Source organism: Paenibacillus sp. FSL K6-2441, assembly GCF_037964765.1.
Lineage (GTDB): Bacteria > Bacillota > Bacilli > Paenibacillales > Paenibacillaceae > Fontibacillus > Fontibacillus phoenicis.
In genome coordinates this window covers 2,003,476-2,118,818 of the sequence record NZ_CP150174.1, presented here as the reverse complement: position 1 = coordinate 2,118,818, position 115,343 = coordinate 2,003,476, and the positions used below count along the sequence as shown (strand labels likewise).

Annotated in this window: 108 protein-coding genes (2 of these 108 only partly in view); 16 read left to right on the top strand and 92 right to left on the bottom strand. The window is 52.4% G+C overall.

The window, feature by feature from the left end; genetic code table 11:
• Positions 1–661: the 5' portion of a hypothetical protein gene (locus NSQ80_RS09560; RefSeq protein WP_339302100.1), read on the bottom strand. 158 nt of this gene lie to the left of the window's left edge; the window shows 661 of its 819 coding nt (coding positions 1–661); its start codon is at positions 659–661; its stop codon lies off the left edge, out of view.
• A gap of 324 nt (positions 662–985) precedes the next feature.
• On the opposite strand from NSQ80_RS09560, the gene NSQ80_RS09555 reads away from it, so the two are divergent.
• The gene (locus NSQ80_RS09555; RefSeq protein WP_009223126.1) at positions 986–1,225 is read left to right on the top strand and encodes a hypothetical protein; all 240 of its coding nucleotides are present in this window, start codon (positions 986–988) and stop codon (positions 1,223–1,225) included.
• A 126-nt stretch (positions 1,226–1,351) separates the two neighbouring features.
• Here NSQ80_RS09555 and NSQ80_RS09550 read toward each other — a convergent pair whose 3' ends face one another.
• The gene (locus NSQ80_RS09550) at positions 1,352–2,563 is read right to left on the bottom strand and encodes an MFS transporter (RefSeq protein WP_036643950.1); all 1,212 of its coding nucleotides are present in this window, start codon (positions 2,561–2,563) and stop codon (positions 1,352–1,354) included.
• Positions 2,564–2,800: 237 nt separating this feature from the next.
• Here NSQ80_RS09550 and NSQ80_RS09545 point away from each other — a divergent pair, with 237 nt between their 5' ends.
• On the top strand, positions 2,801–3,586 hold the full coding sequence (locus NSQ80_RS09545) for an alpha/beta hydrolase family protein (RefSeq protein ID WP_009223124.1): 786 nt from the start codon (positions 2,801–2,803) through the stop codon (positions 3,584–3,586).
• A 357-nt stretch (positions 3,587–3,943) separates the two neighbouring features.
• On the opposite strand, the gene NSQ80_RS09540 is transcribed toward NSQ80_RS09545, so the two are convergent.
• Both NSQ80_RS09540 and NSQ80_RS09535 read right to left on the bottom strand, forming a co-directional pair.
• The gene (locus NSQ80_RS09540; protein ID WP_036643783.1) at positions 3,944–4,654 is read right to left on the bottom strand and encodes an HAD family hydrolase; all 711 of its coding nucleotides are present in this window, start codon (positions 4,652–4,654) and stop codon (positions 3,944–3,946) included.
• Between the two features lie 98 nt (positions 4,655–4,752).
• Positions 4,753–5,229 carry a DUF3939 domain-containing protein gene (locus NSQ80_RS09535; protein WP_339302099.1) on the bottom strand — a complete coding sequence of 159 codons (477 nt, stop codon included), beginning with the start codon at positions 5,227–5,229 and terminating at the stop codon, positions 4,753–4,755.
• A 221-nt stretch (positions 5,230–5,450) separates the two neighbouring features.
• On the opposite strand from NSQ80_RS09535, the gene NSQ80_RS09530 reads away from it, so the two are divergent.
• Together NSQ80_RS09530 and NSQ80_RS09525 are read left to right on the top strand one after the other, a co-directional pair.
• Positions 5,451–6,443 (top strand): YpdA family putative bacillithiol disulfide reductase, encoded by a 993-nt coding sequence (locus NSQ80_RS09530; RefSeq protein ID WP_339302098.1) that lies wholly within the window; start codon positions 5,451–5,453, stop codon positions 6,441–6,443.
• A 30-nt stretch (positions 6,444–6,473) separates the two neighbouring features.
• Complete coding sequence (locus tag NSQ80_RS09525) at positions 6,474–6,926, top strand: DUF441 domain-containing protein (RefSeq protein WP_009223120.1); 453 nt, start codon at positions 6,474–6,476, stop codon at positions 6,924–6,926.
• A gap of 580 nt (positions 6,927–7,506) precedes the next feature.
• On the opposite strand, the gene NSQ80_RS09520 is transcribed toward NSQ80_RS09525, so the two are convergent.
• The 4 genes from NSQ80_RS09520 to NSQ80_RS09505 all read right to left on the bottom strand — a co-directional run bounded on the left by NSQ80_RS09520 (position 7,507) and on the right by NSQ80_RS09505 (position 11,782).
• Positions 7,507–8,103 carry a type I restriction-modification enzyme R subunit C-terminal domain-containing protein gene (locus NSQ80_RS09520; protein ID WP_260070604.1) on the bottom strand — a complete coding sequence of 199 codons (597 nt, stop codon included), beginning with the start codon at positions 8,101–8,103 and terminating at the stop codon, positions 7,507–7,509.
• 186 nt (positions 8,104–8,289) lie between these two features.
• Positions 8,290–8,703 (bottom strand): EamA family transporter, encoded by a 414-nt coding sequence (locus NSQ80_RS09515; RefSeq protein ID WP_009223118.1) that lies wholly within the window; start codon positions 8,701–8,703, stop codon positions 8,290–8,292.
• Positions 8,704–9,019: 316 nt separating this feature from the next.
• Entirely contained in the window at positions 9,020–10,792 is a 1,773-nt protein-coding gene (locus NSQ80_RS09510) for an ABC transporter ATP-binding protein (protein WP_260070603.1), read from the bottom strand.
• 27 nt (positions 10,793–10,819) lie between these two features.
• Entirely contained in the window at positions 10,820–11,782 is a 963-nt protein-coding gene (locus NSQ80_RS09505) for an aminoglycoside phosphotransferase family protein (RefSeq protein ID WP_339302097.1), read from the bottom strand.
• 150 nt (positions 11,783–11,932) lie between these two features.
• Between NSQ80_RS09505 and NSQ80_RS09500 the strand changes: the two genes are divergently transcribed.
• Complete coding sequence (locus NSQ80_RS09500; RefSeq protein ID WP_036643774.1) at positions 11,933–12,436, top strand: hypothetical protein; 504 nt, start codon at positions 11,933–11,935, stop codon at positions 12,434–12,436.
• Positions 12,437–12,529: 93 nt separating this feature from the next.
• Here the strand turns inward: NSQ80_RS09500 and NSQ80_RS09495 are convergent, their stop codons facing one another.
• A complete protein-coding gene (locus tag NSQ80_RS09495) occupies positions 12,530–12,832 on the bottom strand; it encodes a HesB/YadR/YfhF family protein (protein WP_036643771.1) in 303 nt (100 codons plus the stop codon).
• Positions 12,833–13,404: 572 nt separating this feature from the next.
• Here NSQ80_RS09495 and NSQ80_RS09490 point away from each other — a divergent pair.
• The gene (locus NSQ80_RS09490; RefSeq protein ID WP_009223113.1) at positions 13,405–15,162 is read left to right on the top strand and encodes an ABC transporter transmembrane domain-containing protein; all 1,758 of its coding nucleotides are present in this window, start codon (positions 13,405–13,407) and stop codon (positions 15,160–15,162) included.
• Between the two features lie 3 nt (positions 15,163–15,165).
• A complete protein-coding gene (locus NSQ80_RS09485) occupies positions 15,166–17,238 on the top strand; it encodes an ABC transporter ATP-binding protein (RefSeq protein ID WP_339302096.1) in 2,073 nt (690 codons plus the stop codon).
• A 48-nt stretch (positions 17,239–17,286) separates the two neighbouring features.
• Here NSQ80_RS09485 and NSQ80_RS09480 read toward each other — a convergent pair whose 3' ends face one another.
• From NSQ80_RS09480 to NSQ80_RS09465, 4 genes are all read right to left on the bottom strand, one after another.
• Complete coding sequence (locus NSQ80_RS09480) at positions 17,287–18,198, bottom strand: S-layer homology domain-containing protein (RefSeq protein ID WP_323076478.1); 912 nt, start codon at positions 18,196–18,198, stop codon at positions 17,287–17,289.
• Positions 18,199–18,286: 88 nt separating this feature from the next.
• Positions 18,287–18,610 carry a PqqD family protein gene (locus tag NSQ80_RS09475; protein ID WP_232282198.1) on the bottom strand — a complete coding sequence of 108 codons (324 nt, stop codon included), beginning with the start codon at positions 18,608–18,610 and terminating at the stop codon, positions 18,287–18,289.
• A gap of 38 nt (positions 18,611–18,648) precedes the next feature.
• Positions 18,649–19,530, bottom strand: a complete 882-nt coding sequence (locus NSQ80_RS09470) for an oligopeptide transporter, OPT family (protein ID WP_339302167.1) — start codon at positions 19,528–19,530, stop codon at positions 18,649–18,651.
• A gap of 211 nt (positions 19,531–19,741) precedes the next feature.
• Positions 19,742–20,752: a GTP-binding protein gene (locus NSQ80_RS09465; RefSeq protein ID WP_339302095.1), complete on the bottom strand. Its 1,011-nt coding sequence runs from the start codon at positions 20,750–20,752 to the stop codon at positions 19,742–19,744.
• A 189-nt stretch (positions 20,753–20,941) separates the two neighbouring features.
• Between NSQ80_RS09465 and NSQ80_RS09460 the strand changes: the two genes are divergently transcribed.
• The gene (locus tag NSQ80_RS09460) at positions 20,942–21,454 is read left to right on the top strand and encodes a MogA/MoaB family molybdenum cofactor biosynthesis protein (RefSeq protein ID WP_009223107.1); all 513 of its coding nucleotides are present in this window, start codon (positions 20,942–20,944) and stop codon (positions 21,452–21,454) included.
• A gap of 155 nt (positions 21,455–21,609) precedes the next feature.
• On the opposite strand, the gene NSQ80_RS09455 is transcribed toward NSQ80_RS09460, so the two are convergent.
• From NSQ80_RS09455 to NSQ80_RS09440, 4 genes are all read right to left on the bottom strand, one after another.
• Entirely contained in the window at positions 21,610–22,149 is a 540-nt protein-coding gene (locus tag NSQ80_RS09455; RefSeq protein WP_339302094.1) for a hypothetical protein, read from the bottom strand.
• Between the two features lie 92 nt (positions 22,150–22,241).
• Entirely contained in the window at positions 22,242–23,240 is a 999-nt protein-coding gene (locus tag NSQ80_RS09450; protein ID WP_339302093.1) for an acryloyl-CoA reductase, read from the bottom strand.
• A 116-nt stretch (positions 23,241–23,356) separates the two neighbouring features.
• Positions 23,357–25,663, bottom strand: a complete 2,307-nt coding sequence (locus NSQ80_RS09445; RefSeq protein WP_339302092.1) for a thiamine pyrophosphate-dependent enzyme — start codon at positions 25,661–25,663, stop codon at positions 23,357–23,359.
• A 26-nt stretch (positions 25,664–25,689) separates the two neighbouring features.
• Positions 25,690–26,697, bottom strand: coding sequence for a 2-oxoacid:acceptor oxidoreductase family protein (locus NSQ80_RS09440; RefSeq protein WP_339302091.1), 1,008 nt, complete (start codon positions 26,695–26,697; stop codon positions 25,690–25,692).
• Positions 26,698–26,916: 219 nt separating this feature from the next.
• Between NSQ80_RS09440 and NSQ80_RS09435 the strand changes: the two genes are divergently transcribed.
• Positions 26,917–27,819: an SDR family oxidoreductase gene (locus NSQ80_RS09435; protein ID WP_339302090.1), complete on the top strand. Its 903-nt coding sequence runs from the start codon at positions 26,917–26,919 to the stop codon at positions 27,817–27,819.
• 72 nt (positions 27,820–27,891) lie between these two features.
• On the opposite strand, the gene NSQ80_RS09430 is transcribed toward NSQ80_RS09435, so the two are convergent.
• A complete protein-coding gene (locus tag NSQ80_RS09430) occupies positions 27,892–29,319 on the bottom strand; it encodes an MDR family MFS transporter (protein ID WP_260070605.1) in 1,428 nt (475 codons plus the stop codon).
• A 296-nt stretch (positions 29,320–29,615) separates the two neighbouring features.
• On the opposite strand from NSQ80_RS09430, the gene NSQ80_RS09425 reads away from it, so the two are divergent.
• Complete coding sequence (locus tag NSQ80_RS09425) at positions 29,616–30,221, top strand: TetR/AcrR family transcriptional regulator (protein ID WP_339302089.1); 606 nt, start codon at positions 29,616–29,618, stop codon at positions 30,219–30,221.
• 140 nt (positions 30,222–30,361) lie between these two features.
• On the opposite strand, the gene NSQ80_RS09420 is transcribed toward NSQ80_RS09425, so the two are convergent.
• The 7 genes from NSQ80_RS09420 to NSQ80_RS09390 form a co-directional block, all read right to left on the bottom strand.
• Positions 30,362–31,816: a nicotinate phosphoribosyltransferase gene (locus NSQ80_RS09420; RefSeq protein WP_009223099.1), complete on the bottom strand. Its 1,455-nt coding sequence runs from the start codon at positions 31,814–31,816 to the stop codon at positions 30,362–30,364.
• Positions 31,817–31,823: 7 nt separating this feature from the next.
• Positions 31,824–32,372: an isochorismatase family cysteine hydrolase gene (locus NSQ80_RS09415; RefSeq protein ID WP_009223098.1), complete on the bottom strand. Its 549-nt coding sequence runs from the start codon at positions 32,370–32,372 to the stop codon at positions 31,824–31,826.
• A gap of 62 nt (positions 32,373–32,434) precedes the next feature.
• The gene (locus tag NSQ80_RS09410; protein ID WP_028539115.1) at positions 32,435–33,208 is read right to left on the bottom strand and encodes an NUDIX domain-containing protein; all 774 of its coding nucleotides are present in this window, start codon (positions 33,206–33,208) and stop codon (positions 32,435–32,437) included.
• Positions 33,209–33,300: 92 nt separating this feature from the next.
• Positions 33,301–33,696, bottom strand: a complete 396-nt coding sequence (locus NSQ80_RS09405) for a PaaI family thioesterase (protein WP_028539116.1) — start codon at positions 33,694–33,696, stop codon at positions 33,301–33,303.
• 122 nt (positions 33,697–33,818) lie between these two features.
• The gene (locus tag NSQ80_RS09400; RefSeq protein WP_009223095.1) at positions 33,819–34,271 is read right to left on the bottom strand and encodes a YlbF family regulator; all 453 of its coding nucleotides are present in this window, start codon (positions 34,269–34,271) and stop codon (positions 33,819–33,821) included.
• Positions 34,272–34,291: 20 nt separating this feature from the next.
• Entirely contained in the window at positions 34,292–35,842 is a 1,551-nt protein-coding gene (miaB, locus tag NSQ80_RS09395; RefSeq protein WP_260070597.1) for a tRNA (N6-isopentenyl adenosine(37)-C2)-methylthiotransferase MiaB, read from the bottom strand.
• 174 nt (positions 35,843–36,016) lie between these two features.
• Entirely contained in the window at positions 36,017–36,223 is a 207-nt protein-coding gene (locus NSQ80_RS09390; protein WP_009223093.1) for a DUF1657 domain-containing protein, read from the bottom strand.
• Between the two features lie 173 nt (positions 36,224–36,396).
• Here NSQ80_RS09390 and NSQ80_RS09385 point away from each other — a divergent pair, with 173 nt between their 5' ends.
• From NSQ80_RS09385 to spoVAD, 3 genes are read left to right on the top strand one after another with little or no spacing between them, the layout of a single operon-like run.
• The gene (locus tag NSQ80_RS09385) at positions 36,397–37,257 is read left to right on the top strand and encodes a DUF421 domain-containing protein (protein ID WP_009223092.1); all 861 of its coding nucleotides are present in this window, start codon (positions 36,397–36,399) and stop codon (positions 37,255–37,257) included.
• A 12-nt stretch (positions 37,258–37,269) separates the two neighbouring features.
• Positions 37,270–37,758 (top strand): stage V sporulation protein AC, encoded by a 489-nt coding sequence (spoVAC, locus tag NSQ80_RS09380; RefSeq protein WP_260070596.1) that lies wholly within the window; start codon positions 37,270–37,272, stop codon positions 37,756–37,758.
• A gap of 1 nt (position 37,759) precedes the next feature.
• Positions 37,760–38,764 (top strand): stage V sporulation protein AD, encoded by a 1,005-nt coding sequence (gene spoVAD / locus NSQ80_RS09375; protein ID WP_260070595.1) that lies wholly within the window; start codon positions 37,760–37,762, stop codon positions 38,762–38,764.
• An 82-nt stretch (positions 38,765–38,846) separates the two neighbouring features.
• On the opposite strand, the gene NSQ80_RS09370 is transcribed toward spoVAD, so the two are convergent.
• The 28 genes from NSQ80_RS09370 to dpsA all read right to left on the bottom strand — a co-directional run bounded on the left by NSQ80_RS09370 (position 38,847) and on the right by dpsA (position 70,808).
• A complete protein-coding gene (locus NSQ80_RS09370; protein WP_009223089.1) occupies positions 38,847–39,419 on the bottom strand; it encodes a phosphate propanoyltransferase in 573 nt (190 codons plus the stop codon).
• Between the two features lie 120 nt (positions 39,420–39,539).
• Positions 39,540–40,406 (bottom strand): 2-oxoacid:ferredoxin oxidoreductase subunit beta, encoded by an 867-nt coding sequence (locus tag NSQ80_RS09365; RefSeq protein ID WP_009223088.1) that lies wholly within the window; start codon positions 40,404–40,406, stop codon positions 39,540–39,542.
• Positions 40,393–42,168, bottom strand: coding sequence for a 2-oxoacid:acceptor oxidoreductase subunit alpha (locus NSQ80_RS09360; protein WP_323076473.1), 1,776 nt, complete (start codon positions 42,166–42,168; stop codon positions 40,393–40,395). Before NSQ80_RS09360 ends, NSQ80_RS09365 begins: the two co-directional genes overlap by 14 nt.
• Before the next feature lie 229 nt (positions 42,169–42,397).
• Positions 42,398–43,351, bottom strand: coding sequence for a membrane dipeptidase (locus NSQ80_RS09355; protein ID WP_009223086.1), 954 nt, complete (start codon positions 43,349–43,351; stop codon positions 42,398–42,400).
• A gap of 91 nt (positions 43,352–43,442) precedes the next feature.
• On the bottom strand, positions 43,443–43,703 hold the full coding sequence (locus NSQ80_RS09350; protein WP_006286829.1) for a stage V sporulation protein S: 261 nt from the start codon (positions 43,701–43,703) through the stop codon (positions 43,443–43,445).
• A gap of 135 nt (positions 43,704–43,838) precedes the next feature.
• Positions 43,839–44,633: a TIGR00282 family metallophosphoesterase gene (locus tag NSQ80_RS09345; protein ID WP_036643757.1), complete on the bottom strand. Its 795-nt coding sequence runs from the start codon at positions 44,631–44,633 to the stop codon at positions 43,839–43,841.
• A gap of 103 nt (positions 44,634–44,736) precedes the next feature.
• Positions 44,737–46,278: a ribonuclease Y gene (gene rny, locus NSQ80_RS09340; RefSeq protein WP_260070592.1), complete on the bottom strand. Its 1,542-nt coding sequence runs from the start codon at positions 46,276–46,278 to the stop codon at positions 44,737–44,739.
• A 319-nt stretch (positions 46,279–46,597) separates the two neighbouring features.
• Complete coding sequence (locus tag NSQ80_RS09335; protein ID WP_260070591.1) at positions 46,598–47,458, bottom strand: RecX family transcriptional regulator; 861 nt, start codon at positions 47,456–47,458, stop codon at positions 46,598–46,600.
• Positions 47,459–47,576: 118 nt separating this feature from the next.
• Positions 47,577–48,638, bottom strand: a complete 1,062-nt coding sequence (recA, locus tag NSQ80_RS09330) for a recombinase RecA (RefSeq protein ID WP_009223082.1) — start codon at positions 48,636–48,638, stop codon at positions 47,577–47,579.
• Between the two features lie 1,257 nt (positions 48,639–49,895).
• On the bottom strand, positions 49,896–51,158 hold the full coding sequence (locus NSQ80_RS09325) for a competence/damage-inducible protein A (protein ID WP_339302088.1): 1,263 nt from the start codon (positions 51,156–51,158) through the stop codon (positions 49,896–49,898).
• 48 nt (positions 51,159–51,206) lie between these two features.
• Positions 51,207–51,794, bottom strand: coding sequence for a CDP-diacylglycerol--glycerol-3-phosphate 3-phosphatidyltransferase (gene pgsA, locus NSQ80_RS09320; protein WP_009223080.1), 588 nt, complete (start codon positions 51,792–51,794; stop codon positions 51,207–51,209).
• Complete coding sequence (gene rimO, locus NSQ80_RS09315; protein ID WP_009223079.1) at positions 51,791–53,119, bottom strand: 30S ribosomal protein S12 methylthiotransferase RimO; 1,329 nt, start codon at positions 53,117–53,119, stop codon at positions 51,791–51,793. Before rimO ends, pgsA begins: the two co-directional genes overlap by 4 nt.
• A gap of 151 nt (positions 53,120–53,270) precedes the next feature.
• On the bottom strand, positions 53,271–53,762 hold the full coding sequence (locus tag NSQ80_RS09310; protein ID WP_009223078.1) for a YajQ family cyclic di-GMP-binding protein: 492 nt from the start codon (positions 53,760–53,762) through the stop codon (positions 53,271–53,273).
• A 182-nt stretch (positions 53,763–53,944) separates the two neighbouring features.
• Complete coding sequence (locus NSQ80_RS09305) at positions 53,945–54,988, bottom strand: RodZ family helix-turn-helix domain-containing protein (protein ID WP_260070589.1); 1,044 nt, start codon at positions 54,986–54,988, stop codon at positions 53,945–53,947.
• Between the two features lie 43 nt (positions 54,989–55,031).
• The gene (locus NSQ80_RS09300) at positions 55,032–55,799 is read right to left on the bottom strand and encodes a DUF3388 domain-containing protein (RefSeq protein ID WP_036643941.1); all 768 of its coding nucleotides are present in this window, start codon (positions 55,797–55,799) and stop codon (positions 55,032–55,034) included.
• Positions 55,800–56,012: 213 nt separating this feature from the next.
• Positions 56,013–56,267 carry a DUF3243 domain-containing protein gene (locus NSQ80_RS09295; RefSeq protein WP_009223075.1) on the bottom strand — a complete coding sequence of 85 codons (255 nt, stop codon included), beginning with the start codon at positions 56,265–56,267 and terminating at the stop codon, positions 56,013–56,015.
• A gap of 119 nt (positions 56,268–56,386) precedes the next feature.
• Positions 56,387–57,154 carry a 3-oxoacyl-ACP reductase FabG gene (fabG, locus tag NSQ80_RS09290; RefSeq protein WP_009223074.1) on the bottom strand — a complete coding sequence of 256 codons (768 nt, stop codon included), beginning with the start codon at positions 57,152–57,154 and terminating at the stop codon, positions 56,387–56,389.
• On the bottom strand, positions 57,155–58,435 hold the full coding sequence (locus NSQ80_RS09285) for a pitrilysin family protein (protein WP_339302087.1): 1,281 nt from the start codon (positions 58,433–58,435) through the stop codon (positions 57,155–57,157).
• Between the two features lie 4 nt (positions 58,436–58,439).
• A complete protein-coding gene (locus NSQ80_RS09280) occupies positions 58,440–59,720 on the bottom strand; it encodes a pitrilysin family protein (protein WP_009223072.1) in 1,281 nt (426 codons plus the stop codon).
• A gap of 100 nt (positions 59,721–59,820) precedes the next feature.
• A complete protein-coding gene (gene sleB / locus NSQ80_RS09275) occupies positions 59,821–60,654 on the bottom strand; it encodes a spore cortex-lytic enzyme (RefSeq protein WP_009223071.1) in 834 nt (277 codons plus the stop codon).
• Positions 60,655–60,799: 145 nt separating this feature from the next.
• Positions 60,800–63,460, bottom strand: a complete 2,661-nt coding sequence (locus tag NSQ80_RS09270; RefSeq protein WP_339302086.1) for a DNA translocase FtsK 4TM domain-containing protein — start codon at positions 63,458–63,460, stop codon at positions 60,800–60,802.
• Positions 63,461–63,541: 81 nt separating this feature from the next.
• The gene (locus NSQ80_RS09265; RefSeq protein ID WP_009223069.1) at positions 63,542–63,766 is read right to left on the bottom strand and encodes a YlzJ-like family protein; all 225 of its coding nucleotides are present in this window, start codon (positions 63,764–63,766) and stop codon (positions 63,542–63,544) included.
• The gene (locus NSQ80_RS09260; protein WP_009223068.1) at positions 63,763–64,524 is read right to left on the bottom strand and encodes an ATP-dependent Clp protease proteolytic subunit; all 762 of its coding nucleotides are present in this window, start codon (positions 64,522–64,524) and stop codon (positions 63,763–63,765) included. Before NSQ80_RS09260 ends, NSQ80_RS09265 begins: the two co-directional genes overlap by 4 nt.
• A gap of 219 nt (positions 64,525–64,743) precedes the next feature.
• Positions 64,744–66,423, bottom strand: a complete 1,680-nt coding sequence (locus NSQ80_RS09255) for a ribonuclease J (RefSeq protein ID WP_009223067.1) — start codon at positions 66,421–66,423, stop codon at positions 64,744–64,746.
• A gap of 459 nt (positions 66,424–66,882) precedes the next feature.
• Complete coding sequence (dapA, locus tag NSQ80_RS09250) at positions 66,883–67,749, bottom strand: 4-hydroxy-tetrahydrodipicolinate synthase (RefSeq protein WP_009223066.1); 867 nt, start codon at positions 67,747–67,749, stop codon at positions 66,883–66,885.
• 92 nt (positions 67,750–67,841) lie between these two features.
• The gene (dapG, locus tag NSQ80_RS09245; protein ID WP_009223065.1) at positions 67,842–69,062 is read right to left on the bottom strand and encodes an aspartate kinase; all 1,221 of its coding nucleotides are present in this window, start codon (positions 69,060–69,062) and stop codon (positions 67,842–67,844) included.
• A gap of 256 nt (positions 69,063–69,318) precedes the next feature.
• On the bottom strand, positions 69,319–69,912 hold the full coding sequence (locus tag NSQ80_RS09240; RefSeq protein WP_009223064.1) for a dipicolinate synthase subunit B: 594 nt from the start codon (positions 69,910–69,912) through the stop codon (positions 69,319–69,321).
• Positions 69,909–70,808, bottom strand: coding sequence for a dipicolinate synthase subunit DpsA (gene dpsA, locus NSQ80_RS09235; protein ID WP_260070584.1), 900 nt, complete (start codon positions 70,806–70,808; stop codon positions 69,909–69,911). The genes NSQ80_RS09240 and dpsA overlap by 4 nt, the downstream gene beginning before the upstream one ends.
• A 173-nt stretch (positions 70,809–70,981) precedes the next feature.
• On the opposite strand from dpsA, the gene NSQ80_RS09230 reads away from it, so the two are divergent.
• Genes NSQ80_RS09230 through NSQ80_RS09220 form a run of 3 tightly spaced genes read left to right on the top strand, consistent with a single transcriptional unit; the run spans position 70,982 to position 71,938 of the window.
• On the top strand, positions 70,982–71,356 hold the full coding sequence (locus NSQ80_RS09230; protein ID WP_339302085.1) for a hypothetical protein: 375 nt from the start codon (positions 70,982–70,984) through the stop codon (positions 71,354–71,356).
• On the top strand, positions 71,283–71,627 hold the full coding sequence (locus tag NSQ80_RS09225) for a hypothetical protein (protein ID WP_009223062.1): 345 nt from the start codon (positions 71,283–71,285) through the stop codon (positions 71,625–71,627). Before NSQ80_RS09230 ends, NSQ80_RS09225 begins: the two co-directional genes overlap by 74 nt.
• Positions 71,555–71,938: a S41 family peptidase gene (locus NSQ80_RS09220; protein ID WP_009223061.1), complete on the top strand. Its 384-nt coding sequence runs from the start codon at positions 71,555–71,557 to the stop codon at positions 71,936–71,938. Before NSQ80_RS09225 ends, NSQ80_RS09220 begins: the two co-directional genes overlap by 73 nt.
• Positions 71,939–72,184: 246 nt before the next feature.
• Here NSQ80_RS09220 and dut read toward each other — a convergent pair whose 3' ends face one another.
• The 39 genes from dut to flhB form a co-directional block, all read right to left on the bottom strand.
• Positions 72,185–72,634 carry a dUTP diphosphatase gene (dut, locus tag NSQ80_RS09215; RefSeq protein ID WP_009223060.1) on the bottom strand — a complete coding sequence of 150 codons (450 nt, stop codon included), beginning with the start codon at positions 72,632–72,634 and terminating at the stop codon, positions 72,185–72,187.
• The gene (locus tag NSQ80_RS09210; RefSeq protein WP_323076461.1) at positions 72,624–73,877 is read right to left on the bottom strand and encodes a pitrilysin family protein; all 1,254 of its coding nucleotides are present in this window, start codon (positions 73,875–73,877) and stop codon (positions 72,624–72,626) included. Before NSQ80_RS09210 ends, dut begins: the two co-directional genes overlap by 11 nt.
• Before the next feature lie 85 nt (positions 73,878–73,962).
• Positions 73,963–75,009, bottom strand: a complete 1,047-nt coding sequence (locus NSQ80_RS09205; RefSeq protein WP_339302084.1) for a polysaccharide deacetylase family protein — start codon at positions 75,007–75,009, stop codon at positions 73,963–73,965.
• A 146-nt stretch (positions 75,010–75,155) separates the two neighbouring features.
• Entirely contained in the window at positions 75,156–77,264 is a 2,109-nt protein-coding gene (pnp, locus tag NSQ80_RS09200) for a polyribonucleotide nucleotidyltransferase (protein WP_260070580.1), read from the bottom strand.
• A gap of 244 nt (positions 77,265–77,508) precedes the next feature.
• Positions 77,509–77,778, bottom strand: a complete 270-nt coding sequence (rpsO, locus tag NSQ80_RS09195; RefSeq protein WP_009223056.1) for a 30S ribosomal protein S15 — start codon at positions 77,776–77,778, stop codon at positions 77,509–77,511.
• 173 nt (positions 77,779–77,951) lie between these two features.
• Entirely contained in the window at positions 77,952–78,896 is a 945-nt protein-coding gene (locus tag NSQ80_RS09190) for a bifunctional riboflavin kinase/FAD synthetase (RefSeq protein WP_009223055.1), read from the bottom strand.
• Between the two features lie 45 nt (positions 78,897–78,941).
• A complete protein-coding gene (truB, locus tag NSQ80_RS09185) occupies positions 78,942–79,859 on the bottom strand; it encodes a tRNA pseudouridine(55) synthase TruB (protein WP_260070578.1) in 918 nt (305 codons plus the stop codon).
• A complete protein-coding gene (locus NSQ80_RS09180) occupies positions 79,856–80,836 on the bottom strand; it encodes a bifunctional oligoribonuclease/PAP phosphatase NrnA (protein ID WP_260070577.1) in 981 nt (326 codons plus the stop codon). Before NSQ80_RS09180 ends, truB begins: the two co-directional genes overlap by 4 nt.
• An 85-nt stretch (positions 80,837–80,921) precedes the next feature.
• Positions 80,922–81,275 carry a 30S ribosome-binding factor RbfA gene (rbfA, locus tag NSQ80_RS09175; RefSeq protein ID WP_009223052.1) on the bottom strand — a complete coding sequence of 118 codons (354 nt, stop codon included), beginning with the start codon at positions 81,273–81,275 and terminating at the stop codon, positions 80,922–80,924.
• Between the two features lie 14 nt (positions 81,276–81,289).
• A complete protein-coding gene (gene infB, locus NSQ80_RS09170) occupies positions 81,290–83,857 on the bottom strand; it encodes a translation initiation factor IF-2 (RefSeq protein WP_339302083.1) in 2,568 nt (855 codons plus the stop codon).
• Positions 83,850–84,179, bottom strand: a complete 330-nt coding sequence (locus NSQ80_RS09165; protein WP_009223050.1) for a ribosomal L7Ae/L30e/S12e/Gadd45 family protein — start codon at positions 84,177–84,179, stop codon at positions 83,850–83,852. Before NSQ80_RS09165 ends, infB begins: the two co-directional genes overlap by 8 nt.
• Positions 84,172–84,486 (bottom strand): YlxR family protein, encoded by a 315-nt coding sequence (locus NSQ80_RS09160; RefSeq protein ID WP_009223049.1) that lies wholly within the window; start codon positions 84,484–84,486, stop codon positions 84,172–84,174. Before NSQ80_RS09160 ends, NSQ80_RS09165 begins: the two co-directional genes overlap by 8 nt.
• 15 nt (positions 84,487–84,501) lie before the next feature.
• Positions 84,502–85,599 carry a transcription termination factor NusA gene (gene nusA, locus NSQ80_RS09155; RefSeq protein WP_009223048.1) on the bottom strand — a complete coding sequence of 366 codons (1,098 nt, stop codon included), beginning with the start codon at positions 85,597–85,599 and terminating at the stop codon, positions 84,502–84,504.
• Positions 85,600–85,640: 41 nt separating this feature from the next.
• Positions 85,641–86,102: a ribosome maturation factor RimP gene (rimP, locus tag NSQ80_RS09150; protein WP_009223047.1), complete on the bottom strand. Its 462-nt coding sequence runs from the start codon at positions 86,100–86,102 to the stop codon at positions 85,641–85,643.
• 556 nt (positions 86,103–86,658) lie between these two features.
• Positions 86,659–90,975 (bottom strand): PolC-type DNA polymerase III, encoded by a 4,317-nt coding sequence (locus tag NSQ80_RS09145; protein ID WP_339302082.1) that lies wholly within the window; start codon positions 90,973–90,975, stop codon positions 86,659–86,661.
• 186 nt (positions 90,976–91,161) lie between these two features.
• The gene (proS, locus tag NSQ80_RS09140; protein WP_009223045.1) at positions 91,162–92,613 is read right to left on the bottom strand and encodes a proline--tRNA ligase; all 1,452 of its coding nucleotides are present in this window, start codon (positions 92,611–92,613) and stop codon (positions 91,162–91,164) included.
• 75 nt (positions 92,614–92,688) lie between these two features.
• Positions 92,689–93,963 (bottom strand): RIP metalloprotease RseP, encoded by a 1,275-nt coding sequence (gene rseP / locus NSQ80_RS09135; protein ID WP_127576470.1) that lies wholly within the window; start codon positions 93,961–93,963, stop codon positions 92,689–92,691.
• 140 nt (positions 93,964–94,103) lie between these two features.
• Positions 94,104–95,243, bottom strand: coding sequence for a 1-deoxy-D-xylulose-5-phosphate reductoisomerase (locus NSQ80_RS09130; protein WP_009223043.1), 1,140 nt, complete (start codon positions 95,241–95,243; stop codon positions 94,104–94,106).
• A 469-nt stretch (positions 95,244–95,712) separates the two neighbouring features.
• Positions 95,713–96,510 (bottom strand): phosphatidate cytidylyltransferase, encoded by a 798-nt coding sequence (locus tag NSQ80_RS09125; RefSeq protein WP_009223042.1) that lies wholly within the window; start codon positions 96,508–96,510, stop codon positions 95,713–95,715.
• 19 nt (positions 96,511–96,529) lie between these two features.
• On the bottom strand, positions 96,530–97,297 hold the full coding sequence (locus NSQ80_RS09120) for an isoprenyl transferase (RefSeq protein WP_009223041.1): 768 nt from the start codon (positions 97,295–97,297) through the stop codon (positions 96,530–96,532).
• Between the two features lie 71 nt (positions 97,298–97,368).
• Positions 97,369–97,923 (bottom strand): ribosome recycling factor, encoded by a 555-nt coding sequence (frr, locus tag NSQ80_RS09115; protein WP_009223040.1) that lies wholly within the window; start codon positions 97,921–97,923, stop codon positions 97,369–97,371.
• Complete coding sequence (gene pyrH, locus NSQ80_RS09110; RefSeq protein WP_009223039.1) at positions 97,923–98,651, bottom strand: UMP kinase; 729 nt, start codon at positions 98,649–98,651, stop codon at positions 97,923–97,925. Before pyrH ends, frr begins: the two co-directional genes overlap by 1 nt.
• Positions 98,652–98,744: 93 nt before the next feature.
• Complete coding sequence (tsf, locus tag NSQ80_RS09105; RefSeq protein ID WP_009223038.1) at positions 98,745–99,395, bottom strand: translation elongation factor Ts; 651 nt, start codon at positions 99,393–99,395, stop codon at positions 98,745–98,747.
• Between the two features lie 199 nt (positions 99,396–99,594).
• Entirely contained in the window at positions 99,595–100,293 is a 699-nt protein-coding gene (gene rpsB / locus NSQ80_RS09100; RefSeq protein WP_009223037.1) for a 30S ribosomal protein S2, read from the bottom strand.
• Positions 100,294–100,514: 221 nt separating this feature from the next.
• A complete protein-coding gene (locus tag NSQ80_RS09095) occupies positions 100,515–101,132 on the bottom strand; it encodes an endolytic transglycosylase MltG (protein ID WP_009223036.1) in 618 nt (205 codons plus the stop codon).
• The gene (locus tag NSQ80_RS09090) at positions 101,129–101,746 is read right to left on the bottom strand and encodes a hypothetical protein (protein ID WP_009223035.1); all 618 of its coding nucleotides are present in this window, start codon (positions 101,744–101,746) and stop codon (positions 101,129–101,131) included. The genes NSQ80_RS09095 and NSQ80_RS09090 overlap by 4 nt, the downstream gene beginning before the upstream one ends.
• A gap of 35 nt (positions 101,747–101,781) precedes the next feature.
• Positions 101,782–102,102 (bottom strand): hypothetical protein, encoded by a 321-nt coding sequence (locus NSQ80_RS09085; RefSeq protein WP_009223034.1) that lies wholly within the window; start codon positions 102,100–102,102, stop codon positions 101,782–101,784.
• 65 nt (positions 102,103–102,167) lie between these two features.
• Complete coding sequence (locus NSQ80_RS09080) at positions 102,168–103,577, bottom strand: FapA family protein (protein WP_339302081.1); 1,410 nt, start codon at positions 103,575–103,577, stop codon at positions 102,168–102,170.
• A gap of 41 nt (positions 103,578–103,618) precedes the next feature.
• Complete coding sequence (locus tag NSQ80_RS09075) at positions 103,619–104,407, bottom strand: FliA/WhiG family RNA polymerase sigma factor (protein WP_016312422.1); 789 nt, start codon at positions 104,405–104,407, stop codon at positions 103,619–103,621.
• A 15-nt stretch (positions 104,408–104,422) separates the two neighbouring features.
• Positions 104,423–104,845 (bottom strand): hypothetical protein, encoded by a 423-nt coding sequence (locus tag NSQ80_RS09070; protein ID WP_016312423.1) that lies wholly within the window; start codon positions 104,843–104,845, stop codon positions 104,423–104,425.
• Between the two features lie 2 nt (positions 104,846–104,847).
• The gene (locus tag NSQ80_RS09065) at positions 104,848–105,345 is read right to left on the bottom strand and encodes a chemotaxis protein CheD (protein ID WP_016312424.1); all 498 of its coding nucleotides are present in this window, start codon (positions 105,343–105,345) and stop codon (positions 104,848–104,850) included.
• Positions 105,335–105,964 carry a chemotaxis protein CheC gene (locus NSQ80_RS09060; RefSeq protein WP_009223029.1) on the bottom strand — a complete coding sequence of 210 codons (630 nt, stop codon included), beginning with the start codon at positions 105,962–105,964 and terminating at the stop codon, positions 105,335–105,337. The genes NSQ80_RS09065 and NSQ80_RS09060 overlap by 11 nt, the downstream gene beginning before the upstream one ends.
• A 4-nt stretch (positions 105,965–105,968) precedes the next feature.
• The gene (locus NSQ80_RS09055; protein WP_016312426.1) at positions 105,969–106,430 is read right to left on the bottom strand and encodes a chemotaxis protein CheW; all 462 of its coding nucleotides are present in this window, start codon (positions 106,428–106,430) and stop codon (positions 105,969–105,971) included.
• 33 nt (positions 106,431–106,463) lie between these two features.
• Positions 106,464–108,554 carry a chemotaxis protein CheA gene (locus NSQ80_RS09050; RefSeq protein WP_339302080.1) on the bottom strand — a complete coding sequence of 697 codons (2,091 nt, stop codon included), beginning with the start codon at positions 108,552–108,554 and terminating at the stop codon, positions 106,464–106,466.
• A 73-nt stretch (positions 108,555–108,627) separates the two neighbouring features.
• Complete coding sequence (locus tag NSQ80_RS09045; protein WP_339302079.1) at positions 108,628–110,070, bottom strand: chemotaxis response regulator protein-glutamate methylesterase; 1,443 nt, start codon at positions 110,068–110,070, stop codon at positions 108,628–108,630.
• Between the two features lie 27 nt (positions 110,071–110,097).
• Positions 110,098–110,985 carry a MinD/ParA family protein gene (locus NSQ80_RS09040; protein WP_085168977.1) on the bottom strand — a complete coding sequence of 296 codons (888 nt, stop codon included), beginning with the start codon at positions 110,983–110,985 and terminating at the stop codon, positions 110,098–110,100.
• Positions 110,982–112,409, bottom strand: coding sequence for a flagellar biosynthesis protein FlhF (gene flhF / locus NSQ80_RS09035; RefSeq protein ID WP_339302078.1), 1,428 nt, complete (start codon positions 112,407–112,409; stop codon positions 110,982–110,984). Before flhF ends, NSQ80_RS09040 begins: the two co-directional genes overlap by 4 nt.
• The gene (gene flhA, locus NSQ80_RS09030) at positions 112,406–114,442 is read right to left on the bottom strand and encodes a flagellar biosynthesis protein FlhA (protein WP_339302077.1); all 2,037 of its coding nucleotides are present in this window, start codon (positions 114,440–114,442) and stop codon (positions 112,406–112,408) included. The genes flhF and flhA overlap by 4 nt, the downstream gene beginning before the upstream one ends.
• A 21-nt stretch (positions 114,443–114,463) precedes the next feature.
• Positions 114,464–115,343 carry the 3' portion of a flagellar biosynthesis protein FlhB gene (flhB, locus tag NSQ80_RS09025; protein ID WP_127576368.1) on the bottom strand. 212 nt of this gene lie beyond the right edge of the window, so the window shows 880 of its 1,092 coding nt (coding positions 213–1,092); the start codon falls outside the window, past its right edge — the gene reads right to left on this strand; it ends in the stop codon at positions 114,464–114,466.

Sequence of the window (115,343 nt, the reverse complement as noted above, 5' to 3'; positions counted from 1 at the left end):
TCTCCCAGCGTCCGCCGCAGTTCGCATAGAACCGGATATCCCCATGCACGAGCGGAGATTTCATACATTTTGCTAAGGCGATACTGCCTTCTTCATCGTTCGTCATGTCAGCCAGGAGGGTGGCCAAGCGGTTAAGTTCCAGCTCCCGGGCCTGGCTCAGTGCTGCGTCAAATTGTTTTCTTGACATCATCAAGGCGGGAAGCTCCCCCGGCGTGCGCGAGTTCCACTTCATCCGACCGGCTAACAAAACGCTTAGTTGTTTCCCTTCGGTAATTCGTTCGACGAATAAGCGGTTGATTTTCCCGGGCAGCCGTCTGAATCGGATAATCTGATTGCCGGTGATATGCAGATATTCCTCAGAAGTTTGCTTTCCGCAAGTATAGGTTAGCCAGCAAGCCTTGACGGCCGCCGATGCGGCGGTCAGGTCGTCTAGGACGTGCTGCGGCAAGCTGATCCGAGCTCCTTGCACCGTCTCCGACACCTCTTCCTTGCTTTTCAACGTCTCACGCGTGTCTTCGGCATCCGAATCTAGCATCGCCTGCAAAAAAACGTGAAAGGGATGCTCTGGATCCTGCCACGTTTGAATTCCTAACCACTCTATCAAAGTTAGCCATTCTTTCGCTTGAAGCACCACATTTTCCTTGCGGGAGGAATCTATCATCAATTTCTTCCACCTCCTACAGATTGGGTCTCGCTTCCGATGCAGTAATCATACCACTATTCAATTTCCCTGTGCTCGGAATTTTTTACCAATCTATTACAATGTACCCATAAAAATAGGAGGTGAAGCACAATTTTTTAAAGATGCTGAAACTTTTTAATCCGCCTATCCGTAATATTGATGTAAGTGTGCAAAACCGAGACTTCCGTCCTGTTTCGTTCGCTGTCATTAAACATTTATCGAAATATCATGTTTTTTTAATCTTTTCTTAAGTTTTTCGATCTACAATGTTTAATATGAAACCACTGTATAGAGGTGATTCTAATGAAAATCCTGATCAACTTCCAAAATAATCTGGTTCCGGTTTATTTCAACGTCGATAGCAAGCAACCTGTGCAGCGTACATTGAAGCTGCTGACGAGCGCGCTCGAGTACAAATACTATAACGGCAAGCAAGCTTTGAAGAAGTGCTTGAACTCCTTAATCAGCATTGAAATCGAAGGTTCCGAAGCGATTCTCCACAGTAAGAGCGAATTTGATTCTCTTGCGCTTTCACTCTATTAATCTAGTATTAGTTGCGATGACCGTTTTGTAGAAAAAAGGCTCCGTACCTCAGCATCACGCTGATGGCACGGAGCTTTTTTTCAAATCGATATCCATCTTACGTTCCGTTTCGTTCCGGCTACCCTCTCAATTTCGAACTTCGCTTTCGTTCAAGCGGCGGTTTCCAAAGAGGGACTTGAACCGGAGTGTCATTGCCGTTACTGCTAGGATTGACCCGTTCAGGACAAACACCACCGGGATAGAGATCCATGACCCGAGCGCCCCGCCGGCAATCGGTCCGAACATATTGCCAAGCTGGCTGGCGGACTGGTTCAAGCTGAAGGCGCGGCCGCGGAATTCCGGTTTAGTCGACTGTACGATCAAAGCGTTTAACGCCGGGAACACGGCGGCGAAGAACAAGCCGTACACAAAGCGCAGAATTCCGAACCCAACCAACGAATGAAAGAAATGCTGCAAAATGTTGCCAACCCCGCCACCAATCAATCCGATCATCAACGTGTTGTGGTAGCCGATCCTCTCCCCAATTTTGCCCCAGAACGGTGCGGCGATGATCGTGGAGATACCTACCGCCGAGAAAATAATGCCCGAGCTAAGCGAAGCGTCGGAAGCCGAAGCGCCCAGATCCAGCACATACAGCGAAAGCAGCGGCTCAAGCACCATCACGGAAGAGGTGACGATCAGCACGACAAGCAGCTTGCCCATCAACGGTCGGTTAGCTGACGCCTCCTTGAGATCATCCAGCACATGCGAACGCTCCCGGTTACGATCGAAGTTCTGCTCCTTCACGAAGATCAAGGCTATCAGTGCTGAGATCAACACGACGGCACCCGACGCCAGAAACGCCTCCCGATAACCGATAAACTTGCTGAGGGAACCGCCCACCAAAGGTCCGATAATACCTCCGGCCGCTCCAGCTGTCGACATGACTCCCAGCGAATATCCGACATGCTTCTCTGGCGTATTGGTTGCAACCAACGCAATCGCGGAAGGCACATACCCGGCCAAGAGCCCGGACAAAATGCGGACGGCGATCAGCTGATAAGGATCCCGGACGAAGAAGTAAAGGATATACACCGCACTAAGCGCAAACCCGGATCGAAGCAGCATCGGCTTCCGGCCGTACTTATCCGACAGCGAACCCCAATACGGAGAGATCAACGCGCCGGCCAAAAACGTCACCCCAAACGCGATCCCCGACCAGAGGGTGAGATGCTTCGTTACTCCAAGATCATGAGCAATAAACAGAGACATGAATGGAATGACCATGGAATACGCGGTGCTGCAAAAAAAAACGCCAAGCCACAGCACGTACAGATTTCTTTTCCAGGGGAAATTCACTTCATCCACCCCCAGCATTGTTACTTGCCAACCCTGGAACTAACCCGTTTTTTTATTCTAGCACAATTCGTTGACAACTGTTCGAAAGATTTCGAATTTTAGATTTCGAGGTCAAGATGTTCGAGATATAATGGAAGTTGGATGATCTGTTTAGTAAAAATAATCCATGCCCGTTTCGGTAAGCGCTTACTTGCTGTTTGCACCGAGATGGCATGGAGCCAAAGGAGCTTGAGCATTATGGCACTATTTCAATGTCGTTTTTTCTCCGAAGTATTAGGGCTGAGCACCTCCATGACCGTCATCCTGCCGGAACCTGCGCAATCGCAAATCGGGATGTCCGCACCGGCGATCGCCGGACCTTATCCAACCCTCTATCTGCTGCACGGCATGTCCGACGACGACTCGATCTGGCTGCGCCGCACCTCGATTGAACGTTATGTTTCGGGTATGGGTCTGGCCGTAGTGATGCCTCAGGTTGATTTGAGCTTCTATGCGGATATGGCGTACGGCAACAACTATTGGACGTTCGTCAGCGAGGAGCTGCCTCGCCTTTGCCGGTCGTTCTTCCCATTGTCCGATCGACGCGAGGACACCTTCGTTGCCGGGTTGTCGATGGGCGGCTACGGCGCCTTCAAGCTGGCGTTGCGCAAGCCCGAGACGTTCGCTGCTGCTGCCAGCTTATCGGGGGCGCTTGATATCGCGAACAGCCGGCATGGGCTGTCGCCGCTGTTCCTGCGGATTTTCGGCGAATCCGGACCTAAGGGCACGGATAACGACCTGCTGACACTGCTGGACCCGCTCGCCAAGGCCATGCAGGAAGGGAAGCCGGTTCCGCAGCTGTACCAATGCTGCGGGACGGAAGATTTCCTGTACGAGGACAACCAAACGTTCCGCGAAGCATGCACCCGCGCCGGCCTGCCTCTCACCTATGAAGAAGGACCTGGCTCCCACGAATGGGGCTATTGGGATGCGAAGATTCAGGACGTGCTGAAATGGCTGCCGCTTCAACCGAAAGAAGCTTAATCTTACAAGTACACTTAGCCGGCTGGGAGCTTCCTCTCGGCCGGCTAGGTTTTTGTCCGCATTTATGAATTCAAACTGCAGGCAGCCGCTCATTTCAGCCCAGCCTTCTCCCCGCTCGGTTGCCACGCGATATTTGTGGCCATGATCCGCGATGATCCGCCCCGGTGAGACATGCTCTAAACCCATTTCGCGAAAAGCGTTCTCCCGCTCCGGGTTCCATCCGAGTTCATAATAAATTCAATCCCAATTCCTCCTATACGATCAAAATGGTTCAACCCTGTTCCAACTTCCCTTCCCGTCTCCTTAGCCGCAAAAAAAGACGCGGGATCCTCGCATCCCGCGTCTTGGCAAGCTTTGTCAATCCATTTTTGTCCCGCATAGCTTCTGGGTATATTGGTCCAACAGCGCCGGGACTTCCTTCAGCTCGTGAATCGTCCGCCACGGTGTGCCGCCTTCCAGCGTCTCGTCCCACTCATGCTTGCGCTTCAGCCAAATGCCGCGGATCCCCACCTGAGCGGCTCCCCAAATATCGTTGCGAGGATGATCGCCAACGATCACCGTCTCCTCCGCTTGAACACCAAGCCGATCCAATGCCAGTTGATAGATCCGAGGATCGGGCTTCTGGATGTCCACGTCCCCGGATACGATGATCGCATCGAAGAACGGGCGCAGGTGGATCAAATCGATTTTTTCATGCTGTCTGTGGCTGTGTCCGTTCGTGACGATCCCCAGCCGAAGCTGCTGATCACGGCAATACCGCAGGGTATCCTCCGCATAGTCCATCGCCTTCGCATAGGTCATATAATGTCGGTTGTAATAGGCTTTCACTTCCTCCAAGCTCGTCTCTTGACGCCAAGGCAACCAATCCAACAGCTCCTGAAAAAAGCCCTCCTTCGGCCGATATCCATCGTTATCCCGTTCAATCATCTCAGCGATCAACGCTCCCCGCTGCGTCTCGTCTATTGGCACCAGGCACTCCTGTACTAATTGAGAGGCGAAACTGCGGAACATGTGATCGCGATCCATTAACGTATTATCAAGGTCAAACAGTACGGCTTTTAGCTGCAAACTTTTTCCCCACTTTCCCCAGTTGTCTCTCTCTATTGTAAAACAGTCTGTCAAATCAAAAGCGCACCTCCGGCTCACCGGAAAATGCGCTTTCCGCGTTATATCACTTGTTTGGGGCGATGGGTCAACAACATCTCTTGATCTGTCACGTACAGCGGAAACGGCGGCATCTCCTTCAAATAATGCTCCCGCATCAGCAGACGATAATCGACCTCCAACTGGCGAGAGTCCTCCAGCACCGGCAGCTTGCCTTGGTCCTCCACGTAATGATCCACCGCAACCTGCACCATGTCTAGATAATAAGGGATGTCACGCTCTTCTTCCGGAAATATTTCATAGGTTTCCCTCGACAAGTAAAAACGTTGGTCCGTCATTCCGCCCAAATATCGCGACAGGCGTTTCATATCCAGACTTCCGTCCGGCAGCAGCAGCGACAACCGGTTGATCCCTTCCGGCATGTCGGCTTCATAACGCAGCACCGCGCGTCGAACCTCATCCAACGTAACCTTGATGGCTGTAGGAACCATTACCTGTTTTACCTGTTTGGGCTTGCGTTTTTTAAACCAGGACAGCATGTTCGGCACCTCCTTCACTTTCTAAACCAAGGTAACCGCTTACACTATTAGTGTACTCCAAATCTCCTGCTTTGAACCCCCGCAAGCCAAAGATTTCATAGGATTGCCACATCCTTCCCCTGGAAAATCCGCAGCGGATGGTTGGCAATTCTCCGTCATTTGCGGTAGGATGGAATTGTTTTGAAAATTCGTTTGAACTCAATGTCTATGAGGAGGTTCTCATGCTGGATGTGATCATCATCGGAGCAGGGCCTTGCGGTCTATCGGCAGCCATCGAATGCCAGCGTCGCGGACTGCAGGTGCTTGTTCTAGAGAAACATTGCCTTGTCCATTCCATCTATTCTTATCCTACGTATATGCAGTTTTTCAGTACCGCTGAGCTGCTAGAAATCGGAGATGTACCGTTTGCTTCGGCGAACGACAAACCTTACCGCCATGAAGCGCTAGCCTACTACCGCAAGGTCAGCGATCATTATAACGTCCCGGTATCGGCCTATGAAGAAGCCACCGAAGTGATGCGGCAGCCGGACGGCACGTTTGTGGTTCGTTCGGTGAAACGCGGCGGTGAGCAGGCGGAATACCAGGCCCGTTATGTCATCATCTCGACAGGTTATTTCGATCACCCCAATATTTTAGGAATTCCGGGAGAAAATACCGACAAGGTGACGCATTACTTCCAAGAGGCGCATCCGTACACCGGTACGAAAGTGACGATTATCGGCGGTAGCAACTCCGCAGTGGATGCCGCGCTGGAGCTGGTGCGTGTGAACGCCGAGGTTACTGTCGTGTATCGCGGAGAGGACTTGTCCGCGAACATCAAGCCTTGGGTACGGCCGCTGTTCGAAAGTGCGGTCAACAAAGGAAAGGTCGCTTTGCGCCTGAAATCCCGGGTCATCGAAATCCTGCCTGACCGCGTGATCATCGAAGGTGCTGACGGTAAAACGTCCGAACTGGCAAACGATTTTGTCTTGGCGTTAACCGGGTTCCGCCCTGATCGCAAGCTGTTGTTCTCCGCCGGAGTTGAAATGACCGGTGACATGGAGAAGCCGGTGTTTAATCCGGAGACGATGGAAACGAACGTGCCCGGTCTATACGTTGCCGGGGTTATCGCTTCCGGACGTAACGCCAACGAGGTGTTCATCGAAACCGGTCGCGGCCACGGGAAGCTGATCGCAGAGCATATCGTAGGGTCGAGAACTTCGAGCAACGTATAAATTATCGATATTCACCGCAGGAGGTGGATCATGCAACAAATTGACGTGACAGCCTTGCTGCTGTTGTTGTTAGCCGCGCTGGGCATTTTCAGCAGCAACATGCCCATTACCGTGGCGATGATTGTCTTGCTGCTGCTTCGCGTGCTGCATCTGCACTATACCTTCCCTTGGCTGGAGAAATACGGCTTGACGCTGGGCATCATCATCCTCACCATCGGCGTGATGACGCCGGTCGCCAGCGGCAAAATCTCCATCCAGACGCTATGGGCTTCCTTCTTCCATTGGAAGTCCCTGCTCGCCATCGGCGTCGGCATGCTTGTCGCCTGGCTCGGCGGTCGCGGCGCGACCTTGATGGGCAATCAGCCGACTGTCGTCGCCGGTCTATTGATAGGCACCGTGCTGGGCGTCGCCTTCTTCCGCGGCGTCCCTGTCGGCCCGCTGATCGCCGCCGGCATTTTGTCGCTGGTGATCGGGAAGCTGTGAGGCTCAGCATTAAGCTGCAGTAAGAAAAACGTCTATCGACGTACATTCAAAGTAGACAGACCGCGTTTAGCGGAAGTTTTTCTTGCGATATCAGGATGCCAATGCCCCGAAGTTTATACTTTCTGATATCTTAAAAAAGGCTGAATTCTAAACAATACGTTTAGAGTTCAGCCTTTTTGCATGCTCGTGGGCGCGGGCGGGCCCTGGGTCCTTGGGTTCGCGGGTCTGCGGGTCCGCCGGTACGTGGGTACACGGTTCCGCGAGTCCGTTGGTTCGTCGCTCCGTCGGTCCGCGGCGCTCTAACGGAACCAGATGACCTTATTCCGCCATTTCCCCGCGATTTCCCATCCTAACGGAACCAGAAGGCGTTATTAGCGCATGTTGGGTATCAATTGAGGCGCTTTGGTGCAAATAACGTCCGTACGTTCCGTTAGAACGGGAATAGACCTCTTGGGACTAAAATAAGGTCTTTCAGTTCCGTTACGTGCTCCGGCAGCGAGCGCGAAATCCTCCCTTAATCTCCCGAAACGATCTGCACCGCATTCTCCTTGATCTGATTCACTACATCCACAAGCTTCTTTTACTTACTTCCATCAAACAGCTTGATAAAGCTCTGCGGCTTATCAAACGGCGGTTTGGTCAGTTCGGCTACGTTATCGATATAACCGTTCTGCACGATATAATCGATCACCTTTTTCACGAACACGATTTGTGCTTGCGTCAAGGATTGGTCATTAATAAACTCGGAAAACGCCCGATTGGCTGCCTCTACTTCCAATTTGGCAACTTTTCGCACCAGCAACCCAAACGGTGTGTCCTTGAATTCCCGTTTATAATCGTCGACGGTCCCCAGCTCCCCGGTGAATACTTTCTCCAGGCTCTCGTAGTCCAGCGCAGTCAGCGGGATATTATTCCGTAACTTATAAATCGCTACATTATCGCGGTTCAGCTCGATATAACGGTTAACCTTGAGCTTGTAATCCTCAAAATCGTATGCCGCGTACATCGCCTTCCCTTCCTGGACCATCAATACCTCGTCCGCCAGATTCGTATCGATCGGGTTACGCTTTCCACCTTCATCAACGGTATACTTGATCAGATCCCGGAGCTCAACACGAACCTTTTCGAAGGTCAACAGATCGGCATCCTGCCAAAACTCCTCCGTTAGTTCTATCATAGCAGAAAAAAACATCCTAATTAGAGTGATTTGATCACTTTTTGACCGCGATTCCCCAAAATGTCCCCATATGTAAGTGAGTGAGTTAATTAATCTTCCATTGGTCCAATTTACATATATATCAGCAGTAATAAATGCCTTCGTAACATTATTGGCAAGTACATTACGGTACTGATGACTCCCCTCTTACAAAACCATAACCAGCGTACCAATCGTGATCAAAATGGAGCCAATCAGCGACTTGTATGTAAATTCCTCATGTAAAAAAATAAGTGCCAGAACCAGCGTGATCACGATGCTTAATTTATCGATTGCCACCACTTTGGAGGTATGTCCCAACTGAAGAGCTTTAAAATAGCAGAGCCAGGATGCACCGGTAGCCAAGCCGGACAGGATCAGGAAAATCCAGCTTTTTCGGCTGATCTCGAACAGTCCGCTCTGGGCGTGGGTGAGATACACCATCCCCCATGCCATAATGACCACCACAACCGTGCGAATCGCTGTCGCCAGATTGGAGTTAACCCCCTCAATACCAACCTTCGCCAAAATTGACGTAAGCGCCGCAAAAATAGCGGACAACAAAGCGAGTATAAACCACATTTACGAGAGACTTCCTTTCACTTTCATAGGGAGATTTAAAGTTACTTTACAACATGATCCGTCGACCTAGTGTCATAGGTACGCACTCCAAACAATAACGGAACTTTTTACCCTTATTTCGCCCAAATGAGCTAAATCCAAGAAAATAGCGGTAAAAAATGTCCTTATTCCGCTCAGAAACTTGCTGAAACCCGGCTCAAATGTGCCCACTCCCAGCAATAGCGGAACTTATTACCCTTATTTCGCCCGTTCAGCCACAAAAGGGCGAAATAACGCCCTTTTATGGCCTTATCTGTGGCGAGGAAGGGTAAACTTCTCACCCCAGCTCCACGCTCTCCGCCGGGCTGAGGTGCTGGATGTTGTACAGCTGCGCGTACACGCCGTCCGGGATCGCCATCAGCTCGTCGTGCGTGCCGCGCTCGACGATTTCGCCGTTCTTCAGCACGATGATCTGGTCGGCGTGGGTGATCGTCGACAGCCGGTGCGCCACGATCAGCGTCGTGCGGGCGCGCGAGAGCTGCTGCAGCGACTGCTGGATCAGGTGCTCCGACTCCAGGTCAAGCGCGGATGTCGCCTCATCGAGCACGAGGATCGGCGGGTCTTTCAAGAAGACGCGGGCGATGGCAATCCGCTGCTTCTGCCCGCCGGACAGCTTGACGCCGCGCTCCCCGACCTCGGTGTCGTAGCCCTGCGGCAGCTGCATGATGAAATCATGCGCGTTCGCCGCGCGGGCCGCCTCGATCACCTCCGCCTCGGTGGCGTCCGGCCGGCCGAACAAAATGTTGTCGCGCACGCTGCCGCTAAAAAGGAAATTGTCCTGCAGCACCATGCCGATCCGGCTGCGCAGGCTTTCCATCGTCCACTCGCGGACGTCACGGCCGCCCACCGTCAGCGCCCCCCGCTGCACGTCGTAGAACCGGGGAATCAACCCAACGAGCGACGATTTCCCGCCTCCGCTCATGCCAACGAAGGCAACGGTTTGGCCGGGATTGACTTCGAGTGAGATGTTTTTGAGCACCCAATCGCCATCTTCCCGATACTTGAACCACACATCCCGGAACATCACGCCGTGGCTGCCCTGCGGCAATACCTTTGCATCCGGCGCATCGATCATATCGTACGGCTCCTCCATCAGCTCGAGCACCCGCTCCCACGAAGCCGAAGCCTGCGTTAACGTGGTCGAGGAGTTAATTAATCTCCTTAACGGTGCGTAAAGCCGATCGAGATATCCAAAAAAGGCCACAAACGTCCCCAGCGTCAAATCGCCGTGAATCACCTGATACCCGCCGTACCCGATCACCAGCAGCGGCGCGATATCGGTCAGCGTGTTGATCACGGCAAACGTCCAAGCGTTCCAGCGGCTGTGAGCCAACGCTTTTTGCAGAAACCGGCCGTTGGTCCCTTCAAATCGTTTGCGGTCATAACGTTCCAACGCAAAGCTTCGGATAACGGAAATGCCCTGAATCCGCTCATGCAAATAAGCCTGGATCCCGGCGAGTGCCGCCGAACGGTCTTTGGTCAGCTTCTTCAAGCGCTTGTACAGCACTTTCACCGCGATCGCGTACAGCGGGAAGATCGCAATCGCTACCAGCGTCAGCCAGGGGTTCAGATAAAACATAAATCCCAGCACGAACACCAGCGTAAACATGTCCAGCCAAACGTTCATCATGCCGACCTCGACGATGTTCTTGGTCTGCTCGGCGTCGTTAATAAAGCGGGAGATGATCTCCCCCACCTTCGTGTTTTGGTAGTACCGCAGCGAGAGCCGCTGCAAGTGCGCGTACAGCTTGTTGCGCAGATCAAACAAAATCCGTGCCGTGATCAACTGGGCAAAATATTGCCGCGCATATTCCACCGGACCACGCACGATCACAAACAGGAACAGCGTGGCCCCCAGCACGATCATCAGCTGCGAAACCTTCTGCTCCAGCTCCATCGCACCGCCCAGCAAAATATCGTCCACTACATATTTCTGCACCAGCGGCAGCAAGGAGGGAATGCCAAATTTCAGCATCCCGATAAACAAGGTAAGTATGATCCATTTCGTATAAGGCCTAACAAACGTCAAATAGGCTTTCCAATGTTTCAATTTGTTAGCACATCCTCTATTTGTTTCTTACCGTTCGGTGGCGGAGGTATCCAGCTTCCGGATCAGTCGCTCCGCGTATTCGTCCAACCGGCGGGCGAGAAGCTCCGGCGTTAACCCGTTCAGTCCCAAATCCGGCCAACCCTGGTACACTTCGGGCGGACCTGGCAGCATTTCGATCAGGCATAGCATATCCCAATAGGGATCGTTTACGTCGCACCCCTCCCGCCGCGCTTGAGCAAGATAGTTGTCCAAAAAAGCATCCGCCGCCTCCACCCCATACATCTGCACGAGATTCAATCGGCAGTGGCCGGTATCGATCCCGGTCGGCCCCATGCAGGCATTGGCCCAATCCACGACCCCGCTGATCGCCCCCTCCTGCCACAACACGTTAGCCGGATGGTAGTCGCGATGAATGAATTGCGGCACGTATGATGGTACAGGTCCTTGCACGCGATCAATAATTCTCCGCCACGCCTCAGGAACACGGGACCACTGGGGCACAGACAATCGGGACACCTCGTTATAGGTAAAATAGTTCCATCTGATCGGCTGAGCTTCTGCCGCATGGATCTCCACCAGCATCCGGGCAAGCCCGTCCAGCCATTCCGGCAGATCCGAAGGGTTCAACACGACCCGGCCAGGCAGCCGGGTCATCAGCACGGACGGCACGCCGCAAGCGCTGCCGTACGAATCGCAGGCGAGCGCACGCGGCGACGGCAGTCCCGCCGCATGGGCCGCCTGCAGCGCCGCCGTCTCGTGCAACGCGAGCTCCGGCTCTTCCTGCAGCCACTCCCTGTTGGTAAATTGCCTTAGCACCGCTTCGTGGCAGGTGTCTCCTTGGGTTATTTTTACCCCGTAAACCGCCGATGAAGTGCCGCCTTTCAAGGACAACGCCGAGACCACTTTGGCGCCTTGCCCGAACTGTTCCTCTACCCAGCGCAGCGTTCGCTGAGAGCGCCCGAAAGTTTCTTTCTCCATGTTTGCTGTCATTCGCCACTTCCCCCTTCCCGTAGATGAAAGCCGATTTTCGTGCGGCAAAGCTGAATTTATTAACTGGTTATGGTATACTCCTTAATAAATTGAGTTGTCGTAAGATACTTAAGGCAGCAATGAGTTACAGGCCGTTTTAGGAGGATGACCATGTCACGCCGATTTGTGATCGAAGCCGTGATGGTGGCGATATATGGTGAATTGCTGGTGCCGGGTGCGCCTGTGGAATATATTGTACCTTACAACACCGTCATGGAGCTTTATGAATTTCAAAACAGTCCCGAGCCGCTGATGAACGACCCCGTCGACGATATGCACGTGAAGCAGAAAATCAGCGAATTGATCGCTTACCTCGAAGAACCGCTGAACCGCAAGAAGCTGGAGCGGGCACTCACCATTCCTTGGGCTAAGAGTCCTTCGATCTTATTCGGTGATCATGTCACCTGGACCGTGGTGAACGCGGTGGACAACGAGCAATACGGGGAGTTCCTCGATCCGATCGAAACGGAGATCGTACTGACGGCCCATCGGGAGAACGTGCCAATCCTGACCGATCAGCTGGAGCTGATCCGGCGGATCATCGAAGCCGAGGTGCCGGTGCAGGTATACGATATCGGCGATTTTGAATTTGCGATGGAAGACAGCATTATTTGACGATTGACGGGCCCGCGCCCGTCCGTCTGATCCTTCAAAGGAAAAGGCCCGTGAATGGACGGGCCTTTTTGTTCTTGCGTTTATTGCCTTGGCTTAATTAGGTGCCGCAACCTCGTACTCATATTCAATGTCACCCAACTGCGGATCATAGGTCACGTTGAGGTGATATCCATCCAGATACCACAAATCCTGGTCTTCCATGTAGAACGTAATGCCCTCGACTTCGGATTTGATCCCCGGGGATACGGGTTGATCAACGTCGATCCCCAGCGAGAAGCCCGGATGCAGCTTGCCTCCCGCGCTATAGCGCGCAAAGAAGCGTACTGCCTGACCTTCCTGAAGTCCCAGTTCCTTCTTAAACCACGCTGCGGCTTCGCTGCTCACATGAATCATGATCGTTTCTCCCTCCTCTTTCTATTCAACCTTCTTGGTGCTCCAAGTGAAACTGAACAACGTTCCGTACCACACCATCTTCCCTTTTATTGTAGTCGATACCGGGCCAAAAGCCAAACCTTTGTTCGAGCCGTTAGGAGGCATTGGATAGTTACTGAAAAAAATTAATGTTTGACATCTTCTTTGGCACGATGCTAAAATCGGGAACATACGAGATCGCATTTCAAATAATTACCATTCAAGAAAGGGTGAAGCACGGTGTTTAAAGTTAATCTTATGTCAGTGTATCTTCATGCGCATCCCAACACACAACTAAATACCGGAGCAACCCCTGCAGGATTGGTTCATCTCATGCGATAACCGCCCCTTTGGCTTATTTTCCAGTTATTGGGTAAACGTGATATCATACACGCGGAGGTTGCTTATCATAAGTAACGGACGCGACATATGTTATGGTTTTAAGGCATATCGTTTTCGGACGATATGCCTTTTTGCGGTTTTTGGCAGGTTTCGGACACTTGTAGAGGTTCTCCGGCAAGTTAGGCAATCGGGAATTCAAAGGAGGAAACCCCACTATGTTTTCGGTTTTAAAAAATTTAGGTTGGTTTTTCAAACGGGAAAAAAGGCGGTACATCATCGGCTTGTTCCTGCTCATCTTTGTGGGCATCGTAGAACTAGCACCGCCGCGGCTGCTCGGCAGCGCCATCGATGAAATCGTGGCCGGCACGGTCACTTGGGCATCGTTAACCCAATATATTTTGCTCATTATCGGCGTACTGATCTTCATCTATCTCATTACGTACATATGGATGCATTCCCTGTTCGGAGGCTCGAACCTCGTGGAGCGGCTGCTCCGCACCCGGTTCATGAGCCATCTGCTGCGGATGACGCCGCCGTTCTTCGAGCGGAGCCGCACCGGCGACCTGATGGCCCGGGCGACCAACGATTTGCGGTCGGTGGCGACAACCGCTGGTTTCGGGATGCTGACGCTGACCGACTCGACGGCGTACCTCACGGTCATTTTCCTGGCCATGAGCACGCTGATCAGCTGGAAGCTGACGTTGGCGGCGATCATCCCGCTCCCTTTTATCGCCTTGGCGATGAAGATTTATGGAAAAATCATCCATGAGCGCTACACCTTGGCCCAGGATGCCTTCGGGGACATGAACGACCAGGTGCTGGAGTCGGTCGCCGGGATCCGTGTCATTCGCGCCTATGTACAAGAGCGTAATGATGAGAAGCGTTTCGCGGAGATCACGGATGACGTTTACAAGAAAAATTTGGCGGTGGCCAAAGTTGACGCTTATTTTGAACCAACGATCCGCTTATGTGTTGGACTCAGCTATGCCATTGGACTCACGTACGGCATTTATCTCGTCTTTCAAAATGAACTGACGCTGGGCGATCTCGTAACCTTTAACATGTACCTGGGGATGATGATTTGGCCGATGTTTGCGATCGGCGAGCTGATTAACATCATGCAGCGCGGCGGCGCTTCGCTGGACCGCGTCAACGAAACGTTAAACGAAAAGCCGGACGTCGAGGACCTTCCGAACCCGATTTCGGTAGAAAAACCGGAAACAATCGAGTTCAAAGATGTGACCTTCCGTTATCCGACTTCAACGATCAATAATCTTGAGCATATTAACTTAACGATTAAACGCGGCGAGACGCTGGGCATCGTCGGCCGTACCGGCAGCGGGAAATCCACCCTGCTGAAGCAACTGCTGCATGAATATCCGGTGGGCAGCGGCGAGCTGACCATCTCCGGCGTGCCGATTCAGCAGATTGCCTTGAAACGGCTGCACAGCTGGATCGGCTATGTGCCGCAGGAGCAAATTCTGTTCTCCAAGACGGTACGTCAAAATATCCAATTCGGCTGCCCAGGCGCGTCCGACGAGAAAATTCTTGAGGCGATCCGCACCGCAGCCTTCGACCAGGATCTCGGCACCTTGTCCGACGGCTTGGATACACTGGTCGGCGAGAAAGGTGTCGCCCTTTCCGGCGGCCAGAAGCAGCGGGTCTCCCTGGCGCGGGCGTTTATCGCCGATCCGGAGCTGTTGATTCTCGACGACGCCCTGTCCGCCGTTGATGCCCGGACCGAAGCGCGGATCATCGAGAACATCCGCCGTAAGCGCGCCGGCAAAACGACGCTGATCTCCACGCACCGCCTGTCCGCCATCGAACACGCGGATTGGATCGTCGTGCTGGAGAAAGGCAAAATCATTGAAGAAGGTACCCATGACATGCTGCTGCAGTTAGGCGGCTGGTACCGCGAACAATACGAACGTCAACAGGTCGAATCGAACCTGACTGACGGGGAGGTGTCTTAAGCGATGCACACTCATACGGGAAAAGCACTTTTCAAATACGCCTTAACGGCGAAAAAGACGTTTATCCTCGCGCTCGTCATGCTGGCGATTGGGGTCGCGGCCGAACTGGCCGGCCCGTTTATCGCCCGCACGATGATCGACGATCATATGCTGGCGATCGAACAGCCGTTTTACGAAACCACGGTCAAAGACAAATATACCGCCACGTATGACGGCCGCAACTTCAAACGCGGCGACCGCTTTGCGGAAGGCGAAGCCAAAGGCGCCGAGGTCCGCGTGCTGCAGGTCGGCAAAAGCTTCATCTTCGTGGAAGCGGCCATCCCGGACGTCTCCGGCGACCGCAGTTTTAAAGACGGCATACTGACCCTTACCGGGAACGACGGCGCAATTAGCGAATATCCGGCGCAACAACTTAGCGCATCTGGCCTGTTTGCTTTTTACAAGCCGGAGGTTCCTGGCATTCTGTCGCTTATCGTCTGGTATTTCGTCTTCCTGGCCATTTCCATTGTGATGGAATTTGGCAAAACTTACTGGCTGCAATCCTCGGCCAACCAGGTTATCCGCAAGCTGCGCATGGACGTCTACGCCCATATTCAGCGGCTGCCGGTGCATTTTTTCGATAATCTGCCTGCCGGGAAAGTCGTCTCCCACGTCACCAACGACACGGAGGCGGTAAAGGAGTTGTTTATCGCTGTGTTGGCGAACTTCTTCTCCGGAGTCATCAACATGCTGGGCGTGTACATCGCTTTGTTTATCCTGGACGTGAGACTTGGACTGATCTGCTTATTCGTCGTCCCGATCATTTACTTATGGGTCGTTCTTTACCGCAAATTCGCGACGAAATATAACACGATTATCCGCTCGCGGTTAAGTGAAATTAACGCCATCATTAACGAATCGATTCAAGGAATGTCCATCATCCGGATTTTCCGCCGCGAGGAGCAAACCAAGGAAGAGTTCGAGAACCTGAACAGCGATTACATGAAGCACCAGAACAAGATGCTGAACCTGAACGCGTTCACTTCGCATAACCTGGTGAATGTCCTCCGTAACTTGGCATTTGCGACCGTGCTTTGGTATTTCGGTTCGGTGCAGCTTGGGGGTTCCAGCGTCATTTCACTTGGCGTACTGTACGCTTTCGTTGACGTGCTTGGACGGTTGTTCCAACCGATCACCGGGATGGTCAACCAGCTGGCCGCACTGGATTCCTCGATGGTCTCCGCCGGCCGGGTGTTCGCGCTGATGGACGAACCGGGTGAGCCTGTCGTGGACGGCTCGATGCCGCGCTACAAAGGCAATGTGGAGTTTAAGGACGTCTCGTTCGCCTACAAGAAGGACTATGTATTGAAAAATATTTCCTTTGAGGCGAAGCAAGGCCAGACGGTTGCGTTGGTCGGACACACAGGCTCCGGCAAAAGCTCGATCATCAACCTGCTGTTCCGGTTCTACGATCCGCAGAAAGGAACGATCACGATCGACGGTAAGCCGGTAACGGAGCTGCCGAAGCAGTGGATCCGCCAGCATATGGGGATCGTCCTCCAGGATCCGTACCTGTTCACCGGGACGATTCTGTCGAATGTCACGCTGGGGGACGAACGCATCTCCCGCGAGAAGGCGGAGAAAGCGCTGATCGACGTTGGCGCGGACCGGATTTTGGCCCACTTGCCGAAAGGTCTAGACGAACCGGTCGTGGAAAAAGGCAGCACGCTGTCCGCCGGCGAACGTCAGTTGATCTCCTTCGCGCGGGCGCTCGCCTTCGACCCGGCGATCCTCATTCTCGATGAGGCGACCGCCAACATCGATACGGAAACCGAAGCGTTGATTCAATCCGCGCTGGAGGTACTGAAACGCGGCCGGACGACATTCATCATTGCGCACCGGCTGTCGACGATCCGCAGCGCCGATCAGATCCTCGTTCTGCACCGAGGTGAAATCGTCGAACGCGGTACGCACGAAGAGCTGCTCGCCCTGGGCGGACGGTACTATCAGATGTACCGGCTGCAGTCGGGAGCTGCTGAGGCACCAGCCGTACCCGGCGCCGGTCCAGCGATCTCGCCGGTGGCGAATCCGAGTTAATAAAAACAACCGTTCCTGATGATTAGGAACGGTTGTTTCCTTTTGCCGTTATTCGGACAAACGCTTGATTTCCACCTGATACTCGCTGGAGACGTACGTTTCCGCTTTCGTATCGGTGATAACTTGGATGTAATCTTTATCGGGCTCAGGGGATAGCAACTCATAATACACGGTAGCCGTTTTCCCTGTGAACTCGACTTTGGCGACGCGTATGCCGTAGCCCGGATTCGGCTGCTGGGCCCGGGTCAGGACCACTTTATTGATTTGCTCATTTACTTTCTCGACTTCAAAGCTCACCTGATCCTGCACGTCTTGCTCCGCTTCCTTATATTTGTTTACGAAATCAGCAGCATTGTGAACGAGCCGGGCTGCTTCAATCCGCGTAATCGCCTGTTTCGGGTGAAATTCCCCCTGCTCATCCAGACTAGCGATCTTCATCAGCAGCAAGGTCTGAATGCTGTTCGCATAATCCGGATTCATTTGGTCGGCATCGGCGACCTCAATATACATTTTAATGGTCGGGTAATTTCCCGTGACGTTAATGGCCTGCATCAGAAGATCGGCGAAGGCTTCCCGGCTCAGCTCGGCATTAGGCGCAAAATCCTTCGGCAACTTAATGCCGTTATCCTCTGCAATCCGCAGCGAGGATGCGTACCATTCAGTATGACCCGAAGGTTGCAGTGAGCCGCCGGCTTTCGGCTTGAGCTCCAACGCCTTCACGATCATATGAATACCTTGCGCACCGGTCAGCTTGCCGAGCGGAACGAAATGGTCTTTCGTGATCCCTTGAATGATCCCTTTCTGTTGCAAAGCTTCCGTTATCTTCGCGTCCTGTCCTTGAACATCGCTGAAGGCGGACACAGAGGAGGCCAGAAGCAGCGAACTGGTCATCATAAGGCTGGCAGCCAGTTTTATCTTGCGGTGGTTATTCAGTTTGGATTTTAGTTTTGTTTTATTCATGTCTTTATCACCTCTGCCCCTCCTAGACGGCCTGTCCACCAAAAAGGTTGCACCCTTTCCCCTTTTACGTCCGACAAGGGATCCACGCTTACCCGGGTTGCTCCTTCTGCCGTTCTTCCGCCCAGCGAAGCCAGCCATTCGCTTCCAGGATCTCAATAAATTTGCGAAGCCTTGGCAGGAGCGGCTCTGCGGCTTCCCCGAACCTCGTCTTGACCGTTTCGGCGATCTCACCTACCGTATGGGTGCCGTCGCAGCGGGATACGACCTCGCTCCCAAGCTCATCGAGGTGCACATGAATGACCGGCGGTTGTTTCAGATAACGAACCGATTGACGCTCTAGCCAACTGCGGCGCGGCAGCAACAGTTCGGTCCGTCCATCCTCCCCTGTCGCCACCTTCAGATGCGGCTGCAAGCAAGGGATCATCTCCAACAGGTTAAGTTCGGGCGCTTTCAGGTGACGTTGTTTTTGGTGCGGTCGATCGTCGTCTTCTCGTTGAATGCGGAGCGCTGCATCAGGCCGTTCAGCGTGGAGCGCAAGGAGCTGTACAGCATCGGCAACGTTTTTACGAGCGTAATCAAGCCGCCGGCGGCTACCGCCCCTGCGCCGATATAGCGAATGTAATCGCCCCAAATCCCCCAGGCATCAAGTTCGGCGATTGGGGTCAGCGAAGGCGCTACCGCCCCCGCCGAGTTGGCGCCAAAAAAGCCGATCATCGGGATCAGCACCAGCCAGGCCAGAATCCCGCCGGCCAGCATTTGCCCGGCGATCCGGGGTCCGATAATATAGCCAACGCCCAGCAGGGCTGGATACGTATCCATCCCGATGACGGCGTTTCTGAAGCGAAAGATTGTTGTTTCAATCTCCGTCTTAAATAACATGAAGCCATCGCCTAACGCTTTGACCAGGCCGCCAACGCCAAAGCCAAGCGAGACCATGCGGGCGCTCCGGCCGCCGGTCTCCCCGGAGACCAGCACCTCGGCACAGGCCGTCCCTTCCGGATAAGGCAGCGTTTCATGTTCATTCACGATCAACAGCCGTCTTAGCGGAACCATCATGGCTACGCCCAGGAACCCGCCGATCAGCACGACAAAGCTGATCATTTGCTGGCCGGGATTCAAATCCCACATATACAGCGCCGGGAGGGTAAAGATGGCGCCAGCCGCCACCGCTTCACCGGCGGTTGTCATCGTCTGCACGATGTTGTTTTCCAGGATCGATTTGCGCCGGAATAGCCCTCGCAGCACCGCCAAGGATATCACCGCCGCCGGAATGGAGGCGCTGACGGTCAGACCGATTTTCAGCCCTAGATAGGCGTTCGCCGCGGCAAACACAACGGCCAAAATGATCCCGAAAACGACGGCAAGGAGCGCTTAGCTGACACATAAGGAACGAACTTCGTGGAGTTTTTCGATTTTCCATTCATGTGATTCTCTCCCTCTTCAAGAAAAAAGCAGTTTTAGGTTACCCCGGGGAGATTTAATTTAATCGACGCCAAAAAGAAGAGAACCGCGATGGACTCGCGGTTCTCTTGGTCAATTTGGCTTAACGTTCGTTACTATTATCCGATACGTTGCGCTCCAGGGCGTGCAGCCGCTGTGCTAAACCCTGCTTGTCGAAGTGCTCTCCGATAAACACGGCAACGTCAGGCACGTCCCCTTGCGGTGTGATTTTCAGGTAATCGGCTTCCCTATACGCATATTGGAACAGGAACCGGCTGGCTGTATCGGTAAATCGCAAAACCCCTTTGCCGCGGTAGACTTCCCGGGGCAGCTCGGCAATAAATCGCTCAAAGTCCTCGCTGTCCACCGGCCCGTCGAAATAGTGCGTATAGACAGTAACATGCTCATGCGACGCGTGAGGATGTCCATGGTGATGATCATGACTATGCGCCGCATGATGATCATGGTGATGCTCGTGGTTGTGACCCTCATGATCGTGGGTGTGATCATGAGCTTGGTGTTGCGCCCATAATGACGGCAAATCAACTTCACATTTCACTGCCGGAATGATTCGAGCGTAAGGGTTCATGCGGCGAAGAAACGCCGTCATTTCCTGCTGGCGATCAGGCTCAAGCAAGTCCATTTTATTTAAGATCAATACGGACCCGCAGCGGATCTGCTCCACCATAAGCCGGTAGGACTTCCCCTGCTGGGATGCGTACAGCTCGGCCAGATGGGCTGCATCCACCACGGTCACCATCGGCTTGATGTCCAGTTTGAGATAAAGCGACACTTCGGTCACCGCATCAAAGATTTCCATCGGATTGCCCGCGCCTGTCGCCTCAATAACGATCAGGTCCGGCTTCTCCCCTTCGATCAGCTCCGCCATCTGCACGCTCAAGTCGCCGCGAATCGTGCAGCAAATACAGCCGCCCAGCATCTCCGCCATCGGCACTTCGCTGGAAACGAGCAATCCATCGAGATTGACGTCTCCGATTTCGTTCATGATCACGGCCGGACGAAGCCCCTGCTCCTGCCAGTGACGGATCAGCCGCTGGAGCAGCGTCGTTTTACCGCTTCCTAAAAATCCGGACAATATAAAAACGGGTGTCACCCTGCTTCCCACCTCAACAACCTCCTGCAATCGGGATAAAGGATAAAGCCATTCGAATGCGAGTGTACACCAACCATCCCGGACATGCAACCACATTTCCTGTTCCGCCTCAGATCTGCTCCTGGACAAGCTCAAGCCCGTCAAACATGGTACAATGGAATTAACCTCCAAGGAAAGGAAGCGAACACGATGAGATCCGTCGATGAACACCGGATGGAAGCGCCGGATGAAGTATCTTGTTTCGTCATTACTGTCTCCGATACACGGACCGAAGAAAACGATACCAGCGGCCGGTTGATCCAAGAGCTGCTTCGGCAGCACGGGTATCACGTTGCCCGCTATATGATCGTTAAGGACGATTATAACGGCATCCGCCAGCTGCTGCGGGAAGCGGCTTCGGACAATACGATCGAAGCGGTTCTGCTAAGCGGCGGCACTGGCATTGCGCCGCGGGATACGACGTTTGAGGCGGTGCGCAGCCTTCTGAACAAAGAGATGCCGGGGTTTGGGGAAATTTTCCGTTACCTCAGCTTTACGGAAGATATCGGCTCGGCCGCCATCCTCAGCCGCGCGATCGCCGGAACGATCGGCAATACGGCGGTTTTCTCCATGCCCGGTTCGCAGGGCGCAGTCAAGCTGGCGATGGAACGGATTATCCTTCCAGAGCTGCGTCACGTCATGCGAGAAATCTATAAGAAGTAAAAATCGGATAGGAGGCTACCCATTAATTGAGTAGCCTGTAGCGGACTTTCACCGCCTAGTTATCGCCCATGCCGGGCGCACATGCAAAAAACCAACCGTTCTCCTTCCTTAAACGAAGGCAGCGGTTGGTTTTGTATTGGGAAACGCTTTGCCATTTACTTCGATGTATTATTCATTTGGTTCAGCAGTTTACCAAATACCGCCTGCATCTCTTCCCGGTATTGACTGTCCTTCTGCGCGCTGGACGAATAAACCAAGGCGGCGTTGCCCTTCACCGAGATGACGGCAGCCTGACTGGAAGCCGACTGCGCTGAGATCGCCTGCTTGCCGTCCCCGGTTCCATAAATCTCGGAAATTTCGCGAATCCGTTCTTGCTCGCTGGGAAATACATGTACGATAATAAAATGCCGCGCATCCCCGTTAATAAAATAACTGTAGCTAATATTCCCGTCCAGCCCTTCGGCATAGGTTTCATGGGTCAGTTTAATCCCGCGCTTCTCGCATTCCGCTTTCAAAGATTGCAACAGCGCCGTATTAAGCGTCTTCCCTGTCGTTAATTGGCGTTCGTTTCCTTGCCGATAGCTTTGCATGCTATACTTGCTCATTTCTTCCTTGGCGACCCGTTGCACATTACCGCACCCTACGGTTAAAGAGAGCGCCAAGGCCATTCCCAATCCTGCCTTCCACCATCTCATTGGTATCCCATCCTTTACCCTAAGCTAAGCCAGCTTCGGCCGATGGTGTTAGGTTGTCTCAAGATCCCCCAATTTATACCATGAGTTCCGTTTCAGTTGATGAAGGAAATGACCTGGCGTCCGATGGCTTCCCCGGCCAGTACGGTACGAAGCGCCTCCGGGAGCTTCTCCAGCGGATACTCGGTGATGCCAGAGGCCAGCACCGGCTCCGGCTTCCACGGTCCGGCCAGAAGCTGCCAAAGCTCGCGCCGCAGCGGCTCCGGACAAAATACGGAATCGATCCCCAGCAAATTCACACCGCGTAAAATAAAGGGATACACGTTCGTTTCGATCCCGCTGCCGCCGGTTAACCCCGACAAGGCGATCGAGCCGCCATAACGAACCGATTTCAGCAGATCGGCCGTCATAGCCCCCCCCACCGGGTCAACGATGGCCGCCCAGCGCTCTTTGCCAAGGGCGCCTTTGGCTCCCGAAGCCGCCTCCTCACGGGAGAGGACCTCGGCGGCGCCGAAGGCCGCCAGCTTCTCCCGCGCCTGCGGCTTGCCCGTGACCGCGGTGACAGTAACCCCAAGCCGGCTGAGGATCGCCACGGCCATGCTGCCCACGCCGCCGGTGGCGCCGAGGACGAGCACCGGCCCTTGTCCGGGCGCCAGCCCGTTATCGAGCAGGCGCCGGACCGACAACGCTGCCGTAAACCCGGCCGTTCCGATTGCCATTGCTTCGCGGAACGAAAGGCCTTCCGGCAGCGTCACCAGCCAGTCGCCCGGGACACGGGCGACTTCAGCAAACCCGCCCGCGTGCGTCACGCCAAGCCCGTAACCGGTGCACAGCACCCGGTCCCCGGGCTTCAGCCGCGGATCGCGGGAGGCGGTTACCTCCCCGGCCAGATCAATGCCGGGGATAAATGGATAGGTTTTAACGATTTTTCCCTCTGGTATGCTTGCCAATCCGTCTTTATAGTTGACGCTGGAATAATGCACCTTGACGGTCACATCGGCGTCAGGAAGCGCCGAGAAGTCTACCTGCTCGACCCCTGACCGAAACCCGGACTCGTCCTGGTGTACGCGAAATGCACGAAAGGATGGGTTCATCCTCTCACTCTCCTTCCATTCGGGATGTAAGCTTCCGAATAACGCTTTGATCATAAAAGAAGCTGCACATTGCCGCTTCCCCTAATATCGTGTTTTGTCCACTTTCTGGCCTGTTTTTAGAGATAAGGATGTTCGTGTTTAGCCAGAAGGATTTTCCAACGCCGTTCTACCTCTTGTTCGAACTCCGCAAGAGCCTCAGCGTTCTCCGGCTTCGTCAAATGACGGGTCTTGCCCATCGTCTTCAGCCAATCCGCCAGCGGAATGCGGTTGCCCTTCTCCTCCGGATTGTACGTGATTGTGGTTTGACCATGCTCCACCTCGTACAGCGGGAAGAAGCAGGAGTTAACGGCAGCGTCGATGATATTCGTGCCCTGATCGTCCGGCGAAATCCAGTTGAGCGGGCAGGCTGTTAATATTTTACCATAAACCAGTCCTTCATTTTGCGCGTACCATTGGGCTTTGGCTGCTTTCTTCACCAAATCCTGCGGGTAAGCCTCGCTGCCGGTAAACACGTAAGGAATGTTGGTGGCCGCCATGATTTGCGGCGTGTCTTTGTGCTGGAACGTTTTGCCTTGCTGCGCTTTGCCGATGTTCGACGTAGAGGTACGGTGGCCAAGCGGGGTCGAATACGACAGCTGTGCCCCGGTATTCATATATCCTTCGTTATCATACTCGATGATGATCATTTTATGACCGCGCAGCGCCGCTCCGATCGCCGGCCCCATGCCGATGTCCATGCCTCCGTCGCCGGTAACCATCACGAACGTAAAATCGTCCTTCAGGCCAAGCTCGTCGAGCTCACCGCGGCGTTTTCTTTCCCAGAACATTTCGACGACACCGGACAAAGTGGCCGCTCCGTTCTGGAACAGGTTATGGATGTACGTCGCTTTATGGGACGAATACGGATACCCAGTCGTGACGACCATCGCGCAGCCCGTATGGAACAGGGCCACGATGTCGCCTTCGATCCCTTTAAAGAACAGCTCTAGACCGGAGAAAATCCCGCAGCCCGGACAGGCCCCATGCCCCGGTGCAATCCGCTTTGGCTTCTTCGTTAATGCGCGAAGCGGCGGAATGCGCACGCCAAGCTTGCCGGTTTCTTCATTCTTCGTGACCGTGATCAGGCCGGTCTTCAGGTCCTCAAACTTCAGCGGATTCAGCACCCGCTTAGGCGCTTTCTCCGGATCCCCCGGGGTATGTCCATAGTAATCAAACGGCACTTCTACCCGGCCTGTTTTCGCCGCTTCGATCGCCAATTGGAAGAAGTGATGCCCGTCCTCGGCATAAAACTCCTTGCCCCCCAGACCGTATATCCGGCTGATGACCTTCGTTGTATGATTTCCATGCGTGAACAGCGCAGCTTTAATCTCATTAACCATATTACCGCCATAAGCGCCATAGGAATCACCGCGGTCGCCGACCGTGATCGCTTTCACGTTCTTCAGCGCTTCGGCAATTTGTCTTTGCGGGAAGGGCCGAATCATATTTGGTGCGATCGAGCCGGCTTTGATGCCTTGGCGGCGCAAATCATCCACGACGTCTTTAATAATTTCAGATGCCGAGTTCATGAGGAAAACCGCCACCTCTGCGTCTTCCATCCGGTACAGATCCAGCATTTTGTACTCGCGTCCGGTCAATTCCGCATATTCGCCGGCAATCCGTTCAAAGACGCGTTCCGCGTTATACATCGCTACGGACTGCTGATAGCAGTTATTGATGTAATCCGGCTCGTTCATGTACGGCCCGACGGTAATCGGGTTGTTGCGATCCAGCGTATGCGGGAAGCCGCCCGGCGGGCGTTCACCAACGAATTTCAAAACGTCCTCACGGTTTGCGAAGGTATGCACGCGCCGCTTTTGGTGGGACGTAAAGTATCCGTCGGACGCGACAAGCACCGGCAGCCTTACCTCCGGATCCTCAGCCAGCTTGATCGCGATCAGGTTCATATCGTATACCGCTTGCGGATCTCGGCACATCAGGATCGGCCAACCGGTGTTTAGCGCAAAATAAAGGTCCGAATGGTCGCCGTGAATATCCAGCGGTCCGGAAATGGAACGACAAACCAAGTTCATGACCATAGGGAAACGCGTGCCGGACTGCACCGGCATTTGCTCCAGCATGTACAAGTAACCTTGAGCACTGGTCGCGTTAAATACCCGACCGCCGGCGGTTGAAGCGCCGTAGCAGATACCGGCCGAGCTATGTTCGCCGTCCGATGGAATCAGCTTGATGTCATGCTGTCCGTTTGCTTTCATCAAATCGAGAAATTGCGCTACCTCGGTGGAAGGGGAAATCGGAAAGTACCCCATAATATGATAATTGATCTGGCTGGCCGCATAAGCTGCCATTTCATTTCCTGACTCATAAACCACGCGCTGCTCAACCGTGCCGGAGTGGCGTTCTTTCTCCAAATCGATCGCCATGATGAACATACCACCTTTCCTGCGTATTAGCGTATCGCCAAATCAAACAGATGCGGTACGCGATGCGCCTCCGCATACCCTTCTTCCTCCCGCTCCCCGGACAAGGCGTCCGTTGGACATGCGTGGATACATTTTAAACAACCTTTACAATATTGATAGTCGATGCCTTTTAGGAACATTTGCGGTCGGCCCTTCTTATCGGGGCGTTCCTCCCATACGAAGCAATTATCCGGGCAGACGTTGTCGCATTGGGCGCAGTGAATACAAGACTCTTCCTTGAAATGCGGCATCATCCCAGAACGGGAAATACTAAGGTCCTTCAGGATGCTGTTGCCCGGATTGATAATCAACCCGCCGATCGGCTGTGTTTCATAACCAAGCACCGGCGTATCAGCACGAACGAAGGCCGGCATGCTTACACCTTCCGGCAAAGCAAACGTTTCAAAGACAACTTCATGATAACCCCGTTCGAACGTCGCAATAGCTGGGGCTACGGTTTGCGGATATTTCTTCTCCAGCGATTTGCGGATGACGTCTTTCATCGTTTCAGGATCGAGGAATGGGCACAACCGGAATAAGGCACCCAACATCGCCATGTTCACCCGGTTTTTCTCTTCGAGCGCAATGCCGGTGGCATCGATCACCGCGATCGTGCCGCCGATCAGCTTCATTTTCTTCTTAAGCTCCTGCGGAGTTTTGCGCGAATTCACCAATACGGTGCTGTCCTCGTAAATGCCGCTGATCACGTTCACTGTCTTGGCGAGCGCCTCATGAAAGATCCCCACAATATGCGGGCGTTCTACTGGCGACGTATCGCGAATCGGCGTACTCAGATCGCAGAAGCGGATATGCGCCTTGACCGGGGATCCTTTTTTCTCCGAGCCATAAGAAGAAAAGCTGACCCCATTCAATCCGGCTCCCTCAACCCCGGCTTCGGCCAGCATTTTCCCTGCCAAGTTCGCACCCAGCCCACCAATGGATTCCAAACGGATTTCAAAAAATCCCAGCTCGTTTAATTTCGGTAATTGTACCACGCGCTTGACTCCCTTCTTCGCAAATGCGAGCTCTTCACGACGTAAATAAGTGCTAAACATGACATCAAACGATATCTTTCTTAATTTTAAAATTTATCATAGATGCGATGTGACTTATGTAACAAATGTCATATAGACATTCTTGTCTAGGCGGATACACCACCCCGCCCAGGAATGAATAGGATAGCGGTAAAACAACTTCAGGAGGAACCTCAAAGGATGATACCCAAGTACCCTTATTACAGCTCGAAAACGGTCTGCCAAGAACAACCAATTACCTTCCCGCCGCAACATCAACCAAGACAACCCGGCTTAGAAACCCTGATGGTTCCGCCCCCGATCTCCGAAAACCCCGCTTACGTCGGCAGCGGCAAGTTGAAGGATAAGGTCGCAATTCTGACCGGCGGTGACAGCGGCATCGGGAGGGCTACGGTGATTGCTTTTGCCAAAGAAGGCGCAGACTTAGCCATCGTTTATCTGGATGAGCACGAAGATGCCCAGGCAACCAAACGGCGCGTTGAGGAACTGGGACGACGGTGCCTGCTCATTCCCGGCGACTTGCGCCAAGAGGCTTTCTGCCATGCAGTGATTCATCATACCCTGCATCATTTGGGGAAAGTCGATATCCTGGTGATCAATCAGGCGGTTCAATTTCCTCAGCAGCAAGGGATCGAAGCAATTTCGACCGAACAGCTGTACCAAACCTTTGCCACCAACATCTTCCCTCATTTCTACTTGACCAAGGCCGCGCTTCCCTATTTGCGACCCGGTAGTACCATTATTAGCACCGCCTCGATCACCGCATACGCCGGCGCTCCGCTGCTGATTGATTATTCCTCTACCAAAGGCGCTGTCGTTTCCTTTACCCGCTCCCTGGCGCTGTCGCTCGTTCATCGAGGCATTCGTGTCAATGCCGTGGCGCCGGGACCGATCTGGACCCCGTTGATTCCATCCAGCTATTCTGCGGAATACGTGTCTACGTTTGGCCTGGAAACTCCGATGAAGCGAGCCGGGCAGCCGTTTGAATTGGCACCGGTCTTCGTATTCCTGGCTTCCGACGATTCCAGCTATGTGACCGGGCAAACGATCCATGTCAACGGCGGCGCGATGGTTACGAGTTAACCTTCGGGGAGAACGACAAAAGCACCCTTTCCAAAAAGAAAGAGTGCTTTTTCGCATGTTTGCTTCAATATATTAATGCCCCGCCATCAGACTTGGGTCTGGTTGCGTTCCTTCGGCTGCTGAATTCTTGCCTGCTTCGGTTTGCTTCTTTGGCTTAGATAAGAATAAAGTCAGCAGGAAGCCAGCAGCGGCAATGCACGAAGCCAGGAAATAGGTATCCCCAAAGCCGGATGCGGCCGCCTCCAGCGGATTTCCGCCTTGTGCTGCCTCCTTCATATGGCTGCTGATTTGGGAAGTCAGATAGCCGGTTAAGCCGGCTACCGCGAAGGAGACGATAACTTGTTGCGCCGCCGTCATTAGCGGGGTAACCCGAGCCACCAAATGGCGCGGCGCGGAGTTTAGAATATGCGTGTTCAGCGGCATCATCGTCAGACCCATCCCGCCGCCGAGCAAACCAAGCGGCACCAACACCATCGCCAGCGGCGTTTCCGCTGTAATTCGCGACAGCAGGAACAAGGCCGTCGATACGATACCAAGGCCGATAAAGGCCAGCGGCCGCGCACCAACCCGGTCAAACAAGCGCCCGCTGATCGGCATGAAGAACGCCGACATCAATGCTTGAGGCAGCAAGTAAATCCCGGTTTCCAACGCGTTGTAGCCTCTGACTTGCTGCAGGTATAACGGAGTCAGAATCATCGAACCAAACAACGCCGCTTGGGCAATCCAGACCAAGATGATCCCCCGGGTGAAATGAGACGAACGGAACACACGCAGCTCAAGCAGCGGTTGTTGATGTCTTATTTCAACGAAGATGTACAGAAGTAAGGCAAGTCCTCCTACGCTAAGACCCGTAATTGTCGTCGCTGAGGTCCAGCTGGTTCCCCCTTCACTCACGCCGTAGGTCAGCATCGCAAAAGCGATCGGAGCCAGGATCATCCCCAGCTTATCCAACTGTGGCGCCTCCCGTCGACTGGACTTCGGCAAGAACCGCAGCCCGATCAGAAACGCCACAATCCCAATTGGCAGATTGATCAGAAAAATCCAGTGCCAGCTGACGTTCTCCACCAGCCAACCGGATAGTACCGGACCTAGCGCAGGCGCCAGCAACATAGGTACACCCAGCGCCCCCATCACGGCTCCGCGCTTCTCAGGTGGTGCCAGCTTAAACACCATCGCAAACCCGATCGGCGATACCATCCCGCCGCCCAGACCTTGAATGATGCGATAGATGATCAACTGCTCCGGCGTCTGCGCTACGGCACACAACACCGAACCAATCGTAAACAACGCGATCGTCATCAAGAAAATGCGTTTCTCCCCAAATTTATCGGTCATCCATCCCGCTAGCGGAATGACGGCAGATAAAGCCAGCGTATACCCTGTGATCGTCCATTGCACCGTCTTTAAATCGGTTGCGAAGAAGTCGACCAGCTTAGGTACGGCCACGTTAACCACCGTGCTGTCCAAAATGACCATAATCATCCCAACGATGACCGCCATCAGCGGTGCGATAATCGACCGGATGGAAAATTCTTTGCTTTCGATCGAACTCTCCACAGTATTCGGCATCCTCTCACTCAGCTTTCTTTCTAAATTTAAACACCGTTTAAAACAATGTTTAAAACAAATTTAAATGGATGCCGCCGTTTTGTCAAGGCATTTGTCATCGGTGGCTTCTGCAAGATCTGGTTCGCTCTTCCTTCCCCGCTGCGCCTTATTCTTGACACCTGGAGTGAGAGCGTATTATGGTAGTTTCTATACGGGCAGTAGATTGGATGGCATAAAGGAGCGAAACTATGAGCAATTGCGCCGAGGGGCCGACAACCAAACAGAATATTCTACAGGCTACGTTGGAGCTCATTAAAACCGAAGGGGCCGATCAAGTCACCTTGCGCAAGATCACGGCTGCGGCCAATGTCAATTTAGCTCTAGTGAATTACTACTTTGGCTCGAAGGACAACTTGATTAACGAAGCGCTGAAACTGCTGCTGACAACGTTTCAGGGGAATTTCTCCGTCTTGGACGATACTTCGCTACCCCCTAAAGATCGATTAAAGGCATTTCTTCTCCAATACGTGGATTCAGTACTGCAATACCCCGGTTTGTTGCATGAAGTCTTAGGCAAAGGACGAATTACTTTTGAATCCCGGCAGGACTTCACCGGTTTTATGAAAACGACCGGATTCAGCAAGATTACTGGCGTGCTGGAGGAGATTACCGGCGAGACCAATCCGGATATTCTTTTTATTATGATGATGCAAATCAATGCAGCCGTCCTCTTCCCGCTCGTCTTGGCAAGGCAGATTAAGCAACTGGAGAACCGTCCGGGCAAAGAAATCGTTGAGCGGCAAATCGATATTTTGTTTGATCACTACTTCGCGAAATATGAGTCGTGTCGTTAACTTGTCGAAATCAGCCTTCTATCCGCCGATTTATAGCGCTTTTTGCGCTTTCCCGAGAAATAATTTCCAACGCAAATGAAGACCGCTTCGCCGCCGATTGGCGAGAAGCGATCTTTCTGTCTTAAGGGGGTTAGAAGAAGTTAATCCTCATGCTGCCCCATATATTCTTCGATCATCTTTTGCTTTAACTCCCAGGCTTCCTGGCTTAAGCTGATGCGGTAAATTTCCGGGTTCAGCTTGCGGAGATATTCTGGCCAGAATAAATTTAACTGCTCGCGGTGGTACTCACGAATTTCATCCAGCGTTGGCAGCTTGTACACGAGCTGACCATCCACAAAGATCGGCTGCAGCATGGACACCGCTTCATAGTTTTTGACTGACTTTTTGATATAAGGATGTACCGGATCAAACAATCGGAGTTTGCCGCCCGTCCGCGCTTGCTGTTCATGCGGAAAACAGATGTAATCGGCAATCGCTTTGCCGCTGTCTTTGCTGACAATGCGCAATACGTCTTTTCTGCCGGGGGTTGTGACTTTTTCCGGATTACCGGAGATCTTGATCGTGGGCACCATCTGACCGTCCTTCTCCCGTTCAACCAGCTTGTAGACGCCTCCGAGAGCCGGTTGGTCCGCTGCTGTAATCAACTGAGTCCCTACGCCCCAAATATCGATCTTCGCACCTTGTGCCTTCAGGTTAAAAATCGTATTCTCGTCCAAGTCGTTTGACGCGACGATTTTGACATAAGGTAAGCCAGCGTCGTCCAGCATTTTGCGGGCTTGAATCGACAGATAAGCTAAATCGCCGCTGTCCAAGCGGATGCTAGCCAGCCGCTTGCCTGCGGCTTCCAGCATTTTGCCGGTGCGGATCGCATGCGGAACGCCGCTTTTGAGCGTATCATACGTATCGACCAGCAGGGAAACCTGATCCGGCAGCGCTTTGGCATACAACTCAAACGCTTCCTGCTCCGAGTCGAAGATTTGCACCCACGAGTGGGCATGCGTTCCTCGGGTCGGAATGCCAAAGATCTCACCAGCGAGCAAGTTGGACGTCCCATCAAACCCGGCCAAATAAGCAGCCCGAGCCCCCCAGATGGCCGCATCTGCTTCTTGTGCCCGGCGGGTGCCGAACTCCAGCAGCACGTCGTTCTCGGCGACCCGTTTCACCCGTGAAGCTTTGGTGGCGATCAAGGTCTGGAAATTCATAAAGTTTAGCAACGCCGTCTCAATCAGCTGTGTTTCCATAATTGTGCCTTCAACGCGGATCAACGGCTCGTTCGGGAAGCAAAGCGCCCCTTCGGCCATCGACAGCAGCGTGCCTTTAAATTCAAAGTTACGCAGCAATTCCAGAAATTCCGGCTTATAGTTCTCTTCTTGTTTGTCCAAATACGCTAAATCCTCTTCCGTAAACCGCAGCTGCCGGATATAGTCCACGATCCGCTCCAAGCCTGCAAACACCGCATACCCGTTGCCAAACGGCAGCTTGCGGAAGTAGGCCTCAAATACGGTCCTCCGCAAATGCGTTCCGTTCATCCAATGCGCATAGATCATGTTGATCTGATATTTATCGGTATGCAGTGCTAAACCCGTGGTTGGCATCGCCTGTTCATCCTCTCTGGCTGTTCGTTACGTTTGCTCCTAAACTGGTGCGGAAATGCCCCAGCGCCCAGGTATGTCCCTCCGGGTTAAAGCTGGCTACCGCATCTTCGTATACTGTAATTGCAAATCCCTTGTTATAAGCCTCCACCGCCGTATGCAGCACGCAAATATCCGTGCACACGCCGATCAGATGCACCTCCGTAATACCGCGTTCCCGGAGCTTCAGCTCCAGGTCCGTTCCACAAAACGCGCTGTATCTCGTCTTATCCATCCAATAGATGCGGTCCTGGTTCTTCGCATAAACCTCAGACAACCGCCCGTACAACGCACGGCCTTCCGTATCCCTCAGATTGTGGGGAGGAAACAGCTTCGTTTCCGGATGCAGGTGGTCTTCCCGCTCGTGCAGATCTACGGCCATCACGACAAAATCCCCTTGCGCCACAAAGGATTCCGTTATCCGGCAAATCGCCGGTTCAATATCGATGGCCGGCTGGCCCACCGGAAGGTTACCGTCCACGAAATCCTTCGTATAATCGATGACGATCAGAGCTTTCATGATTTCACTCTCCCTTCACACATTCCATTTGCCGCAACTAATATTTCATTATGTAAAATATCTTAAGTGTAAATCGAAAGCCGCGGGGTGTAACCAGTAAATCGGTACAATTGAGCCGGCCGTTGCGAATATTGGTTAGACAACATCGGCTTGCCATTCTCGTCACGCACTTCTTCCAGTATCCCCTGACGACTGCGCGTCGATGTAATTTTGCGGATAAAATTTAGCTCTTCAAAGTCTGGAACGACCGTTTGAATCACCTGATACAATTCGCCGAGAGTGAAATGCGGCGGCAAAAATTGCTTCGCAATCGTCGTATGCAGCATCTGCTGCTGAATCCGTTTATAAGCGTCTTGCAAAATCTCGCGGTGGTCGAAAGCGAGCTGCAGATCCTCTAAGGCTTCTCGAACGGTAAACAGACCAACCTCTTGGGCATCATCCGCCGATTGCCGTTTCTCCAGCACCCATTCCTCTACTAACGCGAAAAAAGCGTGGGAGATAATCCAGCCGCGCGGGTCCCGCCCCGGCTTGCTGTAGACCCCCAAATATTCAAGATGTGAGCCGTCGACACCGGTTTCTTCCTTCAGCTCGCGACGCGCGGTTTCGTACAGCGATTCATCCTCCTGCGAGAAACCGCCCGGCAATGCCCAGGCCCCGGCGAACGGCCAGCTCCGCCGACGGATCAGCATGACCTTCAGATCAAAGCGCGGCAGCGATTTGGTCGATGCTTTTCGTTCCTGCCTCGTCAACGTAAACATGACGATGTCGGCCGGGATTCCGTCCGGCGTGCGATATTTTTTAACCTCATTAACTACCTGCTTTTGTTCTTCGTTCATCACGTATCACCACATCGTCTAGGATAACGCCGGCCGATTGAAGTCCGGCACTTACGAATTCAAGCGATCTAACCCGAAAGACGGCCCCCTGCTCACTTCGGCAAGCGGAACGTTGCCGTCGATATGCATCCGAGGGTTCCTTCTTCGTTACGAACCTCGGAGCGGAGCGTCATCGTCCGATGGGTCTCATGGATTGGCATCGCCGACACCACCAGTTCCCCTGTTCGCATGGGGCTGAGAAAATTGACATTCAAATGGGTGGTTACCCCAAGCTTCCCTTTAATCGTTGCTACCAGCGTGCCCATCGCTTGATCCATCATGGACGACAGCACGCCCCCATGGACGATGCCCATGGAATTGAGGTGGGAAGCCCCCGCTGTAAGTCCCAACTTTACCAGGGATTTGTCGGCAGAAATGAGGCGCAGTCCCAGCAGACCCCAGAACGATTGCTCATCCCGCCGCAGCACTTCTTCGCTCCAATCATCCATCTCGGTGTCCCCCCTATCCTTGCTTCTCTTTATATTATAGTATTCCGATGCGACGTTGCTTCAATCATTACAGACAAGATGAAAAAAAGCGGAGGGGTTGCCTCCGCACCAACTGCCTCGCATTACTCTCCGTATCCGGATGAAACAGCCGGCTCGCTGCCCGACTCGACGTTCACTTTGCTGGCTACCGTATCGCGGATGACAGAAACGACGAGCTGGAGCAGATAATTGATATCGCTTTGGCTCTGCTGGAACTCCGTAACGAGCGGAATCTGATCGAGTTCGTCCTGCAGCTCCTCGATTTCACGTTCGATCTTCTGCACCATAGCTTGGTTCTGGAACGTTTCAAATGCGACGATTTCCTTCTGTTTCTTCTTAATTGCACTGATCAACGCCTGCACGCGGTCATGCTTCTGGATCAGCTTCTCCGCCTTCTGAAATTGCTGAACCTCTTCACTGGTACCGATCAGTTCAGCCAGCTCTTTGGCCTTCTTCATAATATCCTCGCGGATGACCAGGTCCCGCGAATCATACTTCGGAATTCCGCAATCGGTTTGATCTTTGTGCTGTTCCACTGTCAATAACCTCCCCTGCATTACGCCAATTTGGCGGTTTGCTCTACGAGCTTGCCTTTGATGTACCAAGTCATCGGATCGGTAATCTCCACCTGGACAAACGTTCCGATCAATTCCGTTCCGCCCTCAAAATGGACAAGCTTGTTGGTGCGTGTACGTCCGGATAACATATGGGCGTTGTTTTTACTCTGGCCTTCGACCAGCACCTCAACGATCTGTCCGCGCAACGCTTCGTTACTGTTGCGGCTGAATTCGTTAATGGTATCGTTTAACTTCGTCAGCCGCGCTTTCTTCACTTCCATCGGGACGTTGTCTTCCATGACGGCAGCCGGCGTGCCTTCCCGTGGCGAGTAGATAAATGTATACGCCGAATCGTACCCTACCTCGCGTACGAGGGACAGCGTTTCCTCGAACTGCTCCTCGGTTTCACCCGGGAATCCAACGATAATGTCCGTGGTGAGGACGACGTTTGGAATTTTCGCCTTGATTTTACGCACCAGTTCAAGGTAATGTTCACGGGTATATTTGCGGCTCATCTTCTTCAGCACTTCGCTGCTGCCCGATTGAACTGGCAGATGAATGTGCTCCACCAGATTTCCGCCTTTGGCCAGAACATCGATCAGCGCATCGTCAAAATCGCGTGGATGCGATGTCGTAAACCGAACGCGCGGAATATCGATTTGACGGATATCGTCCATCAGATTCGCAAACGTATAGTTGATATCGGTAAAGTCCTTACCGTAGGCGTTGACATTTTGCCCCAGCAGCGTAATCTCTTTATAGCCCTGACGCGCCAGCTCACGAACTTCGGCAATGACGTCCTCCGGACGGCGGCTGCGCTCCTTGCCCCGCGTAAACGGCACGATGCAATACGTACAGAACTTGTCGCACCCGTACATGATGTTCACCCATGCCCGCATGCCTTCGCGCTTCTTCGGCAGGTTCTCGATGATGTCGCCTTCCTTGGACCAGACCTCAACCACCATCTCTTTGCTGAACAAAGCTTCTTGAATGAGATATGGCAAACGGTGAATGTTGTGCGTCCCGAAGATCATATCCACAAAACTGTGCTTCTGCAGGATCCGCTTCACGACACCTTCCTCCTGCGACATACAGCCGCAAACGCCCAGCAGCAGATCCGGCTTCTCCGTCTTGAGACTCTTCAGGTGACCCAGCTCACCAAACACCTTATCCTCTGCGTTCTCCCGAATCGCGCAAGTATTCAGCAAGATAATGTCCGCCACTTTGCGGTCCTCGGTCGCACGGTAGCCCATCTGCTCCAGCAAACCTTTGATCGTTTCGGTGTCATGCTCGTTCATCTGGCAGCCAAACGTATAGACGATATAATGCTTGCCAACGCCAATCCCCTTCAGTTCTTCGGGAACGGCATTTTCATACAGCACCTTCACGTCTTCTTTCCCGCGTTGTTTCTCTTTGCGTTGGTTCGGCTCGGACAAAATTTGAATATCCCGGCCACGGATTCGGATTTTCTTCCCTCGCTCATCCTCCGAAATGACCCGGGCGTCCGAGAAGTCAAAGTATTTGGCGTAATCTTTCGTTTCCTTAGCCATGTGCCCGTTCACTCCTTTACCTGATCTATCTTCGTTCCATATGGGCATCGTTATCATTCATAAAAATGCATTACACTAAATTATAACATGGCCAGGCTTCGATATCCAGATAAACGCCGTATACGTGGAAACGCAAATAGACCCGTTCGATGAACGGGTCCTTTCTAATCACAGTTAGAATCCCTTGTATTGAGGTTCTTCGCTTTCCAGCTGCGCTACGCGGCTTTCCACTTGCGTTACGATTTGCTGCGTTTGTTGCGCGCATTGCGTAAACAGATCCTTCGCTTGCTGGTTTTGCGTGCTTAACGCGAATTGCTCCAGGCTCGCTTGCGCGCTTTTTAACGAAGCTAAGGCCGTTTTGACTTGAGATGCTACTGTCACAATTTCACCACCTTTGTTTTGGCATGTTGCTTATGAACAATGCATAATTTCACCTGCTCGAAATTGATTCATACGCCCTGTTCCCCTTCCACATATTACCTTAGTAAATTTACGCATCCCCGCGCATAATTGGGATATCTCGCCTTGGATTGTCTACGAAAGGAGTATTCCCCATGCCAATGTGGTTGGAAGTTATCGTCCGAACGTTGGTGGCCGTCGTCGTGTTATTTGTGCTCACCCGGCTGCTCGGAAAGAGGCAAATTTCACAGCTTTCCTTCTTTGAATACATCACCGGGATTACGATTGGGAGTATTACCGCCTACATCTCCCTGGATATTAATACAGACTGGTATCTCGGGCTAATTGCCGTTACCGTCTGGTTTCTCGTATCGCTTGGCATCGAATTTTTGCAGCTCAAAAGCAAGAAAGCACGGGATATGATCGACAGCAGCAGTACCGTGCTGATCAAGGATGGCAAGATTCTGGAGGAGAATCTGAAGAAGGAAAAGCTGACCAACGAAGAGCTCATGGAGCAGCTGCGGAAGAAAAGCATTTTCAAAGTGGCCGAAGTCGAGTTTGCGGTCATGGAGCCCGATGGACAAATCAACGCGATGCTGAAGAACGAATATCAGCCGATTACGCCGGCTCACTTGGGGATCAAGGTTGCTCCCCAGCCGGAGCCGCAAACCGTCATTATCGACGGGAAAATTATGGACGAGCCGCTCGCTACACTGGGACTCAACCGGAAGTGGCTGAATACCGAGCTTGAGAAGCTGGGCGTTTCCCTGGATAACGTCAATTTAGGGCAGGTTGATGCGTACGGCCAGCTTTATGTCGATTTGTACGACGACCAGATCACCGTGCCGCAGCCTCAAGAAAAACCCGTCTTGCTGGCCCAGTTGAAGAAGTGCGAAGCCGATCTGGAGATGTTCGCTCTCTCGACGGACGAGGAAGAAGCCAAGAAACTGTACGGCGATTGTTCGGTGAAGCTGCAGAAGGTCATCGATCAAGTCAAACCGTTATTAATCCAATAGGAGGATGGGAGCATGGCCAAGAAAAAAAACAAGCAGTTGACTCCTACGCAGCAGCAGTATCAGCGGCTGGCAAATGCCCATGAACCAAAGCGCCCGGTGGCTGTCAATTGTCTGAGAGCCTTTTTGGTCGGCGGATTGATATGCCTGCTTGGAGAATGTATCCGACAGGCCTTTATCCATTTTGCTCATATGAGCGAAAAAGAAGCCGCCAACCCGACGGTCGCCATTCTCGTGATCTTGTCCGTGCTGCTCACGAGCTTTGGCGTCTATGACAAAATTGCACAGTGGTCCGGGGCAGGCACCGCCGTCCCCGTCACCGGCTTTGCCAACTCGATGGCCTCGACGGCGATCGAGCACCGGCCGGAAGGCCTGGTGCTGGGTGTGAGCGCAGGAATGTTCCAATTAGCCGGACCCGTCATTGTGTTTGGAACGGTGGCCGCTTTTATCATCGGGGTGATTTACGCGGTGTTTATCCCGGGGTATGCCGGAGGTGGGCACTGAGATGCTGAAAGGCCATCAAAGCTGGGTATTTGAAAATAAACCCAAAATCATTAGCACCGCTACCGTTGTGGGTCCCTTTGAAGGCCAAGGACCGCTCGCTGAAGATTTTGATATTATCCATGCCGACCTCTATATCGGCCAAGACAGCTGGGAAAAAGCCGAAAAGACGCTGCTCGAAGAGTCAGCGCAGCTGGCGATTAAACATGCTGGGTTAACCAAGGAACAGATTCAGTTCTATTTCGGCGGCGATTTGATGAATCAGATCATCAGCAACAGCTTCGCCGCACGGACGTTAAGCATTCCGTATATCGGCATGTTTGGCGCCTGCTCGACCTCGATGCAGACGCTGGCGATGGCCGCCTACGTTGTCAATTCGGGAGGCGCGAAATATGCCATAGCCGGAACCTGCAGTCATAACGCCAGTGTGGAGAAGCAATTCCGCTACCCGACGGAATACGGATCGCAGAAGCCGCCTACCGCCCAGTTTACGGTCACCGGGTCAGGCTCTGTCGTGTTATCCCCTGAAGGGGACGGTCCTTCGGTGACGTCAGCTACCATGGGCAAAGTCATCGACATGGGCATCACCGACCCATTTAATATGGGCGCTGCGATGGCACCGGCAGCCGTCGATACGATCCAGGCCCACTTCCGCGACTTAGAGATCGAGCCGTCTTACTATGACCTGATCGTCACCGGGGACTTGTCCAAAGTCGGATATGCCATCGCGAACGATTTGTTCGTCCGGCACAATTTCCCCATCAAGCAGACGACCTACATGGACTGCGGCATGATGATTTACGACTACGAGAAGCAACAAGTTCAAGCCGGCGCCAGCGGATGCGCCTGCTCCGCCGTCGTCACCTACGGTCATCTGCTGAACCGGATGAAACGCGGGGAATTAAAACGAATCCTCGTCGTGGCCACCGGGGCGTTGCTCTCTCCGCTCTCCTACCAGCAAGGCGAAAGCATCCCCTGCATCGCCCACGCGGTGTCCATCGAAGCTTAAGCTGTTCACACCAAAAAGGGCTTGCCCCACGGCATTTACAGCCGCTGGGCAAGCCCTTTGCTTTTTTTTCAAGTGTAACCGATTAGTCGATGATTTCTGCCGTGTCGCCTGTTTTCGCACCGGCAGCGTTCGCTTCGTCCGTATCGATATGCATATCGAGGGCAAAGTTGTCAGATACGCGCGCAATGACGTTCTCCAACACCAAACCACGTTCTCCGCTCAAACGAACTTTCAGCAGTTGCTTGTCTTTAATGCCCCATTTCTCAGCATCGGAAGTATGGAAGTGAATATGGCGAGCAGCGACGATCACGCCTTGCTCCAATTCGATTTCGCCGGCAGGGCCTTTCACCTTGATGCCAGGCGTGCCTTCAATGTTGCCCGATTCGCGCACCGGAGCTTTAACCCCAAGCGCAAAGGAATCCGTACGGGAAATTTCCAGTTGGGACGCCGGACGGGCTGGACCCAAAATGCGAACTTTATCGAACTGTCCTTTTGGTCCGATGACTGCCACTTGTTCGTTCGCAGCAAATTGTCCCGGTTGGGACAGCGGTTTGAATTCCGTTAATTGATAGCCTTGTCCAAACAAAATTTCAATGTGCTCCTGCGTCAAATGGATATGACGCGCGGATACGCCGACAGGTACAGTTTTGCTCATGTCTACAAACACTCCTCGTATATTCTCTATATCGATGACGATTCACATCGCTACTCATTATACACCTAATGGCGAAAAAAAGGAAAAGGCGTCCACCAGAAATGGACACCTTTCACCTGATTATTTGAATTCTGCAACAAGATTGTCAAACTCGCTTTCAGAAAGTGCCAGCGATTGATGGACCAGCGGCTCTTTCTTAAAGCCGTGAACCAGATCTTCGTAGCATTTCTTCTCTTTGTTCTGATAGATCAATCCGGTGATCATGCCGTTTGTCTCCATCAGCTTCGCCATGGCCATCGCCCGGTTGCTTGGATCATAATCTGGAACGGTCTCGAGATTGATGATGTTCTCTTTGAACCAATCGTACGTATTTACCTTGTTAAAGGTGACGCACGGGCTAAACACGTTGATCAAGGAGAAGCCTTCATGCTGGATGCCTTGCTCGATCAAAGAAGTCAGCTGCTTCAGATCGCTGGAGAACGATTGAGCCACGAAGGTGGCACCGGACGCCAGAGCGATTTCGAGCGGAGACAAAGTCGATTCTACCGAGCCTTCCGGCGTACTCTTCGTCTTAAAGCCTTCACCGCTGCGCGGGGAGGTTTGCCCTTTGGTCAACCCGTAAATTTGGTTGTCCATGACAATGTAAGTGATGTTGATGTTTCGGCGAATTGCGTGTACCGTGTGCCCCATCCCAATCGCGAAGCCGTCGCCGTCGCCGCCTGAAGCGATGACGGTCAGGTCGCGGTTGGCCAGCTTTACACCTTGGGCGATCGGCAGCGCACGGCCGTGAATCCCGTGCAATCCGTAAGCGTTGATATATCCGGAGATCCGTCCGGAGCAGCCGATCCCGGAAATCACGGCAAGTTGCTCTGGCTCAAGACCCACATTCGCTGCAGCGCGTTGGATTGCGGCTTGAATGGAGAAATCGCCGCAGCCCGGACACCAGTTAGGTTTAACGTTGTTACGGAAATCTTTAAACGTTGCCATTTTTCACCAACTCCTCCTGCGCTTTCTTCCCGGCTGCCTTCTTGCACTCTTCGTAGACTTCCGAAGGAAGGAACGGATTGCCGTTATATTTCAGGACATTCACGATTTTGTCGTGGTAACCTACGTTTTGTTTAATCAGGTTAGCCAACTGGCCTGTTGCGTTGTTCTCTAGGACAACCACTTTCTTCGCCTTCTCAATTTGCGGTAGTACTTGCTCCGTGGGGAACGGATGCAGCAAGCGCACCGTCATGTGGTTCGTCTTCAAGCCGTCCTCCGACAGACGGATGCGGGCTTGATCAATCGTACCCCCCGTGGAGCCCATGCCGATGATCAGCAGATCCGGTTCAGTATGCGGGGCTTGCAGGTGAATCGGATTCGTGACTTCCAATTGGGCCAGCTTCCGCAACCGCTTATCCATCATTTTCTTCCGGTTCACCGGACTTTCCGACGGACGGCCGGATTCGTCGTGTTCAACCCCAGTCACATGGTGAATGCCGTTCTTCTCGCCCGGCAGCACCCGCGGGGAGATCCCGTTTTCCGTAAAGGCGTAGCGGTTGAACATGCTTGAATCCTCACGGTCCGGAATATCCTTCACAAGGTAACCGCGATCGATCGTGACTTTGTTGAAATCGAGCATTTCGCAGGACTGCTTCCCGAGGGATAACTGCAAGTCCGTAGCCACGATAACAGGCACTTGATATTTATCAGCCAGGTTGAAGGCCTCTACCGTATCGTAGAAGCACTCTTCGATCGAACTCGGCGCGATCACGATCTTTGGAATTTCCCCATGGGTACCGTAGATGAGTGCGTTGATATCGCTTTGCTCCTGCTTCGTCGGCAGACCTGTACTTGGGCCGCCCCGTTGCGTATCGATGATCACGACCGGCGTTTCGGTCATGCCAGCCAGTCCGATTGCTTCCATCATCAGGGACAAGCCGGGTCCCGCCGACGCAGTCATCGAACGGACGCCCGCATAACTCGAACCAATCGCCATCGTAATAGCTGCAATTTCGTCTTCCGTCTGAATAACCGTACCGCCAAATTTCGGCAATTTCTTAATTAAATATTCCATAATTTCAGAAGCAGGGGTAATCGGGTAAGCACTCATGATTCGGCAACCTGCCGCAACGGCCCCCAGCCCAATCGCTTCGTTACCGATCATAAACAGCTTCTGCTTGCCATCCGCCGGCTCGAGTCTAAACTCCTCCAGAGGTCCTCCAGCAAGCTCAAGCACGAAATCCGCGCCCCGTTTAACTGCTTCGATATTTTTCTCAACAATCGCAGGTCCTTTGCGGCCGAACTCTTCTTCCACCGCTTTGTTAAATACCTCAAGCGGAAGACCGAGCAGCGCCCACGATGCACCGGAAGCAACCATGTTCTTCATCAGCGAAGTTCCAAGCTCTTCGGCAATGCTCGTAATCGGCACCGGGAACAAACGGGCATCCACGCCCTCCGGTACGGTCGGGTTAAACTTAGCGTCCGCTACAATAACCCCGCCGCCGCGCAGTTCATGTGCATTCAAATCGATACTTTCTTGGTCAAAAGCGACTAAAATGTCCAAGTCGTCGGAAATCGCACGAATTGGCTTGGTACTGATCCGGATTTTGTTATTCGTATGACCGCCTTTGATACGGGAGGAGAAATGCCGATACCCGTACAAATAATATCCCAGCCGGTTCAAAGCCGTCGAAAAAATCCGGTCTGTACTTTCAACGCCCTCTCCCTGCTGTCCACCGATCTTCCAAGACAATTGACTAATCAAGATCGCCCACCCCTTTAATCGTATCGCAATGGAAAAATAGAAATAATAATAAAAGTTGTAGAATGCTAACGTGCAAGAGGTCACATTCCGGCCTATTGTTTGTGAACATTCTGTTTCAGAGTCATGTCAATTTTATGTCTCAACTTGGTAAAAAGCAAGCGTTTTCTAGCCTTTTTTCATATAGTAGTTTTCGATCAATTCGTTCTCACAATTGGATGAATTAAAGCGCTTACTTGTGGGAAGGCAACCAAGCCCGCAGGAATGCGGCTGCATTGTCGTACAACCATCCGCGAACAAGCTCTTCCGGGTAGTACTTCAGCAAAGTTTCCTGCCAATTTGTGTAATGTCCCGCATGCCGGAAATCGGTCAAATGGGTGTCGATCCCGTCGAAGTCGGATCCGAACATCAGGTTCTTCGCTCCACCCAATGAACATATCCGCTCGATATGCGGCAGCAAATCTTTGCTGGATGCATTTTTCCCCTCTTTGACGAACCAAGGCACAAAGGTCACTCCAATTCGCCCGCCTAACTTAACGATCGCCTGGATCTGGTCGTCACGAAGGTTCCGTGCATGCGGGCAGATCTGATAGGCGTTGGAATGGGAGGCGATAAACGGCTTGCCGGCAGCCTCCGCGAGCTCCTGCAGCTCCCAAAATCCTTTGATCGACAAATGTGAGACATCCAAAATGATGCCGAGCTCATGGCATAACTTGACCAGTTCCAACCCAGCCGGGGTAAATCCGCCGTTTCGCGGCTCCATGACCCCGTCAGCGGCCCAGTTGGCATAATTCCAGGTTAACCCGAGTAACCGCACGCCTTTCTCATAACAAACACGGACATACTGCAGGTTCCCCTCAAGCCCGTCCGCTCCTTCCAGCGATAACAGCCCTCCGATGACCTCTCCTTGCTCCAGGGTATGTAAATCCTCGACAGACTGCACAGGGAGCACGCCTAGCGGGAGAACCCGTTCCCGAAACAAATCGATTTGTCCGAGGATATGTTCCATTTTCGCTGGCCCCAACTCGCTGGACAGAAAAATGGCGAACGTTTGCAGCTTCACCCCGCCTTCCTCCAATCGGCGAAGATTGACGTCCAACCGGCGGTCACGGGCAAAGTCCAGCTTCGGGTCCAACTGCAATTTGCTTAACACATCACAATGAAAATCGATAATCGGCAGGCTCATGATTTTTCCTCCTCGGTTACCATTATTTTAGCTCAAAAAAAACAAAAAAGCCTGTCTACGGAACGTAAACAGGCGTCATTCTATCCAAAACTTATCTCGGTTCTACGATCAGTTTAATCGCGGTCCGATCCTCACCATCGATGACGATGTCGGTAAAAGCAGGAATGCAAATCAAGTCCACGCCGCTTGGCGCGACGAATCCCCGGGCGATCGCAACGGCTTTGATGGCTTGGTTAAGAGCACCCGCCCCAATGGCCTGAAGTTCAGCAGCGCCACGTTCTCTAAGGACGCCAGCCAACGCACCGGCAACGGAGTTGGGGTTGGATTTTGCTGAAACCTTTAATACTTCCATGGTTAGTACCTCCCTGGGAATATTCGTTGGATTCCACTACTTAGAAGATATTCGTGAGAATTTGGGATATTCCTTCTTTTTCCCCGAAGAGAAAGTTTCGAGAGGCCTTGATTTATCGGACTTCTTGGCGATTAACTAATCCATAATCCATTCGTCTTCCAGTAAACGGATTTTTTGAATCTTCTGAGCTTTGCCCGTGGATTCATCCACATCGACGATCACCGCGTGGAAATGCCACTTCCCTTCGCAGACTTGGAACCGGACAGGAAGCTGTGTGGTGAACTTGCGCAGCACCGCCGTCCGTTCCATGCCCAGGATGCCTTCACGCGAGCCGACCATACCGGCATCGGTCAAGTAGGCCGTCCCCTGCGGCAGGATCGTGTCGTCATTGCTTTGCACATGGGTGTGCGTCCCCACTACGATCGAGGCACGGCCGTCTAGATACCAGCCCATGGCGATTTTTTCCGAAGTGGCCTCGGCATGGAAGTCGACCAGGATACACTTGTGCTTCTTGGACAGTTGACCGATGATCTCATCCGCAACCCGAAACGGGTCGTCGAGCGGCGGCAAAAAGGTGCGGCCCATCAAATTGACCACGGCCAGCTCCTTCCCATTGGCTTTAATCACGGTGTAACCTAATCCTGGCGTACCTGGCGGGTAGTTGGCCGGCCGGACCATTCGCGGCTCCTGATCGATGAAGTCGAAGATTTCTTTATTGTCCCACGTGTGATTCCCCATCGTTAAACCGTGAATGCCCTGATCGAAAAACTCTTTGGCGATGTTGGCGTTAATGCCCCGGCCTGCCGCAGCGTTTTCCCCGTTAGCGATGATGATATGCGGGTTGTATTTAGATTTCAAATGAGGCAGCGTGGCCTTCAGCGCTTTGCGCCCCGTATTTCCAACGATATCTCCGATAAACAGAACTTTAATGCTGGTTCCCTCCTCTGACTACTACCCCTTGCAGCATGTGAGCTCAAGGCTTATCCAAGTAATGAAAAAGCGGCCCGCGAGGGGCCACTTTTCAGCATAACCTTTACTTGGCGTATTCAACCGCCCGCGTCTCGCGGATTACGGTTACTTTGATATGACCTGGATAATCCAGTTCATTTTCAATCGTCTTCGTAATGTCACGCGCCAAGCGGAATGCTTCCGCGTCGTCAATCTTATCCGGCTGCACCATCACGCGAACCTCGCGGCCCGCCTGAATGGCAAACGATTTCTCGACGCCTTCAAACGATTCGGAAATTTCCTCAAGCTTCTCCAACCGACGAATGTAGGTTTCGAGCGTTTCCCGGCGCGCCCCCGGTCTTGCTGCCGACAATGCATCGGCTGCGCCAACCAACATGGCAATGACTGAGGTGGCTTCGCAATCGCCGTGGTGAGAGGCAATGCTGTTGATAACCACCGGATGTTCTTTATACTTCTTAGCCAATTCCACGCCGATTTCGACATGAGATCCTTCCACTTCATGATCAAGCGCTTTGCCGATATCGTGCAGCAAACCTGCCCGTTTGGCAAGAGTGATGTCTTCGCCCAGCTCTCCAGCCATTAATCCGGCCAGATAAGCGACTTCCATCGAGTGTTTCAGGACGTTTTGGCCGTAGCTTGTCCGGAACTTGAGACGTCCCAAGATCTTGATCAAATCCGGGTGCAAAGCATGTACGCCCACCTCGAACGTAGCCTGCTCGCCATATTCGCGAATCCGTTCGTCCACTTCTCTCCGGGATTTCTCGACCATCTCTTCGATCCGTGCCGGATGAATCCGTCCGTCTGCCACCAATTTCTCCAAGGCGGTCCGGGCGATTTCGCGGCGAATCGGGTCAAAGCCCGACAGGATCACCGCTTCCGGCGTATCGTCGATAATGAGATCGATCCCGGTCAACGTTTCGAGTGCACGAATATTCCGGCCTTCCCGGCCGATAATCCGTCCTTTCATTTCTTCGTTTGGCAGTGTTACGACGGAAACCGTTGTTTCCGCTACATGATCAGCTGCGCAGCGTTGAATGGCCAGCGTAATGATCTCGCGGGATCTCTTATCCGCTTCTTCCTTCGCTTGCTGTTCAATATCTTTGATCATCTGCGCCGTTTCATGGCGAACTTCCTGCTCCACGTTGTTCAAAATGATCGTACGGGCATCTTCCATGGTAAGGTTGGAAATCCGTTCGAGTTCCTGAACCTGACTCTTATAGATCAAGTCGATTTGTTGCTGGGTTTCTTCGATCCGTTTCTCTTTGCTGACCACTTGCTCTTCTTTACGTTCAAGCGATTCTAATTTTTTATCCAGCGACTCTTCTTTTTGCAACAATCGTCTTTCTTGTCGTTGTATTTCATTCCGACGTTCACGAATGTCTTTATCAGCTTCGGCTCTCAGCTTATGGACTTCGTCCTTAGCTTCCAGAACCATTTCCTTTTTCAGTGCTTCCGCGTCCTTCCTAGCATTCTCCAGGATTTGGCTGGCCGCGTGCTCTGCACTGGAAATTTTAGCTTCGGCAAGAGACTTGCGAATAAAATACCCGATCACGAACCCAAAGAATAAAGCGGCTGCAACGAGAACGATCCAGATTACTGTGTGCATCTGTTCACCTCCCCGTTGTTTCCTCCAAGGCATTCCTTGGGATGTTTGCAGTTGTAGTTACTTTTCGTTTCTTAGGTTCATCATTCCATACAAAGAATTCATGACTTGCCCTTTCAGCTCAGCACTTCATGCTGCAAAAGCATGACTCTTCCGCAGTAGCCTAGCGGACGCACTTTGCCTGATTGGAGAACATAAATCCTATACCCTCAGAGCCATAATTTTGGAAGGAAAAAAAGGGCCCTCAAGGTATGGACTCAAATTCATTTTATTATTTGTGAAAAGATATTGTCAAGCAAATGACAGGAGTTCACTCGCCCTGTTATTCTTCGTCCCATTCATCCATTCCATGCATTTCTTCACGGTTTCCGAGTTCGCGCATGACCCGGGACACGACGCTTCCACTAAAACCACGGCGCTGCAGGAACGCCCCGGTTTTGCGTTTTCGGTCAAGCATTTCACCTGTGGTTGATCGCCACTTCTTCATGCCCAGCTGCAGGGCGCTCTCAAACTCGTCCTCTTCGCTGACCTCGCCAAGCGCCTCCTCGATATACGCCTTGGAAATCCCCTTCTGGCGCAATTCATGCTTGACCCACAGCTTCCCTTTTCCGCGCAGCTTCACGCGTTGAGAAGCCCATTCCTGAGCGTATGCGGCGTCATTGACGTAACCTTCCGACTGCAACCGGGCAAGCACATCCTGAATCGTCTCCTCGCCCCAGCCTTTCTCTCCCAGACGTTGTGCAATTTCATAGGTTGTCCGCGGTTTTAAGCTTAAATACTTCAACGCGTCGGCATACCCTTGCTGACGCTCATCTGCTGCTACGATTTCCTCCAGCTCTGCTTTCGTAAATACCGCACCTTTAATCATGCGGTATTTGATCATCACGTCCTCGTGAACCTCCAGCGTATATGCCCCAAAAGAGATCCGATAACGATGCTTCGGCCGCTTTAGCATCAACACGGACGTGATCGCAAGCTCTGTGTCCTTAGGGAAAGCGTCCAATCCGGCAGGGATTTCGCCTTCCGTCTCCTCTCGGTTCGAATCCCAGCCGGTATCCCGCGGCCGCGGCTCCCAGAACGCCTCGTCGGAGATATCTACGATATCGTCCTCTCTCCGTTCGCCAGAGTTAGCTCCATCTCTTCTTCCCGCAGCCTTCCTGCGCGATTGTCCCCACGTACTCACGTCCTATCCCTCCTGTCTATGCCCTAGGCGATCCATCCGCTTCCTTAAGTACTGCAAAAGCGCCCTGACCCGGCATATTGCCGCGGTCAGAGCGCTTGATAGTTACGGCTTAACAAGCTTATTCATCTGCGAACAGCGCTTGCTCTTCTGCAAACTCCGCTTCCAGCTCGCTGGCGGAAGCCGAAGCTACTGACGTCGTCAGATTGCTGGATTCGCGGATCTTCTGCTCAATTGCATTTGCAATCTCCGGATGTTCCTTCAAGAACTGCTTCGCGTTCTCGCGGCCTTGTCCCAAACGTTCGCCGGCATACGAATACCAGGCGCCGCTCTTATCCACGATATCCAGTTCCGTCCCGAGATCGATAATGCTGCCTTCCTTGGAAATGCCTTCTCCGTACATAATGTCGATTTCGGCCTGTTTGAAAGGAGGCGCAACCTTGTTCTTCACAACCTTGATCCGCGTCCGGTTCCCGACCATGTCGTTGCCCATCTTGATCGTCTCAACGCGGCGTACATCCAAACGAATCGTCGAATAGAATTTCAGCGCGCGGCCCCCCGGCGTCGTCTCTGGGTTCCCGAACATGACGCCGACTTTCTCACGCAGCTGGTTGATGAAGATCGCAATCGTCTTCGACTTGCTGATTGCCCCCGACAGCTTCCGCAGCGCTTGAGACATCAAGCGGGCCTGCAAGCCGACGTGCGAGTCCCCCATTTCGCCTTCGATCTCCGCTTTAGGTACCAATGCCGCAACGGAGTCGATGACGATAATGTCCACTGCGCCGCTGCGCACGAGTGCTTCAGCGATCTCCAATGCTTGTTCCCCCGTATCCGGTTGGGACAGCAGGAGTTCGTCGATGTTGACACCCAGCTTGCTGGCATAGGAAGGATCCAGCGCATGCTCGGCGTCGATGAAGGCAGCTTGTCCACCGATCTTCTGAACTTCAGCGATCGCGTGCAGCGCTACCGTCGTTTTACCGGAAGACTCCGGCCCGTATACTTCAATAATCCGTCCGCGTGGAAGTCCACCTGTACCAAGGGCGATATCCAGAGCGATCGATCCACTTGGAACGATCTCGACCTGCATATGCGTCGATTCTCCAAGCTTCATAATCGAACCTTTACCGAATTGCTTTTCTATTTGGCGAAGCGCCATCTCCAGCGCTGCTTTACGATCTGACAATCAGCTCACATCCTTAAATGTTATATAAATCATTGAATACTTAAAGTTACTGAATTCAGTATACTTCGGACCTCTCGTAACTTCTTTCGTATATCATTGTACCTTGTTTTGGAATGTTTGCCAAGCGTTTTTTCGAACATACATTCGTAAAATTTCTCCACCTCCCAAACCGCTGACTCTCCTCTCCCTATCCCTCTTTTGCCGTAAGGGAGGGCCCCCAAAGGCCTGCTGCCCTTGGGAATCCGTAAACTGGACAAACGTTGGTGTGACTGAGGCGCTTCTTAGATGCTCTATTGTGCGGTGAATCGCTGAGTTTGTTACTTGACAGACCTCTCCTGCTCCTAGATGCGGGTACTTTTGGAAATGTGCTACCAGGGTGGTGGCGCGGTACATGGTGCGTTACATGATATGTTGCATAAATGCGTTACATAGTGCGTTTCATAGTGCTTTAGTGCGGTACATGCGCTACATAGTGCGTTTGCATAGGTTCGTTACTTGGGGGTCACATGCTGCGCTACAACTTGATATGTATGAAATTTCATATATAATTCGTCGAAATGAACTGGAATCGCGGATTATGTTCGATTTTTCATATATATTTGCTCGTATCGACTCAATAGTGCTGGATTATATTCGATTTTTCATACATATCACGTAAATTTGCTCTTACGGAGCACTATTATATATGATTTTCCGAACAGATTCTCTGCCCCCACCACGCGCACGCACCAAAACGAGCCTACCGACAGCCCGACCTTTCTTATTTTCCTATTTACTTGCTTGTTTGTTTGCTTACCGGATTACCAGATACTTACTTTCTACTGCTAACCAGCTAACTAGCTTATTTACTTGTTACTTCCTTATTTACTTCCTTATTTACTTCCTTATTTACTTCCTTACATACTCACTTAATTACTTCCCACTCTCCCCTCCCCATGGTTTCTCTTACAACAAAAAAAGAACCGCAGCACAACTAAATCAGTTTGCTACGGTTCTTCCGTACCTTGATTATATGTCATAATCTTCCAAAGCACAAGGGCCTGCTTAACAAAGAACATTCACCCATCCGGATTGCTGAAGCGCTTCTTCCGTCATCCCTGATTGATCGGGATAATGCGCGAAAGGAAGCCACGAAGTACTAAACTACCGAACACGCAGATGGAGCACTACATACAGAACACTGCACACAGAGCAGCGAAAGCACGTGACCGAGAGCACATGACCACAAGAGCACGAGCCCCCGAGAGCATTAAAGCACTAAAATCCCTGTTTCCCCTGCAATACCCGCCACAACTGGTAGAACAGCGACTTCACTGCGCGCAGCCGGATGATCTCGCGGTTGCCCTTAAGGTTCAGCTCGAAGACGGCGGTGTCCGCTCCCTCGCGCGCAATCGCGATATACACAAGCCCCACAGGCTTGCGCTCGGAATGGGCGGGGCCGGCCACGCCGGTGATCGCCAGGCCAAAGTCGCTGCCTACGGTCAGGCGCACCTGCTCCGCCAGCACTTTGGCCGTTTCCGCGCTGACCGCGCCGGGCGCGCCTTCGCCTTCCAGCAGGTCATGCGGCACGTTGAGCAGCTTCTCCTTCATCTCATTGGAGTAGCAGACAATCCCGCCCGCAAACACGGCTGAACTGCCGGGCAGCGCGGTGAACATCTCCATGAGCAGCCCGCCGGTGCAGCTTTCGGCCGCGCTCAACGTAAGGCCGCGCGAAGCCATCAAATCGAGGATCGTCTTCTCAATGGGTTCATCCACGTTTGCATACAAATGCTCCGGCAGCCGCGAGGCAATCTCGCGTTCCATCGCATCCAGCTTCACCGCCGCTTCCTGCTCGTTTGCCGCTTTGGTGGAAATGCGAATCGTGACCTCGCCTTCCTTCGCATATGGCGCTACCGTAGGATCGCTTTGCGCCTGGATCAGGTCAAGCAGTTTGGTTTCCAATGCAGATTCGCCAATCCCGGCAAACTTCAACATCCGCGAAAAAATCGGCATCTCGCTGGTCAGCACATGCTTCAAAATCCAAGGCTTCGCCTGATGCTCGAACATCGGCTTCATTTCCTTTGGCGGCCCAGGCAACACGATATAGAACTTGTCGTTCAATTCAATCGCATTGCCCACAGCCAGTCCGGTTTCATTCGGAAGCGGCGTGCCTCCTTCAATGGCGAGCGCCTGGCGGCGGTTGTTCTCCGTCATCGGGACCCCCCGGTCTTGAAAGAAACGCTCGATGTTCGCCATCGCATCCGGATCGATATAAAGCGTCCGACCGAGTACCTCAGCCAGCGCCTCTTTGGTGAGATCGTCCTGGGTCGGACCCAGCCCGCCGGTAAGGATCAGCACATCCGCCCGCCCCGACGCCGTCTTCACCGCTTCCGCCAGCCGATTCATATTATCTCCGACCACGGTTTGGAAATAAACGTCGAGCCCGAGTGCGGCTAACTCCTGAGACAAGTACTGCGCATTCGTATTTACGATTTGGCCAAGCAGCAGCTCCGTACCAACCGCAATAATTTCCGCTTTCATCTTCGCATGCCTCCTTTTTCTCAGTTCCGCCTAACTCATCAACATCATTTATATTTTGGAAAAAGAAAGCACGCTCTTATTTTTCACGAAATAATCGATCCCCGAATACAACGTGATGATAGCCGCCAGCCATATCGCGATATCATCAAACGGGAACGACAGCCATTCGAACGGAAAATTGTTCAGCAGCAGCGCCGAAATGGCGATGATCTGCGTGATCGTCTTCGCCTTGCCCCACTTGCTGGCCGCAATGACGGAGCCTTCCAGAAGCGCAACTTCACGCAAGCCGGTCACCGCAAACTCCCGGGCGATGATGATGACTGCAATCCAGGCATCGCATTTGCCTAAGGCCACAAGACCGATCAGCACCGTTCCAACAAGCAGCTTATCCGCGAGCGGATCCAGGAGCTTGCCTAAGTTGGTGACCAGATTATATTTACGGGCGATGTAACCATCGATTCCATCCGTACTGGCAGCGATGATAAACAGCACCGCCGCAATCAGTTGATTTACCGGCAGCGAGTACTCGCCAAGCGTAAACTCATAGGCGAGCCATCCGGCATCCAACAGCAAGAAGACCAGCATCACCGGAATCATGAAAATACGAGCTAATGTGATACGGTTGGGCAAATTCACAGGACAGCCTCCCCGGATAAATCATAGTCAAAAGCATGCGTAATCCGCACTTTGGTCAGTTCCCCAAGCCCAACAGGGCAATTCGTGACGTATACCTCGCCATCGATTTCCGGAGCGTCGTATTGCGAGCGGCCCACGTATACGTCGCTGCGCCCGTCATAACGCTCGATCAGCACATCCAGAACCTGACCAATGTACTTACTGCTGTTGGCGTTTGCAACTTCCCGCTGAATCTCCATCAGCGTATTAGCCCGCCATTCTTTTACCTCTTCATCAACTTGATCCGGCAAACGCGATGCCGGCGTATCCTCTTCCTTGGAATAGGTAAATACGCCAAGGCGGTCGAACTTGATCTCACGCACAAACTCACATAACCGCTCAAAATCTTCCTCCGTCTCCCCTGGAAAACCAACGATCAAGGAAGTACGCAAGGAAACGTTCGGAATCCGCGCACGAATCTTAGCAATCAGCTCACGGATATCGCGATTCCGCCCAGGCCGGCGCATCCGTTTCAGAATGGAATCTTCACTGTGTTGCAGCGGCATGTCCACGTATTTGCAAATTTTCGGGTTGGTCGCCATCATCTCAATCAGCTCGTCTGTAAAAAAGCCAGGATAAGCATAATGCAACCGCACCCACTCAACGCCTTCCACCTGGGTGACCCGATCCATCAGCTCTGCCAATTTAAACTCCCCGTACAAATCGGTCCCGTAATTGGTGGAGTCCTGCGCAATCAGGCTGATTTCCTTGACGCCTTGGGCCGCCATGCTCCGTACTTCCTCCAAAATCGATTCCATCGAGCGGCTGCGGAACTTCCCGCGCATGATCGGAATGCTGCAGAATGTACAGTTGTTGTCGCAGCCCTCAGCGATTTTCACGTAAGTCGTATAGCGGGCTGTAGACAGCTTGCGCGGCAGCGCTTGCTCATAATTAAAGACAGGGTTGCCGACCAGCGCCGGCTTCTTGCCCTTAAGCGCTTCGTCAACGATCCGGTTGATTTGGTGAAAATCCCCCGTACCCACAATCCCGTCGATCTCCGGCATTTCCTCCATTAAAGCTTGCTTATATCGCTGCGTCAAACACCCGGAAACGATCAGCGCTTTCAGTCTTCCGCTTTCCTTCAGATCAGCAAGCTCGAGAATCGTATTTACCGATTCTTCCTTAGCCGCATCGATAAATCCGCAGGTGTTGACGATAATGACGGTTGCATCCTCGCGATTATCCACCAAGGAATAGCCGCGCTGCTCAATCAGACCCGACATGATTTCCGAGTCCACCAAATTTTTCTCGCAGCCGAGTGTCACGATTTTTACCTTTTCTGTCATGAACCATTTCCCCCATCGTTGAAAGCCAAAATTCCCGTCAAACTTAAGGATTAAACAACCTCTACAAGTATAATATTCAGGGACCGATGCTGTCAAAAATATGAAAAGGGCCTGCCGCAGCTAGAAATTCCCTGCAGGAGACCCTTGCGCTCTATTTGAAATTGGTGAACTGCAAATCCACCGATAAATCGGCTTTACGCAGCATCTGAATGATCTCTTGTAAATCGTCACGGCTCTTGCCCGTCACGCGAATTTGATCGCCTTGGATCTGGCTTTTGACCTTCAGCTTGGAATCGCGGATCAGCACATTAATTTTCTTGGCATTTTCCTGATCGATCCCTTGTTTGAGTTTAATCCGCTGACGCACGGTACCCATTGAAGCCGGTTCCACTTTGCCGTAATCCAGGTTCTTGATCGGCAACCCGCGCTTAATCATCTTCGATTGCAGGATATCGATGACAGCCCCCAGCTTGTATTCATCGTCAGAAACGATCACCAGTTCGTCTTTCTCCAGCTTCAGCTCGCTCTTGCTTCCTTTGAAATCGAAGCGGTTCGCAATTTCCCGCTCTGTTTGATCGATTGCGTTGGTCAATTCCTGCATGTCCATTTTTGAAACGATGTCGAAAGAATTTTCCGAAGCCATAAGTCACATTCCTTTCTCGGTTTCCAATCTTATCATAAATAAATTATATGTAAAAAAAATCGCAAAGTCGAGCAATTCAGCCACCACCATCCGTATACAGCCAAAAAAGCGCCGTTTGACCTGACCGGTCCTCACCGCGCTTTGATTAAGCGAATAAGCGATCGGCTTGTTGCCGCCCTCGCTTATTCGTTGCCTTCTGTGGTTGAATTCGTTCCGCCCGTATCGGCGTTATTCGTAACGGCGCCTTCCGTTCCGGTATTTCCGGTGGTACCGCCGCCTGTCCCGTCGTCAAGGTTCAATAGGAACTTTGACGTTGTTTTTCCATCCTCGATTGTCTGTCCGGCGACCGTGATCACGGTTTGAGAGGAATTCCCCGATTTGACGAATAACCCTTCAGGTCCGATATCATAGGTCAACACGTCGCCTTCTTTGGTGTTGTCATAAAACAACTTCTCACCCTTAGAGTTGCCTTTACGCACTTCAACCCAACTTTTTCCGCTAGCCGTAATGACGACTTGCACGGGCCCCGTTCCAGGGTTTTGAATCTTGAACTTCGTTGTGCTGCCTTCCGTTCCATCCGGTACGATCGTTACCGTCTGATTGCCGGTATCATTCGTCGGGGATTCGTCTCCCGTGTTACCCGCATTCCCGGTATTCGTGTCTGTACCCTGATTTATTCCCGGTTCCGTACCATTGTTCGTCCCGTTCTCGACGCCATTGTTCCCGCCAACGGCATCGCCGCCGGTTGCGTTACCGGTTTGGTTGCCATTTTGGCTGGTACCCTGAGTTACCGGCGTAGGATCCGGTTCCTTATTGCCATCCGCTTGATCGTTATTGTTTCCCCATACCGAGAAATACAGATAGATGACAATCAAAATCAGCACAGCAAACGACCACATCAGCGTCGTAGACAGCCATTTCGAGTTGCGCTCGTTGTGCTGCCGGCTGCGGCGTTTTTGAATCACCGGTTCCATCGTAGGTTCCGGAGCTGTAGAAGGCACGTTTTGCCGATGTTCGGCAAGCAGTTCGTCCGCGTCCAAGCCGACGGTCTCCGCATACGTCTTAATAAAAGCCCGAACATAGAAGCTACCAGGCAGAACCTTATAATCCCCCATTTCGATGGCTTCCAAATATCGTTTGCGAATCTTCGTCATTTCCTGTACGTCATCCAGCGACAAACCTCTGGCAAGGCGGGCTTCTCTTAACTGCTGGCCCAAATCCGACACGACCATCACCTCCTGCTTATGATTTCATTATGCGGCACATCGTTTATAGATCGTCCGTATAAATTGTCGTGAACGTATCGTAAACGATTTGCTCCTCGGGATTGTTACGCAATTCAATAATTATGTCAAAATTGTCATAACTATATTCAGACTCTTTCACGAACACATCCGGATGTTCGATGACTTTCGTGGAAGGCATGGACATCAACTCTTGCAAGAGCTGATGATGCTTTTCATTGGAACGAAGAGTACTTATGATACCGTCGATAATAAATACATTGCGAGGATCCATTTCATTCTCTGACAATTGGCTGCGTACCGTTTGTCGCAAGAGCGTTGAAGATACGAACGTCCATCGTTTCATCGCGCAGACGCTTCCAGCGATAATCGATTCCGTCTTCCCCACGCGGGGCATCCCTCGTAATCCGATCACCTGATGGCCATCCCGCTTAAAAATTTCGCCGAGAAAATCAACCAAGATCCCCAGCTCATCCCGCGTAAACCGAAAGGTCTTGCGGTCGTCAGAATCCCTATCAATATAGCGTCCATGGCGGACGGCGAGCAAATCGACCAGACGCGGATTACGCAAAGCGGTGACCGTAATACTGTCCACCTTGTTCAATAACTGACTGACTTGTTCGATTTTTCCGTCATCGTTGGTTTCCAGCAGCAGCCCGCGCGTCTTGCCTTCCACGCCGTTAATCGTTAAGATGTTGATCTCCAACATCCCTAACATGGAGGCAATATCCCCCAAAAGTCCCGGTCGATTTTTATGTATTTTGTATTCCAAGTACCATTGTTTCCCATCCATCCCAGACACCTTCTCCATATCCTCTTGCTCTTTCGACAAAATAGGTCTTAATTCCTGCTAATTTACAGAAAACAATTTATAAAGAACAAATCTTCCCATTCCTGATAACCGATATTCATATGTGTTTTATGATATATAAAATGAAATTGAAAGGCAAGCGGGCGGAGAAAATGAGGGAAAAGCTCCCGAAGCGGGAGCTTTTCCAAAGCGTGACTATGCGTTTTTCTTGGCCAACTTCACCATCAGACGAGCAATGGTCTTCCGCTCTTCCTCCGTACCCACATCCCAAATTTCTTTGAGGGCGCGGTTGGATTCGTTTTGCGGATCCACTTTGTCGTCCAGAAAACCGCCGATTTCGTAAGCAAGGTTGGTAATTGCCTCTTCGCTAAAACCGGCATTTTCCGCATGCTTGACGCGCTCACCCAGGAATTTCTTCCATGTATCAAAATTTTTGAGTACTGTTGACATGATAAATCCTCCTTCGCTTGGCGATTTAAAATCAACAGTTGTAATATGCGAAAATCCCGGGGAATTTATGCGCGCACCGAGCTCGAACCCTTACTCCAAAACCTGTGAATGCAGGGGTCTCAAGTAATCCAGCCGCCGTTGGGGCTGATGATTTGCCCTGTGATGTAACCCGATTCCGGCAGCGCCAAAAAATAAACTAGCGAGGAGATCTCCTGCGGCGTACCCAACCGCCCTGCCGGAATATCCTCCTCCAGCTGACGAAGCTCCTCCGCATCAAACCGCTCCATCATATCCGTCTTCACCGCGCCTGGAGCCACCGCATTCACCGTAACGCCGGAGGGTGCCAGTTCCTTGGCCAGCGCTTTGGTAAACGCATTAACTCCGCCTTTGGCTGCCGAATAGGCCACCTCGCAAGAGCCGCCCGTGATTCCCCAAACGGAGGAAACGTTGATGATGCGCCCGAAGCGCTGGCTGATCATATGCGGCATAAACAGCTGGCTGCACAGAAACACGCTTTTTAAATTGACGTTCATGATGTCGTCCCATTCCGCTTCGGTCACATCGGACAAGAGCGCATAATGCGAGATGCCCGCGTTGTTGACCAAAATGTCGGGATACAGCCCATAGTTCTCAAGCCGTTCCTTCATCCGCAGGATTTGCTCCTTGCTGCGCAGATCCGCCGCAACTGTATAAGCCTTGGCTCCAAGCTCCAAGCATTTGCGGGCTACCTCATTCGCCGCTTCGTGAGAATTCATATAGTGAATCACCACGTTCATGCCCACCGAAGCGAACCGCAGCGCCACCTCGGCGCCGATCCCCCGGCTTGCTCCGGTGATGAGGACGGTCATGTCCGCGATATTTTTTCCTATCCCATGATTGGTCTGCATTTACGGGCTCACCACAATCGAGACGGCGAGCTGTTCCCAATCGATATGCTCGCGCAGCCGCGCGTTGATCTCATCCAGCGTCAGCGATTCGTAAATCGGAAGTACAGCAAACAGGTCGCCGCCGCGGAATTTGTAACGGGTGAATTCATGGGCGATGTTCTCCGGCGAATTCAGCATGCGCAAGTACCCGCCGATCTTCTTCTTGCGCGCGCGTTCGAAATCCTCCTGACGGAATCCGGAAGCAAGTACCGCCTCGGTTTCTTCCTTAATCACAGCCAGCATCCGGTCTGGATCCTTCGTATCCCCGCCAATCGCGGAAAACGCATAATTCGGGTTGCTATTGTATTCGTGGCCAAAGCTGTCAGAGATGAGGTCCAGATCATAAAGCTTTTGGTACAGCTTCGTGCTGGCCCCAAACAGCAGGTCGAGCGCCAGCTTGGTGGCCAAATCGCGACGCAGCAACTCCTCGCCGGTAAAGCCGAGGCGCGTCTCCTTAAAGCCAAACAAGCATTTGGGCTGCGACACTGGCAGACGGGATTCCCGCCGTTTCTCCGACACCTCACGCGGCTCCGGATCAAACAACCGCTCGATGGATCCTTGCGGCTTGTATTCCTTCTTCGCTTGATTGTCCCGGACCAGCTTGAATACTTCCTCCGGATCCACGCCGCCAACGACGAACAACAGCATGTTGCTCGGATGATAAAACGCATTGTAGCATGTATATAACGTTTCCTTCGTAATGGTGCCAATGGATTCCACCGTGCCGGCGATATCGATGTGAACCGGATGCACCTTATACATCGCTTCGATCAGGCCAAAATAGACCCGCCAATCCGGGTTATCCCGGTACATGCCGATCTCTTGGCCGATAATGCCTTTTTCCTTCTCGACGTTCTGGTCGGTAAAGTAAGGATGCTGCACGAAATTAATCAGCGTCTCCAGGTTGGCCGCAATATTCTCCGTCGCAGAGAACAGATAGACCGTCTGGTCGAAGCTGGTAAACGCATTCGCGGAAGCGCCTTGGGAAGCAAAGGTGGCAAAAATATCACCTTCGGGCTCCTCAAACATTTTGTGCTCCAGAAAATGGGCAATGCCATCCGGTACCGAAATGTCGACCTGCCCTTCTACCCGAAAATGGTTATCGATTGAGCCGTATTTGGTCGCGAACGTGGCGTACGTTTTCTGGAAGCCTGGTTTCGGAAGCACATACACCTGCAAACCGTTGTCCATCGTTTCGCGATACAGCGTTTCCTGCAAAGCGTCATAACGTATCATTTCCATCCGCCTACCCCTCCTTCTGGCCTGTCAAAAAGTATATCGTATCAAGCTGGACGGTTTCCGCGGCCGCTACAACGTCCTGAGGCTGAACCTGCTCGACTTGTTGAAGCAGCTCCTCCGCCGGCCGGTCTTTTCCGGACAAGACGCGGTTGAAGTCATAGGCGATCATATCAAAAGCGGAATCCTGCATCTCCAGCAGACTGTTGCGGATCATCGCCTTCGTCTGACTCATCTCAAGCTCGCTGATTTCTCCGGCGCGCATGCTGGCCAGCTGAGCTTCGATAATGCGAAGAGCTTTCTCGTAATTGGCGATTTCGATGCCGGATTGAATGCTGACGATGCCTTTATGCCCGTCGTAACGGGAGGCGGCGTAGTACGCCAAGCTTTCTTTCTCCCGAACATTAAGGAACAACTTGGAGTGTGGATAGCTGCCCAGAATGCCGTTATAGAGCAGCAAGGAAGCGTAGCGATCGTCCCCGTAAGTGATCGGCGTGCGGAGGCCTAAATTCAACTTCCCCTGATTGACGTCGAGCACTTCCTTCACGGTCCGGACTTCTTTGCCGCGAAGATCCACCTGCTCCGGTTGATATTCTGGAGTGGTTGAGCGATTTAAGCTAAAATGCTTGGCAACCAGCTCCTCCACCTCGGCCAGCGTCGTGTCGCCAACCACATACAAATCGAGGTGTGCCTGCTGCAGCCAGCTTTGATAGGAGGCGTATAAGGATTCGGGCGTAATCCCGTCCAGTTCGCTTCGCTCACCCAGCGGATGGAGGCGATACGGATCGTCCTTAAACATCTCTTCCGTACAGCGTTCAGCCGCATAGCGGATTTTATCATTGATGATCCCTTCCAGCTTCTTGCGGACGGACTCCCGTTCGGAATTCACGTAGGCGGTGCGGAACACCCCGTTTTCCTTAGCCGGTTTGGTGACGACTTCCCCGAGGAAAGCAAAGCTTTGACCCAGGAGTGAATCGTTGCTCTTGACAAAAGAATCATTAATCGTGTCCATACGGAACTGGACCATTTGGTAATTGCCGCGTTTATATACATCAAAGCCAAAGCCCGCTCCGTACATATGCTCGAGCTGCTCGCGGAACTGCGTGGTTTCCGGATACGATTCCGTACCCCGGCGCAGCACGAACGGAGTGAGGGCCGTTGCGGTGACCGTTTGCTCTTGCAACGGCAAGCCCGCATATAGGGAAATGGCAAAAGTTTTGAATCGGTTGGTCGGCAGGACATGCAGACGAATATGGCCTACGGTGCCGCGCTCAAATCGCGTTTTGTTCAAAACCAAAACTCCTTTACAAGAAAGTCAGTTCCATTCTATACCAATTCAAAGGAAAGAAGCAACCTGACGACAAGCGGTTGCTCCTTCGATACTCAGCTATTTACATGCAGAAAATATGCTCTCCGATCGTCTTCACCTGCGGACGTGACCAGATCCATTTCGATGTCGCCGTTTTCGGGTTAAAGTAATACAAGCAACCGCCGGTTGGATCCCAGCCGTTTAACGCCTGCTGCACGGCTTTACGCGCCTGTGCGTTTGGCTCCAGCCAGATTTGGCCGTCAGCAACGGCTGTAAATGCTCCGGGTTGAAAAATAACGCCGGATACGGTGTTAGGGAAGCTCGGCGACTTCACCCGGTTCAAAATAACCGCCGCTACCGCAACCTGGCCTTCAAAAGGTTCCCCTCGCGCTTCCCCATATACCGCGTTCGCCATAATTTTCAAATCGTTTTCCGACAGCCCCATGGTGTTGGAGGCGGACAGTTCATCGGATTCCGCTTTGACGCTGCCACTGCCGGACTTATTAGCTGCACCGGCTTGCGATTTCTCGTTTCCGCCGGCATTAGCGTATTCCATGCCTGGCTTCCAGTTTTTTGTGGCATTGTACAGCTTCAGTTTCGTTTTTGGTCCAGCCAGTCCGTCAACCTTCATGCCAAATTCCGATTGGAACCATTTGAGGGCCCCGAGGGTTTTGGGCCCAAAATAACTGTCCAACTTCCCATGATAAAAACCAAGATAAGCGAGCCGTCCCTGCAGCTCATACACGTCCTTCCCGTAAGCTCCATAGTCGATAACCTGCTCACTGAACGCGGGCTGCGCTTTATAGGTATTGACTTTGCCCTCGGTAAGCGTATGCCGGAGCACATCGGCCCCGTATCCGATTCCGAACAAAAGCAGCACTAAACCGGAGGCAAACCAGATCTTTGCTTTCTTCATACGTTTAGCTCTACCTCTCTTCTTAGAAGTTGTTCAACAAGGATGGGTAACTTTAGTATGACAAGCGTTGTCCCTTCCTATGCACCCATAAGGTTCGAGCTATACGAAATAAAGAAAAGGGAAGGCTCCCTTCGATTCTACAGAATCAAGAAGAGATTCTTCCCATTTTATATTGATCGATGGACATTAACACTTCCCGCGGTTTGCTGCCTTCATACGGCCCAACGATTCCTCGCGCCTCCATGGAGTCGATCAGCCGAGCAGCGCGAGTATACCCAACCCGCATACGCCGTTGCAGCAAGGAGACGGAGGCCTGCTTGGCTTCCAGTACGATTTGGACGGCTTGATCAAAGAGCTCGTCCTGTACCTCTTCGGTCTCCTGTACTTCATCGCCCACTTCAGGAACCAGGCTTTCGTCGTATTCGGCTTGGCCTTGCCCGCGCACATAGTTTACGATCGCCTCGACCTCTTGGTCGCTCATAAACGCTCCCTGCACCCGGATCGGTTTGGACGCGCCCATCGGCATATAGAGCATGTCACCGCGGCCCAGAAGCTTCTCCGCACCGGCCATATCCAGAATCGTCCGGGAATCGACCTGGGACGATACGCCAAACGCGATCCGTGACGGGATGTTGGCCTTGATTACGCCGGTGATGACGTCAACGGACGGCCGCTGCGTAGCGATGATCAAATGGATCCCCGCCGCGCGGGCCATTTGCGCCAGTCGTGCAATCGCATCCTCGACGTCGCTGGCTGCAACCATCATGAGGTCAGCTAACTCGTCCACAATCACCACGATATACGGCAATACCGCCTCAGGTTGGTCCGCCATCATTTGGTTGTAGCCTTCAATATTCCGCGCTCCCGATTTGGAGAACAACTCATACCGTTTCTCCATCTCCACAACGATCTTCTTCAGCGCCAGTGAAGCTCGCCGTGGATCGGTCACAACCGGGGTCAACAGATGCGGGATGCCGTTATACACATTTAATTCGACCATTTTCGGGTCGACCATCATAAATTTCACTTCATCCGGCTTCGCTTTGAACAGAATGCTGGTGATAATGCCGTTAATGCACACCGACTTCCCGGAGCCTGTAGCCCCGGCCACCAGCAAGTGGGGCATCTTCGCCAGGTTGCCAACGATCGTCTGGCCGGAAATATCCCGCCCGAATGCGATACTCAGCTTGGACTCCGCCTCCATAAACGTTGGCGTCTCCATCACCTCGCGCATCGTCACCAGCGATACTTCGTTGTTCGGCACCTCGATACCAATCGCGGATTTCCCTGGAATCGGCGCTTCCATCCGAATATCCTTCGCCGCCAAAGCCAAGGCGATATCGTCCGTCAAGTTAACGATTCGGCTTACCTTCACGCCGATATCCGGCTGAATTTCATAGCGCGTCACCGCCGGTCCGCGTACTACCTCCAGCACCCGGGCCCGCACGCCAAAGCTTTCGAGCGTGGCTTCTAGCTTACGCGCAGTTTGCATATAGTCCGCTTGATCGCCGGACTTCCCTGCCCCGGCCGGCTTCGATAAGAGCCGGAACGAAGGCAGCTTGTACGGCTTCGGAGCAGGCTTAGGCGCAGGCGGCGGCACCGTGGCTTGTCCGTCGCTGTCAGCCTCTTCGGCCGCAGGATTCCCGAGTCCAGATTCGTCACCGCCCCCGGAGAATTCCCCTCCTACGGGATCTAGTGCATCCTGTGCCGCCTCATCGAACGGGACGCCATGGGAGCTATGTAGCCCAGGCTCGTCCTCATCGTTGTCCTCATCTTGATGCAGGCTTTCCCGCTGAATATTGTCGAAGAAATCGCGGATAATCGGCCCGGTGTCACTGCCAGCGAATCCGTCCGACTTCCTAAGCTCCACGTCCTCATCCCTGCCGATGTAGTTCACCTCATTCCAGTTGATTCCTGTATCAGCAGCTTGCGTAGCAGGCTCCACGACCGCAGGTTCCTCTTCCTCGATGGACGCTGTCTCCACGGGTTCATCCGATCTTCCCTTGAAGTTCAGCAGCTGAAAAAACACCGGCTTCTTGCTCGTTGCCGCAGGCACCGTTTCTTCGTCGAGAGGGGGTTCTTCATCCTCTGGATCATCATATGAGGTGACCGCAGGCTCCGCCTTCTTCACCGCCCGTTTGGCTTTGTTCCGCACTGGGATCGGACGCAGCATGCGCATTTTTTTCCCGAAGCTTTCGGCCAGCACGGCCAATCGGGAATGCAGCATCCGGAATAAATCCACATACGATAGTCCGGTCACCAGCATAAAACTGATGGCTAATAGCACGATCATAATCAGCTTCGCACCGGCCATGCCAAACAAAGAGTACAACAAGGCAAATTCTAGTGCGCCGACATACCCTCCGCTAATATCCAGCCCCAGCAGGCTCATGCCGGCATCGCTCACCGCAGGCTGGAACAGCGCTCCTTGCAGATCGCGATGAATCTGGCCCAGCACGTTGCCTGCGGACAAAGGCACCGCCGGCGCCAGCTTATGCTGCATGGCCGAAATGGTGCTTATCAGCGTCAGCGCCAACACCGCCAGCAGCACACCGCTGCGGCGGGCATTCCAGCGATTCGGCCATTTCCGGTTGATCATGACAGCTAGTCCTATGTAAATGCCAATTAAGGGGATCACAAAATAAAATTTGCCGAGGATTAACGCAGCCATTTTCGATAGCGTCCTTCCTACGGCAGCCTCCCCGCTCAAGGCGATAATGGATAAGGTGATCAGGATGATTCCGTATATTTCGTATTTCAGCATGCTGCCGATGGCAGCTTTCCTCTTCTTCCGTTTCCGTGGCAAGACGAAAACACCCCCTAGATGAATATTATACCATATTCACCGAGGGGGGCCTAGAAAAGATGCCGTCACCGGCATAGATTCTCAATTTAATAAGGTTGGATAGAAGGTGATTTGCCGCCCGGGCGCCAGATCGGGATTCAAATAATCCTCCAGCCGGCAACGCAACAGCCGTACGATGGTCGCCCGATTGCCTTCCTCCATCCGTATTTGCATCAGCACGCCGTTTAGTTCGATTTCACCGTACGCCGCCTGGTTTTCGGCATTCTCCCAATAAGCCTCTTCCGGTAAGATCGTATAATGCGTCATTGGGTAATCCCTCCTGCTTGCTTCGCTTGTCGCTTCGATTCAATCATCGAATTCAGCTTGGCCAATCCATCGCCAATCCCGCCGATGGCATCGATCAGCCCGTACTTCACCGCATCGCTGCCGCCAACTGCTGTACCGATGTCCCGGTTTAACTCACCCGTCTTAAACATGAGCTCCTTGAATTTCTCCTCGGAAATTTTCGAATGTGTCGTTACAAAACGCACGACCCTTTCTTGCATCTTCTCAATATACTCAAAAGTCTGAGGAACTCCGATCACCAGCCCGGTCATACGAATCGGATGGATGGTCATCGTGGCGCTTTCGGCAATCAACGAATAATCGGAGGCTACGGCGATCGGAACGCCGATGCTATGTCCGCCGCCGATGACAACCGTGACGGTAGGCTTGGACAAGGAAGCAATCATCTCCGCAATGGCAAGTCCGGCCTCCACATCGCCGCCTACGGTATTTAATATAATTAACAGTCCTTCAATCCGCGGGTTCTGTTCCGCTGCCACTAATTGGGGGATGACGTGCTCGTATTTCGTTGTTTTATTTTGCGGCGGAAGCACTAAATGTCCTTCGATCTGACCGATAATCGTTAAGCAATACACATTTGATTCACCGGGAGTCGGCACCGCCGTTTGCCCGAGCTGCTGGATCATTTCCGGTACCGTGGCTTCTTTTTTCTCCGGTTCGGTTGTTGGCGGAAGTTCAGATTCACTGCGAACGCTTGATTTGCTTAGGTCCTTATTCATGATTAAGCCTTCCTTTCGGTGTCGGCAATCGACAAAGTCTCGTTACTCTATGCAGCCCTTAGTATGCCGACAACCTTCTTCAATCTATACAACGATACCTCAAGTCAGGAACCTTCCGCCATTTCGCGCTAAACGACGAAAAGCCCCTTTCCTGCGGAAACCGTCCAAATAACCGGCAGGAAAGGGGCGACTGTGTGCTTAAAGTTATTGATTTCTTCTTTATACTTCCATGATGATCGGCAAGATCATCGGTCTGCGGCGCGTTTGCTCATACAAGAAACGGCCGAGAGCATCCTTAACGTTGGTTTTCAACGAAGCCCATTCGTTTACGTTCTCGCTCATCAGCTTCTCCAGCGTGCTGGAGACAATGCGGTTTGCTTCTTCCAGCAAACCTTCCGATTCACGCACATAAACGAAGCCGCGGGAGATAATATCCGGTCCGGATACGATCGTTCCGTCTTGCTTGCTCAGCGTTACAACAACAACCAAGATCCCGTCTTGGGATAACAGCTTACGGTCGCGCAATACGATATTGCCGACGTCGCCTACGCCAAGACCGTCGATGAGCACGTTGCCGGCAGGAACTTTCCCGGCTTTGCGGGCTACACCGTTCTGGATCTCAATCGTATCCCCGATATCAATCAGGAAAATATTGTCCGGATCAATACCAACCGACTCACCAAGCAAAGCATGCTTCCGCAGCATACGGTATTCCCCGTGGATCGGAATGAAGTATTTCGGCCGCATCAGGTTCAGCATGAGCTTCAGCTCTTCCTGGCTGCCGTGACCCGAAACGTGCACGCCGGAATTTGATCCGCTATAAATGACTTCCGCACCGAGACGGAACAATTCATCTATCGTCCGGCCAACGTATTTCTCATTGCCCGGTACCGGTGTTGCCGCGATGATGACCGTGTCGCCTGGAAGAATATCAACCTTGCGATGCGTCGAGCGAGCCATCCGCGTTAAGGCAGACATCGGTTCACCTTGGCTGCCTGTGCACAAAATGACAACGCGATCTGCAGCCATCTTGTTGACTTCTTCCGGCTCAATGATAATTCCGTCCGGTACGTTCAGATAACCCAACTCTTCTGCGATCGTCACAACGTTCACCATGCTGCGTCCAATGATGGTCAGCTTCCGGTTCGTTGCGTGTGCCGCATCGATGACTTGCTGAATCCGATGCACGTTGGAGGCGAAGGTCGCCACAACAACGCGCTGCTTCGCTTTGTGGAAAATATCGCTAAGTACAATGCCTACATTCTTCTCCGATGGCGTAAAGCCCGGTCTCTCCGCATTGGTACTGTCGGATAACAGCGCAAGCACGCCGTTCTTCCCGATTTCGCCCATCCGGTGCAAATCCGCATATTGATCATTGACTGGGGTATGATCAAATTTGAAGTCACCGGTATGAACGACATTCCCTTCCGGAGTTTCGATGCATACACCCACCGAATCCGGAATACTATGATTCGTCCGGAAGAACGAAGCTTTCATCGTTGTTCCAAGCTCGATTACGGAATCGGCATTGATCAGCACGCGTTTCGTTTCGCCGAGCAGTCCCGCTTCCTTCAGCTTGTTCTCAACCAGACCTAAAGTTAATTTGGTCCCGTAGACCGGAACGTTTAAGTTCTTCAGCACGTAAGGCAAACCGCCGATATGGTCCTCATGCCCGTGCGTCAGCACGATGCCTCTTACTTTATCGCGGTTCTCCGTCAAGTAAGTGATATCGGGAATGACGATGTCGATGCCAAGCATGTCCTCTTCCGGAAACTTAAGTCCGGAGTCGATGACTACAATGTCATTGGCATATTGAACGACATACATGTTCTTCCCAATCTCTGCGACGCCGCCCAATGCGAAAATCGTCAATTTCTCATTATTTATTTTTTTAGACAAGTGAATCTAACCCTCCTAATTATTATGGACGTCGTATCGAAAACTCCTATGGAAATGGCTCCGACCGCTGCATATAAATTCCAAAGCCTATAAATTGCAGGAATAAACAATCGCCTTGATTAAGACGATCTCGCCGTTTCTCAAAGTCATTATCAAATGGTTGCTCAATCAAGTTCTGGTAAACTCCACAGCTTCATCCATTCCAAGCGGTCTGGTAAAACGTTCTCCGTACTCGCTTACACTGGCAGAAGCCAACTTCTTGAACAAACCATTCAATTCAAAATTCACCGCACCCAGTCACTTGAACTCATTATACATGATTAAATTGGCAAAAAACAAGTCAGCGCTTTTCCCTACGTCTAACCTTACCTTGTGCCATGACAAAAAAACCGATGCCTGCGGATCAGGCATCGGTTTCTGGGAATACGCACATATCTGGTTATAGAAGTAGGCCAGCAGCTATTTGAGGAAGCTGCGAATCCGCTGCGCTTCCTGTTCATTTGGCGGCACCAGCGGTAACCGAACCGTTCCTACAGGATGGCCGGTTTCATTTAAGGCATACTTCACGGCTACCGGATTCGGACATTCAAACAACACCTTAAATAACGGCAGAAGCTCGCGATGCAACTGGCTTGCCCGCTCTACGTTCCCGCTAAAGAATTGTGCGACCATCTCTTTGATGGAGCGGCCTGCGACATGACTGGCCACGCTAATGACACCGTAAGCTCCGACCGCCATCGCCGGCAGTGCCGAGGCGTCATCGCCCGAATAAACCTTGAAATGCTCCGGCGCTTGGGCGACGATCATAGCGATCTGATCCAGAGGCGCGCATTCCTTGGTCCCCACGATATTCGGGATTTGCGCCAGCCGCAGCGTCGTTTCCACGCTCAAGCTGACAACTGTACGGCTTGGCACATTGTACACAATAACCGGCAGACTGGTTACGGCCGCAATCGCTTCAAAATGGCGGAAAAGGCCTTCCTGATTCGGCTTGTTATAATACGGAGCGACCAGCAAAATTCCGTCTACTCCGCATTTTTCAGCTTCGCGCGTCAAATGAACGGAATGAGCGGTATCATTGCTGCCCGTGCCGGCGATAATTTTGCAGCGTCCGGCTGCATGTTTCACCGCGAAGGCAAACAGCTCAAGTTTTTCTTCATCCGTTAGTGTAGGGGACTCCCCCGTCGTTCCGCTCACGACCAAACTGTCAGATTGCTGCTCCTCCACCAAATAGTCGATCAGGCTTGCGGTTTGGTCCCAGTCGATTTTTCCTTGATCATTAAAAGGCGTTACCATGGCTGTAATCATTCTTCCGAAATCAATCACGCCATATCCTCCTCCCGTCTCCCGCTTCGCTTATTTATTGCCGTCTTCTCAGTATGCCTTCCATTTCTTAAGCGATGAACTCACATGCCTCGTTAGCGGCCCAGTTCGAACTTGGCATGCAACGCCCGCAACGCTTGCACCATATCGTCCTTCCGCACCAGCACCCAAATCGTAGTATTCGAATCAGCCGATTGCAGAATCTGAATGCCTTGCTCGGTCAAAGCCTCAACGATCTTGGCCATAATTCCGGGAACGCCGTTAATGCCTCCGCCGATGACGGACACCTTGGCGCATCCGGTGCATATTTGCGGTGAGAGGTCCAGCGATCTCAACACCGCTTCTGCCTTCGCCGAATCTTTATCAAAGACCGTATAAACGACACCGGTTGGGGTCACATTAATAAAATCAACACTAATGTCGTTCTCTGCCATGGATTTAAAAACTTGCAGCTGCAAATGATCCGGGCCGTTGCCAGCGGATTCCACCCGGATTTGAGTCACATTCGCCACATATGCAATCCCAGTCACGTAACGGTCCACAATCCCCAGCTGTACGTCCTTAAATCCTTCGGGGTTGGCAACCAATGTTCCTTCCCCTTGCGAAAAAGTCGAGCGAACGCGTACCGGAATCCCCGCTTGCATCGCAATTTCTACGGCGCGGGGATGGATCACCTTAGCCCCTTGATGCGCCATATTGCAGATTTCTGCGTAGCTGACGTATTCCAGCGGCTTCGCATCCTCGACGATCCGGGGATCCGCAGTTAAGATCCCATTCACATCGGTATAAATATCAACCATTTCGGCGTGCAGCGCGGCGCCCAAGGCTGTAGCCGACGTATCGCTGCCTCCGCGGCCCAACGTCGTGAAGTCGCCGTCTTGATTTTGACCTTGAAATCCTGTCACGATCACGACATCCTTCTGCTGCAGTTCTTCCAGCACCCGAGTCGGAACGATATCCAGAATTCTCGCGTTGCCAAACTGGCTGTCCGTTCGGAATCCAGCTTGAGCTCCAGTCAATACGACCGAAGAGATGTGCTGTTCAGCCAGCAGGCTGCACAGCTTGGCTGCGGAAATAATTTCGCCGCAAGCCATCAGTAAATCTTGTTCGCGGGGCGGTAAATAGCAATCCCCTTCAGAGACCAAATCAAGCAAGGTATCCGTCGCGTAAGGATCCCCTTTTCGGCCCATAGCCGAAACCACCACGACGAGCCGGAAACCGTTATCCAGTTCCCGGCGTACGTGTGAGATGACATGCTCTCTCGCTTCTTTCGTCGAAAGAGACGTGCCACCGAATTTTTGCACCAAAATGCGCATGGATATTCCTCCAGTTAATAAGTGCGGAGTAAAGCGATGACTTCATTCCGTTAGTAATAGCAAGATTAACGAACCCAGAGCTTCGAAAACATACCCCTTCGCCGCAATGATCTCCGCGATTGTATACGGCATTCCATGCTGCGCCTTTGAGCAATTTGTTCCGATACTTCCCACCTATATTGAGTCCGTCCTGTAAAGATCACGGCGTGAAACAACCCGAACGGTGCTCCGTACATGGTATGCCGGCTGCGCTGCATTATCCATGAAAACGTTCGATGATTAACGGTTGCAGCTGTTTTCCTTCAAGCGCGGCATAGCAAGTTTCAGGGATCAGTTCCATGTTTGCTACGAGCGAATTCGGTTTGCCGGTCGGATTGTCTTGACCAAACGGAACGAAATACACGTTCTTGGCCACAATTAATTTCGCGATATTTGCCAAATTAAAACCTAAACCGTCATTCGTCGACACCGCGATGACAAGCGGTCGCCCGTTTCTCAGCTGGGCTTTTGCGGCCATCAGAACGGGACTGTCCGTTATCGCATTTGCCAGTTTGCTCGTCGTCGTTCCCGTGCAGGGAGCGATCACCAAGACGTCCAGCAGCTTGCTTGGACCCAGAGGTTCGGCTTCGACAATTGAAGAAATAATATCATTCCCTGTAATATCTTTCAACTGTTCGCGCCAATCCTCCGATTTACCGAAACGGGTGTCGGTCGTCAGTACCGACTGGGATATGATCGGCACAACCTTCGCCCCTCCGTCGACAAATCGTTGGATCTGGGGCATTACCTCAGCAAACGTACAATGCGAGCCCGTAATGGCGTAACCTACCGTTTTACCCTGCCAATTCACTGTTCATCCCCCCGTAATTGATACTCATCCATAATCGACTGACAAATCGTGTTTGCCATAATAATTCCAGCCGATTTGGGAGCGACGATTCCGGGGAGGCCAGGGGATAAAATCGCCTTCACTCCGCGCTTTTCGGCGAAACGGAAATCCGTTCCTCCAGGCGCCGAAGCAAGGTCGATAATCACTGCCGTACGGGGCAGTTTCGAGATGATTTGCGCTGTGACTATCATAGTCGGAATTGTGTTAAAAATCAAGTCAACATCCCCTACGTTGGCGGCCAAATCCCTTGTCACAAAAGGCTTCCAGCCCATTTGTATCGCCCTAGCCACATCATCTTCCCGACGTACCCCTACCCTTACATTCGCTCCCAAACCTTGCAGCGTTCCTGCCAGCGTAAACCCTGTCCTCCCGATCCCAAGCACAATACAGTTCGAACCGTGAATCGTGATGTCCGTGTTCTGGATCGCCATCATCACTGCGCCTTCCGCCGTTGGAATCGAGTTGTAAATGGCGACGTCGTCACGTTCGAGCACCTCAATGATCCGGAAGCCGTGCTCCTCGCCCATTTGCTTTAAGAAGCTCTTGGCAATTCCGGTATAGACCAGCGTGCTTTTTCGGACGGATGCAAACCATTCCCGTTTGATGACCAGTTGTTCTGCAGAGAACGGCGCCGGGACGACACCGTGATCATCGCAACCGATTACCGGAAGGATAATTACGTCCGCGCCGGCCAGCAAGCCGGGGCTTAACGTCTCCTGCGAGACTCCTTTAAGGGGTGTCTCCAATCGGTCGAAGCCAACAACCCGTACCGTAGCATCCAGTTCGACACATTTGTTGATGACCTCCACCTGCCGGGCATCCCCACCGAGGAATACAATTGTGATTCCGGTCAGCATTCTTAGACGGCACTCCTTCCAAGCAACACAGTATAGACCATCTTATGCCGTGGCCTACGAAGTGGTGAAAGGCTAGAATGCCTCGCGAAGCTGAGGATAGGAATATCGTCATAGCAAACCTTCACAGCAATTTTGTAGGATGTATTCCATATTATTACAGGTGGTGGAGTGAGTTGAGAAAGCCAGGAAAACGGGCTGTGATTTATGCAATTTTTTTGATGATTCTTTTGATATTGGCGTTTGCAGGATCTGTTGTTATTTCCTCACCGGAGCGGCAAGCGTCAGAGGTCGAACCATTCACCTCGCCTATACAAAGGCTGGGCGAAGCGGATCCCGCAGAAAGTGCTCTCTTGACGCCCGATACGATGAAAGCGGATTTCGATTACCTTATAAGCACGCTGGAACAGGTTCACCCGTCACTGATCGACGGATGGCAGAGAGAGCAACGAAAAAAAAATACGGGATACTTACCGGATGATTCAAGCAGGTCCGCTGCCCATAAGCCGTTTTTATATCTCCGCTGTAGAAATGATCGGGCAACTGCATGACGCCCACACGAGCATCAACCCTTATTCCCCTTCCCTTTCCTATTTGGAGCTGCCGTTATACTGGACTGCGGAAGGCCCGGTGGTGATTCGATCAACGCCGTTGTTACAACGGGGCGACCTTTTACTTGAGTTAGGCGGGCTAACCCCTCCACAGTTATTAGACGAGCTGTCCAAGGTAGTGCCAACTGAAAATGAACATTGGTTAAAAATCATGGGAAGGCCCATGCTAGCTCATCCGTTAACCCGTTTAACGATCACTTGTATCTATTGATCTCCCCCAAAACGTTCAGCGCCGCAAATGTCTTTGCCGTCACCTTCAAAGATAATGGGCTGGCCACTTTGATCGGAGAACCAACGGGCAATCAGCCATCTTGTTATGGAGATATATTCGTGTTTAAGATGCCTCACTCCGGATTTCAATTTACCGTATCTTATAAACATTTTTCTCGGCCGGATCAACGCTTGACCCACGAAACCTCCTTAGAACCGGATATCTATGTTCCAACAACACGCCAAGACATTATCGGCGGAAGAGATGCCCAAATGGAAAAGTTAATGGAGATCATTACTGCAGCAAAATAAGGGACTTTTCGGGCCTTATTTCAGCGAAATTCTTTTAAGCGCAAAAAATAGAGGATATTTTAGGCCTTATTTGGAGCGGAACCCACCATAACCGCCACTTTTGAATGCGATAAATGAAAATAAGGGTAAAAAAGTCCGCTATTCCCGGCCATATCCCTCTCCTAACCGAAAATAAGAACCTTTTTTACCCTTATTCTTCTACACCTGAACATAACAGGCTACTCAGGTTAAACGTGCCTCAGTCCCTTACTTCGTGCCCGTATGACCAAACCCGCCGGCGCCGCGAACCGTCTCCGACAGCTTGTCTACCTGCACGAGATTCACCTCAGGAACGATCTGGAACACCATCTGCGCAATCCGCTCATTCCGACGGATCACAAACGGTTCCTGCCCGAGGTTAATCAGCAGCACCTTGATTTCCCCGCGGTAATCCGCGTCGATCGTCCCCGGCGTATTCAGGCACGTAATGCCGTGCTTCAACGCCAACCCGCTGCGCGGGCGAATTTGCGCCTCTAGGCCGCCGGGCATCGCGATAGCGATCCCGGTCGGTACGAGGGCACGTTGCCCCGGCTGGAGCGTCAGCTCCTCCGTAACGGCGGCGTAGAGATCAAAGCCGGAGGCTAGCTCCGACATTTTACGCGGCAGCTCGATATCTTCATTTCCTGCCAAACGGTTGATTTGCACTTCAAACGACAAGCTCATCTCTCCTAACTCCCGATATCACGCGATCTGACGATCCCACCATGGCGAGCGAAAACGGTTGGCTAAACATGCCCTTCAACACCTGATTGACATCGTCCATCGTCACCGCCTCGATGCGGGCGATCATCTCATCCAAGGAATAATGTTTCCCGATCATCAGCTCATTTTTGCCAAGTCGGTTCATGCGGCTTCCGGTGCTCTCCAAGCTCAAAATCAAGCTTCCCTTCAGCTGTTCTTTCCCCTTGCTCAGCTCATTTGGAGTAATCCCGTTCACCGAAACATCGTGCAGGATCTCCTTGGTCAAATCCAGCACTTCCTTCGTTTGGCGCGGCGCGGTTCCTGCGTACACCGTAAACAGTCCGCTGTCCGCGTGCGAGCTGTGATACGAGTACACCGAGTAGGCCAACCCGCGTTTCTCACGGATCTCCTGGAAGAGCCGCGAGCTCATGCCGCCGCCCAGCGCATTGTTCAGTAGCACCATCGCATATTGTTTCTCATCCCCGATCGGCAAACCTGGGAAGGACAAGCAAATATGGTTCTGCTCGGTCTTCTTGCGATGGAATTTCAATCCCCCCAAGAACTCTGGCGCAGCCAAAGGGCTGGAGCTTCCCCGATTCGAAAAATCACCGAAATATTGCTCCAGCAGATCAATCACCTGTTCATCGATATTGCCTGCCACGCTGATGACCGTATTTTCGATTGTATAGTGCTCGCGCATGTATTCCCGCAGGTGCTCGGATTCCATGGCGCGCAGCTTCTCCTCCGTCCCTAAGATCGGCAGAGCCAGCGGATGGTCCCCGTAGGCTGCCTGCGTCACAAGATCGTGGACCATATCGTCCGGCGTATCTTCGTACATAGAGATTTCCTCTACGATCACGTTTTTCTCTTTCCGCAGCTCTTCCTTATCGAACAAGGAACGGAAAAACATGTCGGACAACACGTCAACCGCAATCGGTAAATGCTCATCCAGCACTTTCGCGTAATAACAGGTATATTCCTTGGACGTAAACGCGTTAACATTGCCGCCAATCGCATCAAACTGCTCTGCGATGTCCTTGGCGCTGTAGCGTTCCGTGCCTTTAAACAGCATGTGTTCGATAAAATGCGAAATTCCGCCCCGCTCAGGGCGTTCATTGCGGGAGCCGGTTTTGACCCATATGCCGAACGAGACCGAACGGCAAGTCGGTATCTTCTCCATGACTACCCGAAGGCCGTTTTTCAATTGCGTTCTCTTCACGAAAGGCCCCCCTAAATGTTATGCGATGCATTGGTTAGCGTCGTTAATAAATGCATCCCTATCCTACCAAAAAAAGGCGGAAAGCTCAACTCTGCGGAGCAGGGACTTCGACGCGGTCCGGCGACAGCGTTTGTTCCACGGTTCCGAGCACCAACCCTTTGCTGCGAATGGCCTGAATCATCCCTTCCAGGGCATCGCGGCTGGACGCCGTCGGATGCATCAAGATCAGCGATCCTGGCCCCACTTTGCTGCTGATCTTACTAACGATGCTGGCTGCGGGCGGATTTTTCCAATCTACTGTATCCACGGTCCACAATACCGTCTTCAGCCCCTGTTCCGCCGCCAGCTTGACGGTTTGCATATTATAATCACCCGAAGGCGGCGCAAACCAGCGATTTTCCACGCCCAGCTTCTCCTTCAGCAGCTCCTTCGTTTTGGAGATCTCCAGCCGGGCCCGGGTTTGCTCCAGTTGGCTCATATTCGGATGCGAGTAGGCGTGGTTTTCGATTTGATGCCCGCGCCGCTTGATTTCGGCGGCAAGGTCCCCGTTCTTCTTGAGCCAGCTGCCATCGAGGAAAAAGGTCGCCTTGACCTTCTGCTGATCCAACGTATCCAGCATAGGCACCAGATATTCATTGCCCCAGGCGACATTGATCATGAGCGCTGCCATCGGCTTGTTTGGGTTCCCCCGGTAAATCGGCTGCGGCCCTAAATCCTCGAGATTTACTTTCGGCCGAAGCTCCCGATAGACATATTCGATGTTCGCGCCCTCCGGCAGCTGTTTGGCCTTCTTGTAAGTGCGTTCGATATCCACCTCACGACCGTTATAGCCGGGAATGGCTTTCCAGACCCGGTCGACCACCGCATCGATCGGCTCGATCCGCTGCTTCTCCGCCTCTTCGCGGATCTTGGCCAGCAACGGATCCGTATCCTTCGCTGTCCCGCCGCTAGCCGGGTCAGGCTGGTTCTGGGCCCCCAGGTCACCGGTCAGGTCATGAATCAGGCGGAAAGCGTAGCTGCCGCCATTTTCCTCCGAGCTTTTGGCAACGAAGGCCCGAATGCCGGCAAACTGCCCCAATATCATCATAAACGCAATGCATATCGCGATGACCGCAAACTTGTTCCGCCCCATGCTAACAGCTCATCCCCTTAAACGGTTTTTGTCCCCATCATATGTTGACAAGCCCAGGGATATGCGAACGCAATAAAAAAGAGCCAGAATTTAATTATTCTGTCTCTTTTCCCGCAAGGGTTGCCTGCGTCGATATGTTATCTCATTTATTTGGATGGAGTTTTGTCCGTTTCGGCGGTTAATACCGCTTTGCGGGAAAGATTGATCCGTCCTTGGTTGTCGATCTCGGTCACTTTCACCGTTACCGTATCGCCGATCGCCACAACGTCTTCGACCTTGGCAACGCGTTCCGTCGAGAGCTGCGAAATATGCACTAAGCCGTCTTTACCCGGCAGAATCTCAACGAATGCACCAAATTTCTCGATCCGTTTGACGGTCCCGACGTAAATCTCACCGACCACCACTTCTTTGACGATCCCTTCAATGATCGAACGCGCTTTGTTGTTCATCTCTTCATTGGTAGAAGCGATGTACACGCGGCCATCCTGCTCGATATCGATCTTCACGCCGGTTTCCTCGATAATCTTGTTGATGATCTTGCCGCCGGCCCCTATGACATCGCGGATTTTGTCCGGATTGATTTGCATGATGGTGATCTTCGGCGCGTAAGGGGACAGATGCTCCTTCGGCTTCTGGATCCGTTCCATCATTTTGGACAAGATAAACAATCGACCTTCTCTTGCTTGCTTCAAAGCGTCGGACAAAATTTGCCGGTCAATGCCGTCAATTTTGATATCCATTTGGATGGCCGTAACGCCTTCCGCGGTACCGGCTACTTTAAAGTCCATATCGCCGAGATGGTCTTCCATCCCTTGGATGTCGGTCAAGATCGACACATGCTCGCCGTCTTTGATCAGCCCCATGGCAACCCCGGCAACCGGAGCTTTGATCGGTACGCCTGCATCCATCATCGCCAGCGTGCTAGCGCAAATGCTCGCCTGCGAGGTCGAACCGTTGGATTCCAAAACTTCCGATACGAGACGAATCGTATAAGGGAATTCGGATTCCGGCGGAATAACCTTCGACAACGCGCGTTCGCCCAATGCGCCGTGACCGATTTCGCGGCGGCCTGGAGCCCGCAATGGACGAGCTTCACCAACGCTGAACGGCGGGAAGTTGTAGTGGTGCATGAAGCGTTTCGACTCTTCGAGGTCGATCCCGTCGAGAATTTGAACATCGCCCAATGCCCCAAGTGTACAGATGCTCAGCGCTTGCGTTTGTCCGCGCGTGAACAGACCGGAGCCATGCGTACGCGGCAGCAAGCTGATATCGCATTCAATTGGACGAATCTCGTCCAGTTTACGACCGTCAGGGCGTACTTTTTCATGGGTGATCAACCGGCGCACTTCTTCCTTAACGATGTCGTGAAGCACTTCCTTCACATCGGCGAGCAGCTCCGGCGTTTCTATGTATTTCTCTTCGAAATGAGCCACCGTTTCGTCGTTAATGGCGTCAATCGCATCCTGACGTGCATGCTTCTCTGCGATCTTCACGGCTTCAATCAAGCGATCCTGGGCATAAGCGCGAACCTCACGGTTCACTTCTTCATTCACCGTATGCAACTGCACCTGCATCTTCTCTTTGCCGGCCACTTTTACGAGATCTTCAATGACGGCAACGATCTTTTTGATCTCTTCATGGCCAAACATAATGGCCTCAAGCATAACCTCTTCTGGAACTTCATTCGCTTCCGCTTCCACCATCATGATGGCGTCCTTCGTTCCGGCAACCACGACGTAAATGTCGCTGGCTTCCTGCTGTGCCACGTCCGGATTAATGACGAATTCCCCGTTCACCCGGCCTACAGCTACGCCGCCGATCGGCCCGTTAAACGGAACATCGGAAATGCTCAGCGCTGCAGAAGTCCCAATCATTGCGGCAATTTCCGGTTCGCAATCCTGATCCACACTCATGACTAAGTTTACGATTTGCACATCGTTACGGAAGCCTTCCGGAAAGAGCGGGCGAATTGGACGGTCGGTCAAACGGCTGGCCAGAATCGCTTTTTCACTCGGACGTCCTTCCCGTTTAATAAAGCCGCCGGGAATTTTACCGACTGCATACAGTTTCTCTTCATAATTGACGGTTAACGGAAAAAAGTCCAAATCCTTAGGTTCCGAAGAAGCCGTAACCGTACAAAGCACCGCCGTATCGCCGTAGCGAACCATGACAGCCGCATTGGCTTGCTTTGCCAATCGGCCGGTTTCCAGAATGAGAGGTCTTCCTCCCAAATCCATTCTCACTTCAGTCTGCATGAAATCCCTCCTTATCACCAATACAAGTTCGGTACTGAGTTCATTATTTCCTGCTTTTCACCAATTCATAATGAGAAGCGGCGCTGGCGCAGAAGAATGTCCTCATAACAAAAGCTCCTGACGGAGCTCTTCATGAAAGCTTATCGCAACAAAGCCTAATTTGTAAAAAGCAACCCGGCCGCACACCGCACGCTTCGCCAGCGTCCGCCATGCAACTAGGCTGCTTTTATACAAACTTGTTTAATTAACGACGCAATCCAAGTTTCTCGATCAAAGCGGAGTAACGATTTACGTCTTTGTTCTTCAAGTAAGCCAACAATTTCCGACGTTGACCAACCATCTTCAGAAGACCGCGACGGGAATGATGGTCCTTCTTGTGTGTACGCAAGTGGTCCGTCAAATTCACGATGTTCTCCGTAAGGATAGCAATTTGCACCTCAGGGGATCCGGTATCGGACTCATGAGTTCTGTGCTCTTGGATCAATTGTTGTTTACGTTCTTGAGTCAATGCCATCCTGTTCACCTCCTTTATCTCAAATCGCCGTTAGCCTCGTCGCCGGCGGTGAAACCGTGCAACCAAGCCAAGGTTCTCGCTGCCGATTGGAAAAAGCAAAGTTCTTCCGCATGACAACGTTACATAGTATACCACAGCCGATGGGCAAAGTAAATGCCGGATCGGTTTAGTTATCAGGAATCTTTCAGCAATCGTTTAGCCGTTTCCGCATCCTGTCCAATTTGAGCGATCAGCTCATCCAGGGAGCCGAACTTGCGCTCCGCCCGAATATAATGAACTAATTCCACAGACAAGCTTTCGTCATAAATCTCGCCGGAAAAATCAAACAGATGGGCTTCCAGCCAAAAGATTTTGCCGTTCTCATGAAAGGTTGGCTTAACCCCAACGTTCATCACGCCGGAGTACGTCGTACCTTCGCGCGTAACTCGCACGGCGTAGACCCCGCTGGCCGGGACGACGTAGTGCTCCGCCAGCTTCAGATTGGCTGTAGGGAATCCGAGCTGGCGGCCGCGTTTCTCGCCGTGCATGACCGTCCCTCTCAGCGTATACGTCCGCCCAAGCCAACGATTCGCTAGCTCAATCTTCCCTTCCTGCAGCGCTTTGCGAATCCCTGAACTGCTGACCTTCTCCCCGTCGATCAGGAACGGCGGCACGGTGTGCACGTCAAGGACGTTGCCGCTCAATTCACGCAGCATGCTCGCATCCCCTTCGCCCCGGTAGCCGTAACGGAAGTCAAAGCCAACCACCGCGGTGTGCACCTGAAGCGGCACCAGGATGCCGGAAACGAAGTTCTGCGGACTTACCCGCGAGAAGGCATCGTTGAATTCAACGATATATACGTAATCCACGCCCATCTCGCGCAGAATACGCTCCTTCTCCTTCGGCGGCGTCAAATATCCGTCGTAGTCGCCTTTTTTCATAACTTCCTTCGGATGGGGATGAAAAGTCATGACGGAGGCAGGAAGACCTAGTTCGCCAGCCAACCGGACAGCCGAATCAATCACGCTGGCATGTCCCAGGTGAAGGCCGTCAAATTGGCCGATCGCCAGCACTTGCGGTCGGGCATGTTGTTCTATAAATCGTTCATTTAGTGGATATGATAAATGTATCGTTTCCATGATCGTGTCACCTGCAATTTCCCTCGGAATGCGCATTTCTTGAGGCTATTCGGGTAAAAACACTTTAACCGCCTTCACGGCCTTCGTTCCCTTTTCTACCCGGAAGATGCCTAAAAATTGCTGTTCGGGGCTGTACAGCCGCAGGGTCTCTCCGCGCTTAACCGCCGGAGAGACCACAGAGGGGGACAGCCGCTGACCTTGCAATGCTGCCTTGACCTTCTCGGCAGCAACCGTGTGAGCCGGCAAATGCTGAACAGCTCGATCGACCGGCAGTAAATAATCTTGCAGCGATCCGCTTGCCGCGTGGCGGGCCACCTCATCCAGCGTCAGACAATGCGACTCCGTGATCCCCGCCGACATCGTCCGCTTCAGCTCCGTCATCGCTGCAGGCACGCCTAGTGCACGTCCGATATCAACGCAGAGCGTACGGATATAAGTTCCTTTGGAGCATAACGCACGAAAAGAAATCCGCGGATGCGGCCCCTCCGGATGAAAAGCAAGCAGCTCCAATTGATAGATTGTGACTTCCCGGGGCTTACGCTCCACGGTCTTCCCTTCCCGTGCCAGTTCATACAGACGTTTACCGTCTTGCTTCAGCGCCGAATACATCGGCGGAATTTGCGAGATCGTGCCAACAAAACGGGACAACACGCGCCGTACGTCCTCTTCCGTCACCTGAACCTCATTTACCTGTTCGATGATTTCGCCGGTCATGTCCTCTGTATCGGTCGCAACGCCAAGCACCAAGGTCGCTTCGTATTCCTTCGGCAAGTCCTGCAAATACTCCACCATTCGCGTTGCACGGCCCAGGCATAGAGGCAGCACTCCGGTGACCGCCGGGTCTAACGTACCCGTATGGCCGATCCGCTTCATTTTCAAAATCCCCCGGCATTTGGCAACCACGTCATGCGATGTAAAACCGGCCGGCTTGTGGATGGGCAAAATGCCTTCGTATGCGTTCATAGCTGCAGCCTCACTTGTTCCAACACTCTAGGGACAACCGTGTCTAGGGTCCCTTCAATGCGAGCACCCGCGGCCCGGACATGGCCGCCGCCGCCAAAGCTTTGGGCCACCTTGGCCACGTCGACTTTTCCCGCCGAGCGCATGCTCACCTTTATGGTTTGTTCGTTAATGACTTTAAACAACAGGCCTACTTCGACCCCTTGGATATTTCGCGGATAGTTGACGATGCCTTCCATATCCTCGTGAACGGCGCCAGTCGCCTTCAGGTCCTCATCTGTAACCGATACCCAGCCAATCTTCCCGTCTTCCGTAAGCTGAAGACCGTTTAAAGCCCGAGTCAGCAAACGCAGCTGCGGAAGCGTCATTTGCTCTAGCAGCAATTCGGATAAAGCGGGACCGTCCACGCCGTATTCCAGCAGTTTGGAGGCAGCCGCCATCACCTTCGGCGACGTGTTGGAGTACCGGAACCCGCCGGTATCCGTCAGCAGTCCGGTATAAAGCACCGTTGCTATCGTTTCATCCAACGGCAGACCCATATAGTTGATCAGATCAAACAAAATTTCAGCGGTCGCCGCCGCATTTGGCACTACAAGATTCACCGAGCCGTAGTGGTCGTTGGTCGGATGGTGGTCGATGTTCAGCAGTCGTGCCCCTTCGGCAAACCATTCATGCGTCGTGCCAACCCGTTTGAAATCCGCGCAGTCCACGCAAATCACATGATCAAATTTGCGGTCAAGCGGCGTCACCGACAAATCGAGAATCTCGTCCGCATGCCACAAATAATGCATCCGCTTTGGGATCGGGCCTTCGTTGACCATCACGAATTTTTTACCCAGACATGACAGAAGCCAGCCCACCGCAAGGGTGGAACTGACTGCGTCACCGTCCGGCTGAACATGCGACACAATTAGGAAATGATCATTCTGAGTCAGGAACTCCTTGGTCTGACTCAGCTCCCTTTCATAGGTCGTCTGCATTGCCGTCTCCTTTAGGGACCTACAAAACTCATCCGCTCATCTTCATTCAAGGGTGGCAGATGAGTTATCGATTCCCTTTCATATTTCATTCTTTGTGCTCTTGCGTAATTTCGCCGAGAAGCTTCTCTATCCGGCTGCCGTAAGCGATAGATTCGTCGATTTTGAAAATCAGCTCCGGCGTGTGGCGCAGCCGAATTCGTTTGCCAATTTCGGTGCGCAGGAAGCCGGTCGCTTTCTCCAGCCCTTTTAAAGATTCGTTCTTCTGCTCCTCGTCGCCAAATACGCTGAGGTAAACTTTGGCCTGCGACAAATCATTTGTCACATCGACCCCGGTCACCGTGACAAAACCGATGCGCGGATCTTTCAGTTCACTCTGGATGAGCACACTAAGTTCTTTCTTAATCTGTTCGCCTACGCGGCCGGTACGATTTTTGGCCATTTTAGACACCCACCTTACTTCGGTTCAACAGTTTCCATGACGAACGCTTCAATGACGTCGCCTTCTTTAATGTCGTTGTAATTGTCCAAGGTAATCCCGCACTCGTAACCTTGAGCAACTTCCTTCGCGTCGTCCTTGAAACGTTTGAGCGAATCGATTTTGCCTTCGTATACGACGATTCCGTCACGAATCAAGCGGACTTCCGCCGTACGGGTAATTTTACCGGAAGTCACCATACAGCCTGCAATCGTTCCGACCTTGCTGATCTTGAACGTATTACGGACTTCCGCGTGACCGATAACCGACTCTTTATAAACCGGATCAAGCATCCCTTTCATCGCTTGCTCGATCTCTTCGATTGCGTTGTAAATGACGCGGTGCAAGCGGATGTCAACCTTCTCTTGCTCCGCTGTCGCTTTCGTTTGGTTGTCCGGACGGACGTTGAACCCGATGATAATCGCGTTCGAAGCCGCCGCCAAGATGACATCGGATTCGGTAATCGCACCGGCCCCGCTGTGGATAATCTTGACGCGAACGCCTTCGACTTCGATCTTCTCGAGTGCGCCTCTGAGCGCTTCAACCGAACCTTGCACGTCGGCTTTGATGATCACGTTGAGATCCTTGATTTCGCCTTCCTTGATATGGCGGAACAGATCATCCAGTGTAACGCGCGTATTGGCACCCAAATCGGATTGACGCTGCATCGTAGCCCGTTTGTCCGCGATCGACCGCGCTTTGCGTTCGTCCTCGAAGACCATAAACGGATCGCCGGCTTGCGGTACCTCCGTCAGACCGGTAATTTCCACCGGCGTCGACGGACCTGCTTCTTTCAAGCGGCGCCCGCGATCGTTAACCATCGCGCGGACGCGGCCGAAGCAGTTCCCTGCAACGAAGGCGTCGCCGACCTTCAACGTTCCGTGCTGTACCAACACGCGAGCTACCGGACCGCGGGTTTTATCGAGCTCGGCTTCGATGACCGCACCGCGAGCGCGTTTATCCGGGTTGGCTTTGTACTCGTTCACTTCGGCTACCAGCAGAATCATTTCGAGCAGGTTTTCCAAGCCGATTTTTTGCTTCGCAGAGACATTGACGAAAATCGTGTCGCCGCCCCATTCTTCCGGCACAAGCTCATACTCCGTCAATTCTTGCTTCACTCGATCCGGATTTGCCTCCGGTTTGTCGATCTTGTTCACAGCAACGATAATTGGCAAGCCTGCTGCTTTGGCATGGTTCACCGCTTCGACCGTCTGCGGCATCACGCCGTCATCCGCAGCAACGACGATAATCGTAATATCCGTTAACTGGGCACCGCGGGCACGCATCGCTGTAAACGCTTCGTGGCCTGGCGTATCCAGGAACGTGATCTTCTTGCCGTTGATTTCGACTTGGTATGCCCCGATATGCTGCGTGATCCCGCCGGCTTCGCCGCCGGTGACGTTGGTGGAACGAATGGCGTCCAGCAGCGTCGTTTTCCCGTGGTCAACGTGACCCATGATCGTAACGACTGGTGGACGTTCTTTCAGATCTGCCTCATCGTCAACCTCTTCGATCGTTTCGAAACGGTCTTCTTCCACCGGAATTTTCAATTCAACCTCAACGCCGTAGTCACTTGCCAGCAGCTGGATCGTGTCAAGGTCAAGCTCTTGGTTAATGGTTGCCAAGACGCCGAGCAGCATCAGCTTTTTGATCACTTCGGAAGCGTCCTTATGCAGCAATTTGGCGGTTTCGCCAACCGTCATCGTGCCGCGGACGATAATTTTCTTCGGCGTATTGTCGATCTTCTCGCGTGGAGGCTGCTGCGGAGCACCTTTGCCGCGCCCGCCTTTGCCGCCGCGATTATTTTTGAAATTGGCGCCGTTGCGGTTATCATCGTAACCTCTTTGGTTTTTGCCGCCGTTATTATTTCCTTTTCTTTGCCCTTGACCTTTGCCGCCGCCGTTTCCGCCGCCAAAATTGTTGCTTGGCGCAAAGCTGCGGTTTCCGCCGCTATTTTGGCCTTGAGCTGGGCGCTGACCGCTATCATTCCGCTGGCCGCCTTGACCGGCTCCCCGGTTCCCTTGCGGGTTCCGGTTTGCACTGGAGGAATTTCCTCCGCCTTGGCCTTGCGGTCGTGAGTTTTGATGATTGCCGCCGTTCGGACGGCTGGATCTTTCTTGAACTGCCGTACTGCCACCTGCATTGGTTTGGTTTGTTTTTGGTTTATTATTCATGCTTACCTGCTTTTCCTGTTGATTTTGGTTTTTTACGGGTGCGTTTGCGCCGCGTCCCCGATCTCCGCGATGACCGGAAGATTCTCCGGATGTAGCTTTCGGTGTTTGGCTCCCTCCTGCGGAAGCCGATGCCGGCGATTTGGCAGAGGAATCGTTGCGTCCCGAGCTTTCTCGTTTCGCCGCCGCGTTGCTTTTAATATCCTTGAAAAACTGTTCCACACGGGCTACTGCATCGTTCTCCATGACGCTCATGTGATTGTTGACCGGGATATTCAGACGCTTAAGAATCGTGATAATTTCTTTGCTGCTCATGTTGAGCGATTTAGCGTATTCGTACACCCTGAGCTTATCTTGTTTTTCTTGTTTACTCAATATACTCCACCTCCGATGTTTTCAAGATCGCTTTGCGGATCATCTCGGTAAACCCTGGATCGGTGATCGCCAGAACAACCCGTTCCGGTTTGCCAACACTTCTCCCGAGCGCTTCACGGTCAAATCCGATGATCAGCGGAATGTTGTAGGTCCCGCATTTGTCCCGGAATTTCTTCTGTGTATTGGCGGAAGCATCCCCCGCAACGATGACGAGCTTGGCTTCTCTTGAACGAATCGACTTCAGGACGAGTTCGTCCCCTGTCACCAGTTTACCGGCTCGCATGGCGAGACCAAGACCGGACAACGGCTGGGCCTTACTCATCTTCATCCTCATCTCGAGCCTGAGCAGCAAGGAATTCATCCTCGACGGCCAAGAAATCGCGAGCGAGCTGTTCATAAACCTCGTTACCAACCGGAGCTTTGAGCGCCCGATCAAGAGCACGCGATTTATGAGCGAGCTTAAAGCATTCCGTCTTGCCGCAGAGATAAGCGCCGCGGCCCGACTTTTTGCCCGTTAAGTCGATCGATACCTCGCCCTCCGGGGAACGCACAATCCGGATCAGCGTCTTCTTGGGCATCATTTCCTGGCAAGCTACGCATTTGCGCAGCGGTACTTTTCTTTGCTTCATCCTTGCCACCTCCCGTTAATCCACGGAGATGGAATCCTGAGGCATTTCGCCTTGATCGGTTTTTTCTCTGCCGAATTCCTCTTCCGCTTGGGTTTCGCTCTTGATGTCGATTTTCCAACCGGTCAATTTGGCGGCGAGACGCGCGTTCTGTCCTTTAATGCCAATCGCCAGGGACAACTGGTAATCCGGCACGATGACGCGGGCCATCTTCTCCGCTTCAAACACCTGCACCTCGAGCACTTTGGACGGGCTCAGCGCATTGGCTACATATTCCTCAACATTTTCCGAATAACGAACGATGTCAATTTTCTCTCCGCGCAGCTCGTTAACAATCGTTTGCACACGCGTGCCCTTCGGGCCAACGCAGGAGCCAACAGGATCCACTTCGCTGTTGCGGGAGTATACGGCGATTTTGGAGCGGAAGCCGGCTTCGCGGGCTACGGAACGAATCTCCACGACTCCGTCGAAAATTTCCGGAACCTCCAGCTCGAACAAGCGCTTCAGCAAGCCCGGATGCGTACGGGACAACAAAATTTGCGGTCCCTTCGTCGTATTTTCCACTTTCGTAATATACGCCTTAATCCGGTCGCCGTGCTTGAACTTCTCGTTTGGCATCAATTCGTTCAGCGGCAAATGGGCTTCCACCTTGCCAAGATCAACGTAGATGTTACGTAAGTCCTGACGTTGTACGATCCCGGTTACGATGTCCTCTTCCTTCTCCACGAACGCATTATAGATTAGTCCGCGCTCGGCCTCGCGAATGCGCTGCGTCACGACTTGCTTCGCCGTTTGTGCCGCGATCCGGCCGAAGTCCCGAGGAGTCACCTCAATTTCAGTAATGTCGTCCAGATGATAGTTTGGATTAATCTCACGGGCTGCCTGCAGTGAAATTTCCGTCCGCGGATCAAGGACTTCTTCTACGACAAGCTTGCGCGCATAAACTTTGATTTCGCCGGTATGGCGGTTCATATCCACACGCACGTTTTGCGCCGTATTAAAGTTACGTTTGTAGCTGGAGATCAGCGCGGCTTCGATCGCTTCGAACAAGATGTCCTTGCTGATTCCTTTTTCCCTTTCCAATTCGTTCAAGGCTTCGATAAAATCCATGCTCATTTGCCTCGATTTCCCCCTTTCATAATTCCCCGCAGGTCACACTAGAAAATAATGGCCAATCTTGCGCTGGCAACTTTGTTATATGGAATGGCGTGACGCTTCTTCCCGACTTCGACAACTAATTCGTCCCCATCGAAGGAAAGAAGCCGGCCTTCAAATTCTTTCAGGCCGTCTACCGGTTCGTATGTAGTCACAAAAACGTCTTTGCCGACCGCCTTGGAGACATCCTCGGCTTTCTTCAAGGGGCGTTCCGCTCCCGGCGAAGACACTTCCAGAAAATAAGCCGACGGAATCGGATCATTCTCGTCGAGCTTCTCGCTAAGGTATTCGCTGATCCGGCCGCAGTCATCGATGTCGATGCCACCTTCTTTGTCGACAAATACGCGGAGGAACCAGTTGCTGCCCTCCTTGACGTATTCCACGTCAACCAGTTCAAAGCCGTTCTCCTCCAAATAAGGCGTGACCATTTGCTCGACGGTCGCTTTGATCTTTGGTGTGCTCAAGCGTACATTACCTCCAATAATTCAATCCTATATACCAAAGATTAAAGAGTGGGTTTCCCCACTCTTTAAACAACGGTTCTATCTTCATGATTGCCAAAAAAATTATAACATAGTACATACCAAGTGACAAGTAAAACACCTTTACTCCTAAAGGTAGTTTAAAAAGCCATCTTCGGATCACGAAGCGAATACGAGAAGTTTATTCGACGTCGAATCTTGAACTCAGCCCGGCCCTCCGTTGCTCACGTACCTCTTTGTACGCTCCGCTACTCAGTCCTGACTTCGTCCAACCTTCTTGGTGCTCCAAACCTGTCTTTTTAAACCTTCAATAAACCAGTAGTTTAAAAAGCCATCTTCGGATCACGAGGCGAATACGAGAAGTTTATTCGACGTCGAATCTTGAACTCAGCCCGGCCCTCCGTTGCTCACGTACCTCTTTGTACGCTCCGCTACTCAGTCCTGACTTCGTCCAACCTTCTTGGTGCTCCAAACCTGTCTTTTTAAACCTTCAATAAACCAGTAGCTTAAAAAGCCATCTTCGGATCACGAAGCTAGATTAAAATAAGGACAATTGATTGCTTTCCGGCAGGCCGCGGAAGCAGCCCATGGAACCTAGGAGCTCCATGATCGTTTTGCTCGCTTTGGATTTCTGCTGGAAGTCCTCGATCGACAGAAATTCGCCTTGCTCTTTCGCTGCAGCGATATTCTTGGCCGCGTTCTCCCCAATCCCGGCAAGGGCCGAGAACGGCGGAATCAGCGAATCGCCGTCGACGATAAACTTCGTAGCGTCGGAGCGATACAGGTCGATCGGCTTGAAATGGAAGCCGCGGGCCGTCATTTCCAGCGCCATTTCCAAGATCGGCAGCATGTTCTTCTCCTTCGGCAGCGCCTGGAAGCCCTTCTGCTCGATCTCTTCAATTTTGCGGTAGATCGCCTCATACCCTTGGCAGTACAGCTCGATATCAAAGTCCTCACCGCGGACCGAGAAATACGTCGCATAATATTCGATCGGATAATACAGCTTGAAATATGCGGTCCGCACCGCGGAGATAACGTAGGCAGCGGCGTGCGCCTTCGGGAACATGTACTGGATCTTCAAGCAGGAATCGATGTACCATTGCGGTACTTTACACTTTTTCATTTCCTCGATCCATTCCGGCGTCAACCCTTTCCCTTTACGGACGCTCTCCGTAATTTTAAAGGCCAAGCCGGCATCCATCCCCGCTTTATAAATCAGGTACAACATGATATCGTCACGACACCCGATTACGGTTTTGATGTTACAGGTTCCGTTTTTGATCAATTCCTGAGCATTCCCCAGCCATACGCCGGTTCCGTGTGACAGCCCGGAGATTTGCAGTAAGTCAGCAAAGGAAGACGGCTGCGATTCCACCAGCATCTGGCGAACAAACTTCGTCCCCATCTCCGGGATCCCATAAGTGGCAACCGGGGTACGGATCTGTTCCGGTGTAACCCCGAGGGCATCCGTTGAGTTGAACATGCTCATCACTTTCGGGTCATTCATGGGGATCGTCGTTGGATCGACCCCGGTCAAATCCTGCAGCATCCGCATCATCGTCGGATCATCGTGCCCCAGAATATCCAGCTTGAGCAGGTTCGCGTCGAAGGCGTGGTAATCGAAATGGGTTGTTTTCCATTCGGATTCGGTATCATCGGCCGGGTACTGTACGGGAGTGATATCTTCCACATCAATGTAATCCGGTACGACGACGATCCCGCCGGGATGCTGCCCGGTACTGCGCTTGACGCCGGTACATCCCGCCGCCAAACGGTTCAGCTCCGCCCCGCGCCAATGCTTGTTATGCTCTTCTTCGTATTTCTTGGCAAAGCCAAACGCGGTTTTCTCCGCAACCGTACCGATGGTTCCTGCACGGAATACGTTCTTTTCACCGAACAGGACCTTGGTGTAGTTATGGGCGACCGGTTGATATTCACCGGAGAAGTTAAGGTCAATATCGGGGACCTTGTCGCCTTTAAAGCCCAGGAATGTCTCGAACGGAATGTCCTGGCCTTCGCCCTTCAGCTTGCCGCCGCATTTCGGGCAGCTTTTGTCGGGAAGGTCGAAGCCGCTGGGCACGCTGCCGTCCAGGAACCATTCGCTATATTTGCATTCGGGATTTTGACAGATATAATGAGCCGGCAGCGGATTCACCTCGGAAATCCCGAGGAACAGCGCGACCACCGACGAACCGACCGAACCCCGGGAACCCACGAGATACCCGTCTTGGTTCGACTTCTTCACCAGCCGCTCGGAAATCAGATAGTTGGCCGAGAACCCGTATTTGATAATCGGCTCCAGCTCTTTCTCCAACCGCTTAACAATTACTTCAGGCAATTCTTCGCCGTAAATCGATTTGGCGGTATCGTAGCACTTCTGACGGATTTCCTCGTCGGCTCCTTCAATGATCGGAGTAAACAGCTTGTCCGGGAACAATTCAATTTCCTCGAATCTATCCGCCAACGCCGAAGTATTGGTAACCACCACTTCCCAAGCTTTCTCCTGGCCCAGGAACGCGAATTCCTCCAGCATCTCCTCCGTTGTCCGGAAATGCGCATCCGGCTTGCGGACTTCCTTCAACGGGCTGAACCCGGTGATCCCGTGGATCGTAATGTCACGGAACAGCTTGTCTTTCGGATCTAAGTAGTGCACATTCCCGGTGGCAACAACCGGCTTGTCCAGCTTCATCCCGATCTCTACGATTTTGCGAATCGCAGTTTGCAGTTCTTCCGTGCTGCCGACGAGCCCTTTTTCTACGAGATGCATATACATCGTCAGCGGCTGAATTTCGAGCACATCGTAAAATTCTGCAACCGCTTCGGCTTCCTCCACCGATTTGTTCAATACGGTCTCGAAGAATTCGCCCTTCTCGCAGCCGGAGAGAATCAGCAGACCTTCCCGCAGCTCCACCAGCTTGGATTTGGGAATACAAGGCACCCGCTTGAAATATTCCGTATGCGACAACGAGATGAGCTTAAACAGGTTTTTCTTGCCGACCGGATTCAGTGCATAAATGCCGCAATGGAACGGACGGGCATTGGACAAGTCTTTCCCGACCTTATCGTTCAAACGGTCAAGCGTCTTGTATCCTTCAATCTTGACCGCATCATCCAGCAGACCGTTTAAGATCTCACCCAGCGCCACGGTATCATCGATCGCCCGGTGGTGGTTCTCCAGCGAAACCTTGTACTTGGCAGCCAGAGTGTTCAGTCTGTGATTTTTCATCGTCGGGAACAGCATCCGGGCCAGCTCCAGTGTATCAAGCACCGGGTTTTCCATGATTGGCAGACCCAGCTCCTTGAGCTTAGCATTAACAAAGTCATAGTCAAACCGGGCGTTATGGGCCACCAAAATCGCATCCTCGGCGAACTCCACGAACCGTTTCAGCACCGGCTCCACATCAGGCGCATCCTTCACCATGTCATCGTTGATATTGGTCAACTGTTGAATATGGTACGGGATCCGTTCATGCGGATTCACAAAGGTCGCATACCGGTCGATCTCTTTGCCTTCCCGCATCTTCACGGCCGCAATTTCAATAATTTTGTTCTGCGTTACCGACAAGCCGGTGGTCTCGATGTCAAAAACAACGTAGGTCGCCGTCTTCAACTCGTCCCCTCTCGGGTTCAGCACGACAGCAACATCATCGTTCACGACATTGGCTTCTACGCCGTAAATCATCTTGATGCCATGCTTCTTCGCAGCCTTCGCTGCGTCCGGGAAGCTTTGCACGCCGCCGTGGTCCGTAACGGCGATCGCTTTATGTCCCCACTTTGCCGCCATCTTCACATAATCGCCAATCGGCGTGACGGCGTCCATCGTACTCATGGTTGTGTGCAGATGGAACTCAACCCGCTTCTCCGACGCGTTATCCATCCGTCCCGGAGGTGCAGGCACCTCACATAGATCCGATGGAATCATCACCAGCTCGGGTACCGGCATAAAGCGGTCCATCTCCACTTTGCCTCGCGCCTTAATCCACTTCCCGTTGGCGAGTTGCCCCATGATCTTCAGATCTTCTTTATTTTTGGCGAACAATTTCAGCTGCAGGGAATCGGAGAAATCGGTCAGGAAAAACGTAAACAACGTGTTGCCGTTTCGCAGCTCCTTGCGGTCCAGTCCAAAAATCGTCCCTTGAATCGTAATCTTCTTCTCTTCGTCCTGGATTTGCTGAATCGGTACCGGCGGCTCCTTGATGTCGTTCCCAAGCTGCAGCTTGATCACTTCGCCATCCTCTTCTTCCGGAGGAGCTTCCACAGTCATGCTCTCCATCATCTGTTGAATGACTTCGCGTTCTTCCTCTACGATCCGCTGCTGGAACTCTTCAAACGCTTCGACGTTCGACTCCCCAGTTTGTAGCTTGATTCTTAACGGCAGGGCAAAATACGTCTCGTAATAAACGGTGATGGCTTTGTCGATCTGTTTCTTGCGCGCCAATTCCAGCGCCATGGCGTCGCCAAACGTCACAGTGACCATATCGCCGTCGATATCCAGCCCGGCTCTTGCCATCCAGCCGTTGACCGACGGAATCTGGCGTTTCACCCATTCGAGAAAGAGCGGCCAATACTCTTCAACGATGTCTTTGGCGGTCAACCCGCCGCCGTAATGAAACTCAAAGGAAATGGTGGCGATATGCTCCATCCGTTCTCTGACCCGCAGGCAAAAGGTGCGGTAGGCTTGAGCTGGCACCAGCGTGTCCTTCTGAATGGTGATTCTCCATTCCCGATTGCTGCGGCTGACCTCTACTTTTTCGATATGCCCGTCAAGAAAATACGGATCGATCAGCGAAGCGGGCACATCCGCCTGCTTCATTAACAGCTCCAGCCGGTTTCTCTTGTCTTGCGTCTCGGTCATGTCCTCTCCCCTCACCTTGCTTGCTGACTTCTTCCCATGATTCAAAAAAAAGGCTCCCGGCGGTGATGCCGGCGGCGTGAAAAGCCTGCAGGCGCCTTACTGCCGAAAGCCCTCTTGTGGTTGTGCCATTCGCCCGCGTCTCCAGCTTCCCCAAACTCTAGCGGGACGGTAACGCGAAAGTTATTCTTAATAGGCTCTGGCAAAAACAACGGTATGTTTCGCTGGATCCCCGCAAACGAGGCAGGTATCCTTCGTCGTTTGAGGATTAAATGGGATATTGCGGCTGGTTGCCCCCGTTTCTTCCTTCACCGTGCGTTCGCAAGCCTCCGAACCGCACCATCCAGCCAGGGTGAAGCCGCGTTTCTCTTCGATGCTCGCTTTCATTTCATCCAGCGTATCGACACTGTAGAAATGCTCTTCGCGGAACGCTTTGGCCCGCTCGTACATTTCCTGATGAACCTGCTCCAGCATTGCCTGAACCTCTTCGACCAATCGGTCCTGTTGAACTACCTTCTTCTCGCCGCTGATGCGGGAGACAAGGACGCAAACGCCGTTCTCCATATCGCGAGGCCCAATTTCCAGACGAACCGGTACACCGCGCATTTCGTATTCGTTAAACTTCCAGCCTGGGCGGAAGTCGGCGCGGTCATCAATGCCAACGCGAATGCCCGCTTTCTTCAGCTCGGCGAACAGCTCGTCCGCTCTGCCTACGACGGCTTCCCAAGTTTTTGGCGGGCCGATTGGAATAATCATAACCTGCTTCGGCGCGACCTTCGGCGGTAACGCCAACCCGCGGTCATCGCCGTGCACCATGATAAGCGAGCCGATTAACCGGGTGCTGACGCCCCAAGACGTCGTATGAACATATTCGCGTACGTTCTCGCGGTTGAGATATTGAATATCAAACGCCTTCGCAAAATTAGTGCCCAGATAGTGCGAAGTCCCTGCTTGTACAGCGCGGCCGTCCTTCATCATCGCTTCGATCGAATAGGTATCGACCGCCCCGGCGAACTTCTCGGACGGCGTTTTTTGCCCAACGATAACCGGAATCGCCAAATAATTTTCCACGAAATCGCGGTAAATTTCCAGCATGCGCATCGTTTCTTCGCGGGCTTCCTGCTCGTTCTCGTGCGCAGTATGGCCTTCCTGCCACAGGAATTCGCTCGTGCGGAGGAATGGCAGCGTCCGTTTCTCCCAACGGACCACGTTCGCCCATTGGTTGATCAGCACCGGCAAATCACGGTAGGATTGGATCCATTTTTCGTACATATGCCCAATCATCGTTTCAGAGGTCGGACGGATCGCCAGACGCTCCTCCAGCTTCTCACCGGCAGCCTCGGTCACCCAAGGCAGTTCTGGGTTAAAGCCTTCAACGTGCTCTTTTTCCTTCTGGAAAAAGCTCTCGGGAATAAACAGCGGAAAATAAGCGTTGCGATGTCCCGTTTCCTTAAAGCGGCGGTCCAGCTCGGCTTGGATATGCTCCCAGATTTCATAGCCGTCCGGCTTAAATACGATACAGCCGCGGACCGGTGAGTAATCCATCAGATCCGCTTTTTTGATAACGTCGATATACCAACGGGAAAAATCCACTCCCTGCGGGGTAATCTCCGTGACGAATTGTTTCTCCTCGTTTGCCATAAGAACCTTTGTCCTCCCGTTAAAAACCACAAGTTTAATATTCACCTGCGCCGTCAGCTGCGTATCCGTCTTAGATCAGCCGTGAATCAAGCGCAAAATGTCGTTATACGTGACCGCAATCATCAGCAGGAATAACATCGCAAATCCGATGAAATGTACCATACCTTCGCGGTTGGGATCAATCGGTTTGCCGCGCAAGGCTTCGACCCCTAGGAAGATCAGACGACTTCCGTCGAGCGCCGGGATCGGCAGCAGGTTAAAGATCCCCAAATAGAGGCTTAAAATCGCCGCCCAATAGGTTAACTGAACAATCCCTTGCTTCGCGATTTGGCCGGTCACTTCAAATGTGCGCACCGGTCCGCCCAGATCATCCATGTTAAAGCGATTGATCAACTGTTTGAACCCGAGAAAGATCGCCTTCGTCGTGTTGACCATGTCCTCCCCGGCGACTTGGAACGTCTCTCCAATGGACGCGCTGCGCGTCGGGAAAACGGTGACGATCGTGCTTCCGATTTTGCCGTCCTCATTCTCCGCCCCTTTCGGGGTAATGGTGACATTCAAAGTTTCGTCCCCGCGTTTAATCGTCCACGTCATCGGCTTGTTTTTCGAAGCCTGGATCATGTCGATCATTTTATTCGCATCGGTTCCTACCGGAGTTCCGTTGATCTTTTCGATGATATCGCCCGTTTTGAGCCCTACTTCCTCAGCCGGCATGCCTTTCATCACCTCGCCGATTTGCAGGTGGCTGGGTTGATCCAACGGAATCCCCGCCATTTGGGTATGCAGGGCGAACAGCACAAACGCCAAAATAAAGTTCATCAAAGGACCCGCGAAAATCGATAGAGCCCGCTGCCCTACGGTTTTGCTGCCGTACTGCCGGTCTCTCGGCGCAATTTGCGTCTCTTTGCCTTTCGCCACCAGCATGGCTTGCGGATGCACGCGGTAGGTGAGCGCTTCGCCGTCCACATCCAATCGTACCGCAAGATCGTCCTCAAGGTCGATGTGCTGCACTTCGCCGCGGATTACGTTTTTACGACTGTCCAATCGGTCCAGATAAATCTTCCGAACCTGATCGTTCTCCAGACGCAAGGCGATGGTTTGTCCGTCTGAAATCTGGATCAGCTCCGGATCCTCTCCCGCCATACGCGCATAACCGCCGAAAGGAAGCAAACGCAAGGTAAACTGGGTCTCACCCCGTTTAAAAGACAGCAGCTTGGGGCCAAACCCGATGGCGAACTCCCGTACCAAAATGCCGGCACGCTTCGCAAAGAAGTAATGTCCCCATTCATGCACCGTAACGATGACGAAAAACATGAGCACCGTCAAAAATATGATTTTCAGCAATTCCAAGCGTAAGCATCCCCCTTCTGGCCACGGATCGTCCAACGTTACTTTAGATTAATATATTCTCCGATCAGGCACAAGAGAATACCGCCGCCTACAGCTTTTGATCACGAGGTTCTTCTAATGGTGCGAAAGCCTCACCGCGATTAAAGCGTCTCAGCAAGGGCTCTTGCCCAACGATCCGCTTCGCGAATCGTTTCCAGATCCGGATGGGACTGTACCTCATGTTTGGCTAACGCCGTTTCAATAATCGCCTCGATCTGCAAGAAAGGAATCTCCCCTTTCAAAAAGCGGGCGACTGCCGCTTCATTCGCGGCATTGTAAACGCTGGTTGCCGTACCTCCTATTTTACCACACTCATAGGCAAGTCTTAAACAAGGGAACCGCTCGAAGTCCATCTCCCGAAAATGCAGCTTCCCGATCTCGGCCAACGACAACCGTTTCGCCGCCGATGGCCAGCGATGCGGATAGGTCAGCGCATATTGGATCGGCACGCGCATGTCCGGTGTCCCTAACTGGGCGATCACGCTGCCGTCACGATATTCAACGAAGGAGTGGATGATGCTTTCCGGGTGCAGTAAGACCCCGATTTGCTCAAAGGGAAGCCCAAACAACCAGTGCGCTTCGATGACTTCCAATCCTTTGTTGACCATCGTGGCCGAGTCGATAGTAATTTTAGCGCCCATCGACCAGTTGGGATGCTTTAAGGCGTCCTCTACCGTGACATCCCGAAGCTGATTTCGCGTCAGATCCCGGAATGAACCGCCGGAAGCCGTCAACGTAATTTGACGAACTTCTTGCTTGTTTTCACCGTTCAGGCATTGGAAAATGGCTGAGTGCTCGCTGTCGACCGGAAGCAGCGCGACTCCTTTGCGCTGTGCCAGCTCTGTGACCAGGTGCCCGGCCGTCACCAGCGTTTCCTTGTTCGCCAACGCAATGTGCTTGCCTTCCTCGATTGCCGCAAGTGTCGCGGGCAGCCCTGCGCTGCCGACAATGGCCGTCACAACCGTATCGGCATCGGTTCCCGCTGCCACTTCGATCAACCCTTGCTCGCCATAGTAGAGCTCCACGCCTTCCGGCAGCTCCGGACGAATCCGGTCAGCCAATTGTTTGGTGGCAACTGAGGCTTTACGGGGCCGAAACTCATGGACTTGTTTAGCAAACAACTCCAGATTGCTGCCCGCCGCCAATCCTTCCAGCCGAAACTCCCCGGGATACGCCCGGATCACATCCAGCGTTTGCGTGCCGATGGAACCGGTCGAGCCAATCAACGCGATTTTCTTCATTGTTGCACCTACCTACCTTCTAACGGACCGTAGCGCCGTTATTTATCTATTTCCCGACCATTTCCCGCTGTAACGGACTCCAGGGATGTTATTTCAAGCCAAAAGCATCTCACTTGATGTCTTTTGCCCAATTAAGGTCTCTGAGGTCCGTTAGCTTCTGTAACCCTTCTTATTTACACCAATAAGACCACTGGTGTCCGTTAGCCCGGCTGAATTCAAGATTCGACGCCGATTCCGCACCCCTGAGTTCACTTCGTGATGGGAAGCCGATTCTAAATTCACCAGTTCAATAAAAGATTTAAAATCGGGTTTTCAGCACCAAGAAGGTTGGATGAAGCTAGGGACTGAGTAGCGCAGCGTACATGGGGGTACGTGAGCAACGGAAGGCCCGGCTGAATTCAAGATTCGACGCCGATTCCGCACCCCTGAGTTCACTTCGTGATGGGAAGCCGATTTTAAATCCACCTTACTAAGGAAGAAGGGTTAGGATATGTATGAACGGGAACACCGTAATCCAACTGTCGCACCGGTCCAAAATCCCGCCATGACCCGGCAACAGCTTGCCGGAATCCTTGATGCCATATACGCGCTTGTACGCCGATTGGATCAGGTCGCCAAATTGGCCGACGACTGCGGCAGATATCCCGATCAGCACGGCTCGTCCGACCGTAAGCAACCCGCCGGAAGCGAGCGCAAAGATCACCGCAACGATGACCGCCAGCAAAACGCCGCCCAGCGCCCCTTCGACGGTTTTGTTCGGACTGATCGCAGGCCAAAGCTTATGCTTCCCGAACCGCCGCCCGGCAAAATAAGCGCCCGCATCACTGCTCCAGATCGACGCCAGCATCAGAAACGTCCAGAATAAGCCGTGACCATCGGTCGTATTGCGAGTTTCCGCAATCGCCGCAAATCCGATGCCGACATAAACCATACCTATATAGAGCAAGGCGACCTGACCGATTGGGATCTCGTTCTTACTGATCACGGTCACCGCCAGGAAGAGCAGCATGAATAGCCACAATACCGCCGAATCGCTCAACGGTCTGTCGATCTCAAGCAGCCGCCACGGAAACGCAAGATAAACCACGCCTAAATAGCCCAGGATGGCCGTGCCCTGGAACGCTGGGATGCGCGTCATGCGTACGAATTCGTAATATCCGATGAGCGCCATAAGCATGATGAGTACATGATAGAGAGTTCCGCCAAGCCAGCACATTCCGAGGAAAAAGCCGCCGGCAATGATCCCCGTTATCAACCGCTGTTTCACCAGTCTACACCTTCCATCGCTAGGTTAATCCACCGTACCGCCGCGTGCGGCGTTGATACTCCGCCACCGCTTGAACCAAATGCTCCTTGCTGAAATCAGGCCAGAAAATATCCGTGAACCAAAGCTCACTATACGCCGTTTGCCATAACATAAAATTACTTAATCGCAGTTCTCCGCTCGTCCGAATCAGCAAATCCGGATCAGGCAACCCGGCGGACAACAGCCGGGATTCAATCGTATCCGGCGTAATGTCCTCCACCGACAGCTCCCCGGATTGTACAGCCTTCGCGATACCCTTGACGCTTTCCGTAATTTCGCGACGGCTGCCGTAATTCAAAGCAAAATTCAAGATCAAGCCGGTATTGTGCTTCGTCCGCTCAATCGCTTCCTCCATTGCCGCAATCGTATGCGCGGGCAGCTCATCCGTATGTCCCATCATGCGAACCTGGACGTTCTTTTCAACCAATTCATCCAGCTCGATCGCCAGAAACTCCTGCGGAAGCGACATCAAATAGTCCACTTCATCCTTCGGCCGTTTCCAATTTTCCGTTGAGAAAGCATACAGCGTCAAAATGGAAATGCCAAGTTCGTCGGCAGCGATCGTCGCCCGCTTGACGGCTTTCATCCCCGATCGATGGCCGACGATTCGCGGCATACCAAGCCTGCGCGCCCATCTTCCGTTCCCGTCCATAATAATCGCAACATGTTTCGGGATATTGTCCGGGGACAGGCTGACGAATGCCCCAGGATTTTTCTTTTTCCGCCAAGGTTGAAATAACTTGATCATTCCTTTTCCTCCAGCCGATGATGAAAAAGAGACAAAACCCCACCGTAATAGGAGGGGCCGCTTTTTGTCTCTTAGACTTCCATGATCTCTTTTTCTTTCGCAGCGAGGACCTTATCCACTTCCGCGATAAATTTATCCGTTGTTTTCTGAATGTCTTCCTGATGCCGGCGCGATTCATCCTCGGAAATGTCGGTTTTCTCCAGCTTCTTGATGTCGTCGTTCGCATCGCGGCGAATGTTGCGGATCGCCACCTTTGCTTCCTCACCGAATTTCTTCGTCATCTTCACGAGCTCGATCCGACGTTCTTCCGTTAAGGCTGGAATCGTCAAGCGAATGGACGAACCATCGTTTGCAGGCGTTAATCCGAGATCCGATTTTTGAATCGCCCGCTCAATTTCCGATAGCGACGATTTGTCCCAAGGCTGGATCAGCAACGTCCGGGAATCCGGCGTGTTGATATTGGCCAACTGGTTGATTGGCGTCGGCGAACCGTAATAATCAACCTGAATGCGATCAAGCAGCGAAGGCGTAGCTCTACCGGCGCGCAGCGTCGAAAGATCTCTTCTCAGCGCCTGAATCGCTTTCTCCATGCGTTCTTCGGCATGTTTCTTAATCGTTTGCGGCATTAATCTACACTCCCTTTGACGATCGTCCCGATTTTTTCACCGAGCACGACGCGTTTAATGTTCCCTTGTTCAGTAATCGCAAAAACAATCAACGGAATATCATTGTCCATGCACAGCGAGGACGCCGTAGAATCCATGACACCAAGGTTCTTGTTCAGCACATCCAAATACGTGAGAGATTCGTACTTCACCGCGTTTGGATCTACAAACGGATCTGCGGAGTAGACGCCATCCACCTTGTTCTTCGCCATCAGGATGACTTCCGCCTCAATTTCAGCCGCGCGCAGCGCTGCTGTAGTGTCCGTGGAAAAGAACGGATTGCCCGTACCCGCCGCGAAAATCACAACCCGACCCTTCTCCAAGTGGCGGATCGCCCGACGCCGGATATAAGGTTCGGCAATTTGCTGCATCGCAATCGAGGTTTGCACCCGGGTTGGCACCTCGATTTGCTCCAGCGCGTCCTGCAGTGCCAGGGAATTCATCACGGTCGCGAGCATTCCCATATAATCCGCCGTTGCGCGGTCGATCCCTTTGGCACTCCCGGCAATCCCGCGCCAAATGTTGCCGCCGCCGCATACGATGGCGACCTGTACGCCCAGCTCTACGACTTCCTTCACCTGTTGGGCAATGGATGCGATCGTATCGGCGTCGATGCCGTAACCATTTTGACCGGCTAATGACTCCCCGCTAACCTTTAAGACAACACGTTTAAACACTGGCTGTTCCAAATGTATACCTCCACATCGAACTCTTTCGCGGGTTAAAAAAGAAGGAACACGGCGTGTTCCAACTTTCCTTCACATGTATGTGAGATGGTTTGCTTATTTGTTCACTTGAGACATAACTTCTTCTACGAAGTTGTCCACTTTCTTTTCCAGACCTTCGCCAAGCTCGTAGCGAACAAAACGACGAATGGAGATGTTTTCACCGATCGTGCTGATTTTTTCTTTCAGCAATTGCTCAATCGTTTTGTCTGGGTCTTTAACGAAAGCTTGTTCCATCAAGCAGAACTCTTCGTAGTATTTGCCGATGCGGCCTTCGACCATTTTTTCAACGATTTTTTCCGGTTTGCCTTCGTTCAGCGCTTGAGCTTTCAGAATTTCCTTCTCTTTCTCGATTTCCTCTTGCGGAACTTCTTCACGGCGTACGTAGCGAGGGCTCATCGCAGCGATATGCATCGCAACGTCGCGTGCAAATTCTTTGAACTGTTCGTTCTTCGCAACGAAGTCCGTTTCCGTGTTGATCTCAACCAGAACGCCGATACGGCCGCCTGCGTGGATATAAGATTCAACAACGCCTTCTGTCGCGATCCGGCCAGCTTTATTTGCTGCAGCAGCCAGGCCTTTTTCACGCAAGATTTCAACAGCTTTCGTCATATCGCCGTTGGATTCTTCCAACGCCTTTTTGCAGTCCAGCATTCCCGCGCCGGTTTTTTCACGTAGTTCTTTGACCGATTTTGCATCAACAGCCATGTTTAATTCCCTCCATATCGATATATAGGGGATACCCCCTGTAACTGTGAAGGCATAAAACCAACTGCAGATTGAATAAGATCGTACTGCAGAAGATTCTATCCCGTCCTTTCCCTTTAAAAAAAGGGTAGTGAGAGGTTTGACACCTACCAACCACCCTTTTCATTTAATTTATCGATTTAGCGTATGGCCAAAGCCATTAAGCCGTCGTTTGTTCGCCTTGATGAGCTTCGATCACGGCATCCGCCATTTTACCCGTCAACAGTTTTACGGCGCGGATCGCGTCGTCGTTACCCGGAATGACGTAGTCGATTTCGTCCGGATCGCAGTTCGTGTCGACGATACCCACAATCGGGATACCCAATTTGCGAGCTTCGGCAACTGCGATACGTTCTTTGCGAGGATCGATAACGAACAGAGCGCTTGGCAAGCTCTTCATGTTCTTGATCCCGCCCAGGAATTTCTCAAGACGTTCTTTCTCTTTGCGAAGAATGATAACTTCTTTCTTCGGCAATACGGAGAACGTGCCGTCTTCTTCCCAAGTTTCGAGTTGTTTCAAACGTTCGATCCGTTTTTGGATCGTTTGGAAGTTCGTCAGCGTACCGCCCAGCCAACGTTGGTTAATGTAGAATTGACCAGCGCGCTCAGCTTCTTCTTTTACAGAATCTTGAGCTTGTTTCTTCGTGCCCACGAACAGAATGGTGCCATTCTCTTCAGCAATGCGTTTTACGAAGTTATAAGCTTCTTCCACTTTCTTGACCGTTTTTTGCAGGTCAATGATGTAAATACCGTTTCTTTCGGTGAAGATATAACGATCCATTTTCGGATTCCAGCGACGAGTCTGGTGACCGAAATGAACACCTGCTTCAAGCAGTTGTTTCATGGAGATTACTGCCATCTTCACGCACCTCCTAGTTTGGTTTTTTTGATGCTTCCTCCGCAGGTTTCATTTCCCGCTAAGACTCCCTCTAATCGTGAGCACCCTTAGCGAAATCATCCTGCGTGCGTTATAACACCGTCAATTAATATACCATAACTAAAATAGGGATGCAACCGAAGTTTGACGCAAAATGACAGCAACATAAAAAGGCACCCGAGGTGCCTTTTTATACATCTATTTTATTTGCTCCCGGAAGCCTTTATGGAGATTTTTGAAATGATCGAATCATAACTTTCGCCAACTTGAAAAGTATAGGTGCCTGCGCGAACCTTACGGTTGATTTTCTTATTGATCGCGGTTTTCAGAAACGCATCCTGATCCTCAATCACCCCGGCTTGCTCCAGGCCTTGAGCTACGCCTTCCAGCGTTGTCCCAGCAACAATCTTGTATTCCACCGTCGCTGGCTGAGGCGGGTTCGGGGAAGCGGGTTCGTTCGTTCCTCCGGCCTTGGCGTCCGAAGAAGTAGATCCTTCCCCTGCTTCTGGTGCGTCCGGAGCTTCGGGAGACGCAGGTGCATCTGGCTGCTTTGGATCGGCCGGCGTTACATCACCGTTCTCGTCCTCATTCCCAGCCGAATCGGATGCTAGTCCGGAACGCTCCATCCATTCCTCTTCCGTCAACAACTCCTGATCCGCCTCCACGACCTTTAAACCGGCCAGCACAGCAGCACGTTCGATCTGTTCCTTCGAATGGAGATCATTGTTGCTGCCTTGTCCAATCAGCATGAGCTGCAGAAGCAAAGCCCCGGCGATGAGTCCGCATCCCAAACCAAGCATAAACTGGCGGTTTTTCATCATCGGGACTCCTCCTTCTTGGCCAGCTGCAGGATCAGCTGAACCTCCCCACGTTGGAAGCCCGTCGATTTGGCGATCATATCGATCGATTTCCCTTTGTCATACAACTCGAACAGTTCGGGGTATCGATCCCGAACCAGCTCTTGTTGCGGCGGCACCGGTCCATCCGGTAATGGTGTTTGTTCTGCAGACAAATGGTCGGACTCTGCGGCAGCCGCAGCCTCAAGCTGAGGCTGGATGACTTGCGGAGTCTCCTCAGGCTCTGAGGATGCATCACGAACCGCCTTCTCCTTCATGGCATTTTCCACAAGTTCAAGCCGTGCTTCCGTTTGCTTTGCGTAAGCTTCCGCATCCCCCAAACGTTGGCGCAGCTCGGCAATCTGCTCTTGCTGGGCTAACTGTTTGGATGTTAAATCCTGCTTCATCTTCGCAACCATATCGATTAATTCTTGGTTTTCATTTTCGATTTCCGCCATATACTGCTCCAAAGTGGCCTCCAGCTCCCTGGCCATTTCCGCTTTGGGTGCCGCTGCTTGGCGTCCCGGCAGCAGCAGGGCATAGACAAGTGCCGCTGCCCCAAGCAACACGATGTAAAACCAAGGCTCTCCAAATGACAATCTAATCCTCACCCTTTGCGTTCATGTGGTCTCCTCTATAAAGACAGGTCGATATGTTTGCCCTTATAAGGATGTTCCGCCTTATGCCCTTGTCCTTGTTCGTCCGGCTTGTCCTGGGAGTTGCCATGTTCCTGCTCCGACGTGAAAGAACCTTTCCCTTCGCGCTTTACCGTCGTATTATGAGCACTCTCATCTACGTTAGCGCTGCGCCGGCGCTCGATCTCGCTGTCCTTTAACCCTTGAAGCGATAACAGACCCTGGTCATGAAGAGGCCGTTGCTGCTGATCATGTTGAACACGCCCCGCCTCGCTTGTCCGAGGGACTGCGATTTGCATTTCCACGGATTTCATATTCATGGGATCACCTCATGATTCAACGAAGGGAATGGATAATTCGAATATCGTTCCTTGGCATGCCAGTCCTAGATGAGAGGCGACATGGAAATATCCCCTTCGCTAAAATAGAAAGTCATTCGCGAAATGGGCTCCTTAATGTACTTGGTATATCTTCCAATGACGATTTTGGAACCGCCGTAAATCATTTTAAGGACATCAACCCGGGCTTTCCCCGTATCCTCGAGCGCCTTCTCAATCGCCAGAATGCGTTCCTTCATTAGATTCAGTTCCTGCGTGTTCGATTTCTTGGTCATATTCAGCTTCGAACGCATCTCGACCTTGTCCGGCGGCAATTTGCCCATGGAGGCCAGCTGATCAAGCAGCGTCAGCGCCTTCTCCGTCTTGTCCAAATTCGCCAACTGGTCCTTCACCTGCTGCCGCAGCTCTAACAGCTCGTTCCGCAGTTCTGGCAAGGCGCCCACTTCGATCGAGGTCGTTGTCGACATCGGGTTGCCGATAATCCGCGCAACCACTTTCTCGCCGGCCTGGATGTTCCCCCCGACGATCAAGCCCTTGGCCCCGTTACAGATGACGTCGCGGCCGGCACGAATGTTGGAGTGCATAATGCTCTGCGACACGATGACGTCTTCTCCCGCTTGGACGTTACCGTCTTGGATAAACGAGCTTTTTACATGATGTCCCGCCTTTACCAGTCCTTTGTTATATCCGATGATGCCCCCGGAAATTTCGATGGACCCGTCTGCAATCAACTCGGCTCCTTCAACCCCGCCAACGACGCGAATGTCCCCGGCAGCGCTGATGCGAAAGCCTGTCAGCACATTCCCGCGGACAACGACCGTTCCTACGAAATTGATATTTCCAACACCGTAATCGACGTCCCCGTTAATCTCATAAACCGGGAACACATTAAGCTTCCCCTTCTCCGTCCGCGTCACCAGGCCGTCGATGGCTGCATACATCGCGGTCTGTTCCGCGTTTAACACGACGTTCTTGCCGACCTTGAACCGCGCTTCTCTACCTTCGCGGCAAGGAATCGCTTCGCCCGTTACCGCCGTTCCGTTGCGGCCCGGAACAGGAGGTACCAGCTCCGCGATTAGTTGCCCTTTGCGGATATTATTAAGCCGCGTCACATCCTTCAAATCAACTTTGCCGTCTTCCGTTTCAACCGGCCGATGCTGATTCTCCTCGTCGATGGAGATGGCATAGCGGATAAACCCGTTTTCCCCATGAACCGGCTCTTGCCCCATCGCGATCGGCGTTTTGCTAAAGAAGTATTCCTTAGGATTGGCTGCAAATCGCTTGACGATATCCTCCTGAACCCCATACTTAATGCCTTCGCTCCGTAGGAAGTGAAGCAGCTCATCCGGGGTACATGAAAAATCATCTTCTTTCTTCAGAAATTGCAGATAGGCTACAGTCTTATCATCGTTTAACGTCACGCTCAAGATCTGTTTTAAATTATCCAAAAGCTCCACGAAGCCGTCCCCCTCATCATTCACTCGCTTAAAATAACTCGTCAGTCTTCAGCCAGCAACAGATCGCGTTGCTTCTCCAAACTGCCCCGAAGGCGCAAAATCGCCTTAGAGTGTAATTGCGAAATCCGCGAGGGTGACAAAGACATGACCTCGGCGATTTCGCTCAAGGATAAATCCTCATAATAGAGTAGGGAGACTACTGTACGTTCCTTCTCGGTCAACTTCTCAATCCCTTTCGCAAGGGATTCACGAAGATAGAACTCCCTAACCTTATAATCCGGGTTTTTTGCCTTTTCGTCAACGAGTAAAGTAAGACGAGTCTCCGATTCTTCTTCGCGGATAGGATCCTCCAGCGAGCATAGGGTCATTACGGCAACTTCCTGAAGCATACTTTGAAATTCCTTCTCGCTTACATTGAGATAGGAACTCATCTCAGCGTCAGTGACGGAGCGGAGATATTGCTGCTCTAAATGTTGATAACCTTCTTCGATTTTCTTGGCTTTCTCTCTCACGGATCGGGGAACCCAGTCCCCTTGCCGCAGGCCGTCCAAAATCGCCCCCCGTACCCGCCAAGATGCATAGGTTTCGAACTGAAGTCCCCGTTTGTAGTCAAACTTTTCGACCGCATCGATCAATCCCATAACACCGTTGCTGGCGAGATCGTCCTTGGATACGTTTTTGGGCAAACCGACAGCGAGACGTCCTGAAACGTAGTCGACAATGGGCAGATATTTCTCGATAAGTTGTTTCTTGGCCTCTAAATCACCGTGCTCTTTCCAACTTTCCCAAAGGTCGGCATGATTTAGAGTGGATGTCTTCCGCTCGTTCAACTGCCTTCACCCTCCTTATTGTTCTGTCAGGTGACGAACGACCTTAACCAGCTCTTCAGGATCTTTGCCGTCAGGTGTCTTCACTAATTTTGGCGGATTTAGCGGCGCAAATTGCTTCTCCACATCCGAAGCAGCCGGAGTTGGCTTTAACAGATCATTGAGCTGCTCGCTTTCGTCCGGCGTCAGCAAGTCGAGATTCGTGCCCTTGCCCTCTTCGGACGCTGGGTCAGCCTCCAGAGCAGGAGTATAATCCCCTGGCATTTCCTTCAGGAACCCCAACATCCAGTTGGCCGCAAACGCCAACAGAAACCAAACGGCAAACGAAATAAGCCCTCGTACAAAGCTGGTCATGAATAAATTGTTTCCTGCCGAAACGGCAAACGTAATTAGAAAACCGATAAAGCCCGACAACAAGTAATATCTCAATTTTCCTGGCATGGCTACAATTCCTTTATCCCCATTTGTACACTTCGCACATATAAGATCCCTGTCATGCTGTCCAGTTCAATCGTTCGGCCGTAATTGCCGCCCGTATCCTCTGCAAGCAATGGAATGCCGAGCTCAGACAGCTGCTCTTTACAGGACTCCACATTACGTGGACCAATCCTCATCGTGTCACTACTGCCGGCAAAGGTAAACATTTGCGATCCGCCAGCCATCTTGGCAACCAGTCGGCTTGGCGCTGCGCCAAGGTCCAGCAGCTTCCGGTAGAGTGCCGGAATGGCTGTATCTGCATACTTGGCGATATTTAACGCCCCTTCCCGGGCGATATCCGAGGAAGGCAACATCACATGCGCAAGACCGGCAATTTTAAGCTGCGGGTCGTATAAGGTTAATCCTACACAGGAGCCTAGGCCGGTTGTCCGTATCAATCCCTGCTGAGTAATGACATTCAACTCGGCCATGCCTACCTTGACGACATACTGCTCATCGATCATGATCAATTGGTACTCCAAGTGCTGCAAAGATTTTGGCGAATGAATCCGGATCCGGAATGAGGAAGAACTGACCTTCGACCTCATCTTGACCTTCAATAAATTTCGTGTCGATCAGCAGGGCGGAATCCCCCATTTCACCAAATTGCAGGAGTCCGTAACTCAAGATCGCACCCGCCATATCTAGAGCTAAAGCAGGTACAGTAGGCGACATTTGCAAGGAGGTGAAATCGGCCAACGATGACAAATACGAACCGGCCAAAATATTTCCGATTTCCGATAACGCCGACCACCCCATCTCAGAGAAGGTTCCACCATCATCCACCGTGATACCGGCCAAACGAGTCAGCAGCTTCTTCGCGGCTTCCGGGCTTAGGATGAAAAACAGATTGCCCGGCGCATCCCCTTCCACACGGAAGAATACGGCCAGCACCAAGTTTTCCGCGCCGCCGACACGATCCGCAATCGCTTCAAACGGGAGCATTTGGACCATCGGAACGGCCATATCGATCGGCTTGTCCAGCAGCTTGGACAAAGCCGTAGCGGCATTTCCCGCCCCGATATTGCCGACCTCCTTCAAAATATCGATTTTGAAGTCTTCGAACCCTCTGAACAAATCCACGGTATTAGCCCTCTAAGCTTTCTAATTGAATAATTTCCTTACGGCTGAGCACTTCCGACAAATTCAACATCACCAACAGCCGATCCTCGGAAATCCGAGCTACCCCATGCAGATATTTCGCTTTGATACCGCCAACAACATCCGGCGGCGAGTCGATCAAGTCGGTATTCAGGTCGATAACATCATTAGCAGAGTCAACGATGAAACCAACCTCCATTTCATTAGCCGAGACAATAATGATCCGGGTTTGATCCGTGTATTCCGTCTCCGGCAATCCAAAGCGGCCGCGCAAATCGATCACCGGAATGACGACGCCGCGCAGATTAATCACGCCTTTAACAAATGAATAGGTCTTCGGAACGCGCGTGATCGGCATCATGCGTTCGATCGTTTGGACTTTGTCCACGTCGATCCCGTATTCTTCATGCCCCAACTTAAATACGATAACTTTTAATTCCTCTCCCATGTGGAAACCCTCCCTTAGAGTGTATAACTGACCTTATTTAATGAAGGCGTTTGGATCGATGATGAGCGCTACCTGACCATCTCCCAAGATCGTTGCACCGGCAACCCCTTGAATCGAAGGCAGATATTTGCCCAGGTTCTTAATGACAATTTCGCTTTGGCCAATGAAATCTTCAATCGCTAGGGCAGCTAGCCGATCGCCTTTGCGGATCACGACGATTTCCGTTTCCTCTTCATCGCTCTCAGAGAAGCCCGGAATGTCAAACAGCTTCGCAAGCGACATGTAAGGAATATGGGTATCGCGATAAGCGACCATCGTATAACCGTGGACTTCTCGAATCTGGTCGCGCCGGATTAAGCCGGTTTCGACGATGGAGGATAACGGAATCGCATATTTTTCTTCCCCAACCTTAATGAGCATCGCCGAAATAATCGACAAAGTCAGTGGAAGCTGTACGGAAAATTTCGTGCCGACACCCAGCTTCGATTCCACCGAAACGACGCCGCTTAAGGATTCGATTTTGGATTTGACGACGTCAAGTCCAACCCCGCGTCCAGAAATATCGGAGATGACCTCGGCTGTACTAAAGCCCGGAGCGAACAAGAGCATGTACACCTGCTCGTCCGTCATCGAGGCAGCTTCGCTCTCCTTGACGATGCCGTTCTTAAGCGCTCTTTGCAGAACCTTATTACGGTCAATGCCGTGTCCGTCATCTTCGATTTCAATAAATACATGGTTGCCGCTGTGGAAAGCCCGCAGCTGAATTGTCCCGGTTTCAGGTTTGCCTGCAGCAATCCGTTCAGCCGTAGATTCTACCCCATGGTCGACGGCATTCCGAAGCAAATGCACGAGTGGATCTCCAATTTCGTCGATGACCGTGCGATCCAATTCGGTTTCGGCCCCTACGATGTTCAGATCGATTTTCTTGTCGAGCGATTTCGCCAGGTCGCGAACCATCCGCGGGAAGCGGTTGAACACGGTATCGACCGGAACCATCCGCAGCTTCAACACGATGTTCTGCAAGTCGCTGCCGACACGGCTCATATGCTCAACGGTTTCCGTTAAGTCGCTTCGTTTGACTTCGGTAGCCAGCTGCTCCAAGCGAGCACGGTCAATCAACAATTCGCTGAGCAGATTCATGAGCACGTCCAGCCGGTCGATATCTACCCGGATCGTACGGGCAGGAGCGGAGGCTCCTCCAGCTGGGCGAGCATTTGCTTTTGCTTCAGGTGCTGCAGCTGGTTTAGCTGGAGCCGATTGAGCTTGGGTCTGAGCTGGAGCTGGAGCAGGAGCTGGCGCTGCAGCTTCGGCTGCCGCAGCTGCCTCCTTCGAACCGGCATTCAGTTGTGCCAAAGTTTCATGATCCAGCGCTGCAACTTGTGCTGTATCGATTTCCGACAGATTCATAATCATGCTTTGAATCTCGGCGGGATCTTTTTGAGTTATGTAATAAAGGGAAAAGCTTCGATCAAATTTCTCTTGCTCGATATCCTGTACAGATGGCGAGGACTTCACGATTTCCCCGAATCGTTCCAGGAGATCAAAGACGAGGTAGGCGCGTGCTGCTTTCAGTTGACAATCCTCCCGGATCGCCACTTCAATGTGCAACACTTTATGTCCTTCCGTGATGGACTGCTCCAAGACGGAATATTGATATTGATCCAGTTGGATGGCCGATGCACTGTTCGCCGCGGATCCAGCTGCTGCCGGCTTGCTTGCCGCCGCGCTTCCGCCTTCCGCAAAATCCCCGCGTACGATGGACTGCAGCGCGTCAACGATTTCGCTGACGTCCGCTTTCCCTTCGCCGCCTTGGGTAATGTCCTGCACCATCATTTGCAGCGCATCCAAGCTCTTAAACAGAGTGTCGAAGATAAACTCCTGCATTTTCAGCTTCTCGTTCCGGACGAGGTCCAGCACGTTCTCCATCTGGTGCGTGAGCGAAGACAAATCCTCGAACCCCATCGTCGCTGCCATCCCCTTCAGCGTATGCGCCGATCGGAAGATGACTTGAACGATGCTGATGTCCTCAGGGTTGTTTTCCAGCTCCAACATTTTTTCGTTTAATGATTGCAAATGATCGTTCGACTCATCGATAAACATGGATAAATACTGATTCATGTCCATGGTGAGGCACCTCCTCCAAGAGATTCCGTTAATAACTCATTTTCGTGGTGAGCTAAAAAAAGGGTTAGGATCTTTACAAGCTGGCTTTTTTAGCTACTTCTTGTACAAGCTTAGGGCCAATCTCGTATAGCGGTAATACATGGCTGACGCATTTCAGTTCGATTGCCGAGCGCGGCATACCGAATACGACGCACGTCTCTTCGCTCTCGGCAATGGTGGAAGTCACGCCAGCGTCATAAAGCCGCTTCATGACTTTCGCCCCGTCGCTGCCCATCCCCGTTAGCAGTACAACATGACGTTTCAGTGCTTGCAGCGGGAGCAGCGATTCATACAAGACGTCCACCGAAGGTCGATGTCCGTTACAAGGCTTGTCGGTCGTCAAATGGACGCGATAACCGCCTGTCGGACTTGGTACGACATTCATATGGAAACCTCCCGGAGCAATGTATGCCGTCCCACTTTGCAGCTCCTGGCCTTGCTCTGCCTCAACGACGTTGAGTTCGCATAAGCTGTTTAACCGCTGAGCGAGCGACTTGGTAAAGTTTGGCGGCATATGCTGCACGATGACGATTGGCGCCGGAAAGTCCCCGGGGATTTTCTCCAAGACGGCTTTGAGCGCCTTGGGCCCCCCGGTTGAAGTACCGATCGCAACGAGATCGGTGAACTCCCCCGCAGGGCGTCCGGAACGGGGACGCCCTCTGCTGGCATCGCCGCTCGTCTTCTCCCGAGCGGCGGCCACTTCCGCCGCCGCCGGCTCACGCCTTGGCGGCGATGCGGGCTTGGCCGGCGGGGCGGCATGTGCTGTGCCGCCGCCAAGCCCAGGCGCGGGCCGCGCTGCAGGCCGCGCGCGCTCCGCCGGCGCCTTCGCCGGGCGCCGGCCCTGGCCGTCCCGGCCGCTGCTCGGCGCGGCCGGGTTCGCTGCGGGCGGCCTCGTCGTCAGACGAGGCGAGCCCGCGAGCGGCGCGCGCGCAGCGGCGGTGCCGCCGGTAGGCGCCGCCGGCTTCCGCGCCGGCGGCTTTGGCGCGGTAACGCCTGCCTGTGGCGGCTTGCCGGACGCGGGCAGCACCGGCGCGCTGCGGAGTTGCGCCGCCGTCCAGGCATCGCGCCGCTCCTTCGCCTGCATCGCGGCGCGCATCTGCTCGCGCAGCTCGCGGCCGACCTGCAGGATGTCATGCTCGCTGGTCGTGGCCGATGGCTTGCGGATGAAATCGAAGGCTCCAAGCTCCAGTGCCATGATCGTCTCCCGCATGCCTTGTTCATTGATGCCCGATAACATAATGACCGGCAACGGATGTTCCTTCATGATGACCTTGAGCGCGTCCAGACCGTTCATTTCCGGCATTTCCACGTCCATCGTCACCAAATCCGGTTGGACCTGTGCGATTTGCTCGATGGCTTCACGTCCGTTCTTGGCCGTTGCTGAGACCTGAAAAGCCTCGTCCTGTTCAATCAGGTCCGAGATAATCTTACGCATAAACGCCGAATCGTCTACCACCATCACTCGATAAGACATCAACGTTCCACTCCTGTCCTTTACGAAGAATCATTTCGCCAGTTTTAACCATTTCTGCATAAATCCCTTGATTCCCGATAAAGTATCCTTCGGCTTGGTTTGCGGAACATTCAGATAAGCCAACGCCAATCGCTGAATATCGCGCGTTGCCGAGCAACCGGGGAAAGCGATGGAGAAAGGAACCTGCCTCTTGACCGCCTGCATCACATGCGGATCGTCGTTGAGATAGCCCAATACGGGGATTTCCATATCGAGGAAACGGCTGGCGACCAACGAAATTTTATCGGCAACCTGCTTCGCCTCAAGCTCCCCGGAGACCCGGTTAACGACTAATCGGAACGGCAAATTAGGATCCATTCCATGAACAACCTTGATCAAGGCATACGCGTCTGTGATCGAGGTCGGCTCCGGTGTCGTGACAACTAGACACTCATCAGCAGCGGTGATGAACTTGAGGGTTTCCTTCGATAAACCGGCACCTGTATCGAAAAGGATGAAGTCCATCTCCTCGGAAATCATCTCGATCTGCGAGGTGAAGTAATTCAGATCCCCTTCGGACAGGGTGAACAGTTCGGCGAGCCCGGAGCCGCCCGCAATAAAGGGTAATGCATGCGTGCCCAGCTCCACGATTTCCGTAATGCTCTTTTCTCCCTTCAGGAGATGGTACAAGTTATATCTCGGCCTGATGCCCATTAACACATCGATATTTGCCATACCGATATCCGCATCAAAGATCAGTACTTTGCGTCCAAGCGACTTTAATGCTAAAGCAAAATTCAGCGTGAAGTTGGATTTGCCTACGCCGCCCTTGCCGCTGCTAATCGTCACAATCCGGGCAGAACTCTTACGAATCGTTGCCCCCGTTACCTCTCGTTGCGAAGATACCAATTGTCTGAGTGCTTGGGCCTGGTCATTCATGGCTTCCGCTCTCCCAGCAGTATATCAACCATTAACTTGGCGTCGGCCTGCAACAGGTCATCAGGTACATTTTGACCATTGGTCAGGAAAGACACCTTAAGCGGGTACTCGTTTAACAGATTAAAGATCGCGCCGGTTGTTTCCGTTTCATCCAGCTTCGTAAAAATCAATTTATCCAAGTTATATTTGCTAAAGTGCTCGGTAATCCGTTTCATGTCCTGCACTTTGGAGGTCAAGCTAAGGACCAAGTACGTCTCGCTGACATCCGAAGGAGCAAGTAAGCTGTGCAGCTCCGCCACAAACAGCTCATTTAGATAGTTCCTTCCGGCCGTATCCATCAGGATCAAGTCACAGTGCTCTAACCGTTGCATAGCCCGTTGTACATCGCCAGGGGACTGAACTACCTCCAAAGGTACGTTCAAGATAGTTGCGTAAGTCCGCAGCTGCTCTATGGCCGAAATTCGATAAGTGTCCGCCGTGATGAACCCTACCTTTTTGTGCAACCGGAAAATTTGATCCGCCGCAAGCTTGGCAATGGTTGTCGTCTTCCCAACCCCGGTCGGTCCGGCAATATATACGATCTTTGTCTGATCGCCGATCCCCGCATCAATTCGGTGATCTAGGAAGCTGGTAACGATGGTCTGAAGCCTAGCCTGCATGTCGTCATCGCTTAAAGTCTTGCCAGAGCTTAACCAGGCTTCGTAGATTTCTTCTACCCATTGATTGGCAAGCTCAAAGTCCAATTCTTGGCTCATCAGCTGCTGCTGGATCGCATGCAACCCCGGCGGGAATTCGCGGCTATCGGCTTGCTTCTTCGCCAGCTCGCTGAGCCACATCTTCATTTGCCGAATCTCTTCAAGCAAGCGCTCTTCTTTGTCGGAGTTAGCGCTCCCTACTGTAGTCTTGGTCAAGAGTTGCTCGGAATCTGCCGCTCGTGCGATCGCCGCCTCCAATCGAGCTGAAGCCACTGAAGCACCGCTGGAAGTGGGTTCAATGGAGGTCTGATGTATTCCCATCTCCGTCACGGGCGACTGCGCCACTGGCGGCATAACCGCGGTGATGATCGGCTCCTCTCGTTCCTGACCGCCCATTGTCGTGAGAACCGAGGAAGCAGACACAGCCTGCGGCGAGGCAGCAGGCTGGGCAAACTGCGACGTTTTGCGGTATGCCTCCGGCACGGCTTGGCGTGCCACAGGAGCCGGAACCGACGGCTGTGCCGGCAGAAGCGGTTTGGCTTTGGGTGCCGGTGCCGCCTTCTCCTCCGTCGCAGCAATCACTTCAATCTTCTTTTTCTGGAACATGCCGAGGAAACCGCCGAGCTTTACTTCCTTCGTACTCAAGATAACCGCATCCGAACCCAGCTCATTGCGAATTTTCAACATGGCGTCAGGCATCGTGTCGACGATATATCGTTTTACTCTCATAAATTCACCACCCCGACACTTTGAATTTCAACATTAGGTTCCAACTCGCTGTAAGATAACACCGGAATATCTTGCATGCTGCGCTCGATGATTTGGCGCAGATACATCCGGATCGTTGGCGAGGTGAGCAGGATCGGCTGATGGCCCGTTTGAACCAAACGGTTGATTTGCTCGGTCAGCTTCTGGAAGACCGTTTGCGTTGAGGCTGGATCCAGGGCCAGATAGCTGCCTTGTTCGGTCTGCTGCACACTCTCGGCGATTTTCTTCTCCAGGTTCGGTCCCACAGTGATTACGCGCATCGTTTCACCCGGTTGGGTATATTGCTGGGTAATTTGCCGGGATAACGCTTGTCTGACATATTCGGTAAGCACGTCCGGATCCTTGGTATAGGTTCCGTAATCTGCCAGCGTCTCGAAAATGGTCACCATATCGCGAATCGAGATCTTCTCTTTAAGCAATTTGGCCAGCACCTTCTGGACATCACCAATCGACAACACCGACGGTATTAATTCGTCGACAAGAACCGCATAATTTTCTCTGAGGTTGTCGACCAGGGCTTTTGTCTCTTGACGGCCCAGCAGCTCGTGCGCATGCTTCTTAATCAGCTCCGTCAAATGCGTTGCCACGACAGACGGCGGATCAACTACGGTATAGCCCGCCAGTTCCGCCCGATCCTTGGTCGCTTCATCGATCCAAAGAGCCGGTAAGCCAAACGCAGGTTCGCGGGTCTCGATACCTGTAATCGAGTCATCATCCACCCCTGGACTCATGGCTAAATAGTGATTAAGTAATAATTCACCACCGCCTACGACATTTCCTTTTATTTTGATGACATATTCATTCGGTTTTAGTTGAATATTGTCGCGAATGCGAATGACGGGAACAACCAAACCAAGTTCAAGCGCACATTGCCGCCGGATCATGATGATCCGATCCAGCAAATCCCCGCCTTGCCCCGTATCGGCAAGAGGAATCAGTCCATAACCAAATTCGAATTCGATAGGATCTACCTGAAGCAGGTTGATGACACTCTCGGGGCTCCGAACTTCTTCGATTTGCTGTTCCTCCTCCTGTTGCTCCTGTTCGACTTGCCGCCGGTCCATATTTTTCTGCATCTTAATTGCAGCAAAGACCATCAATACCGCGAACGGATAAGTTGTCCAAATACCGATCGGCGTAAAGGTGCCCAGTAGGGCGATCGTCCCGGCTACAACGAATAACAGCTTCGGATAGGTGAACAACTGCCCCGTAATATCGTCTGCCAGGTTGCCCTCCGAAGAAGCCCGGGTTACGATCAAACCAGCTGCGGTAGAAATCAGCAACGCCGGAATCTGGCTGACCAAGCCATCCCCGATCGTCAGGAGTGAATAAGTCGAAAGCGCTTCGTCAAAGCTCATACCATGGATTGTCATCCCGATAATAAAGCCCCCGATCAGGTTGATCAGGAGGATAATGATACTCGCAATGGCATCCCCTTTGACGAATTTACTCGCACCATCCATGGCACCGTAGAAATCGGCTTCCCGCTCAATCTTCCCTCGGCGCTCACGGGCTTGCTGCTCATTAATGAGCCCCGCGTTCAGGTCGGCATCAATACTCATCTGTTTCCCTGGCATGGCGTCGAGGGTAAACCGTGCAGCAACCTCAGCAACACGTTCCGAACCCTTGGTAATGACGATAAACTGAACGACCACGAGAATCAGGAAGACGACAAAACCGACAACAGGTTCACCGTGTGATACCCATGATCCGAAAGTAGCCACCACGTGGCCGGCTTTGGCCTGTCCCAGAATCAGCTTGGTCGTCGATACATTTAACGCCAAACGGAATAAGGTCGTCACGAGCAGCATGGCTGGAAAGATGGAGAATTGCAAGGCCTCCTTGGTGTTCATTGCAACAAGCAAAATGATCAGAGCGAGGGAAATATTGATGATCAACAAAATATCTAGCAGCCAAGTCGGGATCGGAACGATCATCAGTAAGACGATGCCAATTATACCAACAAGAATAAATAAATCTTTAAATTTCTTCACGTAAGTTCCCCTCCGATCCCATTATGATTTGGGTCTGCCTTTGATTCGGTATACGTAAGCCAGCACTTCAGCAACAGCTTGGAACAAATCCGCAGGGATCGTCTCCCCGATTTCGGTTCGTTGAAATAACGCCCGTGCCAGCGGCTTGTTTTCCATCGTAATTACGCCATGTTCTTTGGCGATTTCCTTAATGCGAAGCGCCACATAATCCTGCCCTTTGGCAATGACTTGCGGGGCATCCATTTTGGATCCGTCGTACTTCAGAGCGACCGCAAAGTGAGTCGGGTTGGTGATAATTACATCAGCTTTCGGCACTTCCTGCATCATCCGCTGCAGAGCCATCCGCCGCTGCCGTTCCCGAATTTTCCCCTTGATGAGCGGATCGCCTTCCATTTTCTTATATTCATCTTTGATATCCTGCTTGGACATCTTCAGATTCTTCTCATGTTCATATCGCTGATACATATAATCCAGTACCGCGAGTACGATTAGAGCGGCTGCAATTTTTAACCCTAAATTCATCGTTAACTGGGCGGTAAAATGAAACGTATCATCCACCGATACATGCCCTAATGCGGATAAGCTCCCGCGGTACCCCCAAATCGTGGAGTAGACGAGATACCCGATGATCAACAGCTTAAAAAGCGTTTTGATAAATTGAACCAACGACCGCATGGAAAAGATGTTTTTAAACCCTTTGATCGGATCCAGCTTACTGAACTTGATTTTGAGCGGTTCTCCGATCAACATGAAACCGATCTGGGCATAGTCGGCAACAACAGCCACGACGATGACAATCAGGAAGATTGGAGCCAGCAGCAACAACACCTGCACTGCGTACTCCCCCATCATCGCCATCACGTTCGTTTTCGTTACCTCCATGGACAGCCGATGATAAAAC

Coding starts and splice junctions, on each gene's coding strand:
- NSQ80_RS09555 (WP_009223126.1), top strand. CDS start 986: ATGAAAATCCTGATCAACTTCCAAAATAATCTGGTTCCGGTTTATTTC.
- NSQ80_RS09545 (WP_009223124.1), top strand. CDS start 2,801: ATGGCACTATTTCAATGTCGTTTTTTCTCCGAAGTATTAGGGCTGAGC.
- NSQ80_RS09535 (WP_339302099.1), bottom strand. CDS start 5,229: ATGCTGTCCTGGTTTAAAAAACGCAAGCCCAAACAGGTAAAACAGGTA.
- NSQ80_RS09530 (WP_339302098.1), top strand. CDS start 5,451: ATGCTGGATGTGATCATCATCGGAGCAGGGCCTTGCGGTCTATCGGCA.
- NSQ80_RS09525 (WP_009223120.1), top strand. CDS start 6,474: ATGCAACAAATTGACGTGACAGCCTTGCTGCTGTTGTTGTTAGCCGCG.
- NSQ80_RS09520 (WP_260070604.1), bottom strand. CDS start 8,103: ATGATAGAACTAACGGAGGAGTTTTGGCAGGATGCCGATCTGTTGACC.
- NSQ80_RS09515 (WP_009223118.1), bottom strand. CDS start 8,703: ATGTGGTTTATACTCGCTTTGTTGTCCGCTATTTTTGCGGCGCTTACG.
- NSQ80_RS09505 (WP_339302097.1), bottom strand. CDS start 11,782: ATGACAGCAAACATGGAGAAAGAAACTTTCGGGCGCTCTCAGCGAACG.
- NSQ80_RS09500 (WP_036643774.1), top strand. CDS start 11,933: ATGTCACGCCGATTTGTGATCGAAGCCGTGATGGTGGCGATATATGGT.
- NSQ80_RS09490 (WP_009223113.1), top strand. CDS start 13,405: ATGTTTTCGGTTTTAAAAAATTTAGGTTGGTTTTTCAAACGGGAAAAA.
- NSQ80_RS09485 (WP_339302096.1), top strand. CDS start 15,166: ATGCACACTCATACGGGAAAAGCACTTTTCAAATACGCCTTAACGGCG.
- NSQ80_RS09480 (WP_323076478.1), bottom strand. CDS start 18,198: ATGAATAAAACAAAACTAAAATCCAAACTGAATAACCACCGCAAGATA.
- NSQ80_RS09460 (WP_009223107.1), top strand. CDS start 20,942: ATGAGATCCGTCGATGAACACCGGATGGAAGCGCCGGATGAAGTATCT.
- NSQ80_RS09455 (WP_339302094.1), bottom strand. CDS start 22,149: ATGAGATGGTGGAAGGCAGGATTGGGAATGGCCTTGGCGCTCTCTTTA.
- NSQ80_RS09450 (WP_339302093.1), bottom strand. CDS start 23,240: ATGAACCCATCCTTTCGTGCATTTCGCGTACACCAGGACGAGTCCGGG.
- NSQ80_RS09445 (WP_339302092.1), bottom strand. CDS start 25,663: ATGGCGATCGATTTGGAGAAAGAACGCCACTCCGGCACGGTTGAGCAG.
- NSQ80_RS09435 (WP_339302090.1), top strand. CDS start 26,917: ATGATACCCAAGTACCCTTATTACAGCTCGAAAACGGTCTGCCAAGAA.
- NSQ80_RS09430 (WP_260070605.1), bottom strand. CDS start 29,319: ATGGCGGTCATCGTTGGGATGATTATGGTCATTTTGGACAGCACGGTG.
- NSQ80_RS09425 (WP_339302089.1), top strand. CDS start 29,616: ATGAGCAATTGCGCCGAGGGGCCGACAACCAAACAGAATATTCTACAG.
- NSQ80_RS09420 (WP_009223099.1), bottom strand. CDS start 31,816: ATGCCAACCACGGGTTTAGCACTGCATACCGATAAATATCAGATCAAC.
- NSQ80_RS09415 (WP_009223098.1), bottom strand. CDS start 32,372: ATGAAAGCTCTGATCGTCATCGATTATACGAAGGATTTCGTGGACGGT.
- NSQ80_RS09410 (WP_028539115.1), bottom strand. CDS start 33,208: ATGAACGAAGAACAAAAGCAGGTAGTTAATGAGGTTAAAAAATATCGC.
- NSQ80_RS09405 (WP_028539116.1), bottom strand. CDS start 33,696: ATGGATGATTGGAGCGAAGAAGTGCTGCGGCGGGATGAGCAATCGTTC.
- miaB (WP_260070597.1), bottom strand. CDS start 35,842: ATGGCTAAGGAAACGAAAGATTACGCCAAATACTTTGACTTCTCGGAC.
- NSQ80_RS09385 (WP_009223092.1), top strand. CDS start 36,397: ATGCCAATGTGGTTGGAAGTTATCGTCCGAACGTTGGTGGCCGTCGTC.
- spoVAC (WP_260070596.1), top strand. CDS start 37,270: ATGGCCAAGAAAAAAAACAAGCAGTTGACTCCTACGCAGCAGCAGTAT.
- spoVAD (WP_260070595.1), top strand. CDS start 37,760: ATGCTGAAAGGCCATCAAAGCTGGGTATTTGAAAATAAACCCAAAATC.
- NSQ80_RS09370 (WP_009223089.1), bottom strand. CDS start 39,419: ATGAGCAAAACTGTACCTGTCGGCGTATCCGCGCGTCATATCCATTTG.
- NSQ80_RS09365 (WP_009223088.1), bottom strand. CDS start 40,406: ATGGCAACGTTTAAAGATTTCCGTAACAACGTTAAACCTAACTGGTGT.
- NSQ80_RS09355 (WP_009223086.1), bottom strand. CDS start 43,351: ATGAGCCTGCCGATTATCGATTTTCATTGTGATGTGTTAAGCAAATTG.
- NSQ80_RS09350 (WP_006286829.1), bottom strand. CDS start 43,703: ATGGAAGTATTAAAGGTTTCAGCAAAATCCAACCCCAACTCCGTTGCC.
- rny (WP_260070592.1), bottom strand. CDS start 46,278: ATGCACACAGTAATCTGGATCGTTCTCGTTGCAGCCGCTTTATTCTTT.
- NSQ80_RS09325 (WP_339302088.1), bottom strand. CDS start 51,158: ATGAAAGCGGAAATTATTGCGGTTGGTACGGAGCTGCTGCTTGGCCAA.
- rimO (WP_009223079.1), bottom strand. CDS start 53,119: ATGACAGAAAAGGTAAAAATCGTGACACTCGGCTGCGAGAAAAATTTG.
- NSQ80_RS09310 (WP_009223078.1), bottom strand. CDS start 53,762: ATGGCTTCGGAAAATTCTTTCGACATCGTTTCAAAAATGGACATGCAG.
- NSQ80_RS09300 (WP_036643941.1), bottom strand. CDS start 55,799: ATGGATGGGAAACAATGGTACTTGGAATACAAAATACATAAAAATCGA.
- NSQ80_RS09295 (WP_009223075.1), bottom strand. CDS start 56,267: ATGTCAACAGTACTCAAAAATTTTGATACATGGAAGAAATTCCTGGGT.
- fabG (WP_009223074.1), bottom strand. CDS start 57,154: ATGCAGACCAATCATGGGATAGGAAAAAATATCGCGGACATGACCGTC.
- NSQ80_RS09285 (WP_339302087.1), bottom strand. CDS start 58,435: ATGGAAATGATACGTTATGACGCTTTGCAGGAAACGCTGTATCGCGAA.
- sleB (WP_009223071.1), bottom strand. CDS start 60,654: ATGAAGAAAGCAAAGATCTGGTTTGCCTCCGGTTTAGTGCTGCTTTTG.
- NSQ80_RS09265 (WP_009223069.1), bottom strand. CDS start 63,766: ATGACGCATTATACGATCTTACCGGAAGAGGCTTATTGGGAGAATGCC.
- NSQ80_RS09260 (WP_009223068.1), bottom strand. CDS start 64,524: ATGAATAAGGACCTAAGCAAATCAAGCGTTCGCAGTGAATCTGAACTT.
- dapG (WP_009223065.1), bottom strand. CDS start 69,062: ATGCGCATTTTGGTGCAAAAATTCGGTGGCACGTCTCTTTCGACGAAA.
- dpsA (WP_260070584.1), bottom strand. CDS start 70,808: ATGCTGACCGGAATCACAATTGTATTCCTCGGTGGGGATGCCCGGCAG.
- NSQ80_RS09225 (WP_009223062.1), top strand. CDS start 71,283: ATGATTCAAGCAGGTCCGCTGCCCATAAGCCGTTTTTATATCTCCGCT.
- NSQ80_RS09205 (WP_339302084.1), bottom strand. CDS start 75,009: ATGGGGCGGAACAAGTTTGCGGTCATCGCGATATGCATTGCGTTTATG.
- pnp (WP_260070580.1), bottom strand. CDS start 77,264: ATGCAGACTGAAGTGAGAATGGATTTGGGAGGAAGACCTCTCATTCTG.
- rpsO (WP_009223056.1), bottom strand. CDS start 77,778: ATGGCATTGACTCAAGAACGTAAACAACAATTGATCCAAGAGCACAGA.
- NSQ80_RS09190 (WP_009223055.1), bottom strand. CDS start 78,896: ATGGAAACGATACATTTATCATATCCACTAAATGAACGATTTATAGAA.
- truB (WP_260070578.1), bottom strand. CDS start 79,859: ATGAACGCATACGAAGGCATTTTGCCCATCCACAAGCCGGCCGGTTTT.
- NSQ80_RS09180 (WP_260070577.1), bottom strand. CDS start 80,836: ATGCAGACGACCTATGAAAGGGAGCTGAGTCAGACCAAGGAGTTCCTG.
- rbfA (WP_009223052.1), bottom strand. CDS start 81,275: ATGGCCAAAAATCGTACCGGCCGCGTAGGCGAACAGATTAAGAAAGAA.
- NSQ80_RS09165 (WP_009223050.1), bottom strand. CDS start 84,179: ATGAGTAAGGCCCAGCCGTTGTCCGGTCTTGGTCTCGCCATGCGAGCC.
- NSQ80_RS09160 (WP_009223049.1), bottom strand. CDS start 84,486: ATGAAGCAAAGAAAAGTACCGCTGCGCAAATGCGTAGCTTGCCAGGAA.
- nusA (WP_009223048.1), bottom strand. CDS start 85,599: ATGAGCATGGATTTTATCGAAGCCTTGAACGAATTGGAAAGGGAAAAA.
- NSQ80_RS09145 (WP_339302082.1), bottom strand. CDS start 90,975: ATGACCGAGACGCAAGACAAGAGAAACCGGCTGGAGCTGTTAATGAAG.
- proS (WP_009223045.1), bottom strand. CDS start 92,613: ATGGCAAACGAGGAGAAACAATTCGTCACGGAGATTACCCCGCAGGGA.
- NSQ80_RS09130 (WP_009223043.1), bottom strand. CDS start 95,243: ATGAAGAAAATCGCGTTGATTGGCTCGACCGGTTCCATCGGCACGCAA.
- NSQ80_RS09120 (WP_009223041.1), bottom strand. CDS start 97,297: ATGATCAAGTTATTTCAACCTTGGCGGAAAAAGAAAAATCCTGGGGCA.
- frr (WP_009223040.1), bottom strand. CDS start 97,923: ATGCCGCAAACGATTAAGAAACATGCCGAAGAACGCATGGAGAAAGCG.
- tsf (WP_009223038.1), bottom strand. CDS start 99,395: ATGGCTGTTGATGCAAAATCGGTCAAAGAACTACGTGAAAAAACCGGC.
- rpsB (WP_009223037.1), bottom strand. CDS start 100,293: ATGGCAGTAATCTCCATGAAACAACTGCTTGAAGCAGGTGTTCATTTC.
- NSQ80_RS09095 (WP_009223036.1), bottom strand. CDS start 101,132: ATGATGAAAAACCGCCAGTTTATGCTTGGTTTGGGATGCGGACTCATC.
- NSQ80_RS09085 (WP_009223034.1), bottom strand. CDS start 102,102: ATGAATATGAAATCCGTGGAAATGCAAATCGCAGTCCCTCGGACAAGC.
- NSQ80_RS09070 (WP_016312423.1), bottom strand. CDS start 104,845: ATGCCAGGAAAATTGAGATATTACTTGTTGTCGGGCTTTATCGGTTTT.
- NSQ80_RS09065 (WP_016312424.1), bottom strand. CDS start 105,345: ATGATCGATGAGCAGTATGTCGTCAAGGTAGGCATGGCCGAGTTGAAT.
- NSQ80_RS09055 (WP_016312426.1), bottom strand. CDS start 106,430: ATGGGAGAGGAATTAAAAGTTATCGTATTTAAGTTGGGGCATGAAGAA.
- NSQ80_RS09050 (WP_339302080.1), bottom strand. CDS start 108,554: ATGGACATGAATCAGTATTTATCCATGTTTATCGATGAGTCGAACGAT.
- NSQ80_RS09040 (WP_085168977.1), bottom strand. CDS start 110,985: ATGAATGACCAGGCCCAAGCACTCAGACAATTGGTATCTTCGCAACGA.
- flhF (WP_339302078.1), bottom strand. CDS start 112,409: ATGAGAGTAAAACGATATATCGTCGACACGATGCCTGACGCCATGTTG.